Origin of the sequence: Phyllobacterium zundukense (assembly GCF_002764115.1) — a bacterium.
Classification (GTDB): Bacteria; Pseudomonadota; Alphaproteobacteria; order Rhizobiales; family Rhizobiaceae; genus Phyllobacterium; species Phyllobacterium zundukense.
The window spans coordinates 2924826-3035824 of sequence record NZ_CP017940.1 but is presented as its reverse complement, the minus strand read 5'-3'; the positions used below and the strand labels follow the sequence as shown (position 1 = coordinate 3035824).

General features: G+C 55.9%; 120 protein-coding genes, 4 tRNA genes, 1 pseudogene and 1 riboswitch (2 of these 126 cut by a window edge). Of the genes and pseudogenes, 74 read left to right on the top strand and 51 right to left on the bottom strand.

Annotated features, from left to right (window positions below; translation table 11 throughout):
* Positions 1–697, top strand: the end of a protein-coding gene (locus tag BLM14_RS15250; RefSeq protein WP_100000179.1) for a glycosyltransferase. It extends 1085 nt beyond the left edge of the window; only the last 697 of its 1782 coding nucleotides appear in the window; its start codon lies off the left edge, out of view; its stop codon occupies positions 695–697.
* Positions 698–705: 8 nt separating this feature from the next.
* Here BLM14_RS15250 and ppk2 read toward each other — a convergent pair whose 3' ends face one another.
* Positions 706–1620, bottom strand: coding sequence for a polyphosphate kinase 2 (gene ppk2, locus BLM14_RS15245; protein ID WP_100000178.1), 915 nt, complete (start codon positions 1618–1620; stop codon positions 706–708).
* An 84-nt stretch (positions 1621–1704) separates the two neighbouring features.
* On the opposite strand from ppk2, the gene phoR reads away from it, so the two are divergent.
* A complete protein-coding gene (gene phoR, locus BLM14_RS15240; protein WP_100000177.1) occupies positions 1705–2973 on the top strand; it encodes a phosphate regulon sensor histidine kinase PhoR in 1269 nt (422 codons plus the stop codon).
* A 62-nt stretch (positions 2974–3035) separates the two neighbouring features.
* Here phoR and BLM14_RS15235 read toward each other — a convergent pair whose 3' ends face one another.
* A complete protein-coding gene (locus BLM14_RS15235) occupies positions 3036–3560 on the bottom strand; it encodes a GcrA family cell cycle regulator (protein WP_100000176.1) in 525 nt (174 codons plus the stop codon).
* A 470-nt stretch (positions 3561–4030) separates the two neighbouring features.
* Here BLM14_RS15235 and BLM14_RS15230 point away from each other — a divergent pair, with 470 nt between their 5' ends.
* The 4 genes from BLM14_RS15230 to BLM14_RS15215 are packed head-to-tail and all read left to right on the top strand — an operon-like array spanning position 4031 to position 7410.
* On the top strand, positions 4031–5236 hold the full coding sequence (locus BLM14_RS15230; RefSeq protein ID WP_100000175.1) for an aspartate aminotransferase family protein: 1206 nt from the start codon (positions 4031–4033) through the stop codon (positions 5234–5236).
* Positions 5237–5247: 11 nt separating this feature from the next.
* On the top strand, positions 5248–6186 hold the full coding sequence (argF, locus tag BLM14_RS15225) for an ornithine carbamoyltransferase (RefSeq protein ID WP_100000174.1): 939 nt from the start codon (positions 5248–5250) through the stop codon (positions 6184–6186).
* A complete protein-coding gene (locus BLM14_RS15220; protein ID WP_100000173.1) occupies positions 6131–7180 on the top strand; it encodes an Hsp33 family molecular chaperone in 1050 nt (349 codons plus the stop codon). Before argF ends, BLM14_RS15220 begins: the two co-directional genes overlap by 56 nt.
* Positions 7181–7197: 17 nt before the next feature.
* Entirely contained in the window at positions 7198–7410 is a 213-nt protein-coding gene (locus BLM14_RS15215; protein WP_100000172.1) for an alkylphosphonate utilization protein, read from the top strand.
* On the opposite strand, the gene BLM14_RS15210 is transcribed toward BLM14_RS15215, so the two are convergent.
* Positions 7411–7707, bottom strand: a complete 297-nt coding sequence (locus BLM14_RS15210; protein ID WP_100000171.1) for a hypothetical protein — start codon at positions 7705–7707, stop codon at positions 7411–7413.
* Positions 7707–8099 (bottom strand): Co2+/Mg2+ efflux protein ApaG, encoded by a 393-nt coding sequence (apaG, locus tag BLM14_RS15205; RefSeq protein WP_100000170.1) that lies wholly within the window; start codon positions 8097–8099, stop codon positions 7707–7709. Before apaG ends, BLM14_RS15210 begins: the two co-directional genes overlap by 1 nt.
* Before the next feature lie 151 nt (positions 8100–8250).
* On the opposite strand from apaG, the gene BLM14_RS15200 reads away from it, so the two are divergent.
* Complete coding sequence (locus BLM14_RS15200) at positions 8251–8586, top strand: MmcQ/YjbR family DNA-binding protein (protein WP_100000169.1); 336 nt, start codon at positions 8251–8253, stop codon at positions 8584–8586.
* A 1-nt stretch (position 8587) separates the two neighbouring features.
* Here the strand turns inward: BLM14_RS15200 and BLM14_RS15195 are convergent, their stop codons facing one another.
* A complete protein-coding gene (locus BLM14_RS15195; protein ID WP_100001353.1) occupies positions 8588–9781 on the bottom strand; it encodes an O-succinylhomoserine sulfhydrylase in 1194 nt (397 codons plus the stop codon).
* A 62-nt stretch (positions 9782–9843) separates the two neighbouring features.
* Positions 9844–9923: riboswitch (SAM riboswitch) on the bottom strand.
* Between the two features lie 82 nt (positions 9924–10005).
* On the opposite strand from BLM14_RS15195, the gene BLM14_RS15190 reads away from it, so the two are divergent.
* The 5 genes from BLM14_RS15190 (at position 10006) to BLM14_RS15170 (ending at position 13631) form a co-directional block, all read left to right on the top strand.
* Complete coding sequence (locus tag BLM14_RS15190; RefSeq protein WP_100000168.1) at positions 10006–11097, top strand: 2'-deoxycytidine 5'-triphosphate deaminase; 1092 nt, start codon at positions 10006–10008, stop codon at positions 11095–11097.
* A gap of 63 nt (positions 11098–11160) precedes the next feature.
* Positions 11161–11234, top strand: a tRNA-Gly gene (locus BLM14_RS15185).
* A gap of 93 nt (positions 11235–11327) precedes the next feature.
* Positions 11328–11594 carry a DUF6460 domain-containing protein gene (locus BLM14_RS15180; protein WP_100000167.1) on the top strand — a complete coding sequence of 89 codons (267 nt, stop codon included), beginning with the start codon at positions 11328–11330 and terminating at the stop codon, positions 11592–11594.
* A gap of 86 nt (positions 11595–11680) precedes the next feature.
* Positions 11681–12178 (top strand): CAP domain-containing protein, encoded by a 498-nt coding sequence (locus BLM14_RS15175; RefSeq protein WP_100000166.1) that lies wholly within the window; start codon positions 11681–11683, stop codon positions 12176–12178.
* 97 nt (positions 12179–12275) lie between these two features.
* On the top strand, positions 12276–13631 hold the full coding sequence (locus BLM14_RS15170) for an MATE family efflux transporter (protein WP_100000165.1): 1356 nt from the start codon (positions 12276–12278) through the stop codon (positions 13629–13631).
* On the opposite strand, the gene BLM14_RS15165 is transcribed toward BLM14_RS15170, so the two are convergent.
* Together BLM14_RS15165 and BLM14_RS15160 are read right to left on the bottom strand one after the other, a co-directional pair.
* The gene (locus BLM14_RS15165) at positions 13628–14716 is read right to left on the bottom strand and encodes a quinone-dependent dihydroorotate dehydrogenase (protein ID WP_100000164.1); all 1089 of its coding nucleotides are present in this window, start codon (positions 14714–14716) and stop codon (positions 13628–13630) included. The genes BLM14_RS15170 and BLM14_RS15165 overlap by 4 nt on opposite strands.
* Positions 14713–15060 (bottom strand): DUF952 domain-containing protein, encoded by a 348-nt coding sequence (locus BLM14_RS15160; protein ID WP_100000163.1) that lies wholly within the window; start codon positions 15058–15060, stop codon positions 14713–14715. The genes BLM14_RS15165 and BLM14_RS15160 overlap by 4 nt, the downstream gene beginning before the upstream one ends.
* A gap of 135 nt (positions 15061–15195) precedes the next feature.
* Between BLM14_RS15160 and BLM14_RS15155 the strand changes: the two genes are divergently transcribed.
* Entirely contained in the window at positions 15196–15636 is a 441-nt protein-coding gene (locus BLM14_RS15155) for a hypothetical protein (RefSeq protein WP_100000162.1), read from the top strand.
* A 124-nt stretch (positions 15637–15760) separates the two neighbouring features.
* The gene (locus tag BLM14_RS15150) at positions 15761–16204 is read left to right on the top strand and encodes a VOC family protein (protein WP_100000161.1); all 444 of its coding nucleotides are present in this window, start codon (positions 15761–15763) and stop codon (positions 16202–16204) included.
* A 42-nt stretch (positions 16205–16246) separates the two neighbouring features.
* On the opposite strand, the gene pip is transcribed toward BLM14_RS15150, so the two are convergent.
* Positions 16247–17197, bottom strand: a complete 951-nt coding sequence (pip, locus tag BLM14_RS15145; RefSeq protein ID WP_100000160.1) for a prolyl aminopeptidase — start codon at positions 17195–17197, stop codon at positions 16247–16249.
* Positions 17198–17425: 228 nt separating this feature from the next.
* Here pip and BLM14_RS15140 point away from each other — a divergent pair.
* Positions 17426–18080: pseudogene (locus BLM14_RS15140) on the top strand (response regulator transcription factor).
* 20 nt (positions 18081–18100) lie between these two features.
* On the opposite strand, the gene BLM14_RS15135 reads toward BLM14_RS15140, so the two are convergent.
* The 3 genes from BLM14_RS15135 to BLM14_RS15125 are packed head-to-tail and all read right to left on the bottom strand — an operon-like array spanning position 18101 to position 21323.
* Positions 18101–20560: a hybrid sensor histidine kinase/response regulator gene (locus BLM14_RS15135; protein ID WP_100000159.1), complete on the bottom strand. Its 2460-nt coding sequence runs from the start codon at positions 20558–20560 to the stop codon at positions 18101–18103.
* Positions 20524–21108 carry a hypothetical protein gene (locus tag BLM14_RS15130; protein ID WP_100000158.1) on the bottom strand — a complete coding sequence of 195 codons (585 nt, stop codon included), beginning with the start codon at positions 21106–21108 and terminating at the stop codon, positions 20524–20526. The genes BLM14_RS15135 and BLM14_RS15130 overlap by 37 nt, the downstream gene beginning before the upstream one ends.
* Positions 21102–21323: a hypothetical protein gene (locus BLM14_RS15125; RefSeq protein WP_100000157.1), complete on the bottom strand. Its 222-nt coding sequence runs from the start codon at positions 21321–21323 to the stop codon at positions 21102–21104. Before BLM14_RS15125 ends, BLM14_RS15130 begins: the two co-directional genes overlap by 7 nt.
* 474 nt (positions 21324–21797) lie before the next feature.
* Between BLM14_RS15125 and mscL the strand changes: the two genes are divergently transcribed.
* The 3 genes from mscL to BLM14_RS15110 all read left to right on the top strand — a co-directional run bounded on the left by mscL (position 21798) and on the right by BLM14_RS15110 (position 24606).
* Positions 21798–22202, top strand: coding sequence for a large conductance mechanosensitive channel protein MscL (gene mscL, locus BLM14_RS15120; RefSeq protein WP_100000156.1), 405 nt, complete (start codon positions 21798–21800; stop codon positions 22200–22202).
* A 173-nt stretch (positions 22203–22375) separates the two neighbouring features.
* Positions 22376–23542 carry a pyridoxal phosphate-dependent aminotransferase gene (locus BLM14_RS15115; protein WP_100000155.1) on the top strand — a complete coding sequence of 389 codons (1167 nt, stop codon included), beginning with the start codon at positions 22376–22378 and terminating at the stop codon, positions 23540–23542.
* Positions 23539–24606, top strand: coding sequence for an AbrB family transcriptional regulator (locus BLM14_RS15110; RefSeq protein ID WP_157929542.1), 1068 nt, complete (start codon positions 23539–23541; stop codon positions 24604–24606). The genes BLM14_RS15115 and BLM14_RS15110 overlap by 4 nt, the downstream gene beginning before the upstream one ends.
* 41 nt (positions 24607–24647) lie before the next feature.
* On the opposite strand, the gene hemA is transcribed toward BLM14_RS15110, so the two are convergent.
* Together hemA and alc are read right to left on the bottom strand one after the other, a co-directional pair.
* Entirely contained in the window at positions 24648–25925 is a 1278-nt protein-coding gene (gene hemA, locus BLM14_RS15105) for a 5-aminolevulinate synthase (protein ID WP_100000153.1), read from the bottom strand.
* A 126-nt stretch (positions 25926–26051) separates the two neighbouring features.
* The gene (gene alc / locus BLM14_RS15100) at positions 26052–27062 is read right to left on the bottom strand and encodes an allantoicase (protein WP_100000152.1); all 1011 of its coding nucleotides are present in this window, start codon (positions 27060–27062) and stop codon (positions 26052–26054) included.
* Positions 27063–27189: 127 nt separating this feature from the next.
* Here alc and galE point away from each other — a divergent pair, with 127 nt between their 5' ends.
* Positions 27190–28182, top strand: a complete 993-nt coding sequence (galE, locus tag BLM14_RS15095; RefSeq protein ID WP_100000151.1) for a UDP-glucose 4-epimerase GalE — start codon at positions 27190–27192, stop codon at positions 28180–28182.
* 438 nt (positions 28183–28620) lie between these two features.
* On the opposite strand, the gene BLM14_RS15085 is transcribed toward galE, so the two are convergent.
* Positions 28621–29238 (bottom strand): FMN-dependent NADH-azoreductase, encoded by a 618-nt coding sequence (locus BLM14_RS15085; RefSeq protein WP_100000149.1) that lies wholly within the window; start codon positions 29236–29238, stop codon positions 28621–28623.
* A gap of 130 nt (positions 29239–29368) precedes the next feature.
* On the opposite strand from BLM14_RS15085, the gene BLM14_RS15080 reads away from it, so the two are divergent.
* The 4 genes from BLM14_RS15080 to BLM14_RS15065 all read left to right on the top strand — a co-directional run bounded on the left by BLM14_RS15080 (position 29369) and on the right by BLM14_RS15065 (position 32934).
* On the top strand, positions 29369–30271 hold the full coding sequence (locus BLM14_RS15080; RefSeq protein ID WP_100000148.1) for a LysR family transcriptional regulator: 903 nt from the start codon (positions 29369–29371) through the stop codon (positions 30269–30271).
* A 102-nt stretch (positions 30272–30373) separates the two neighbouring features.
* On the top strand, positions 30374–31084 hold the full coding sequence (locus BLM14_RS15075) for a GntR family transcriptional regulator (RefSeq protein WP_162293164.1): 711 nt from the start codon (positions 30374–30376) through the stop codon (positions 31082–31084).
* 79 nt (positions 31085–31163) lie between these two features.
* Positions 31164–32021, top strand: a complete 858-nt coding sequence (locus BLM14_RS15070; protein WP_100000146.1) for a BtpA/SgcQ family protein — start codon at positions 31164–31166, stop codon at positions 32019–32021.
* Positions 32022–32028: 7 nt separating this feature from the next.
* Positions 32029–32934, top strand: a complete 906-nt coding sequence (locus tag BLM14_RS15065) for a PfkB family carbohydrate kinase (RefSeq protein ID WP_100000145.1) — start codon at positions 32029–32031, stop codon at positions 32932–32934.
* Positions 32935–32977: 43 nt separating this feature from the next.
* Here the strand turns inward: BLM14_RS15065 and BLM14_RS15060 are convergent.
* Positions 32978–33052: transfer RNA gene (locus BLM14_RS15060), tRNA-Thr, on the bottom strand.
* Between the two features lie 153 nt (positions 33053–33205).
* Between BLM14_RS15060 and BLM14_RS31845 the strand changes: the two genes are divergently transcribed.
* The 9 genes from BLM14_RS31845 (at position 33206) to yacG (ending at position 38895) form a co-directional block, all read left to right on the top strand.
* Positions 33206–33400, top strand: coding sequence for a hypothetical protein (locus BLM14_RS31845; RefSeq protein WP_100000144.1), 195 nt, complete (start codon positions 33206–33208; stop codon positions 33398–33400).
* Between the two features lie 116 nt (positions 33401–33516).
* Positions 33517–34806: a UDP-N-acetylglucosamine 1-carboxyvinyltransferase gene (gene murA / locus BLM14_RS15050; RefSeq protein WP_100000143.1), complete on the top strand. Its 1290-nt coding sequence runs from the start codon at positions 33517–33519 to the stop codon at positions 34804–34806.
* Between the two features lie 136 nt (positions 34807–34942).
* Positions 34943–35380, top strand: coding sequence for a DUF2948 family protein (locus BLM14_RS15045; RefSeq protein ID WP_100000142.1), 438 nt, complete (start codon positions 34943–34945; stop codon positions 35378–35380).
* 12 nt (positions 35381–35392) lie between these two features.
* On the top strand, positions 35393–36685 hold the full coding sequence (hisD, locus tag BLM14_RS15040; protein ID WP_100000141.1) for a histidinol dehydrogenase: 1293 nt from the start codon (positions 35393–35395) through the stop codon (positions 36683–36685).
* A gap of 7 nt (positions 36686–36692) precedes the next feature.
* The gene (locus BLM14_RS15035) at positions 36693–37178 is read left to right on the top strand and encodes a UPF0262 family protein (protein ID WP_100000140.1); all 486 of its coding nucleotides are present in this window, start codon (positions 36693–36695) and stop codon (positions 37176–37178) included.
* An 8-nt stretch (positions 37179–37186) separates the two neighbouring features.
* A complete protein-coding gene (locus BLM14_RS15030; protein WP_237143380.1) occupies positions 37187–37663 on the top strand; it encodes an arsenate-mycothiol transferase ArsC in 477 nt (158 codons plus the stop codon).
* Between the two features lie 127 nt (positions 37664–37790).
* The gene (infA, locus tag BLM14_RS15025; protein WP_008122731.1) at positions 37791–38009 is read left to right on the top strand and encodes a translation initiation factor IF-1; all 219 of its coding nucleotides are present in this window, start codon (positions 37791–37793) and stop codon (positions 38007–38009) included.
* A gap of 33 nt (positions 38010–38042) precedes the next feature.
* Positions 38043–38669 carry a Maf-like protein gene (locus BLM14_RS15020; protein ID WP_100000138.1) on the top strand — a complete coding sequence of 209 codons (627 nt, stop codon included), beginning with the start codon at positions 38043–38045 and terminating at the stop codon, positions 38667–38669.
* A gap of 13 nt (positions 38670–38682) precedes the next feature.
* On the top strand, positions 38683–38895 hold the full coding sequence (gene yacG / locus BLM14_RS15015; protein WP_100000137.1) for a DNA gyrase inhibitor YacG: 213 nt from the start codon (positions 38683–38685) through the stop codon (positions 38893–38895).
* Here the strand turns inward: yacG and BLM14_RS15010 are convergent.
* Positions 38892–39977, bottom strand: a complete 1086-nt coding sequence (locus BLM14_RS15010; RefSeq protein ID WP_100000136.1) for a Gfo/Idh/MocA family protein — start codon at positions 39975–39977, stop codon at positions 38892–38894. The two genes, yacG and BLM14_RS15010, sit on opposite strands and share 4 nt — an antisense overlap.
* 193 nt (positions 39978–40170) lie before the next feature.
* Here BLM14_RS15010 and BLM14_RS15005 point away from each other — a divergent pair.
* Positions 40171–40246: transfer RNA gene (locus BLM14_RS15005), tRNA-Phe, on the top strand.
* Between the two features lie 61 nt (positions 40247–40307).
* Here the strand turns inward: BLM14_RS15005 and BLM14_RS15000 are convergent.
* From BLM14_RS15000 to BLM14_RS14985, 4 genes are all read right to left on the bottom strand, one after another.
* Positions 40308–41420: a tyrosine-type recombinase/integrase gene (locus tag BLM14_RS15000; RefSeq protein WP_100000135.1), complete on the bottom strand. Its 1113-nt coding sequence runs from the start codon at positions 41418–41420 to the stop codon at positions 40308–40310.
* Positions 41380–41676 carry a helix-turn-helix transcriptional regulator gene (locus tag BLM14_RS31840; RefSeq protein WP_100000134.1) on the bottom strand — a complete coding sequence of 99 codons (297 nt, stop codon included), beginning with the start codon at positions 41674–41676 and terminating at the stop codon, positions 41380–41382. Before BLM14_RS31840 ends, BLM14_RS15000 begins: the two co-directional genes overlap by 41 nt.
* A gap of 158 nt (positions 41677–41834) precedes the next feature.
* Positions 41835–41911: transfer RNA gene (locus tag BLM14_RS14990), tRNA-Arg, on the bottom strand.
* Between the two features lie 107 nt (positions 41912–42018).
* Positions 42019–42387: a hypothetical protein gene (locus tag BLM14_RS14985; RefSeq protein WP_100000133.1), complete on the bottom strand. Its 369-nt coding sequence runs from the start codon at positions 42385–42387 to the stop codon at positions 42019–42021.
* Between the two features lie 103 nt (positions 42388–42490).
* Between BLM14_RS14985 and BLM14_RS14980 the strand changes: the two genes are divergently transcribed.
* Positions 42491–42721, top strand: a complete 231-nt coding sequence (locus tag BLM14_RS14980; RefSeq protein WP_100000132.1) for a helix-turn-helix domain-containing protein — start codon at positions 42491–42493, stop codon at positions 42719–42721.
* Complete coding sequence (locus BLM14_RS14975; RefSeq protein WP_100000131.1) at positions 42718–43215, top strand: RuvC family protein; 498 nt, start codon at positions 42718–42720, stop codon at positions 43213–43215. The genes BLM14_RS14980 and BLM14_RS14975 overlap by 4 nt, the downstream gene beginning before the upstream one ends.
* Positions 43216–43265: 50 nt before the next feature.
* Here BLM14_RS14975 and BLM14_RS14970 read toward each other — a convergent pair whose 3' ends face one another.
* Positions 43266–43574: a hypothetical protein gene (locus tag BLM14_RS14970; RefSeq protein ID WP_100000130.1), complete on the bottom strand. Its 309-nt coding sequence runs from the start codon at positions 43572–43574 to the stop codon at positions 43266–43268.
* Between the two features lie 37 nt (positions 43575–43611).
* Between BLM14_RS14970 and BLM14_RS31095 the strand changes: the two genes are divergently transcribed.
* From BLM14_RS31095 to BLM14_RS14955, 4 genes are all read left to right on the top strand, one after another.
* Complete coding sequence (locus tag BLM14_RS31095) at positions 43612–43797, top strand: hypothetical protein (protein ID WP_133123972.1); 186 nt, start codon at positions 43612–43614, stop codon at positions 43795–43797.
* A gap of 123 nt (positions 43798–43920) precedes the next feature.
* Positions 43921–44175 (top strand): hypothetical protein, encoded by a 255-nt coding sequence (locus BLM14_RS14965; protein WP_100000129.1) that lies wholly within the window; start codon positions 43921–43923, stop codon positions 44173–44175.
* A 223-nt stretch (positions 44176–44398) separates the two neighbouring features.
* Positions 44399–44752, top strand: a complete 354-nt coding sequence (locus BLM14_RS14960; protein ID WP_157929541.1) for a DUF982 domain-containing protein — start codon at positions 44399–44401, stop codon at positions 44750–44752.
* 676 nt (positions 44753–45428) lie between these two features.
* Complete coding sequence (locus tag BLM14_RS14955) at positions 45429–45707, top strand: hypothetical protein (RefSeq protein WP_100000127.1); 279 nt, start codon at positions 45429–45431, stop codon at positions 45705–45707.
* 703 nt (positions 45708–46410) lie between these two features.
* Here the strand turns inward: BLM14_RS14955 and BLM14_RS14950 are convergent.
* From BLM14_RS14950 to BLM14_RS31090, 3 genes are read right to left on the bottom strand one after another with little or no spacing between them, the layout of a single operon-like run.
* Positions 46411–46797 carry a hypothetical protein gene (locus tag BLM14_RS14950; RefSeq protein ID WP_237143379.1) on the bottom strand — a complete coding sequence of 129 codons (387 nt, stop codon included), beginning with the start codon at positions 46795–46797 and terminating at the stop codon, positions 46411–46413.
* On the bottom strand, positions 46794–48272 hold the full coding sequence (locus BLM14_RS14945) for a hypothetical protein (protein WP_100000126.1): 1479 nt from the start codon (positions 48270–48272) through the stop codon (positions 46794–46796). The genes BLM14_RS14950 and BLM14_RS14945 overlap by 4 nt, the downstream gene beginning before the upstream one ends.
* The gene (locus BLM14_RS31090) at positions 48272–48427 is read right to left on the bottom strand and encodes a hypothetical protein (RefSeq protein ID WP_157929540.1); all 156 of its coding nucleotides are present in this window, start codon (positions 48425–48427) and stop codon (positions 48272–48274) included. Before BLM14_RS31090 ends, BLM14_RS14945 begins: the two co-directional genes overlap by 1 nt.
* 99 nt (positions 48428–48526) lie before the next feature.
* Between BLM14_RS31090 and BLM14_RS32680 the strand changes: the two genes are divergently transcribed.
* The 5 genes from BLM14_RS32680 to BLM14_RS14920 all read left to right on the top strand — a co-directional run bounded on the left by BLM14_RS32680 (position 48527) and on the right by BLM14_RS14920 (position 50972).
* On the top strand, positions 48527–48862 hold the full coding sequence (locus BLM14_RS32680) for an excalibur calcium-binding domain-containing protein (protein WP_100000125.1): 336 nt from the start codon (positions 48527–48529) through the stop codon (positions 48860–48862).
* 98 nt (positions 48863–48960) lie between these two features.
* Positions 48961–49395: a hypothetical protein gene (locus BLM14_RS14935; protein ID WP_133123971.1), complete on the top strand. Its 435-nt coding sequence runs from the start codon at positions 48961–48963 to the stop codon at positions 49393–49395.
* 47 nt (positions 49396–49442) lie between these two features.
* Positions 49443–49934, top strand: a complete 492-nt coding sequence (locus BLM14_RS14930) for a DUF6998 domain-containing protein (protein WP_100000123.1) — start codon at positions 49443–49445, stop codon at positions 49932–49934.
* 204 nt (positions 49935–50138) lie between these two features.
* Complete coding sequence (locus tag BLM14_RS14925; protein ID WP_100000122.1) at positions 50139–50336, top strand: hypothetical protein; 198 nt, start codon at positions 50139–50141, stop codon at positions 50334–50336.
* A gap of 6 nt (positions 50337–50342) precedes the next feature.
* The gene (locus BLM14_RS14920) at positions 50343–50972 is read left to right on the top strand and encodes a hypothetical protein (protein WP_100000121.1); all 630 of its coding nucleotides are present in this window, start codon (positions 50343–50345) and stop codon (positions 50970–50972) included.
* 498 nt (positions 50973–51470) lie between these two features.
* Here the strand turns inward: BLM14_RS14920 and BLM14_RS14915 are convergent, their stop codons facing one another.
* From BLM14_RS14915 to BLM14_RS14895, 4 genes are all read right to left on the bottom strand, one after another.
* Complete coding sequence (locus tag BLM14_RS14915; RefSeq protein WP_100000120.1) at positions 51471–51980, bottom strand: HK97 family phage prohead protease; 510 nt, start codon at positions 51978–51980, stop codon at positions 51471–51473.
* Between the two features lie 161 nt (positions 51981–52141).
* Entirely contained in the window at positions 52142–52507 is a 366-nt protein-coding gene (locus BLM14_RS14905; RefSeq protein WP_100000118.1) for a hypothetical protein, read from the bottom strand.
* Positions 52491–52721, bottom strand: coding sequence for a hypothetical protein (locus BLM14_RS14900; protein ID WP_100000117.1), 231 nt, complete (start codon positions 52719–52721; stop codon positions 52491–52493). Before BLM14_RS14900 ends, BLM14_RS14905 begins: the two co-directional genes overlap by 17 nt.
* Entirely contained in the window at positions 52718–53257 is a 540-nt protein-coding gene (locus BLM14_RS14895; protein WP_100000116.1) for a hypothetical protein, read from the bottom strand. Before BLM14_RS14895 ends, BLM14_RS14900 begins: the two co-directional genes overlap by 4 nt.
* Before the next feature lie 2018 nt (positions 53258–55275).
* Between BLM14_RS14895 and BLM14_RS14885 the strand changes: the two genes are divergently transcribed.
* Positions 55276–55647, top strand: a complete 372-nt coding sequence (locus BLM14_RS14885; protein WP_100000114.1) for a hypothetical protein — start codon at positions 55276–55278, stop codon at positions 55645–55647.
* A 288-nt stretch (positions 55648–55935) separates the two neighbouring features.
* Here BLM14_RS14885 and BLM14_RS14880 read toward each other — a convergent pair whose 3' ends face one another.
* Positions 55936–57465, bottom strand: a complete 1530-nt coding sequence (locus BLM14_RS14880; RefSeq protein WP_100000113.1) for a helix-turn-helix domain-containing protein — start codon at positions 57463–57465, stop codon at positions 55936–55938.
* 405 nt (positions 57466–57870) lie between these two features.
* Between BLM14_RS14880 and BLM14_RS14870 the strand changes: the two genes are divergently transcribed.
* The 8 genes from BLM14_RS14870 to BLM14_RS14835 all read left to right on the top strand — a co-directional run bounded on the left by BLM14_RS14870 (position 57871) and on the right by BLM14_RS14835 (position 66636).
* Complete coding sequence (locus tag BLM14_RS14870; protein ID WP_100000111.1) at positions 57871–58230, top strand: hypothetical protein; 360 nt, start codon at positions 57871–57873, stop codon at positions 58228–58230.
* Positions 58231–58611: 381 nt separating this feature from the next.
* Positions 58612–60639 (top strand): BTAD domain-containing putative transcriptional regulator, encoded by a 2028-nt coding sequence (locus BLM14_RS14865; protein WP_100000110.1) that lies wholly within the window; start codon positions 58612–58614, stop codon positions 60637–60639.
* Positions 60640–60693: 54 nt separating this feature from the next.
* A complete protein-coding gene (locus BLM14_RS14860; protein WP_100000109.1) occupies positions 60694–60942 on the top strand; it encodes a hypothetical protein in 249 nt (82 codons plus the stop codon).
* A gap of 111 nt (positions 60943–61053) precedes the next feature.
* A complete protein-coding gene (locus tag BLM14_RS14855; protein ID WP_100000108.1) occupies positions 61054–61641 on the top strand; it encodes a hypothetical protein in 588 nt (195 codons plus the stop codon).
* A 76-nt stretch (positions 61642–61717) separates the two neighbouring features.
* Positions 61718–62974 carry a YcaO-like family protein gene (locus BLM14_RS14850; RefSeq protein WP_157929539.1) on the top strand — a complete coding sequence of 419 codons (1257 nt, stop codon included), beginning with the start codon at positions 61718–61720 and terminating at the stop codon, positions 62972–62974.
* 8 nt (positions 62975–62982) lie between these two features.
* Positions 62983–63723, top strand: coding sequence for a TfuA-like protein (locus tag BLM14_RS14845; RefSeq protein WP_100000106.1), 741 nt, complete (start codon positions 62983–62985; stop codon positions 63721–63723).
* 370 nt (positions 63724–64093) lie between these two features.
* Positions 64094–65323 (top strand): glycosyltransferase, encoded by a 1230-nt coding sequence (locus BLM14_RS14840; RefSeq protein ID WP_100001350.1) that lies wholly within the window; start codon positions 64094–64096, stop codon positions 65321–65323.
* Positions 65324–65337: 14 nt separating this feature from the next.
* Entirely contained in the window at positions 65338–66636 is a 1299-nt protein-coding gene (locus tag BLM14_RS14835; RefSeq protein WP_100000105.1) for a glycosyltransferase family 4 protein, read from the top strand.
* A 366-nt stretch (positions 66637–67002) separates the two neighbouring features.
* Here BLM14_RS14835 and BLM14_RS14830 read toward each other — a convergent pair whose 3' ends face one another.
* From BLM14_RS14830 to BLM14_RS14820, 3 genes are all read right to left on the bottom strand, one after another.
* Positions 67003–67266, bottom strand: coding sequence for a hypothetical protein (locus BLM14_RS14830; RefSeq protein ID WP_100000104.1), 264 nt, complete (start codon positions 67264–67266; stop codon positions 67003–67005).
* Between the two features lie 79 nt (positions 67267–67345).
* Complete coding sequence (locus BLM14_RS14825) at positions 67346–68077, bottom strand: sugar transferase (protein ID WP_237143378.1); 732 nt, start codon at positions 68075–68077, stop codon at positions 67346–67348.
* A gap of 378 nt (positions 68078–68455) precedes the next feature.
* A complete protein-coding gene (locus tag BLM14_RS14820; RefSeq protein ID WP_100000102.1) occupies positions 68456–70018 on the bottom strand; it encodes a glucosamine inositolphosphorylceramide transferase family protein in 1563 nt (520 codons plus the stop codon).
* Positions 70019–70366: 348 nt separating this feature from the next.
* On the opposite strand from BLM14_RS14820, the gene BLM14_RS14815 reads away from it, so the two are divergent.
* The 3 genes from BLM14_RS14815 to BLM14_RS14805 all read left to right on the top strand — a co-directional run bounded on the left by BLM14_RS14815 (position 70367) and on the right by BLM14_RS14805 (position 73699).
* A complete protein-coding gene (locus BLM14_RS14815) occupies positions 70367–71800 on the top strand; it encodes an oligosaccharide flippase family protein (protein WP_100000101.1) in 1434 nt (477 codons plus the stop codon).
* A 67-nt stretch (positions 71801–71867) separates the two neighbouring features.
* Positions 71868–72560, top strand: coding sequence for a N5-glutamine methyltransferase family protein (locus BLM14_RS14810; RefSeq protein WP_162293204.1), 693 nt, complete (start codon positions 71868–71870; stop codon positions 72558–72560).
* A 35-nt stretch (positions 72561–72595) separates the two neighbouring features.
* Positions 72596–73699: a hypothetical protein gene (locus BLM14_RS14805; protein WP_133123969.1), complete on the top strand. Its 1104-nt coding sequence runs from the start codon at positions 72596–72598 to the stop codon at positions 73697–73699.
* Between the two features lie 22 nt (positions 73700–73721).
* On the opposite strand, the gene BLM14_RS14800 is transcribed toward BLM14_RS14805, so the two are convergent.
* Both BLM14_RS14800 and BLM14_RS14795 read right to left on the bottom strand, forming a co-directional pair.
* Complete coding sequence (locus tag BLM14_RS14800) at positions 73722–74204, bottom strand: hypothetical protein (protein WP_100000099.1); 483 nt, start codon at positions 74202–74204, stop codon at positions 73722–73724.
* A gap of 4 nt (positions 74205–74208) precedes the next feature.
* Complete coding sequence (locus tag BLM14_RS14795) at positions 74209–75036, bottom strand: response regulator transcription factor (RefSeq protein ID WP_100000098.1); 828 nt, start codon at positions 75034–75036, stop codon at positions 74209–74211.
* Between the two features lie 672 nt (positions 75037–75708).
* On the opposite strand from BLM14_RS14795, the gene BLM14_RS14785 reads away from it, so the two are divergent.
* From BLM14_RS14785 to BLM14_RS14770, 4 genes are all read left to right on the top strand, one after another.
* Positions 75709–76602, top strand: coding sequence for a hypothetical protein (locus BLM14_RS14785; protein WP_100000096.1), 894 nt, complete (start codon positions 75709–75711; stop codon positions 76600–76602).
* Positions 76603–76713: 111 nt separating this feature from the next.
* Complete coding sequence (locus BLM14_RS14780; RefSeq protein WP_100000095.1) at positions 76714–78744, top strand: hypothetical protein; 2031 nt, start codon at positions 76714–76716, stop codon at positions 78742–78744.
* A 32-nt stretch (positions 78745–78776) separates the two neighbouring features.
* Entirely contained in the window at positions 78777–80933 is a 2157-nt protein-coding gene (locus tag BLM14_RS14775) for a type I secretion system permease/ATPase (RefSeq protein WP_100000094.1), read from the top strand.
* 25 nt (positions 80934–80958) lie between these two features.
* The gene (locus tag BLM14_RS14770; RefSeq protein WP_100000093.1) at positions 80959–82296 is read left to right on the top strand and encodes an HlyD family type I secretion periplasmic adaptor subunit; all 1338 of its coding nucleotides are present in this window, start codon (positions 80959–80961) and stop codon (positions 82294–82296) included.
* A 17-nt stretch (positions 82297–82313) separates the two neighbouring features.
* Here the strand turns inward: BLM14_RS14770 and BLM14_RS14765 are convergent, their stop codons facing one another.
* Genes BLM14_RS14765 through asnB form a run of 6 tightly spaced genes read right to left on the bottom strand, consistent with a single transcriptional unit; the run spans position 82314 to position 89672 of the window.
* The gene (locus BLM14_RS14765; protein ID WP_100000092.1) at positions 82314–83774 is read right to left on the bottom strand and encodes an O-antigen ligase family protein; all 1461 of its coding nucleotides are present in this window, start codon (positions 83772–83774) and stop codon (positions 82314–82316) included.
* 24 nt (positions 83775–83798) lie between these two features.
* Entirely contained in the window at positions 83799–84839 is a 1041-nt protein-coding gene (locus tag BLM14_RS14760) for a hypothetical protein (protein ID WP_133123968.1), read from the bottom strand.
* Positions 84840–84867: 28 nt separating this feature from the next.
* Positions 84868–85881 (bottom strand): NAD(+) synthase, encoded by a 1014-nt coding sequence (gene nadE, locus BLM14_RS14755; RefSeq protein ID WP_100000090.1) that lies wholly within the window; start codon positions 85879–85881, stop codon positions 84868–84870.
* Positions 85881–87419 carry a class I adenylate-forming enzyme family protein gene (locus tag BLM14_RS14750; protein WP_100000089.1) on the bottom strand — a complete coding sequence of 513 codons (1539 nt, stop codon included), beginning with the start codon at positions 87417–87419 and terminating at the stop codon, positions 85881–85883. The genes nadE and BLM14_RS14750 overlap by 1 nt, the downstream gene beginning before the upstream one ends.
* A 22-nt stretch (positions 87420–87441) precedes the next feature.
* Complete coding sequence (locus tag BLM14_RS14745) at positions 87442–87711, bottom strand: acyl carrier protein (protein WP_100001346.1); 270 nt, start codon at positions 87709–87711, stop codon at positions 87442–87444.
* An 11-nt stretch (positions 87712–87722) separates the two neighbouring features.
* Positions 87723–89672 carry an asparagine synthase (glutamine-hydrolyzing) gene (gene asnB / locus BLM14_RS14740; RefSeq protein WP_100000088.1) on the bottom strand — a complete coding sequence of 650 codons (1950 nt, stop codon included), beginning with the start codon at positions 89670–89672 and terminating at the stop codon, positions 87723–87725.
* 349 nt (positions 89673–90021) lie between these two features.
* Between asnB and BLM14_RS14735 the strand changes: the two genes are divergently transcribed.
* The 12 genes from BLM14_RS14735 to BLM14_RS14675 all read left to right on the top strand — a co-directional run bounded on the left by BLM14_RS14735 (position 90022) and on the right by BLM14_RS14675 (position 101256).
* Positions 90022–91407, top strand: coding sequence for a polysaccharide biosynthesis/export family protein (locus BLM14_RS14735; RefSeq protein ID WP_100000087.1), 1386 nt, complete (start codon positions 90022–90024; stop codon positions 91405–91407).
* A gap of 23 nt (positions 91408–91430) precedes the next feature.
* Positions 91431–93710 carry a GumC family protein gene (locus BLM14_RS14730; protein ID WP_162293162.1) on the top strand — a complete coding sequence of 760 codons (2280 nt, stop codon included), beginning with the start codon at positions 91431–91433 and terminating at the stop codon, positions 93708–93710.
* 21 nt (positions 93711–93731) lie between these two features.
* Positions 93732–94652 (top strand): glycosyltransferase family 2 protein, encoded by a 921-nt coding sequence (locus BLM14_RS14725; RefSeq protein WP_108724320.1) that lies wholly within the window; start codon positions 93732–93734, stop codon positions 94650–94652.
* 52 nt (positions 94653–94704) lie between these two features.
* Positions 94705–94974, top strand: coding sequence for a VanZ family protein (locus BLM14_RS14720; RefSeq protein WP_162293161.1), 270 nt, complete (start codon positions 94705–94707; stop codon positions 94972–94974).
* 38 nt (positions 94975–95012) lie between these two features.
* Entirely contained in the window at positions 95013–95225 is a 213-nt protein-coding gene (locus BLM14_RS32890; protein ID WP_472459580.1) for a hypothetical protein, read from the top strand.
* A 142-nt stretch (positions 95226–95367) separates the two neighbouring features.
* On the top strand, positions 95368–96678 hold the full coding sequence (locus BLM14_RS14705; RefSeq protein WP_100000082.1) for an amidase: 1311 nt from the start codon (positions 95368–95370) through the stop codon (positions 96676–96678).
* 139 nt (positions 96679–96817) lie between these two features.
* A complete protein-coding gene (locus tag BLM14_RS14700; protein WP_100000081.1) occupies positions 96818–97129 on the top strand; it encodes a Dabb family protein in 312 nt (103 codons plus the stop codon).
* 4 nt (positions 97130–97133) lie between these two features.
* Positions 97134–98390: a glycerate kinase type-2 family protein gene (locus BLM14_RS14695; protein WP_100000080.1), complete on the top strand. Its 1257-nt coding sequence runs from the start codon at positions 97134–97136 to the stop codon at positions 98388–98390.
* 119 nt (positions 98391–98509) lie between these two features.
* Entirely contained in the window at positions 98510–98722 is a 213-nt protein-coding gene (locus tag BLM14_RS14690) for a hypothetical protein (RefSeq protein WP_100000079.1), read from the top strand.
* A 430-nt stretch (positions 98723–99152) separates the two neighbouring features.
* Entirely contained in the window at positions 99153–99572 is a 420-nt protein-coding gene (locus BLM14_RS14685) for a hypothetical protein (protein ID WP_100000078.1), read from the top strand.
* Positions 99573–99914: 342 nt separating this feature from the next.
* Complete coding sequence (locus BLM14_RS14680; protein WP_100000077.1) at positions 99915–100112, top strand: hypothetical protein; 198 nt, start codon at positions 99915–99917, stop codon at positions 100110–100112.
* Positions 100113–100236: 124 nt separating this feature from the next.
* The gene (locus BLM14_RS14675; protein ID WP_100000076.1) at positions 100237–101256 is read left to right on the top strand and encodes an LLM class flavin-dependent oxidoreductase; all 1020 of its coding nucleotides are present in this window, start codon (positions 100237–100239) and stop codon (positions 101254–101256) included.
* Here the strand turns inward: BLM14_RS14675 and ureG are convergent.
* From ureG to ureC, 5 genes are read right to left on the bottom strand one after another with little or no spacing between them, the layout of a single operon-like run.
* The gene (gene ureG, locus BLM14_RS14670) at positions 101239–101862 is read right to left on the bottom strand and encodes an urease accessory protein UreG (RefSeq protein ID WP_100000075.1); all 624 of its coding nucleotides are present in this window, start codon (positions 101860–101862) and stop codon (positions 101239–101241) included. The genes BLM14_RS14675 and ureG overlap by 18 nt on opposite strands.
* Complete coding sequence (locus tag BLM14_RS14665; RefSeq protein ID WP_100000074.1) at positions 101859–102554, bottom strand: urease accessory protein UreF; 696 nt, start codon at positions 102552–102554, stop codon at positions 101859–101861. Before BLM14_RS14665 ends, ureG begins: the two co-directional genes overlap by 4 nt.
* Positions 102520–103038: an urease accessory protein UreE gene (gene ureE / locus BLM14_RS14660; RefSeq protein WP_100000073.1), complete on the bottom strand. Its 519-nt coding sequence runs from the start codon at positions 103036–103038 to the stop codon at positions 102520–102522. Before ureE ends, BLM14_RS14665 begins: the two co-directional genes overlap by 35 nt.
* Positions 103035–103550: a DinB family protein gene (locus BLM14_RS14655; protein ID WP_100000072.1), complete on the bottom strand. Its 516-nt coding sequence runs from the start codon at positions 103548–103550 to the stop codon at positions 103035–103037. The genes ureE and BLM14_RS14655 overlap by 4 nt, the downstream gene beginning before the upstream one ends.
* 10 nt (positions 103551–103560) lie before the next feature.
* Positions 103561–105273, bottom strand: a complete 1713-nt coding sequence (gene ureC / locus BLM14_RS14650) for an urease subunit alpha (RefSeq protein WP_100000071.1) — start codon at positions 105271–105273, stop codon at positions 103561–103563.
* 175 nt (positions 105274–105448) lie between these two features.
* On the opposite strand from ureC, the gene BLM14_RS14645 reads away from it, so the two are divergent.
* Entirely contained in the window at positions 105449–105835 is a 387-nt protein-coding gene (locus tag BLM14_RS14645; protein WP_100000070.1) for a hypothetical protein, read from the top strand.
* 95 nt (positions 105836–105930) lie between these two features.
* Here BLM14_RS14645 and BLM14_RS14640 read toward each other — a convergent pair whose 3' ends face one another.
* From BLM14_RS14640 to BLM14_RS14615, 6 genes are all read right to left on the bottom strand, one after another.
* Positions 105931–106236, bottom strand: coding sequence for an urease subunit beta (locus BLM14_RS14640; RefSeq protein WP_100000069.1), 306 nt, complete (start codon positions 106234–106236; stop codon positions 105931–105933).
* Between the two features lie 8 nt (positions 106237–106244).
* Positions 106245–106547 carry an urease subunit gamma gene (locus BLM14_RS14635; protein ID WP_100000068.1) on the bottom strand — a complete coding sequence of 101 codons (303 nt, stop codon included), beginning with the start codon at positions 106545–106547 and terminating at the stop codon, positions 106245–106247.
* Positions 106548–106584: 37 nt separating this feature from the next.
* Positions 106585–107418, bottom strand: a complete 834-nt coding sequence (locus BLM14_RS14630; protein ID WP_100000067.1) for an urease accessory protein UreD — start codon at positions 107416–107418, stop codon at positions 106585–106587.
* A 37-nt stretch (positions 107419–107455) separates the two neighbouring features.
* Entirely contained in the window at positions 107456–108271 is an 816-nt protein-coding gene (proC, locus tag BLM14_RS14625; protein WP_100000066.1) for a pyrroline-5-carboxylate reductase, read from the bottom strand.
* A gap of 70 nt (positions 108272–108341) precedes the next feature.
* On the bottom strand, positions 108342–109649 hold the full coding sequence (locus BLM14_RS14620) for an O-antigen ligase family protein (RefSeq protein ID WP_100000065.1): 1308 nt from the start codon (positions 109647–109649) through the stop codon (positions 108342–108344).
* On the bottom strand, positions 109618–110613 hold the full coding sequence (locus BLM14_RS14615) for a glycosyltransferase family 2 protein (RefSeq protein ID WP_100000064.1): 996 nt from the start codon (positions 110611–110613) through the stop codon (positions 109618–109620). The genes BLM14_RS14620 and BLM14_RS14615 overlap by 32 nt, the downstream gene beginning before the upstream one ends.
* Positions 110614–110746: 133 nt before the next feature.
* Here BLM14_RS14615 and BLM14_RS14610 point away from each other — a divergent pair, with 133 nt between their 5' ends.
* Positions 110747–110999, top strand: the start of a protein-coding gene (locus BLM14_RS14610; protein ID WP_100000063.1) for a glycosyltransferase. 938 nt of this gene lie beyond the right edge of the window; 253 of the gene's 1191 nt are visible here — the first part of the coding sequence; its start codon is at positions 110747–110749; its stop codon lies beyond the right edge, outside the window.

Sequence of the window (110999 nt, the reverse complement as noted above, 5' to 3'; positions counted from 1 at the left end):
GCACTTCCGCGGGATTCTGCCATGGCTGGCTCGGAACGGGTTCGTGCTGCCCCTTGGCGGAAGCTCGAACCATTTCCGCCGTGATTGTCTGGAGACCACCGTCGGTGGCTGGGATCCATTCAATGTAACCGAGGATGCTGAACTGGGCACCCGGCTCGCCCGTCATGGGTTGCAGGTTGATATGCTTTCGCTGCCGACGTTTGAAGATGCGCCAGTCGATGCCGGTGTCTGGCTGCGACAGCGGACACGTTGGCTAAAGGGATGGATGCAGACGTGGCTCGTGGAGATGCGGCACCCTGTGCGCCTTTTGAATCAACTCGGAATTCAGCGTTTTGTGGTCTACCACCTGTTGGCGACGGGAATGATTGTTTCCGCGCTACTTTATCCGATGATGCTCGTTTTCGTCGCACTATCAGCCTGTTACCTTGCCTTTGCTGATACAACAGCGACGCAACCCGTGCTTCTCATCATCGATCTTCTCAATATTCTGATGGGATATGTGTCATTTCATGCATTAGGCAGCCGCGCCTTGAAGCGGGAAAAAATGCCAGGGCTCGTACTGCCCTGGATACCACTATATTGGCTGATGATATCGGCGGCCGCCTGGCGTTCATTGTGGCAGTTGCACAATGCTCCATTCCTCTGGGAGAAAACGCCGCATCGCCCGGCAAAGACCAGGGTGGTGGCAAATCAATAGTTCTGGCCCTAGATGAATCCCGGCCCAGAGCCGATGATCAGTGCATCTTCATTGCCGATCACATCGAGGTCTCGCCCCTTGTAGGGCAGACTTAACAGGATTCGCCGGATGACCGCAATTCGCGCACGGCGCTTGTCGTTTGCCCGTACAATCGTCCAAGGAGCATGCTCCGTATGGGTCCGCCCAAACATTTTGTCGCGTGCTTTGGTATAGTCATCCCACTTCTTGGCGCCCTCGATGTCGATGGGGGAAAATTTCCAGTTTTTGAGAGGACTGTGACGGCGATCGTGAAAACGCTTCAGCTGCATGGTTTGGCCGATGTTGAGCCAAAACTTGAAGAAATGGATACCATCGGCGACGATCATGCGTTCGAACCGCGGGACTTCTTCCAGAAATGATTCATGCTGCTCCGGTGTGCAGAATCCCAGCACAGGCTCGACGCCAGCACGATTGTACCAGGAGCGGTCAAACGTCAGGAACTCGCCGGTGGTCGGGAAGTGCGAGACGTAGCGCTGGAAATACCATTGGCCGCGTTCGGTCTCGCTCGGCTTCGGCAGGGCGACGTTGCGTGCGGAGCGTGGGTTCATGTATTGGCGCAGATTGAAGATCGTTCCGCCTTTACCGGCGGCATCGCGGCCTTCGAACACGCACATGACGCGGCCGCCAGTATCCTGCAGCCAGTATTGCATCTTCACCAGTTCGATCTGCAGGCGCTCAAGTGTGTCGGCATATTCGCTGTTGGGCAGCTTTTCCGTATAGGGAAAGTCGCCAGAAGTAAGAGCGCTGTCCTCGATCCAGTCGGGTAGTTTTGGATCGTCTATGTTGAAGGTGCGTTTCTTGCCGTCAATTTTCAGTTTGAGCGTGGTGTCGATCGTTTGCGACTCGCCGGATTTCTTTTTTGAATCTTTACCCACGTCGTTCATCCTCAATTGACATAAAGCCATGTTATTGGGAGAGCGGTGTATCGTCCAGAGCCTAAAAAGCTCGACAGGGCAGGAGTTTAGCGCATGAGCATATGGGGGCAGGAAGGTAGCGGCTTGCGGCGACGAGCGCTGGAGCGGATCATCCGGGCACGCTATATCCTGGGAACTGCCGCATTTCTCACGGTACTGGTGCTGAACTCCGGCGCGTCATCGTGGTTGAGCTTTGCCGTCCTGATGCTGGTACTCCTTGCTGTCGTGATCCTGTCGGCAAGCCTGCCGCGCGCCGACAATCAGAATGCAGCCGCACCAGCAAGCAACACTGCGATATTCCGCCTGTCCGGCCAGCAGCTCGCCGAGCAGCTGCCTGACCCGTTGATCATATTCGACCATGATGGAACAACCCTCTACGCCAATCCAGCCGCGGAAGGGGCGTTCGGGTCATTGACCCGCGGAGGTACGCTTCTCATGCATTTCCGGGCGCCTGAGATGCAGGCACTGGTTCAGTCAGTCATGGCCGACGGAATGGCGCGATCAGTGGACTATTCCGAGCGCGTTCCGGTTGAACGCTGGTACCGCGCAACCGTGCTGTTGCTCGATCAGACCGGTCGGGCAGACAGGCAATATCTGCTTTCGTTCCGGGATCTGACGGAAGCCCACCGGCTGGAGCGGATGCGTTCGGACTTCGTCGCCAACGCCAGCCACGAGTTACGCACCCCCCTGGCTTCGCTGAGCGGCTTCATCGAGACTCTGCGCGGTCCGGCGCGCAACGATGAGGCAGCGCGGGATAATTTTCTTGAGATCATGCAGAAGCAGGCGGAACGTATGGCGCGGCTGATCGACGATCTGTTGTCCCTTTCCCGCATCGAAATGAAGGCGCACATCGCCGTCAAGGATCAGGTGGATCTGACGACGATTCTCAGCCACGTGGCTGATTCCATGCGGCCACTGGCCGCCGGCCTCGATGTGGAGATCGAACAGAACATTGATCCAGGGCCCATAAAAGTTCTTGGCGACCGGGATGAACTGACGCAAGTCTTCCAGAACCTTGTCGAAAACGCCTGCAAGTATGGTCAGTCTGGCAAGCGGGTGATTATCGAGCTGAAGCAAAGCAGTGAGGACATAAGGGCGACGGTTCAGGATTTCGGACCGGGAATCCCGGATGAACATATACCGCGCCTGACCGAGCGATTTTATCGGGTAGATGTCGAGACAAGCCGTGCCCAGAAAGGAACAGGTCTTGGCCTTGCGATCGTCAAACATATCCTGACGCGGCATCGCGCCAGGCTGGTTGTCCGTTCGCGCGTCGGTGAAGGATCGTCTTTCACCGTCGTGTTCGGGCAACAGAGAACGTGATGGGCACATTCGCCAAAAAAGAAGGCGCCTTTCGGCGCCTTTAGCGGAAAGAATGGTGGCGATTACCGGACGCGGCGGCGGTCCGACGCTGGCTGGTAGGCCAGGCGTGAATGATATGTGCAATAGGGGCCGGATTCGCCCACATCATTGCCGCAGAAGTTGAAATCCGGCTGAAGCGGATCACCAACAGGCCACTTGCACGTACGTTCGCTCAGCTGCACCAGCTCGAGCCGGCGCGAAATCGGCACGACAACATCAGTCACGGTTTTCGTGACAGTGTGGGTGACGAGATCGGTGCTGTATTCGGTCTGCAGGGCCGTTGCGCCGATGCTGCGGCTGACAACCCGGCTTGTCATATGACCGGAAGAGCCGCCGCTGCGCTGGCCGCCGGAAGCGCTTGTGTTGACCTTCTTGCTGCGCGTCTGGGTTGAGGTGGTTTTGCCTCGTCCCGACAGCTTCAATCGATGCACCTTGCCGATGACGGCATTGCGGCTGACGCCGCCCAGTTGTGCTGCGATCTGGCTTGCACTCAGACCTTCGGCCCAAAGTTTCTTCAGCTGTTCTACGCGCTCATCTGTCCAGTTCATCGTTCCCTAGCTCCATATGGGGCTCTGTTTTGTGCGGACTCCGGACTGAATCCTTCCTCGCATCTGGATTGCTCCAGATTGGTTGGATACCATATCTATTCAGATGACGAAGACGCCGCACGAAATCTAGCTATTTCGTTTCTCAAGCTACAATATGCGATGACTCTGTGACAAGAGTCGGGCACCGGTTGTGCCAAGCTTTTTTGGGTTTTCCCCAACTTGCGCGATAAACTGTTGCATAAATGACGTTTTGTGGAGTCGCCGGCAAACGATCCGAACATTTCGCGTTTAAGTTGCAAAGCCTGGCCCGGAAGTGTTCATTTGACAATTGCAATCCGAATGATGATATTACTTGCGTGTGGCCGCCCCCAAAAATGGCATTGTGGGGCGGCTTTTTGATTTCATCGCTGCCGATTCCTTCTTATGTATCAGCAGATTTGCCTAACTGGGTTTTGGAGGCCCGAACCGATATGACGGACGCAAACGCGCAACCGCTTTACGACACTTTTGCTCGTGCGGACCTGCGCTTTGAGCGAGGTGAGGGCGTATGGCTTGTGACCGAGGATGGCGATCGTTATCTCGATTTCGCTGCCGGTATCGCTGTCAATTCGCTTGGTCACTCGCACCCGCATCTCGTCGAGACGTTGAAAAGTCAGGCTGAGAAGCTGTGGCACGTCTCCAATATCTATGAAATTCCCGGCCAGAGGCGTCTGGGGCAGCGCCTGGTCGACAGCACGTTCGCAGATAAGGTCTTCTTCACCAATTCCGGCGCGGAAGCGCTGGAGTGCGCGATCAAGACTGCGCGGCGCTACCATTATGTCAACGGCAATCCCGAGCGGTTCCGCATTATCACCTTTGAAGGTGCGTTTCATGGACGGACGCTGGCAACGATCGCCGCCGGTGGTCAACTGAAATACCTCGAGGGGTTCGGACCAAAGGTCGAGGGTTTTGACCAGGTGCCGTTCGGCGACGAGAAGGCACTGAAGGCCGCAATCGGCCCCGAGACGGCAGCCATTCTGATCGAGCCGATCCAGGGTGAGGGCGGCGTTCGTTCGGTTCCGGACGACGAGCTGCGTGCTCTGCGCAAGCTTTGCGACGACGAGGGGCTTCTGCTGATTCTCGACGAGGTCCAGTCAGGTGTTGGCCGTACAGGTAAGCTTTTTGCCCACGAGTGGTCCGGAATTCAGCCGGACATCATGGCCGTTGCCAAGGGTATTGGCGGCGGATTTCCACTTGGTGCATGTCTTGCGACCGCGGAAGCTGCCAAGGGCATGACTGCCGGGGTGCATGGCACGACCTTTGGCGGTAATCCGCTGGCCATGGCAGTTGGCAACGCCGTACTCGACGTCATTCTCGAGGAGGGGTTCCTTGAGCATGTGCAGAAAATTGCGCTGGTCATGAAACAGGGGCTTGCCTCGATTTCCGATCGCTATCCCAACGTGATTTCAGAGGTGCGTGGCCGCGGCCTGCTGATGGGCCTGAAATCCGTGGTTCCGAACACGACGATGGTCCAGGCCTTGCGCGATGAACATATGTTGACGGTGGGTGCCGGTGACAACGTCATCCGCCTCCTGCCACCACTGGTTGCAACAGAAGAGGAAGCGCGCGACGCTCTCTCGAGGATCGAAGCCGCAGCTGAACGCTTGTCTCTGACGGCCACACAGAAAAGCGCGTAGGAAAAACGGTCATGACAATCAAGCAGGACCTCCGGCACTTCACGGATATATCAGCGCTTTCCTCAGGCGATCTGCGTTCCATTCTCGACGATGCCAGGGCACGCAAGACGCGGCTGAAGGCAGGCAACATCGAAAAACCCTTCGCAGGCAAAGTGCTGGCGATGATATTCGACAAGCCCTCGACCCGTACACGCGTGTCCTTCGATGTCGGCATGCGCCAGCTTGGCGGCGAGACCATCATGTTGACTGGCTCGGAAATGCAGCTTGGCCGCAGCGAAACCATTGCCGATACGGCCAAGGTGCTGTCGCGCTATGTCGATATCATCATGATGCGCACGACAACGCATGAACGCCTGATCGAAATGGCGGAAAATGCGACTGTTCCGGTCATCAATGCGCTGACCGATGATACGCATCCATGTCAGATCATGGCCGATATCATGACGTTCGAAGAGCATCACGGACCGATCAAGGGCAAGACCTTCGCGTGGACCGGCGACGGCAACAATGTGTTGCATTCGCTGGTCGAGGCGGCGGCGCGCTTTGATTTCAATCTTAATATTGCGACCCCGGAAGGCAGCGAGCCCGCCAGCAAATATCTGGAATGGGCCAGAGGCGCAGGTGGCAAGATCAAGTTGACCACCGATCCGATTGCGGCGGTCGAAGGCGTTGATTGCATTGTCACCGATACGTGGGTTTCAATGGGGCAGGAGGGGCGCGCACGCGGCCACAACGTCTTCATGCCCTATCAGGTCAACGACGCCCTGCTGAAGCATGCGGATCCCGACGCACTGTTCATGCATTGCCTCCCCGCTCATCGTGGCGAGGAAGTGACGGACTCCGTCATCGACGGTCCGCACTCCGTTGTCTTCGATGAGGCCGAAAATCGCTTGCATGCGCAAAAGGCCATCCTTGCCTGGTGTCTCGAAGGAGGTCGCCCCAGTGTCTGATACTGCAATCCGCCCCGACGAGTATATTTTTGCCGGCGATGACGCCGTTGTACCATTCCAGGTCGAAGAGCTGGATGCGCGCGGACGCGCGGTGCAATTGGGGCCTGCGCTCGATGATATCTTGAGCCGTCACGATTATCCGGAGCCGGTCGCAAAACTGCTGGCTGAGGCGATTGTCCTCACTGTGCTGCTTGGCACGTCATTGAAATTCGATGGCAAGTTCATTTTCCAGTCGCAATCCGATGGTCCGGTCGACATGCTGGTTGTTGACTTTCGCACGCCGAATTCAGTGCGTGCCTATGCGCGCTATGACGAGGAGCGGCTGGCGGAAGCCATGGCAGAACGCCGGATTTCACAGGAAGAGTTGATGGGCAGCGGTACGCTGGCCCTGACGGTCGACCAGGGCGAGTACACACAGCGCTATCAGGGCATCGTTGCGCTCGATGGCTCCAATCTCGAAGAGATCGCCAAGACCTATTTCCGCCAGTCAGAGCAGATACCCACCGATGTGCGGCTGTCGGTTGCCAAGCTGATCGAGCGGGGCGATGACGGCAAGCCGGTCGAGCAGTGGCGCGCTGGCGGGCTGATCATCCAGTTCCTGCCTGAATCCGAGATGCGCATGCGCCAGCGTGATCTCCCGGCCGGCGACGCGCCGAATGCCGGGGAGGATGATGGGGATCTGGTCGAGGACGACGATTGGGCAGAAATCAAGGCTCTCATCGCGACGATTGAAAGCTCGGAACTGACCGATCCGCAGGTTGGTGCCGAAAGGCTGCTATATCGCCTGTTCCACGAGCGGGGCGTTCGCGTCTTCGAAGCCGTGACGGTGAATGACGATTGCTCGTGTTCGCGTGAGAAAATCGCCGGCGTGCTTTCCGGTTTTACTGCCGAGGAGATCACGGACAGCATTGAAGAGGGCAAGATCAGCGTGACTTGCGAATTCTGCTCCACCCAATACGAATTCGATCCGGCAGAATTCCTGCCGAAGAACTGATAAATGGAAATGCCATCATGGAAGTGAGAGACAGCAACGGTACCGAACTTCAGGATGGCGATTCCGTGACTTTGATCAAGGATCTGAAGGTCAAGGGCACATCCGAAACGATCAAGCGCGGCACACTCATCAAGAATATCCGGCTGACCGGCCGTGAAGGCGAAATCGAGTGCAGCACCAAACAGGTCAAAGGTCTGGTTTTGAAGACGGAGTTCCTGAAAAAGGCCTGATCAGCCCCGCATTGGTGCGGTCACTTCGTGGGCAACAGTCACCACGATGAGAATGACGATAAATGCACAGATAATCAGCCAAAGTGGCCAGGCCCTGGTGGATTTCTTTGCCAATAGGCCAACGATCAGGCCGGGAACCAGCACCAGCGCAAGCAATTGGCTGATGGCCTCGGCGCCGGTCTTAAGGCTGGGCAAGGTATAGCCAAGAAAAAACGCCCCTATCGCCAGCGCAAAGGCGACAACCGAGCAGGCCAGAGCCTTGATATAGGGGGACTGCGTGCGTTCGGTCTCCAGCATCAGTTCAATGTCCGCAACTGGTCGGGGAGGTCGAGGGAGAAGGCCGGAATCTCGATGTCAAAGCGTTCCCCGGCATCGGTTTGCATCGTATAGCGGCCGGTCATGACACCCGATGTCGTCGTCAGCGGGCAGCCCGACGAGTACTGGAAACTATCGCCGGGGTTGAGAATAGGTTGCTCACCGATCACGCCGGGTCCCCGCACTTCTTCCACATGCCCATTGCCATCGGTGATTTTCCAGTAGCGCGCGCGCAATTGTACCGTTCCCTCGGATTCATTGGCTATGGTGATCCGGTAGCCCCATACATAACGGTTCTCCTCCGGATTGGATTGCTCCTCCAGATAGAATGGTTCGACAGTTACTTCGATATCACGCGTGATCGCTCTATACATGCCTGCTCTCAGTCTATGTCCCTGATATCGCGACTCAAAGCCGTCGCGTCAACCGTCCATTGGAACGCCCGCGTCTAAATCATTCGTGATCGGCCGATTTATCGTTAATATAGTGACGAAAGCTGTTCCGTGGAGCTAAGCAATAATATTGATGAGTCCCGAAGCTTTCGCAGAGATGGCGCTTTCATTTCCTGAAACTATTCAGGGGAGTCATTTTGACACGACTGATTTCCGTGTGAGCGGCAAAATCTTCGCAACGCTCCGCCCTGAAAAGGAGCGTGGCGTACTGTCGCTTTCACGCGGCGACCAGGAACTTTTACGCGAAACTTCGGGAGAGATGTTCGAACCGGTGCCGGGAAGCTGGGGTGAGAAGGGGTGGACTTTCGTTATACTTCACAGCGCCGACCCGGACGCCGTGCGACATGCCATGGCTATGGCCTGGAGGAAGGCCGCGCCGAAATCAGTCTCGGCGCGGCATGTTCTATGACTTAACGTGCAGCCTTGAGCGCAGTGTCGAGATCTTCGATCAGATCGTTCACGTCTTCCAGCCCGACTGAAAGTCGCAGCAGGCCATCGGAAATGCCCAGCTCGGCGCGTGCCTCATCGGTGAGGTTCTTGTGTGTCGTCGTGGTCGGATGAGTAATCAAGCTCTTTGAATCGCCGAGATTATTGGAGATCTGGATAATTTCCAGGGCGTTTTCGACGTCAAACGTCGCCTTCTTTCCGCCTTTGACCTCGAATGCAATCAGCGTTGAGCCCCCGCTCATCTGCTTGGCGACGATGTCGGCCTGAGGGTGGTCAGCGCGGCCCGGATAGAGAACTTTCGTGACCGCTGGATGGTCGGCAAGGAAATCGGCGATCTTCGCTGCATTCGCGGTTTGCTGCTGGACGCGCACAGTTAGCGTTTCGAGACCCTTGAGCATTACCCATGAATTGAACGGGCTGAGACCTGGGCCTGTATGGCGGAAGTATTCATGGAGATTTTCATCGATCCACTGTTTGTCGGATAGGATGATCCCACCCAGACAGCGGCCATGGCCGTCAATGTGCTTGGTCGTCGAATAGATGACAATATGCGCGCCGAGCTCCAGGGGCTTCTGGAACAGCGGCGTTGCGAAGACATTGTCGACGATCAGCTTGGCGCCGACGGAATTGGCAACTTTTGCCACGGCGGCAATATCGATGACTTCCAGCGTCGGATTCGTTGGGCTTTCGAGGAACAGCACCTTCGTATTGGGGCGGACGGCCTTCTGCCAGTTTTCGATCTTTGAGCCATCGATCAGGGTGAAGTCGACGCCATATCGTGGAAGCAGTGTCTCGATAATGTAGCGGCAGGAGCCAAACATTGCGCGGGCTGCTAGAACGTGATCACCCGCCTTGACCTGACAGATGATTGCTGCAGCTACAGCTGCCATGCCCGACGCCGTGGCGCGCGCGTCTTCTGCGCCTTCCAGAGCGCACATGCGCTTTTCAAACATGTCGGTCGTCGGATTGGCATAGCGGGAATAGATGAAACCTGGCTCTTCGCCTTTGAAACGGGCCTCAGCAGCCTCTGCACTGGGATAGACAAAACCTTGTGTCAGAAACAGGGCTTCCGATGTCTCGCCGAAACCGGAGCGCAAGGTTCCGGCGTGGACAAGATTTGTTGCGGGGCGCAGCTTGCGGGTGGTCGTCTTGGTCATCGTCTTCTCAATCTGCCAGAATCTGGCCAATAAAAAACCGGCCTTGCGTGAATCGCAAAAAGGCCGGACGAGACCGGGCCTCTTTTAGCTAATTATTTAACGTGGCTGCAAGCCGGCCGGCCAAATCACCACGGGATAAATTTGCTTTAATCCTCTTGGCGGCTTGCGTCAATCGGGTGAGACGCTAAAGCTTTTGTCTCTTTAATAGGATTGCGGCGGACTAGATGAACAGACGTGAAGCGGGCATTCTGGCGGATAGTGGTATCAGGGCACTGCATCAGGCAGGCGCGCTTAAAACCGAACGCGACTTCGACAGCGACCAGATCCAGCCCGCCAGTCTCGATCTGCGACTTGGGCGACGAGCCTACCGCGTCCGCGCCAGCTTCATGCCTGGGCCGGGAACGCCGGTTATCGACAAGCTGGATCGTCTGAAACTGCACGAGATCGATCTGACCGAGGGCGCGGTTCTTGAGACCGGTTGCGTTTATATCGTGCCCCTGCTGGAAAGCCTCAGCCTGCCCGCCGAGGTATCGGCCTCAGCCAATCCAAAAAGCTCGACGGGACGCCTCGATATCTTCACGCGCGTGATCGTTGATGGCGCGCAGGAATTCGACAAGGTGCCTGCGGGCTATCACGGCCCACTCTATCTCGAGGTAAGCCCGCGCACCTTCCCGATCGTGGCACGGACTGGATCGCGCCTGTCGCAGATACGTTTCCGCACGGGGCGGGCTCAGCTGGAAGAGATCGAACTGACGGCTCTGCACGCTGCGGAAACCTTGGTTGCGTCCGACACGCCCAATATCTCCGGCGGCGGCATCGCACTGTCGATTGACCTGACGGGCGACAAGAATGGCCTTGTGGGCTATCGCGGCAAGCACCACACCGGCGTCGTCGATGTCGACAAGCGCGGCGTGCACGATCTTTTCGATTTCTGGGAGCCAATCCATGATCGCGGTTCACGCGAGCTGGTGCTTGATCCGGATGAGTTTTACATTCTCGTTTCGCGCGAGGCAGTGCATGTGCCGCCGCTCTATGCCGCCGAAATGACACCCTTCGATCCGCTGGTGGGGGAGTTCCGCGTGCATTATGCCGGTTTCTTCGATCCGGGCTTCGGTCACACGGCAGCAGGCGGAACGGGAAGTCGCGCGGTTCTCGAAGTGCGCAGCCACGAAGTGCCATTCATTCTCGAGCACGGCCAGATCGTCGGCCGGCTGATCTACGAGCACATGCTGGAACGACCCAAGGCGCTTTATGGCACCGATCTCGGTTCCAACTACCAGGCGCAGGGGCTGAAACTCTCCAAGCATTTCAGGTGACATGAATTGAAAGCAAGGTGCAGCTTGACAACGGCGGCATTTGACGAACACTGATAAACAGATGCGGGTGTAGTTCAATGGTAGAACGGCAGCTTCCCAAGCTGCATACGAGGGTTCGATTCCCTTCACCCGCTCCACTTTCTTTGCAGCCTCATGCATTGGCTTGAACCCAACCGCATATCGCCATATGTCATGTCAGAAGCATTGCCATCGCCAACACTGGAGAAAACATGTCCGAAGGAATGAATCGCTTTTTGGGTGATACGCCGGGCCGGGTCCTCTTGAAACTCATCGTGGTTTCCCTTGTTGTCGGCGTCGTGATGAGCACCTTCGACTGGTCGCCCATGGATATTCTTTATGGCGTCGAAAATTTCGTCCGGCGCATCTGGAATCTCGGCTTTGGTGCAATCGAGCGCTTTGCGGCCTATTTCATTCTGGGCGCTGTTGTTGTCATTCCCTGCTTCATCATTCTGCGGCTGCTAAGCTACAGACGCTGACCACAAAATTCCCCTGAATTCGGTCCTTGGCCCGAATGGGCCACAATTGCTGAATATCAGCATGTGGTCTCATTCAGGAATTGCCAATGTCCGAAAAGAAATCTCACCTGTCGCGGCGCAACTTTTTGGGTTTCGCCGGGATGACTGCTATTTTGCCACTGGCTGCCTGCCAGACCGTGACGCGCACGCCCGGCAAAAGTGCGGTGGCCTCGTCATCCGCCAGCTCCAATATGCAGGCGATCCGCTCCGCGAGTGGGCTCGGTGGATTGTCCGCCAACTCAGCGCTTGAGCGCGCCGCCTTGCAGCAAGCGGGTTACATGGCAAGCGCAGGTCGCATGAGCCACACGACGAGTTGGGGCCGCGGCTTTGCTTCTCGTGTCAGAGACAACGAGATCCGCGGTTTGGCCGCTGAAAATATCGCGGTGGGCAGCATGGACATGGACGAGCTTTTCGCCAGATGGATGGCGTCGCCACCGCATCGGCGCAACATGCTGGATCCGAAATTTACCCGTTTCGGTCTGGCCTATGCGGAATCTGCAAATGGCAGCACCAAACGTTATTGGGCCCTTGTGCTCGCCGCTTAGACTATTGGCGCATCAAGGTGTGGATAGCGCTGGAAAAGATTATTGTCCGGTGGCATAGAGCACTGACAGCTAAACGGCTCAATCTCCGGTGCCCCGCATGACGATCGAAGCTTCCACTCCGCCAGGATTAAAGGTTGTTCGCCCATTCGAGGTAACCAACCGGCTGATGCTGGCAATCACCATACCGGTCATGCTGGCGTCGCTCACGACACCGCTGCTTGGTCTCGTCGATATGGCCGTGATTGGTCAACTTGGTGATCCGCATTTGCTTGGCGGCCTTGCCATTGGCGCTCTGGTCTTCGACTTCCTGTTCTCTACGATGAATTTCCTGCGCTCCGGCACAACTGGCCTGGTGGCGCAGGCCATGGGCCGGCATGACGGTGTGGAACAGCAGGCAGTGTTCTGGCGCGCCATCGGCATTGCCGTGGTCGTGGGAATCCTGTTCATCGCCGCAACGCCGCTGGTGCTTGAAGCGACCATCAGCTTCATGAACCCTGACAAGGCCGTCGCGGATGCGATGTCGACCTATGTCTCGATACGCCTCCTGTCATCGCCGATGGCACTTGGCAATTTCGTTGTGCTTGGGCTGCTGCTGGGGCAGGGCAAAGCCATGCAGGGGCTTTATCTCCAGCTCCTGCTCAACGGCGTCAATGTCGTGATGACTGTTTGGCTGGGTCTCGTCATGGGCTGGGGCGTCACGGGTATTGCCTGGGGCACAGTGCTCGGCGAAAGCGTGGCGCTGCTGGTCGGTCTCTCTGTGATTTATCTGCAATTTCGTTCCGTGCCCAATCCAACCCGCGCGCGCATCCTGGACGTGCACGAAATCCGCCGCATGTTCGCAGTCAACCGGGATATCATGCTGCGGTCGTTCTTCCTGCTTATCGCCTATGCCTATTTTACCCGCGCAGGAACGCAGGCAGGTGCGGTGACACTGGCGACCAACGCTGTTCTGATGAATTTCCTGCTGATCTCAGGCTACCTGATCGATGGCGTGACCACTGCTGCCGAGCAGGTTTCCGGACGCGCTGTCGGTGCGCATTATCGTCCGGCATTCGACCGCGGCGTCAAGCTGTCATTCCTGTGGGGAATGATCCTCGCGACGTTGATGGCGATATTCTTCCTCATCTTTGGCGATGCGATCGTAGCGTTTCTGATCAAGTCCGACGAGGTGCAGTCGATGGCGTCGCTCTATCTGCCTTGGGCTGCAATGGCACCGGTTGTCGGCTTGCTGGCTTTCCATATGGACGGTGTATTCATCGGTGCAACATGGTCACGCGACATGCGCAATATGATGATCCTGTCGCTGCTTGGCTACTTCGCCGCCTATTTCATCCTGCCGCGCTTCTTCGGCAATCACGGTCTGTGGCTCGCGTTGCATCTGTTTTTGGGTCTACGCGGCCTTTCGCTCTTGTTGATTCTGCCAAGCCGGGCCCGACTGCAATTTGCAGATTAAGCAGGAATTGCTCTGCCCGCCCAACTCGCCATGTCGCAATCGCGTAATGCTGCGATTGTGGTGACGCCATCCCGTTTCAGAGCCGCGGACAGGCCTTTGACGATCTCACCTGCCAAACCAGGACCTCGATATATCATGCTCGTATAGAGCTGGACGAGATCCGCGCCAGCGCGAATTTTCGTGATTGCAGCCGCAGCACTGTCGATGCCACCAACCCCGATCAGCGGCAGTTCGGGACCAACGCGCTGGCGCATTTTGGCGAGCACAATCGTCGATCGTTCGAACAGCGGCACGCCAGAAAGACCGCCTGCCTCGTTAGTGTTTCTGGTGCTCTTGAGACCACTGCGTGACAGCGTCGTATTGGAAATGATCAACCCGTCCAGTGGGTGCAGGGCAATTTCGGCGGCAATCTCGTCGAGATTGGCTTCGTGCAGGTCCGGCGCGATCTTGAGGAAGACGGGGCGCCTTACGCCGGCTTGTACCTCGCGTGCCTCGAGCACCTTGCCCAGCAATTCCTTGAGACTGTCTCGCGCCTGGAGATCACGCAACCCCGGTGTATTGGGAGAGGAGATGTTGACGGTGAAATAGCTGGCCAGCGAGTGGAATTTCCGGATACCAGCCACATAGTCGGCGACCCGATCAGTGGAATCCTTGTTGGCACCGATATTGACCCCGACGATCCCTGCATGGGAGCGCCGGTGGGTCAGACGGCGAAACGCTGGCTCATGGCCTTCATTGTTGAAGCCAAGCCGGTTGATTACCGCATTGTCCTCGACAAGGCGGAAAATGCGCGGTTTCGGATTGCCGCTCTGTGCGAGCGGCGTCAGCGTGCCGACTTCGGCGAAGCCAAAGCCGAGGTTCAGTAGCGCGTCCGGCACTTCGGCATTCTTGTCATAGCCCGCGGCCATGCCCAGCGGGTTAGGAAAGCTGAGGCCAGCGACGGTGACGCGCAATGCCGGGTCGTTCTGCGGTGTGCAAGCGGGCACTAATCCCGTTTTCAGTGCCTTGATAGAAAGCCCATGTGCGTCCTCTGGATCGAACGAGAACAAGACCTTGCGGCCGATCGACTGGAACAATCCGCTCATGCCTGCAACTCCGGAAACGCGTGTTTGCCATCGTTGCCGAGTGGCAAGGGTTTAACCCAGAGCACAGTTGCGAGCGGCAGTGATGCATGAAGATGCGGGAAGAGGTCGCCACCGCGCGAGACCTCATATTTGAGCGCATCGCCCAGGCGATCGGCTTCAACGGCTATGAGCAGGAGGTCGTTCTGGCCAGCGAAATGTTTTGCTGCCGTCTCCACAGCCTGTGCGGCGGTCGAAAAGTGGATACAGCCGTCCGCATGGTCAATGGGCGCACCATCAAACACCCCCTTCGCTTCGGCAGCCTGCCAAAGCGCGCGCGGGGCAATCTTGTAGATCAGTTGGGTCATAAGCGCCCTTACTAGACGTAAATCCGCAATGCGCAAAGGCTAGACTAGCTCCGGTAACAGAAATCTCGTCGCATTTCCGATTTTCGGCGTATTATTTCGCCAAGCTTGCGAAATGCAAACGTTGGAGGTCTAGCCATGTCACGAACACGCACTCTGTTCTTTGCTCTTGCGGCTGCATCCCTGTGGTCATGTGCCGCGATGGCGCAAGAAACGACGACCTACACACTGGAAAAAACCGACAATGGCTATGTCCGCATGAATAACAAGACCGGCGAGATGTCGATCTGTCAGGAGAAGTCGGGGCAACTCATCTGCAAGCTTGCCGCTGAGGAACGAGCCGCCTACGAAGAGGACATAGCCGATCTCAAGACGCGGGTTGCAAAGCTCGAAGAGACAGTGGCAAGCATGGGCAAGATTCCACCGGTTGTACGCGATGCCCTCCCATCGGATGAGGAGTTCGAAAAGGGGCTGAGCTATATGGAGAAATTCATGCGCCGCTTCATGGGAATTGCCAGGGAATTCGGTAATGACAACAAGGATACGAAACCCGAGCAGCCGACACCGCAAAAGACGTGAATGCTGACTGCTGAATGGCAGGAAAGTGGCAGGAGCGTGACTCGGTTTCAAGCAGTTTGTTCTTGATTTGTTCGGAAATTTAGTAGACTTTAGTCGCTCGGGATTCTTCTCTAGGAGCGGTAAGATGATTGCAGTGCCAACACTGATTGGAGAGGTATCGATAAGGCTTTTTGTACGCCATGGAGACCAGCAGAAAGCCCTGGATTTCTATGAAAATGTCTTCGGCGCCAAAGTTGTCGGCTACCCTTATCTGCACAACGGCGAACTGATTGCTGCCGAATTGCGCATGGGTGCGTCGGTGATCATGATTGTCGGTGCCAATCCCAAGCGCGATGCGGACGCTTCACTCGGCGGTCCGCGGTCGGTTCACGCCATTGGCGCAACGCCTGTCATGCTTGATATCCATGTGGACGATGTTGACCGGGTGATGCACCATGCAGTCGCCGAAGGCGGCAGTTTGCGCAATGAGGTCGAAACGCTGGACAGTGGTGATCGCGCCGGCGTGCTGACCGATCCGTTTGGTCACCTCTGGGTTGTCAAGTCGCAGCGCAAGCATCTGGCGGCTTAGGGGGAAGCAACCGGCCAATTCCGGCCGGTTGCAAGACGAACGTCAGGCGGCAAACCGCCTCGTCGCAGCGACCAATTCATGAACGATGCCGGGTTCGCTGACCGCGTGCCCCGCATCTTCCACAATGCGCAGATCTGCCTCCGGCCAGACCTTTTTCAGATGCCAGGCATTAAGCAAAGGCGTGCACATATCGTAGCGGCCATGCACAATGATGCCAGGAATCTCGCGGATCAGATGTGCGTTGCGCAGCAACTGATCGTCGGTGTCGAAAAAGCCCTTGTTATAGAAGTAATGACATTCGATTCGGGCGAAAGCGATGGCGAAATGATCGCTGGCGAAAGCCTCTTCGCGCGCCGGATCAGGGAGCAGGGAGAGAGCCGAACCTTCCCACCGCGCCCATAATTTGGCGGCGGCCAAACGGACACTGGGATCCGGATCCGTCAGGCGTTTGTAATAGGCGGCAATCATGTCGCCGCGTTCCTCCTCAGGAATGTGCTCCTGATAGGCTTCGAAACGATCGGGATAGATGATGCTCGCACCATTCGAATAGAACCATTCGATCTCGAAACGCCGGATCATGAAGATGCCGCGCAGGATCAGTTCGCTTACTTGTGCGGGATGCGTCTGTGCGTAGGCCAGACCGAGCGTCGAGCCCCAGGAGCCGCCGAAAACCTGCCACTTGTCGATGCCCAAATGATTGCGAATACGCTCCATGTCGGCGACCAGATCCCAGGTCGTGTTTTCCTCCAGTTCTGCATGCGGCGTTGATTTCCCGCAGCCGCGCTGATCGAAGAGGATGATACGGTAGCGCTCCGGGTCGTGTAGGCGCCGCATTATAGGATTGATCCCGCCGCCGGGTCCCCCATGGATCATGATTACGGGTTTACCGTCAGGATTGCCGCATTCCTCCAGATGAATGCTGTGCAGTTCAGACACTTCAAGCATCTGTTCCAAATAGGGCTGGTTCTCAGGGTAAAGAGTATTTGTAATCATGCATCCCACTTTCAAAAAATATTCCCCACAACAAATAATCGCTCGGGAATACGGTTTTGCCAAGGCAAATGAATGAGCTAGCCTTAGCGGTTGGACCTTTGACGCCATTTAAAACTTTAACGCGCGCCAAATTGCTCTTGATATATCAGGCGAATTGGATTTAGTCGTTAGGATTAGAGCTTTTGGATTACGACCGCTGTGATTTCAGCACATAAGGACTTTTCAACTATGAAATATAGATTTGTTATTGTCGATGATCATCCCTTGTTCAGAGGGGCGCTGCGACTGGCGCTTTCCTCCTCGAAGACGAATGCTGACATTGTCGAGATTGGCGATCTGGAAAGCGCAAAAACGCTGATCCGGGACTCAACCGATATCGATCTCGTTCTGCTCGATCTGTCCTTGCAGGGGGTGGGGGGACTTGCTGGCCTTATCAGCCTGCGAGCATTGCAGCCCTCGGTGCCAATCGCAATTATCCGCTACAGACGATCCCGTAACGATCCGCGCCGCTCTGGCGCTTGGCGCATCCGGCTTCATTCCGAAATCGGCCAGCCCGGAAGTTATCAATCAGGCTGTTCAGACGGTTCTGGACGGAGGCGTGTGGTCTCCCCTGGGCGGAGATGACGAAGGTGAACTCGATCCCGAAATGGTTGATTTGATTCGGTGCATGCGCAAGTTGACGCCGCAACAGGGACGGGTCCTGGGCATGATGGCGGACGGGATGCTGAACAAGCAGATCGCGCACGAACTCAACGTTTCTGAAGCGACGATCAAAGCGCATGTGTCGGCTGTGTTGTACAAGCTCGGCGTGGAAAGCCGCACGCAGGCGGTTATCAGGCTGGCACGGTTCAAGGAAGGCCCGCAGCCCGCCGATGCTTCCTAACTGATCTGCATTAGAGCAAATTATTCGGCGGCCATTGCGTGGCGAAAGTGCGAGAGGAGCGCGCGCAAGATTGCCGGACGAACCGGCTTGTTGATGATGGAGATGTCTTCTGCGCTTGCGCGCTCTCGAACCTGGTCCGAGCGGTCCGCTGTGACCAGGGCTGCTTGTATATGATGATCAAAATGGCCACGGGTAAAACCGATGAGATCAAGGCCGTTTTCATCTGCGAGATTGTAATCGGCGAGCAGAACATCGGGGGCTCGTTTGTTTTCAAGGCAATAGGTTCGCAAGGCTTTGCCACCACTCAGGGACATGACGTCGCAGCCCCATGTCGTCAGCAGTTCGCGCATACCGGCAAGAGATTGCTCGTTGTCGTCGATACAGATGACCAGCAGTCCGGTTAGGGCGCTGGAAGGACGTACTGCCCGTTGTTCTTCATGTGCAGGCATTGCGGGCGTGCTGGAAACCGGCATGGTAACCGAAAACACGGATCCCTTGCCGATTGCCGAACGGACGACGACGCGCAGATCGAGAACTTTCGCGATGCGCTCTACGATGGAAAGACCAAGCCCAAGCCCGTCCGATTCCTTCATTCCCTCCGAAAGCCGGGCAAACTCTCGAAAAATATACTCCAGCTTGGCTTGGGGGATGCCAATTCCGGTGTCGAAAACCTGCAATTCGACCGATTTGCCGTGGCGGCGCGTCCCCACCAGAACCTTGCCCGATCCGCAGTATTTGATGGCATTCGATACGAGATTCTGGATGAGGCGTCTGAGGAGGTTGCGATCGGTCATCACCACTGCGGAACTCATGACAACACGCAGTTCCAAGCCCTTCTCCTGCGCTACGGGCGAGAAATCCCGGGCAATCTGTTGCAGCAGCGTATCAAGGCGGAAAACCGAGATGACGGGCTTCAGCGCACCTGTATCCAATCGCGAAATATCGAGCAATGCGTTGATGATTGCCTCGACGGCTTCAAGCGAGGAGTCGACATTGTTGACGAGTTCCTTCTCGCGTGAATCTCCAAGCCGTTCCATCAGAGACGATGAGTAGAGGCGGGCTGCATTCAAGGGCTGAAGAATATCGTGTCCGGCATCTGCAAGGAAACGGGTCTTGCCAATATTGGCCTCTTCGGCGCGCCGTTGTGCCTTGGCCAATTGCTGGTTTGCAAGCGTCAGCTCGGTTGTACGATCGCGTACGCGCAGTTCCAGCGACTCGTTTGTCTGGCGCAAGAGATTGTCTGCTTTCACCGCGCTCGTCACATCGGTAAAGGTGGTCACGAGGCCACCGTCCGGCATGGAATTCGAACGAATTTCAATCGTCTGGCCGGTTCTTTTGAGATTGATGCGCCATGGCGCGGCAAAGCTGGTGAATTGTTCTGTGAAGGTCTGAGCAGTGAAATCCATCAGATCACCGCGACCATGGAGACTGGATGCAATGTGGCTGAGAGGAGTACCCATCCGCTGCAGTTCCTTTGGGAGATCAAGGATGAGGCGGAATTGGGTGTTCCAGCAACTGAGCCGATACTGTGGATCGAAAACGCAGATGCCCTGATCCATCTGATCCAGAGCAGTCTGCAAAAGGGTGCGGTTCTGCGCCAGCGCGTCGGTGGCGTGGTCAAGCAATATCTGGGCTTGACGCTGTGCCAAGCCCGTCGGCCCCATGGCAAGTGAAAGGATCATGCGCGCTGACGGCGAACCGACAATACCGGACAGGAGTTGCTCCGAGAAATGAACTGTCTTGAAATCGGCAGGATCACTGCCCTCAAGAACGATGTTTTCCTGCTTGTGATAGGAATTGAACGCAAGATCGGTCTGCTCGACACCGATATATTTCGATATTGTCGCTTTCAGTTGATCGATCGTGACGCTGGGTTGAAGATTCCCGAGTACATTCAGCGATACTGCATTTTCGGGTATGAAAATAGCCGCCTGGATGCGCTCGAGCGGGGTTGCGCTTCGTGAAAGCGAGCCGACGATGAAAAGCGCCAAATTGGCGGAGAGGCTCCACACAAGTCCATTGACGTAGTCGCTGGCCTCCAGGCCAAACAGCGCTTGCGGCCTAAGGGCCAGCCACCCGAATGGACCATCCGTAAGCAGAGGTGAGGTCCGGTCGAGCATGGTAGGCAGGGCCATTGTGTAAACCCAGACAAAGAAGCCGCTGAGCATGCCCCAGCGTGCCCCCCTCACGGTGCCGCTGCGCCAGATTAGTCCACCGAGAAATGGCGGAAGAAGCTGCATCATGGCGATCGCGGAAATGAGCGCCAATCCGGCAAAATCCACATGCCCATAGATTGTCAACTGGTAGGCAAAGGCCGTTAGAAGAATTCCTATGACCGCGGCGCGCCTCAGATTGGGAATTGTCCTGGTAAAATCCCTTGATTCCCCTGGCGAGATCGTGGCCGCCCGCTTTAGCAGCACAGGTAAAAGAAGATCGTTTGAAATCATGATCGACAGCAGGATGGACGGAAAAACCACCATTGTGGTAGCCGCCGACAATCCGCCGGCAAAGCAATGATTCCGAGCCAATATTGTCCTGCATGAAGCGGCAGTGACAGAAAGTAGAAATCTGCGGATGAGTGGTCCGCAAGAACGATTGGCCCGACCATCGCAAGCGGAAGGACAAACAGCCCCGCAATGAGGAGGGATACCGGAATAAACCACTGGGCCATGCGCAACTCTCGGTCGCTTTTGTTCTCCACGACTGTCACATAGAACTGGCTAGGCAAGAGCAGCACCGATGAGGCGCCTATGAGGATCAGCCCGCAGAGATTGCCAACGGAGATACTCCTTTGGAGTGCCGGAATTTCTGCCTGTTGCATCACGACACGATTAAGGATGTCTGTAGGATATCCGAAGAGTAAGGTGATCGTTGAAACCCCAACCAGCAGGAACGCCACAAATTTGATGACTGAGCCAAGTGCAAGAGCATGGATCAGGCCATCATAGCGCTCCGCAAAATGGGTCGACCTTGCACTGTAGGAAACAGCGAAAAGACCGATACAGGCGACCAGTAACGCAATCAGCAAATGTTGGTGCCCGTGCGCGCCGTTACTGTGCGGATCGTAAATTCCGACAGATAGTGGATTGCCGTCATCTGCAGTGAAATGTAGGGAATGAGGCCAATGGTTGTTATCAGTGTTACCAGCGCGGCGACCGAAAAACTCTTGCCATAGCGTGCTCCAATAAAATCGGAGATCGACCTGATGCCTTCCGACCTCGCCAAGTCGACGATCTTGCGCAAGAGAGGGAGCCAAGGGTGAAGGCCAGAACAATGCCGACATAAAGTCCGACAAATTCGATCCCGTTTTCCGCGGCATAACCTGTGGAGCCATAGTACAACCACGAACTGCCGCTCGCTGCGACACTCAATGAATAGACGAGCGGACGCGAATGATTGGCTTTGGCTTCAGCCTGACGATCAACGGATGTGATCGTCCAATACTGCAGCAGGAAGTATAACAGTGCGATAGGTATTCCAGTCAAGCCCGCCATGGGCCTTAACCTTCCGTCAGTAGGCGTCAATCGCTTCGGTTCAAGTAGACTTTCCCGTCAATGGCGTTGCAACCTAGTCGCCAATGCAATCCTTAAAACCGGTAGAACAATCAAACTTCTAGTTAATATTCTCAAAACTTCTGTTACTGTCCGGCCGTGCTTGGGACAGCATATCCGAGGACAATAATTCGCATTAACACAGAATACTGGAGAGTGGTATATCATGCTGAAGGAATTCAAAGAATTTGCCTTGAAGGGCAACATGGTTGATCTCGCCATCGGTGTGATCATCGGTGGTGCCTTTGGCAGACTGGTTGAGTCGATTGTGGCTGACCTCTTCATGCCCATCATCGGTCTGCTGACAGGTGGCATCGATTTTTCCAACCTGTACTTCCAGCTATCGGGTGCGCCCGCTCCAACATTGACTGCCGCGAGGGAAGCCGGTGCAACGATTGCTTATGGTAACTTCATCACCCTTCTCATCAACTTCCTCATCATCGCATGGGTCTTGTTCATGGTGGTCAAGGCCATGAACCGTTTCAAGAAGAAGGAAGCTGCTGCCGATCCTGCTCCGAAGAAGGAAGAGATACTTCTCACCGAGATCCGCGATCTGCTCGCCAAACGCTAAGCCGTAATTTTTGCTGCAAAAAACCCGGTCTTGCGTCGGGGTTTTTGTATGAATCTCTGTCAGTTATTTGTCAGCAGCCCATCATTTCCACTGATGGGAACATCACAAATATATGCGTGCCAAACCGGGTCTGTTGCGATAGGTCTGCCACGAAAGCCAGTGGAGAAAATCGAATGGGCCTTATCGAGCATTTACGCCATGAAGCTGCTGTCGCGCCGGAAAGCGGCATTGTTGCCGTTATGAATCACGGCCGGCGTCAGGACGGGGTGATTCCGCTCTGGGCGGGTGAGGGCGATCTTCCGACACCTGACTTTATCCGTGACGCGGCAAGCGATGGTCTTGCCAATGGCGAGACGTTCTACACGTGGCAGGCCGGTATCCCCGAACTGCGCCAGGCCCTTGCGGATTATTACAAGCGCCACTTCAACGCCGACCTGCCTGTCGAGCATTTCTATGTCACGGGTTCAGGCATGCAGGCGATCCAGTTGGCCATCCAGGCGACCGCAGGAGCGGGAGATGAGGTTGTCTATATCTCGCCCGCCTGGCCGAATTTCGCCGCAGCCGCCGGTATTGCCGGGGCAACGCCAATCCCGGTCACACAGGATTTTACCGGTAACGGCTGGGGCCTCGATCCGCAGAAAATACGTGACGCCATCACGCCAAGGACAAAGGCACTGTTCATCAACACGCCGTCCAATCCATCCGGCTGGACTGCCGATATCGATACGCTCAGGGAAATCCTCGCCATCGCCCGTCACCATGGGCTGTGGATCATCGCCGATGAAATCTACGCGCATTTTTACTATGGTGCACGCCGCGCGCCATCTTTCCTTGATGTCATGGATACTGACGACCGCATTATCTTCGTCAACAGTTTTTCGAAGAACTGGGCAATGACGGGCTGGCGCGTTGGCTGGTTGGTCGTGCATCCATCGCTCGGCAAGACGATGGAAAATCTGATCCAGTATTCGACATCCGGTGTTGCGCAGTTCATGCAACGCGGTGCCGTCGCTGCACTTGAGCAGGGCGACGACTTCATTCGCATGCAGGTAGAGCGCGCCCACAAGGCGCGTGACATTCTCTGCGCGAAACTCAGCGCAACGGGCAGGGTGCGCCTGTCGCCGCCGGCGGGTGCATTTTATCTGCTATTCGGCATTGAAGGCATCACGGATTCCTATCGCGCGGCCTTCGATATTGTCGACGAGGCAAAAGTTGGCCTTGCACCCGGCACGGCTTTTGGGGATGGTGGCGCCGCCTTCCTGCGGCTCTGCTTTGCCAGACGGTTAGATCAGGTCGAGGAGGCAGCCGATCGCCTCGCAGACTGGATCCGGAAACGTTGACGTCAAACTTCCTACATCTCAACAACACCCAGGCCGCTATCCTTTCACTGTTAATTTCAGCTGCGGGCGCATTGATCGCAAAGCTGATCGGCCTGCCTATTCCTTTTTTGCTCGGGTCGACGATTGCCGTGACTGCGGCATCGCTATCCGGCATTCGTATGCATCTGCCCGACTGGCTGCGGGTTTTTGTGTTCTTCACGCTTGGTATCCAAGCCGGTTCCGGCGTTTCCCCGGACACCATCAATCAAATGGTTTCATGGCCTGTCAGTTTCATGATGCTGTTCGTCGCGCTCGTTCTGGTGACGGGAGCCACCTATTTGATGCTGCGCAAGGGATTTGGATGGGACGGACCGACAGCCCTGTTTTCATCATTGCCTGGTGCCCTGTCCTTTGTTCTCGTTGCGGCCATGGGGACGAAGGCCAATATGGTTAAGATCACGGTGATCCAATGTGTCCGGCTGTTGCTGTTGATCGGCTTTCTGGCGCCGCTTCTCGCCATCATCGCCAAGAATGCACCGCATGTCGTCGTGGAACTGAATTATGATTGGACGGTGCAGGAAGCATTGGTCTTGCTTATTTGCGGTTTGGCTGGCGCAGTTCTCGGGCATTTCAGCCGCGTTCCGGGCGGTATGATGCTTGGGGCTCTCGTGGCAAGCGCACTCTTGCACGCCACGTCCATCGTCACGGCGGTGGTGCCGCGCTCGATTGCCGATATTGGCTTGATCGTGCTTGGCGTCCTGATCGGTTCGCGCGTCGGCGCCGAACATCGATCCCAGCTTCTGCGTTATTTGCCGGCGGCGCTGTGTGCCTTTTTGATCGGGACAGTGGCCTCCTTTTTCGCCGCCTTCATGGTCTGGTATTGGCTTGATATCCATCCTGCGCAAATTGCGCTCGCCTTTGCGCCTGGCGCGCTGGAGGCTCTCACCGTGATTGCATTTTCACTTGGCGTCGACCCATCCTACGTCGCCTCTCACCATGTGGTGCGGTTCCTGATGATTGCTTTTGCAGTGCCATTTCTTGCCCGCTGGCTACGCGCAGATACGGAAACCGGCGCCTCAGAATGAAACGCCGGTTCTAAATTCGCCAGTAGGTGAAAAAACTTGCTCTAGCCGCCGGCCTTTGACACAGCAAGCGTCACAACGCGTTCACTGGTTTCAACCGCCGGAGCACTATCCTTGGAAAACGGAATGCCGAGTGCTGTCCAGACTTCGACCAATGCGTCCTTCAGCTCGACCACGAGTTCGTTCGTATGGAACGGTGTCGGCGTGATACGCAGACGTTCAGTTCCACGTGGTACGGTTGGATAGTTGATCGGCTGAATGTAGATGCCATGGAGCTCGAGCAGACGGTCGCTGGCCTTCTTGCACAGCTCGGGGTCGCCCACATGGATCGGAATGATGTGGGTCTCTGATTTCATCACCGGCAGATTGGCCTGCGCCAGCACATTTTTGGTAAGCTGGGCCTGACACTGATGCATCCGGCGCTCTTCCTGCGACACTTTGAGATGGCGGATCGACTGCGTTGCTGCTGCCGCGATAACCGGCGGAAGCGCCGTGGTAAAGATGAAGCCTGGCGCGTAGGAACGCACTGCATCGATTACCGTCTTCGGGCCAGCGATATAACCGCCGAGTGTACCGAAAGCCTTGGCTAACGTGCCTTCAATGATGTCGATTCGGTCCGACAGCCCTTCGCGGTCGGTGATGCCACCGCCGCGATTGCCATACATGCCAACGGCATGGACCTCATCGATATAGGTCATGGCGTTATATTTTTCCGCAAGGTCAGCAATGGCTGCGACCGGAGCGATGTCGCCATCCATCGAATAGATCGATTCGAACACGATGAGCTTGGCGCGCTCCTTGCCAGCCGCTTTCAGCAACTCTTCCAGATGAGCGAGGTCGTTGTGGCGGAAAATCTTCTTTTCCGCACCGGAACGGCGCACGCCTTCGATCATGGAGGCGTGATTCAACTCATCGGAAAGGATGAGGCAATTCGGCAGGAGTCTCGCGATTGTCGAGATCGATGCTTCGTTGGAAACAAATCCGGAGGTGAAGACCAGGCCCGCTTCCTTCTGGTGAAGATCGGCCAACTCGTTTTCGAGTTCAACCAGCGGATGATTGTTGCCAGAGATGTTGCGCGTGCCGCCGGCGCCGGAGCCCATGCGACTGGATGCATCGTGCATAGCAGCGATGACCGCCGGATGCTGGCCCATGCCGAGATAATCGTTTGAGCACCAGACGGTGATTTCGCGCGCTGCATCCGCCGTACGCCATATCGCACGCGGAAACTTACCCACGATCCGTTCCAGATTAGCAAAGACCCGGTAGCGCTTTTCAGCGTGCAACTGGTCAATCGCGTCTTCGAAAAACCGACGATAGTCCATGAATTGCTCCTATATCATGAACTTACTAGCGTTTTTGCCCAGTAAAATCCATGATGAGAATATGGGCAATTTGCCACGGCTTTGGCGAAACTCTAACCACTAAATGTTGAAGCTGGACAAAAATCGTCAAATCGTACCGAAAACGCGCAAACGGCTGACGCCCCCATCCGGGAAAATGTTGAGGCGCACATGTGTGACCCGATTTGACGCGACGAGGTCACCTGCGCCGAAATCGTGCACGGCATCCATCGATAGTTTCTTTTCAGGGAGTATTTCCGGCCAGAACATGGACGAGGTCACGACCGACTGGGTCAGTCCGCCTGAGATTGCACCGAGATCAGCGCCGTGGAGCGAACACCGGTCCGGGTAATTGCCCTTGTAGTGTGCGGTATCGACGACAATGCGACTGATCTGGCCAGCATGGCCGAGTTGGACAATGATCCAGTCATTGCCGGGTTCACGCCGCCGCCGGGTTTCCCATCCATCGCCCATGTTGATGCCGCGGCCTGGCGACAGGAGCCGATGCAGTGCGCCATAATGCGCGTCCGAATAGGCGACGACGCGTCCACCGTTCAGTGCCGATGCAAGATCAACCTCTTCAGTGGCGGGAACGTTGGACCAGTCGCGCCAGGGTTCGCCATAGACGCGCAAACGTGCGACCCCTCCATCGGGATAGATATGTAAACGCAGATGCGTCCAGACATCCCTGTTGGTGCTTGCGAAAAAGTGACTGTCTGAAGGCCCGAGAGGACTCTGCGGTAACACTTCCGTCCACGCCGTTGAATCGTTTGGCTCGCCCTCGGTACGGCATGCCTCAATCGAGCAAGCGGGGGGATAGTTGCCGGTGAAATGGCTCGTATCGACATCGAATCCGTGAACAATGCCGGGGGCGGCAAGTTTTATGACGGCGAAGTCGTGGCCGGGGCCACGCTTGCGGCGGGATTCCCAACCGTCCATCCACTTGCCGTGATCATCATATTTGTCGGGAATGAAGACGGCAGGAGCATCGTAAAGCATGCGTTCCACCGGCGCGAAAAAATCGTCCGTAGCAAAAATGGCCTGAGCGCCGAGCCCAGCCGAGGCAAGGTTGATACGATTTGTTGCGAATTCAGGTCGTATATCGGCGGAAGAGGCCATTCTTGTCGTTCACCTTGCGTAAGATTGCTATTGCATCGGAATGAGATCGGCGTCAGCTTTGCACACCTGCTTAAATGCGGCAAGATAAGCACAGGGCGGCGTAATGGGAGATTGAGGGGCTGTGGCTATGACAGTGCTTGTGACCGGTGGTGCCGGATATATCGGCAGCCATATGGTCTGGGAATTGCTTGATGCTGGGGAATCTGTCGTTGTCCTTGACCGGTTGTCCACCGGTTTCGACTGGGCGGTACCTGCCGAAGCGAAGCTGATCGTTGGCGATATCGCCGATCAGAGTCTCGTCCGCCAAACCATCGAACGCAATTATGTCGATGCGGTCATTCATTTTGCCGGCTCGGTTGTCGTTCCTGATTCCGTCCGGGACCCGCTGACATACTACGAAAACAACACATCTAAGACGCGGTCACTGATCGAATCCGTGGTCAAATCCGATGTGAAGAACTTTATTTTCTCATCCACGGCGGCTGTTTATGGCGATGGCGGCATGACCCCCGTCACCGAGGAGGCCGTACCCCAGCCCCAATCCCCTTACGGCGTGTCCAAGCTCATGACCGAATGGATGCTGCGCGACACCGCCGCAGCGCATGATTTTCATTATACGGCGTTGCGCTATTTCAACGTTGCCGGTGCGGACATCAAGGGGCGTACGGGCCAGTCGACGCGAGGCGCCACGCACCTGATCAAGGTTGCGTGCGAGACTGCGCTGGGCAAGCGCCGCTATATGGAAATCTTTGGCCATGAGTATCCAACGCCGGACGGGACCTGCGTTAGGGACTATATTCATGTGAATGACCTGGTGGCCGCACATCGCCTTGCCCTGGAGCGCCTCCGTGCAGGCGGAAGCAGCATGGTTGCCAATTGCGGCTACGGCCGCGGCTATTCGGTGAAGCAAGTGATTGAGAGCGTCGAGCGCGTGCATGGCGCACGCATCGATGCTCGCCTCACGAGTGCCCGTCCTGGCGATGCAGCGTCGGTCGTTGCCGACAGCAGCAAGGCGCGCAGCGATCTCGGCTGGGAACCAAAATTCGATGATCTCGATACGATCGTGGAGTCTGCCTTGAGTTGGGAAAAGGCATTGCAGCATCGCAACTCAGGGCGCTGAGATCCGTCCTCGTCATGCGTAAGTTATTTGCTTCTGGCGGGCTTGATATATGTGAACAAGCAACAGGTGCGGCGCAGAGCCACATTGTCATAAAACGTTCAAGTCTAGAAAAGGGGAACCATCTTCGCAGCGCAGGGGTTTAAACTGCGAGGGCAAAGTTGGAGTTTTGCAATATGGACGGTATCGACCGTACCTACGAAAAACAACTATCACGGATCCTGAGGCGACAGATCTCCCAAGCGTCGTACAGGTCTGCAATACGCGCCGCAGGCGTGTACAAGGTCGAGGATACAGTTCCTGAAAGTCTTCTTGATCAACTAAGGCGGCTCGATATCGTCGAGCGAGCCCAGCGCAAGTAATACTGGGCAGCTATTTTAACTTGATAAGAAAAAAGAGGCGGGCCAGAAGCCCGCCTCTTTCGCGATCAGCGCTATGCCCTTAGGCGGCGAGCGCCAGGTCGCTGGTGTATTCGAGAGCAGAAGAAATCGCCTTTGCTTCTGCTTCAGGACCCATGGCAACACCTTCAACGCGAACAACTTCGACGTCGGTCATGCCAAGGAAGCCGAGAGCTGCTTTCAGATATGGTGTTGCATGATCGAACACAGCGGCCGGGCCGCTCGAATAAACGCCGCCGGAAGCAATTACCAAATAGACCTTCTTGCCGGTTACCAGACCCTTCGGGCCCTCGGCGCCATAGCTGAACGTCCTGCCTGCGCGGGCAATATGGTCGATCCAGGCCTTAAGCGTCGAAGAAATATTGAAGTTGATCATGCCGGTGGCAATGACAACGGCATCAGCGGCAAGCAGTTCGTCGACGACCGAGTCCGATACGCCGACGACATTCTGCTGCCGGACCGAGCGGGACTCGACAGGTGTATAAATGCCCGTAGCGTAATCAGCATCGATATGGGGAAGCGGGTTATTTGCAAGATCGTGCGTAACGATTTTCGCGCCCGGTGTTTTCGCCTGCAGCTTCTGGGCAAGTTCGGTTGCGACGCGCGTCGAATGGGACGCCGCACCACGGGGGCTCGATGTAACGAGAAGTATGGAAGACATAGCCTAAGTTCCTTCAGTTGAGTTGTCTCGGGGGAGAACAATCCGATGGCTGTAATTTGGCTCTCGACATCCATTTAAAAAACTGGGAAAATATCGATTAATTCCATCTATCTTATCGATAGGTTAGGCTGTGCAACCAAACCCCACGCTCGATCAACTCCAGGTCTTTGTCGCGGTGGCGGAGACAGGAAGCTTCTCCGCAGCGGCACGTCGGCTCAATCGTTCGCAGTCGGTCGTCAGTTACACGATAGCCAATCTGGAAGCGCAGCTTGAGTTGCAGCTCTTCGAGCGCGGCGGAACCCGGGAGCCGCGTCTGACCGAGGAGGGCAAGGCCATGCTTGAGGATGCACGGCGTATGGTTTCCGTTCTGCAGAGCTTGCGCTCCCGGGCCGAGGGTCTGAAACAGGGGCTTGAGGCCGAGGTGGCTGTTGCTATCGATGTCTCATTGGCATCCCCGGTCTTGACCTGCGTCCTCAAGGCGTTCCAGGTGCAGTTTCCAACGGTTAGCCTGCGCGTACATGTCGGTGCACTCGGGATGGTCTGGGACCTCGTCCTCAAGAAACAGGCCGATTTTGGCATTGGCGGCCCGCCAATGCAGACCCACGATGAACTCGTATTGCTTCAAGTTGGGCAAACCGCGATGACACCGGTTGCTGCTCCTGATCATCCGCTCGCCCTGTATGAGGGCCCCGTGCCGCTGTCATTCATTCGTGATCATATCCAGCTTGTGATCACCGATCTGAGTGAGCAGACAAAAGGACGGGATTTTGGCGTTTTTGCTTACAAAACCTGGCGGCTCACGGATGTCAGCACCAAGCATGATCTCATTTTGGCCGGTTTGGGCTGGGGTGGACTGCCGAAATGGATGGTGAAGGATGATCTCGCCGAGGGAAGGCTGGTGCTTCTTAATCTTGAACCCTATCCGGAAGCTGCCTATCCGCTGTTGGCGTTGTATCCCGTGGACAGCCCTTTGGGACCCGCTGGAACATGGCTTGTCGAACGTTTCAAGCAGGAACTGGAAAAGTTTGGCTAGCCACAACCCCAATAATTAAAATGCTTGATCCAAATGTCATGACGTCATATTGTTTGGTGCATGATGTGGCATGAAACAGATCTTGTCGAGGGACCCGTGCCGATGTGGTCGCAGATCGCGGAGCGGCTGCGGCGTGCGATTGAAGATGGCACATTCAGGCCCGGTGCGGTCTTGCCCGGAGAGGCGGAACTGAACAGACGCTTCGGCGTGAGCCGGACCACGTCGCGCGCCGCGCTCGACCACCTTGAGACGGAGGGGCTGATCAAGCGCAAGTCCGGCCGCGGGTCGATCGTGATCGAGCCGCGCGTCACCCGTCCGCTCAATCGCCTTTCTTCCTTTTCGCAGGATATGCGCGTCCGGGGCCTGCAGCCGGGCTACAACACGCGGTCGCTGCAACTCACCATTGCAAGTCCGGCAGTCGCAGCGGAATTGAAACTTGCGCCGAATTCCCCTGTCCTGGAGATCGATCGCGTCTTGCTCGCCGATGCCAGCCCGATGGCAACATCGCTGACTTACCTTGCCCCTGCTGTATTTGAACGGAGCGGGCTGCCGACGGTGGCCGACCTGGACGGCGGTTCGCTCTATGCCTGGCTCAAGGATGTGGCGGGCATAGCATTGACCGGTGGGCATGAGAAGATCGAAGGCGCCATCGCCGATGCCGCTACGGCGCGAAGCCTTGGACTGAAGCAGCCGGCTGCCGTCCTCGTCTGTCATCGCACATCGTGGGCGTTGGCAAACCTGCCTGTCGAACACGTCATTCTGCGCTATCGGGCGGACCGCTACAGTTTTCATGTCGGACTCGCCCAATCATGACGGACCCGGCGGAACTCAACACGTCATTCGCGGCGCAACCTCTTCAAACCGAATTCACGAAGCGCAGGAAAGCACAGCCATGAATACGCCCTCACAACCGAAATCCATCTATCGCGCCAAGCCGAATGCCATTCAGGAAATCTTCGGCCGGCGAAAGGCTGTGATCGGCGTGATCCATTCACTGCCCCTGCCGGGTTCGCCAAGTTACGATGGCGAACCGATGGATGACATCGTCGCTTTTGCCGTGGCGGAAGCCGGGCGGTACAAGGGTGGCGGTGTCGATGGCCTGATTGTCGAGAACCACGGCGACATTCCTTTCGCCAAGCCAGACCGCCTCGGTCCGGAAACGGCCGCGGCAATGGCAGTCATGACGGACGCCGTTCGCCGCCATAGCGGTCTGCCCATCGGTGTCAACATCCTCGCCAATGGCGCGGTTCAGGCAATCGCCGTCGCCAAGGCCGCCGGTGCCGCTTTCGTCCGCGTCAATCAGTGGTCGAATGCCTATGTGGCCAATGAGGGGCTGATCGATGGTCCGGCAGGAGAGGCGGCTCGCTACAGGGCGTGGCTCCATGCCAGGTCCGTGCGCATCTTTGCCGATGTGCATGTCAAGCATGGCGCGCACGCGATCACTGGCGACCGCACCATCACCGAGCTCGCGCGCGACAACGAGTTCTTCGACGCAGATGTCGCCATCGCCACGGGTCAGCGGACAGGCGATTCCGCCACAATGGAGGAGTTGCAGACCATCGCGTCGGGAACTTCGCTGCCGGTCGCCGTCGGTTCAGGGGTGACCCCCGACAATATAGGCGACATTTTCACCGTTGCGGACGCCGTCATTGTTGCGAGCTGGCTGAAACGCGAGGGCGCCTGGTGGAATGAGGTCGATCCGGACCGGCTGAACGTGTTCATGCAGGCCGTCCAAAAAGCGCGGAGCTGACAGAATCATGGGACGCGTGCTCGTTCTCGGCAATGCTGCGCTCGACCTGACCCTCCGGCTGCCGCGATTGCCATTGCAGGGTGAAACCCTGCTCGGCGACAGTGCGGGCAGCGCGCCCGGCGGCAAAGGTCTCAATCAGGCGGTTGCCGCCGCGCGCACGGGTGTCCCGGTCATTTTTCACGCGCCCATTGGTCTCGATGCACAGGGTGAGGAGATCGCGGCCGCGCTCAAGGTGGAAGGGCTCGCCGGGCTTGAGCTCCATCGGGTGCCCCATCCAACCGATTTCTCCCTGCTGATGGTCCTGCCGGACGGCGAAAACAGCATTGCAAGCGCCGGCAGCTGTGCGGCGGCGTTCACCGAAGCAATGGCGCAAACCTTTGCGGCAACCGCCGGACCCGGCGATGTGGTGGTCCTGCAGGGCAACCTCACCAGTGCCAGCACCAGGGCAGCCCTTGTCGGTGCATCGGCACGCGGGGCGATAACGCTGTTCAATCCCGCCCCGCTCTGGTGGAACGTGAAGCCGCTACTGCCCCACTGCGACATTGTCGTCGTCAACAGCGGTGAGGCGGAAACCATCACCGGCTTCTCCCAGCCTGCAGAAGCCGCCGCAGCGCTGTGCGATCACGGCGTTGCGTTTGCCATTGTCACCCTCGGTGCGGGCGGATGCCTGGCTCTCGACAATGGAACACTTCGTCATTATCTGGCACCCAGGATCGAAGCGGTGGATACGACCGGTTGCGGCGACACTTTTTGCGGCGTGCTTGCGGCAATGCTAGCCGAAGGCCGCGACCGCGAGCAATCCGTCACGCTCGCGCAAAGTGCCGCAGCATTGACGGCACAACGTCCGGGTGCCTTCGCCGCCTTGCCCAGCCGCGCGGAATTCGCCGCGCTGGTTGCGCAGATGGACCTTTAGCAGAACGGACGCTGGGGGAGTTGGCTGAAATCAGTTGAAAAACTGGTGCTGCGAGAGAGGATTGAACTCTCGACCTCTCCATTACCAATGGAGTGCTCTACCACTGAGCTACCGCAGCCGATTTGCGAACGCGGCGGACTTCTGCCATATCATTACCGAAATCGCAAGCAAGCAATCGTAATCTTCGTGGCAAAATATGTGCACGGGCCCAAAACACTGGTTTTCACGGCCGATATGGCACTGAATTTTCTGAGGATTTGAGAGACAACTAATGACTTCGTCGTCGAAAAGCCCGAATTCGGAGCAAATCAACCGCGAGAAGCGGCGTTCTGAACAATTGCGGGCGAATCTGGCGCGGCGAAAGCAGCAATCGCGCTCGCGCCGGGCCGGGAACGCCGATGAACGCGACGAGGGAATTGTCGCCGCAGACGAAAAACCTCCCGGTTCCTCCCAAGAGGAATCATGAATGGCCCAAACAGGGCCTAAGCCTTTCTTGAACCATTTCGTGTGATGGTTTACAGCAACCGGCTCTGCAAAGGGCTCAATGACAGGACGGGTACTTCCCCGCGAAAGTGACACAATATGGATCGCATCAAGATTGTTGGCGGTAATAAGCTCAATGGCGTCATCCCGATTTCGGGTGCCAAGAACGCGGCCTTGCCGTTGATGATCGCATCGCTCCTGACCGACGATACGCTGACGCTGGAAAACGTGCCGCATCTGGCCGACGTCGAACAGCTCATCCGCATTCTCGGCAACCACGGCGTCGATTATTCTGTCAATGGCCGTCGCGAACGCCAGGACGGCGCCTATTCCCGCACGATCCATTTCACCGCGCGCAATATTGTCGATACGACCGCGCCCTATGAACTCGTCTCCAAGATGCGCGCGAGCTTCTGGGTCATAGGCCCGCTTCTGGCGCGCATGGGCGTTGCCACCGTCTCGCTGCCGGGCGGCTGCGCGATCGGCACGCGTCCGGTCGATCTGTTCATCGATGGTCTGCGCGTGCTCGGCGCCGACATCGAGATCGAGAACGGCTATGTCAAGGCCAGCGCCAAGGGCGGCCTCATCGGCACCCGCTACGTCTTCCCGAAAGTCTCGGTTGGTGCGACCCATGTCTTGATGATGGCAGCGACGCTGGCCAAGGGCGAGACCGTCCTCGAAAACGCCGCCCAGGAGCCGGAGGTCGTCAATCTCGCCGATTGCCTCAATGCCATGGGCGCAAAGGTTCGTGGTGCGGGTACACCGGTGATCACGATCGAAGGTGTCACCAGCCTTTCCGGCGCGCGCGTCCGCGTCATCCCGGATCGTATCGAGACCGGCACCTACGCCATGGCCGTCGCAATGACCGGCGGGGACGTCATTCTCGAAGGCGCTGACGCCAGCCTTCTCAGCGCGGCGCTGGTAACGCTCGGCCAGGCTGGCGCGGAAATCTCCGAAACCAATTCCGGCCTGCGCGTTGTTCGCAATGGCCACGGCATCATGCCGGTCGATGTCACCACACAGCCGTTCCCCGGCTTTCCGACCGATCTGCAGGCGCAGTTCATGGGTCTGATGACCAAGGCGAAGGGCACGTCCCATATCACCGAGACCATCTTCGAAAACCGCTTCATGCACGTGCAGGAACTGGCACGGCTTGGCGCCAGGATTTCCCTCTCGGGCCAGACCGCAAAAATCGAGGGCGTCGAACGCCTGAAGGGCGCGCCGGTCATGGCAACCGATCTGCGTGCCTCGGTCTCGCTGGTCATCGCCGGTCTTGCCGCCGAGGGCGAAACGACGGTCAACCGCGTCTATCACCTCGATCGCGGCTTCGAACGCCTCGAGGAAAAGCTGACGCGCTGCGGTGCGGTCGTCGAACGTATCAGCGACTGATCCGTTTGGGTTTTTCCCCGGCAATGCAGATAATGCGCAACGTATAATTCCATTTGCCCGCACTTTCCTCTAACAGGGAATTGAGCGTGGTGCTGTACCAGGCACCACGTCCTCGAGAAGTCATGAAAGGGGTGACATGGACACTCTCAAACTCATCGCGCTTGATGAGGAAGATCTGCGAATCCTTTCGGCGCATCTGCAGGATTCGGTGCTGAAGGTGGGAGATATCGAATATCTGGTTGCCGAGAAAAAACTTGTTCTCGGCGTCAACCGGTTCGTGTGGGAACTGGCCGCCGATGGCAAGCGCCGCCGCAGTTTCGAGCGGCGCCGCACCGCACTGCTCTTCGACCGCGTTGGCAACGTCAAGGTGACTGGCATCGACCGCCGGCATTCGAACGATATCCTGGCGCTTCTGGCAATCAACTTCATTGTTGAGGACGCACCCTCGGGTATTGTCGAACTCACTTTTGCGGCGGGCAAGGCGTTGCGGCTGGAAGTCGAGGCTATCGAGGCGCAGCTGACCGATCTTGGACCTGCCTGGGAAACGTCATTCAAACCAGAGCATGAAGCCTGAGGAGGATGTGACGTGGCAATTGTGCTGAGACAGTCCGAACCCGATTTTGAATCCCGATTTTCCGCATTCCTTGCCACCAAGCGTGAGGTGTCGGAGGACGTTGACCGTGCCGTTGCTGAGATCATCCGCCGGGTTCGCACCGAGGGCGATGCGGCCCTGATCGACTATTCGCAGCGATTCGATCGGATCGACCTTGTCCAGCATGGCATTGCGATCACGTCCGCCGAGATCGATGCGGCGGTAGCTTCCGCACCCGCGGCGACGGTTGAGGCGCTGAAACTGGCTCGCGACCGCATCCATTCGCACCATGCACGGCAGATGCCGCAGGATGATCGCTACACGGATGCGCTGGGCGTCGAGCTCGGCTCGCGCTGGACGGCGATCGAGGCGGTCGGGCTCTATGTTCCGGGCGGCACCGCAAGCTATCCGAGTTCCGTCCTCATGAATGCAGTGCCCGCGCAGGTCGCCGGTGTCGAGCGCGTCGTCATGGTGGTTCCATCGCCTGACGGCAAGCTCAATCCACTCGTGCTGGTTGCTGCGCGCCTTGCCGGCGTCTCGGAGATTTATCGTGTCGGCGGCGCGCAGGCCATTGCGGCGCTGGCCTATGGGACGGAGACGATTGCTCCCGTCGCCAAGATCGTCGGCCCCGGCAATGCTTATGTGGCGGCCGCCAAACGCCGCGTGTTCGGCACCGTCGGCATCGATATGATCGCCGGTCCGTCAGAAGTTCTGATCATTGCCGACAGCGATAATGACCCCGACTGGATCGCGGCTGATCTTCTGGCGCAGGCCGAACATGACAGCGCGGCGCAATCGATCCTGATCACTGACAATGAAGCGTTCGGTGATGCTGTGATCGCTGCGGTAGAGCGTCAGCTGCAAACGCTGCCGCGAACGGAAACGGCCAGCGCCAGCTGGCGTGACTATGGCGCGGTGATTCTGGTGCAGGATCTGATTGCCTCGCTGCCGCTCGTCAACCGCATCGCGGCCGAGCACCTTGAGATCGCCACGGCCAATCCCGAATTGCTGCTGGCGGGCGTTCGCAACGCCGGTGCGATCTTCCTCGGGCGTTATACGCCGGAAGTGATCGGCGATTATGTGGGCGGCTCGAACCATGTCCTGCCCACGGCGCGATCGGCCCGGTTCTCCTCCGGGCTTTCGGTGCTTGACTATGTCAAGCGAACCTCCATCCTGAAGCTGGGTGTGGAGCAGCTGCGCGCTTTGGGTCCGGCGGCGATCGAACTCGCACGCGCGGAAGGGCTCGATGCGCATGGCAATTCCGTCGCTATCCGATTGAACCTATAGGGCGATAATGACAGCAACGGGCGATACCGATGCACGGCTGATTGATGTGGAGCTCGACGAGACCATCGGCCGCTCCACGCCTGACGTTGAGCATGAGCGTGCCGTCGCGATCTTCGACTTGATCGAAGAGAACAGTTTTCGCCCTGTGAATGATGACGGGGCAGGGCCCTATCGACTCAAGATTTCCCTTATTGAATCGCGGCTGATTTTCGCCATCTCACGCGAAAATGGCGACGACGTCGTCACCCATATCCTGTCGCTGACGCCGCTGCGCAAGGTCGTGAAGGACTATTTCCTGATCTGTGAGAGCTACTACGATGCGATCCGCTCTTCCAGCCCCAGCAAGATCGAAGCGATCGATATGGGGCGCAGGGGATTGCACAATGAGGGGTCACAGGCGCTGATGGACCGACTCAACGGCAAGATCGAGGTGGATTTCGACACGGCGCGCCGCCTCTTCACATTGGTATGTGTGCTGCATTGGCGGGGGTAGGCGAACCAATGCCCGTCGAGCCGGACAAACTGCCGGACGACCTGGAGCCCGCCAAAGCGGCGATGCCGGGCGCGGTATTGTTCATCTGCGGTATGAATTCGATTCGTTCGCCGATCGCCGAGACACTGGCGCGCAGCCTGTTGCCGTCAACAACCTACATTGCGTCGGCTGGCGTCGAAAAAGGCGAGCCGGATCATTTTGTCGATGAGGTTCTGGAAGAGGTGGGATTGAAGCGAATCTCCGCTCACCCACGCACATTCGAAGAGCTGGAAGACCATTATTTCGACCTGATCATTACATTGTCGCCCAAGGCGCACCATATGGCACTGGAATTGACGCGGACGACATCCGTGCATGTGGAATATTGGCCGACACCCGATCCAACACTTGTGCGCGGACGCCGCAATCAGATATTGGATGCCTATCGCGATGTCCGCGACCATCTGAAACGGCATATACAGGAACGTTTCGGCAAGACGGTCTGAGCGTCTTCCCTTTACTGCACATTGCATCGAACTCCCTTGTTCACAAATGGTGCGCAATACTATAGGTTCCGCCCAAAATTGCGGTCGAGCACGGCCACAAGTTCCCTTTCTGGAGATAGAACTACGCATGGCGAAAGAAGAAGTACTGGAGTTTCCTGGTCTCGTGACGGAGCTGTTGCCCAACGCGATGTTCCGGGTAAAGCTCGAAAATGATCATGAAATTATCGCTCATACGGCAGGCCGCATGCGCAAGAACCGCATCCGCGTTCTGGCTGGCGACAAGGTCCTTGTCGAAATGACCCCTTACGATCTGACCAAGGGTCGTATCACCTACCGTTTCAAATAATCAGCTCCGCGTCCTCTCGCAGGAATTGTCTTCATGAGCGATCAGCACAAATTCGTTCTTGCATCGGGCTCGCCGCGCCGTTTGGCACTGCTGAGCCAGATTGGCATTGAACCGGATCGCCTCCTGCCTGCGGACGTGGACGAAACGCCGCTGCGGGCTGAGCACCCGCGTTCGCTGGCGCGCCGTCTATCGCGCCTGAAGGCCGAAAAAATTGCGGAAGAACTGAAGGCCGATACCGATTTCGGCGGGGCCTATATCGTTTCTGCCGATACCGTCGTCGCGGTCGGCCGGCGTATTCTGCCAAAGGCTGAAATCCTCGACGATGCGGCAGCCTGCCTGCGGCTGCTTTCCGGCCGCTCGCACCGCGTTTATACCGGGCTATGCCTCATTACGCCGAAGGGCAAGCTGCGCCAGGACCTCATCGAAACCCGCGTTCGCTTCAAGCGCCTTTCGCGTGAGGAGCTTGAGAGTTATCTTGCCTCCGGCGAATGGCGCGGCAAGGCGGGCGGCTATGCGATCCAGGGGCTGGCAGGCGGCTTTGTCGTCAAACTGGTTGGCTCCTACAGCAATGTCGTTGGCCTGCCGCTCTACGAGACAGCCAGCCTTTTGCATGGCGAAGGCTATCCGGTCTACGCCAACTGGCAATCTTCAGGACATTAAACGGACAGATCCCTTGACTGACGAGAAGAAAAGCACGGCGAACGTAACGCCTCTGCGGCCGACACGGCCTTGCCCGGAATGCAAGCGTCCCTCGCAGCGTGAACATTATCCCTTCTGCTCGGCGCGCTGCCGCAATATCGATCTCAACCGCTGGTTGACGGGTGCCTATGTGCTGCCCGCCGTCGAAAGCGCAGACGACAGCGACGAGGAACAGGACGGCGGCTAGAGCTTGATCACACGCGGCGTCGCCGGTTGTGACAGCACGATGCTGATGGCGCGCAGCGCGCTGACGCTGTTCGCGAGCGGCATGATAGCCGAAGTCTTTTCGCCCTTCCGCATCGCCTCCATGACGGCCATGGCCTCGAACTGCAGGCCATTGCCCTCGAAGGGATACTCTTCGGTTTTTCGCCCTGGAACAGGTAGCCGGTCGAGGATTTTCCCGAAAAGCCCGGTTACTCCCGGGAGAGGACCGAAGGGCGGTCGTTGCGCGAAGCCATGATAGGTCGTCAACCGCTGCACCTTGTGGAAAGGCCCGTTCAGTCGTATAGCGCCGTCCGTTCCTTCTATGATGAAGTGATTGGCGCCATCCCTGTCGAAACCGGAGGAGAGCTGAGCTTCGGCGCCATCATAATGCAGCGTGATCTCCGAACACATATCGACACCGTTCGGCGCGGCATGCCAGAGGCCCGAAACCTTCTGCGGCTGTCCCAGGAAGTACATGGCCAGTGACACGCAATAGATCCCGAGATCGAGACTGGCGCCGCCGCCGAGCGACCGGCTGAAAAAGCGGCTCTCCGGCTGATACTCTTGCGCATAGGCAAGTTCGGCTGTGATCTTGCGGATCGTTCCGATCCCACCTGCGTCGATTCTGGCCTTGGCAGCAACCAAAGCCGGCAGGAACAATGTCCAGAGAGCCTCCATCGCAAAGACATTCACCCGTGCCGCTTCGCGCTGGATGACCGATGCTTCCGTATGCGACGGGGCAAGGGGCTTTTCCGTGAGCACCGCCTTGCCGGACCGCACGGCTTTCAGCGCCTGCGCCAGATGCAGGGAATTGGGGGTTGCGATGTAGACGGCATCGATGGCGGGGTCGGCCATGAAAGAATCAAGATCGGAGTAGGCACGCTGGCTTGCGAAAGCCTCGCGAAAACTCTCGGCTTTGGCCATTGTGCGGGAGTGATTGGCGGCAAGCACCGCACCGGGCACAAGCACAAGATCGGACGCAAATCGCTGGGCAATTTCCCCGCTGCCAATAATTCCCCAGCCAAAAGTCTCGCCCTTGGCTGCTTTCTCCCCCGTTTCATCCATGCGATACGAATCCCGTCTCCGACACCTTCCACAAACGCATCAATGCATGCCCTTTGCAAGAGGCAGAAAAACGGCAAAAAATTCGCGAGTGGATGCTGGACAGCACGATTTTTAGTGTTATAACCCACCCGCTTCTGACGGAAAGCCAACCCCGTCGATAAGGCTAGCCGGACAACGGAAATGCCGTTGAAGTGCCCAGATAGCTCAGTTGGTAGAGCAGCGGATTGAAAATCCGCGTGTCCGTGGTTCGAATCCGCGTCTGGGCACCACTTCATTTCTAATCCCCTTATTATTCAATGGTTTATCGAGTGGATTAGTCCCACCGCTTTTTCAATCCTCCGAGGGTGGGACACTTTTTTCTGATTCTGGCGGTTTCTTGAATCGGTCGAAGGCCTGTTCGGCTAGGACTTTTTGGCGTTTTGCCTTCGTATACCGGCTGACTTCCTTGCTCGTAGTGTGGCCCGTAATCGCCATGATTTCCGATTCGCTCGCATCCGCTTCGGCTAGACGTGTCGCTGCTGCTTTGCGTAATCCGTGGGAGGAACAATGCGGAAGGCCCGCTTCGTCACAACGCCTGCGAAACCAATTACCGAATCCATTCGAGGTATATGGCTTGTTAAATTCCGTGACGATGAATGTTGCTTCGCCAAGCTGAGAGGCTTCGAGCACAGCTTTCAACTCTGGTCGTACTGGTAGTTCCAGCGTGATAGGCTTGTTGCGCGCGTTCTTGACCTGCGTGAAGGTCAGCTTGCCGGCTTTTACGCTATGCGGTCCAAAGCCAACAATGTCGCTGCGGCGCTGCGCGCTGTAGAGTAAGAGAGCCATCGCCAGGTGAGCCTTGGTGCCGATTGGATGGCGTTTTTCGAATTGCTCGACTTCCTCAATGGACCAAGAGTGGAACCCATCGCCAGTGCTCTTCAGATAGGGCACGTCCTTTGCAGGATTTCGGTCGTGGTGGTCGTTGTCGACTGCGAATGTGAATACCTGCCGTAGCGCCTTAATCATGCCATTCGCGGCCTCTGGCGTGTCGGACTTCGCATCGCGACGCTTTCGTATGTGTTTCGGCTCAAGCTTGGCGTATGGCTTATCACCATCCTTGCGGCAAAAAGCATCAAGGATCAGCCGTCGCACTTGCTGAGTGCGATCGCCGAGTCCTTTGAACTCCGCGCAAGTATAATACTGTTTGACCAGCCAGGAGATTGAACCCTTGGTCGATGGTTTGTAATGGGTGTCAGGCTTTGGAGTCTTCGGCTTGGTTTTTCCAGCAAGCGCGCGGCGATATTCAGTGAGGAATGCATCCGTGCCGGGTATCTCGCGCAAACGAATCTTCGGCTGACCTTTTACGCGGAGGTACACCCTCACGTTGCCGTGACGGTCTGTATCCTCAACAAGCTTACGAAAATCAATTTCTCCGCTTCCGTCTCGCATCTGGAACTTGACCAACCTCATACTCCATATCATCGTCCCACGGATTGGCTTCTCCCTCGTCAGGAAGGGCGTCAAACGCGATTTCTATCTTAAGCCTGTCCCAGACGGTCCGAGTGTTAATTCGCTTCGGTGTGGGCATCCTGCCGTCTTTTACCATCTCATCGAATAGGGACGCAGACACGCCGATATAAGCTGCAGCTTCAGTTCTCTTAAATCCACGCGGCGCCAGCCCATAGGGCAGGGTGCTACGATTGTCGTTATCGGCTCGCATTGGCCCTCCTATAGATTAAATTGTCTGGGATGCCCTATATGTCTGGTACGCAATATACGTGTAAACACTAAATGTTGTGTTAAGGGATTATTTACTAATCAAAGAAAAGGGCGTGCGAATGTGGTTCTCGGCACGCCCTTGGCTTGTGGTGGTTGTTTTGGCGAACACGGCAGGATTCGAACCTGCAACCCAAGGTGTAGAAAACCCTTGCGCTATCCGATTGCGCCACGTGTCCTAGTGTTTGGGTGGCCACCCGTTAGCGTCTTCTTTTGTACGGTCTTCTTCTCATGTGGTTCTCCTCGGTTGTGCCGCTGCTTGGGAGGACGTGCGGCGTGGTGGTGGTTATTCCGCTGCCATTAGGAACGGCGCGCTCATCAAGCATGGCATGGCAATCTGCGCAGCCATTTGTTCAGCGTTCAGGCGCGTCCAGTCGAGGGCGATCGCGTGAAGGAATTCCGGAGCTTCAATTTTCCATACCTCCCTGTCCTCGGCATAGTACAGCGCCAGTCGCAGCTTGGCAGCGATGTCGCTCGTGTTCTTTGCGGGGGTCGACCAGATTGTTTCGTCCAGAATGGACACGGTGTTCATTAGCGAGTCCATCGCATCATCGGGATACCCGGCAGGATCACACGCCGCAGCCATCAAGGCACAGCGCTGGTTGAAGATTGCGGTAAGTGGAATGCCGTGCTGTCTGTCGGGTTGGCTTGTCATTTTTGGTTCCTCAGTTGATTTTGTACATATGTATTGGTACTGTGTATCGATAAGTAGAAACTTTTCGTTACATTGTCAACATGAATTTGTACAGGGTACACATATGAACGCGGTGCAACTAAAAATGGCGAGGGTCGCAGCGGGGTGGGGCGTTCGGGAGCTCGCTAAAGCTGCCGGCGTTACAGCAAACACGGTCACGCGAATTGAGAAAGGTGCTGATGCAAAACAGTCCACCATGGACGCTTTGCAGAAGGCACTCGAGGCAAGGCAAATGAAGTTCGTCAACGCCGATGAATGGAGCGGCGTGATGATAAAGCAGGGCGATGAGACATGAGCGAATCAACTACATCGTGGGCGTCGACGGTAACCGCTATCGCAACATCAATTGGCGTAGCGATCATTGGGTACTTTGGCTATCAGGTGCAAGGGAATAGCCAGCGTGCGGTGGAGGAGATACGCGCTCAAACGGCCATTCAACAGTCTCTCCTGAATTCTTCCTACCAAACACGACAACTTGATATCGAGATGGTCAAACTTGCCCTTAATATCCTGGGTGGAGAGATTAGCGACAAGACAAAACAAAGCCGGAGTTTCGCGGTCCAGGTCTTGCAGAAGTACTCTGGAGTCGAACTAACCGATGATGTAGTTGCTGATTGGGTGAGCACAGGAACGGTCGCCTTTAGGTCACCGGAACAAGGGCTCGGTCAAAATCAGACTCCGCGGTTCTTTCTCGATCAGGCCGACCGAATAATTCAACAATTGGACCTTCGCAAAAAGGAAGATGGCGCGGGCCAGGTTGAGCCCATGATTAATACGCCAAGGAACTAAGACCGACTACGTGCTCTGCCTTGCAGGAGCGGTAGCGCTGAAGCCTCATATTAGACATGCCCGCGCCCCTCAGTTGCCTCGGTCGACAAGATCAGCGCGATATCTTTTGAGCCGCATTCGCATTTGAGCTTTGGAACCAAGTCCACGTGCATGCTGCCATGATCGCGGCCTAGCCTCGCAGCCAAGGCTTCTAAATCGAGCTTCACGCAATGCCGGCAGGAGTTGCAATAGGCGCGGAGATTGTGCGCGTTGTCGATTAAGGCACCGATTGTGGTGAGGCTGAGAATCCTATTCATGAGAACGAAAAGAGAACAAATTCCCATGACGTCAAGAGCAGACTGAGGAACTGTTGCTGCCATGAAGCGTTGGGTTATTCCCAAGTTAGGGGAGTGACAAATGGGTAGAGATGAACCCACGATGGAGGAGCTTCGGGTAGAGCTGTCGAATTTGCGGGATGACCTTGCCGTCATCGAAAGCAGTGCAATCTTCTTCAAAGGCTCGACGGGCAGTCATGACGCGGTCAATGCCATCAGACGAAGGATCGCCGAATTAGAATCCATTCTAGAGCGCAATGACGAATGACGCTGAAGCGATCCACGAAACGATTCGCAATTTGGCAGTAACGGCGTACACTTTGTCCGCGCCGGAACTGCGTTGACTGCTGGCGATTGAGAGGTGAAGTGCTCCCGCCGAACGGAGGCCATTATGGGTAGTCATGGAGTAAGAAATTGCATCTATTCAAGCGAAGACTGGACCCTCATGCAGGGCGCTTTGCTGAAAGCTTCCAGGCGGCTTGACCGTGGTCCAAGCGATAAATACGCGGACCAGCTTGCTCGAAGGGTAATGACGCTCTTCGATCAAGGCCTGCGCGATGAGAACGTCATTGCGTCAACTGCCGTGCACCAGGAGAGGCTGATTACGCGGATTGTAGCGCTTCGTCAGGGCGGTGGGAATACATGAGCACCACTGCGCCTCGACGCTTGAACAGCAAACTTGAATGCCAGAAATGTCAGACCATCTATCTTACCCTCGCCCAAGACGTGACCGTTAGCACCGCGATCTATTGCAGTTCGTGTGGTGGATACATGGGCACATGGGGCGAGCTCGAATCGGAATTCATAGCTGAGGGCGGCGAATGTGGCGTCTTCGAAATGCGAGATGGACAGATAATTCGAATAGATTAATGCCTGAACCTGCGACCTCTCATATCGTTTTTCCCGCTATGCATGAAGACTACAAGTCATTTCAGATTGTTTCAGTTTTACAGCACGGCACCAGCATCGGCATTACCTCTGCCTATGACGCTGCGCAGTTCATACTGGAGCATTGGCCCGACGAAGCAGCGGGACCGAAACTCTACGTCTGCAAGGCGATCCTGTTGAAGTGCCTTGCCGGCGAGTGCTCGGCTGCCGTTGCGCGTGTTGCATTCGTAGAGGCTGCCCGCGAGGCTGGTATCTATATTGACACTATGGCAAGGCCAGCGTCGACGGGTAAGCTGGAGCGGTGGGGTCGGCGACGACCGACGAGGCGGGCCTAACTTTCATTGCACGGCAGCCTCATGCAAATACCCATCTTTATCGGGTCGATCGTAAGCACGCTAGTTTCGTAGTCCGTACAATGGAGCTATACTGAAGGTGCTGTAGGTCCTCTCCATGCAGCGGAGGCTTGGCTGAAGGTATTCTTCCAGGACGCATTGAGGCCAAGCCTCACTTATGGGAACTATTTTCATAGATCTTATACATCGCCGAAACAAGTTCGGCTGTGTCCCTGACCACCCCCTTAGCATGGTAAAGGTCTCATGAATTGGCGGTGAGGTACCTCGCCGTCATTTTTTCACGGAACATTTCTAATTCTTACCGGTTTAGGCCGCGTCGAAGAGCGCCAAACTCTTCGGCCCGGGGCCCGACGTTGTCACCAGCCCACCCCGGCGTCGGGCCTCAAACTCGTGATCGAGGTGCATGGAAGAAAAAGACGGTGCTGATCGTTAGTTGACCTTTCATGCATGGAGGATAACCGCGCTTCATCCTTGGGAGGGACTGCGCATGTTCGGATACCTATCGCTTGTCTCGATTCTCATCGCGGTTTTGTCAGCCAGCTGGCTACTCGGTGCTTGGTACGGACATTGAATCCTTCTTCCACCTGTATGTCGCCATTCACATTGCCTTCCCCCTCCCGCCGTGCAAACTTTGTTCTGCAAGACAACGGGAGAGAAAATGGCCAAGTCCTTTGAAGACATGCTTGCCGAGCATACGGAGCGAACAGGCGACCAAATGAGCATCCTGCTCGCCATGATAGGTCAACAGCGTCAAGCCATTCACGAGCTAATAGAGATTATCGAAGGTATGCCTGGCGCAGACCAATCCAAGCTGTCCGCAATTGTCAACGGACTAGCTGTAATCCCGGAAGGTGTTAAAGCCCCACTCGCCTCAGTAAAGAACGCATCCACCCGGCATCGATCAGTAATGAATTCTGCTGAACCCGCGGTTTATTGATACTAACCGGGCAGTGCTCCAAAATGCCAACGCTGGCCGGCACGAGGCTCGGCGTTGTGTATTTCCTGCTTTGGTGCATGCGTCGGGCCTCACAGCCCCGCTTTTGTGATTTGACTGGACTTCATGGTCGGGACTTCGAACCCCTGGCGAGAGGCTCGGTCGGCGCACCCTCCTAAGGAAATCGGCCGAGCCTCTTCTATTTTGCGGGCTAAAGCCCGCCACACGCACGCTTCATCATTTCTTAACCATACGGGCGCAGCGTTTTAGGGCTGGCTCGCCCATCCCATTTGCTACCGGTCAGCATCCCGGCCGCTGCCCCCATCGGCGGTCGGGCCCCCTTTGGTCGTAACTCTATTTAGCAATGCGATGATATATTGCTAGGTGATAGAAATCATTGCACGTTTCGCCGTGCCGGGACCCTCAACCTGGCATTAGGCTCGGCGTGAGCCCGTGACCCAAACCCAACTCCGCCGAGCCTATTTTTTTGCAAAACTACGCGGAACTAACATTGACGACACGCGTTCTATTATTGCCGAGACAAGCGTTGGATCAGTTCCAAAATGCTATCTTGACGGGGGCTCAGTATTGATCACGTCTAACCCGTGGCAATCTGGGCCCCACTTGCTGTGGTTGTCCCACCACAGTCTATGCTGCGTAGAGGCTTGGTTAGTAACTTGGTTCAACGGCCAAGCCCCGCAGCAACCTAAATCTCAGCCGCCTCAGTAAAAAACTGATCCACCCTGGCAGCATCAAAACCCAGCGCGGCGAAGCCTTCCTGCAGCATCGTGTCACTTCGTACGAACGTGCCGCTGTCGGCGTATGCGGCCTGCGTTCGCTCGTCCTGGGTGGCAATCCAGCCTTCCACAGTATCGAGCAGCCCATCATCGATAAGCTGCAAGCGGAACTGCCGGCGCGAGACACGGTCTGGAATGACAGGCAGCAAATCAGGTTGTGGAGCATTGAACTCAGAAACAAGACTTTCCAGCGTCTGCCCCTCTCGACCGATAAACAGACCAGCCGTCGCGTGCACCCATTGGTTCGGAATATCATCAACAGGAACGAAATCATCCGCGTCATATTTTGTCGTCATGCCGATGGCCTTGTTTTGATTGCAACCAATCTGATAGTAATGCCGAAAGTCGCGAAGTTGCCGAAGTAATATGCGCCTGAACCAGCATCATAACCCAACCTCACGTAACCTGGCCCACCCCCTGCAACAGTCCCGAATGTGGCGGCTGTTTGTGCAACTAATGTTGTAACACCGCCGCCACAAATGAACAGAGCGCTGCACCCTGTCCCTTCGTCGGTTACCATTATAAGACCTGACCCAGCGGTGATGCCGAAATTTGAAGCAGCGGCTAAGTTAATTGGAAAAACTGAAGCATCGATTCCCCAAACATTAGGGTTAAAGTTTAGAGTTATTTTACCGCTCAACTGTCCACCGGACTTGTCATATTTAAGAGACAGTGCAGTATTCTGCGCGGTCGAAACAGGCTTGTTTGCATCGGACGTATTGTCGACGTTGTTAAGAGTGGCCGCCGTTTTGAACGCTGCATACGTGATGTTCTTGATCTGCTTACCGGTAACGTCATCGAATACTGCAGGCGTGCTATCGACACTCGACGCAGGGCCACTCACATCCCCCGCACCGCGGACAGCTAATGCCTGCCAGTTTGCATTGGAAGTCGTCGGCAAGGTGGGTGGAGCATTGCCGGTGGTAGCCTGCAGTGCAATCCACGATGAATTTTGGCTGACAACCACGTCATCTTTAAGGTACGCCGTAGCTCCAGAATATGCCCCACGGAACACGAACCCGCTTCCGGCTGCGGACAGCAGGAACCATTGCGTGTTCGAAGTGGTCGGCAATGTGGGAGGCGCATTGCCTGTCGTATTGACGCGCGCGATCCACGAGGAGCCGTTCTGCAGAACAACGTCGCCAATTACATAGGCGGTAGCACCGCTATAGGCACCTTTCGATTGGAACGTTCCGTTCGCACCTGTAAGGTAGGCAGGATCAGACCAGTCAGCTAGCGTAGACGACAACTTGAAATAGATAGCGGATCGACCATCGCCTACGTCACCAACAAGGACGGAGTACCCTGTAGCTTGGCCATCATAAGCCGCACGGTCTGCAAGAGTCTCAACCTTCACATCAACATCAACGCCGCGAATAAGCTCCTCTTTACTGATGAGCGTCATAGCGCCGGCACCAGTGAAGATCGGAATCTCGTCAAGCGCACCAGTCAGGCCAGACAAGGCCAAAATGTTTCCGTTTCCGAGTTGGTCAACCATGTCCCGCAAGGCAGCAGAATATCGCGAACCATCGGGTTGGTATCGAATCCGGTAAGGTGCTGCGGAAAGTGTCGTGCCTGTCCACGGCTCGGCGAGTGTGATGTGCGTGGAGTCAACCACCGCGGCCACAACAGCTACAAGATTTTCGACGAGGAACGTATCGCCTGGCTGGATATCGGCAGCCGTCCAGTTTGCACCACCAGCGCCAACGAGCGCAGTTGTTCCGGCCGTAATGGATACGGTTCCGGCCTGATAGTCGTTACGAATGGCCATTATTTGGCGTTCCTTTTGGCGATATATTCCTCGAGAAGCCGATTGCCCTCTTCAAAGCCTGCCGCGCTGGCTGCTTCGAATTCCGCCTTGCGGCGCAGGTAGTTGGCTGTTTCGTCGCGCGCGGAATCGTCCGCCGCTGTTGCGTCGTTTTCCATTTTGGATTCCTTGTTATTCAGCCGATCAATTCAAATTCGAGAGATTTTGAGCGGCAAGTTTTTACTGTTCTGTGGTGAATTGCGCGCGGGGAGAAGCAGATGTCGCCGTGGAAAAGATCGAGACAGCCGGATCAGTCAGTGAAGGTAAGGGGCGTAACGTACCGCCCTTTACGCCGTCGTCGCTGGCAACCAGGTTGGGTGCGCTTTCTTCACAAACTTTCATTCCCGCTCGGGGTCGTCGCGCTGCTCTTCGTGGCGTCATACCTATTCGCCGATAGTGAACTCGATTCGCGGTCAGATGGGGTATCAAACTTTGTTTCCGCTCCGCGAACCTGCCGATCTGCCCCGTTTTCGGCTCATCGAGGTCAGCCGGGATACTGGTCTCACCTCGATCGAGACAATGATGGCATCTCATGTGAACCTCGACCGCGCTAGTGTGGGGAGCGACACCCTCAAAGGGATTTTCATTTCCCTCGATCCTAAATTGACGTCTCCTGCCCCGTGACGCATGGTGCGCGTGCATAGGGGGAATCATGCGGACATTAATGACTGTACTGTGGGTGTTTGCGTCCATCGCCTATGCGGAGGCTGCGGAAGAGAATTGCCTGTCAAAGCACACCAAATTTGATCTCTGCGAAGCGTCCCGGGGCTTTCAGGCGGAGGTGGCGCCCTCACTGCCTATGAAACTAAATGCCAACACAACACTTGAGCGGGTAGCGGCGATAGGCCCGTCTGTTGTTATGTATGCAGCGTGGGCACAGACTTACGCTGAGTTTCAAGCGAAGCTCGAAGCGGCAGGTGTTGCCAAAGAAGTATACATTGAAAACCTGAACACTATGACCAAAACAATGATCTGTGGTCAGGAGCCAACAGCTGCTTTTGTGAGGCTTGGCGGTGTCATGCAGTATCACTATCGCACTGCTGATGCCGTCCCTGTTACCATGGCAACCGTCTCTGAGTGTCCGTAAAAACTAAGGATCACCATTCTGCATCGGCCGGACAACAAGAAGGACAAATGGAAACCATAAGAATTCCCATAATCAAAGATTTGGTCGAGGGACGCCGCAAATTGCAGGAGTATTACGCAAAAATTCTTCGTAAAACTCACAATGAATCGTTCAAGTTGAGGTTCACGCTTGACGGGAATCTAGTTGGAGACCTGGGTGAGGCACTGGCTGCCGAACATTTCGGCATAAAACTAGTAGACACCAAATCGACTGTTGGTATTGACGGTTATGCACCAGACGGCGTCACAACTGTGCAGGTTAAGGCTACTGGTACGGGACGTGGCCCAGCATTTAGAAACACTGAGACTAGAGCAGACCACCTACTATTTTTCCAGATCGACTTTGAGGTTGCTGAAGCCATCGTAGTCTATAATGGTCCAGAACATTATGCGGTTTCGTTGCTTCCAAAAGAGTTCGCCAATCAACGGTCCTTGACGGCTAAACAAATTCGAGACGCTGATGCGATGGTTCCTGACGAGGAACGACTTCCGCGTATCTGAGCCCGTGCCTCGCGCACGTTGCGCGCACGCGAGGGGAATTCCTGTAATAGCGTTAGTTGTCGCCTGCCAGCGCTTTCGCGGCGACCTGACAAGGGAAGAGCAAAGGCAAGGACAAATAGATATCTCGCCCGATATGCGCCCACAACAATTGGCTGGAGTGTTCCGGATATTGTGTGGTAATCGTGTGGAGATTAGGAGTCTGACATGGCTGCAAACGAAAAGACTGGCACAAAGGCTGGTAACCTGGCATCGAAAGTACTTCGCACCAGTGGTACGTCAAGCAAGGCTGCAAAAACTTTGGCTGCATCCGCTCTTTCTCAAAAGCCTGTGACCAAGAAAGCGTCTATTTCAGAACGAGATGCGGACCGCGCAGTACGATCATATCTCTCTCACAAAAAGTAGAGATTTATGGCCAGTAAGACGCAGGACGTTTTTATCAATTGCCCTTTCGACGATGCCTTCCTACCCAGCTTCCATGCCTTGGTATTTGGTGTTTTGGCTTGCGGCTTCCGGGTTCGATGTGCAAGAGAGATGGATGATGGCGGGGAAACCCGCATCGACAAGCTTTATCGAATAATCGAACAGTGTCGTTACGGTATTCATGATCTTTCGCGAACAGAACTGGATCCGGGCAACAATCTCCCGCGTTTCAATATGCCGCTGGAACTAGGCTTGTATATGGGTGCAAAGCGGTATGGGGACGACGATCAGAAGCTCAAGCGCTGCTTGATTTTGGACGTAGAACCATACCGCTATCAGCAATTCATCTCAGACTTAGCAGGCATGGATATTACCCCCCATGCGGGTGATCCACGCACGATGGTTGCACGCGTTCGAAACTGGCTGGTGACTGTGTCGAGGCGTAAATCGATTCCATCATCAGAGTTTGTGTTGGGAAGTTACGATCGGTTTGTTGCTGGCCTTGAAGATATTGCCCAAGAGGCAAACTTGGTGCACGACGACTTGATTTATGCCGACTATGAAAGGCTTGTGTTGGCGTGGATTAGGAGTGGCCACGGATTAATTGCACCTGAGTAGGGGTCATATTCTGAATTGCGGATGCGTGCGCGATGGTACCACGCCGGCCCTAGGCCGAAGGGGTCGTCGACTTTTTGGGTACCCCCCTCGCTTTAGGTGGTAGTCCAGTTAGGGCATTCTCGCTTGGTGGTGTACACTCCATTCACGTGGAGGAAACCAAACTGAAGACTTATTATAATTGCCCCATTTCCGATGAACCGGTTCATGAAGTATTGCCACGAGAAGATGATTTCGTTGAGTTTTTTTGCCCAACTTGCGGTAAGTTTCGAATATCCGCAACATCGATTAAGCGTGTAAAAAACATGCCACTATTAGAGCGTGAGGCGCTGTTGACCGAAGCGAGACTTAATTCCCAAGGCGGAGAAAGCGTCCCCGTTATCCATTAAAGGCCAGTTCGGCTACTCAAAAATAAATGTCAAAACCTGCGGCTTAACGCGCTGTTGAGCCACACCGGTCCTGTGCCGGCGACGATAGGAGCGATTTGACCCACCCCTCCCGTCACACCCTAATGCCACGTGCCTTCAGGTCGCTCTCGGCCTTCTTCACGAGGCGTGCTGCCTTGCTGTCAACTCGCAACGCCGCACTCGTCGTCGGATAGGCAGGGGTGGCAGTCAACGTTATCTCGTATAGATCGACATCCTTGATCGTACGCAGTGGCAACCTATTGCCGCCATCGTCCCACTCCTCCGCGCGGACACGGAAGCCAAAGCTACATCCCCGCACATCCTGCCGTCTGACCGTGCCGAGTGCCTCTTGCCCTGATGGCGTCGTGCTGTCAGCCTCGAGTGAGAACCAAAGTCCGATACGATCCTCGCGCAATGTTAGGGTGCCGGCAGTCGTACGCCCTAGCACCCTCCCACTATCATGAGAAAGAAGAGCCAGAACGTCTGGGTTTTCCCGCAGTGTGCGCGCGAAACAACCAGGCGCTATCCGCTCACGAAACTCGCCAGCTATGATTGTCTCATCGCCGAACATGACGGCGTAGCCGCTGATCGTGCTATCGGCCATTCTTTGCCTCAAGTGCAGCCAGCTTCTTCTCGGCTTGACCCAGTTTGGAGTTCGCCCTTAGTGTTCTGGCAATATCAACCGGATCCGTCGCAGCGTACTGCATGGATTTCCCTGGTAGTTTGATCTGCCTGCTTGCCTTGGCTCGGCGTTCTGTGGCCTTTTCAATTGACATAGCCAGCCTCGCGAGCTTCACGCAGGAAGCGCGCAATGTGACCATCCTGGCGATCGCCAAGGAAGCCCAGCGCTACCGGCACGAGAGAAGTCCACGCAATATTTTCTGCTTCAAGGTCGTCAACCAAACCCGCGTATTCATTGCGGGCTGCCTGCACGGCTTCCAGCGCCTTAGCGATGGCTGCAACACGCCGGCCGTATTCGGGCCGGACCGATGCACATACGGCGCTGCTGGCCTTGCCACGGGCGTCGGCGATGCGCTGACGCAGGATTTCGAGGGCGGTCGTAAGCGTCTGAAACTGGCCGTTGATTTCGGACAGCCGCTTGCGATTCAGCGCCTTAGATCCGGGGGGCATCGCCCAAAAGCTCGGCAACCTTGCTCGGGAGTTCGCGAGATGTGTCTGCGGCGATGGCCTTTTCAAGCTCACGGCGCTCAGCAAGAAGGGCGGATTGCTCGGTTTGCAGCGCGACCTGTTTTGCCAGAAGCTCTGCATAAGCTGGAAGGCTGTTTGAAAGTGATGGAACGATAAATGCAGGCGCCGCGGATGGTGTCTTTTTCAAAAGGCTCATTTGTTATCTCCAAAAAGATCGCGGATTGCAGCGGCGATCGCTGCACCGTTGATGGTGGTGCTGGTACGGTGACCGCTATGCTGCCAATTGCCGTGCAGGGCGCCCGCCTCACGGAAACGGAAAATCACGCCATCGGCATCGAAAATGGCTACTTCTGGCCACGACGTGACAATCTCGATTTTCAGCTTAGCGAGGGCCTTGTCGCCTTCCAGATCAATGGCCAGCCGATTAATCACCGCTTCCGCAGTGCGATACTTTGCTCGCACCGAAGCTGGCATGTTGGAAGCGTCGTGGCCAGGCTCGCCCAAGGCTTTGTAGGCTGCGACGGATGTGGCAATGGACCGTAAAGGCACGTCGAGCGCCGATCCGATCAGGATGTCTAAGAAGTGGATTAGATTGATTTCAGGCGATTTTCCGGGGGCGCCTGCGGGGATCGTACCCGCTTCGGTAAGCTCGCGGGCGACGTGCCGCACTCGCTTGATTGGATAGCCAACGCGCGCGGAAATAGCGCCGACCGCTTGATAGGTGGTGACCATAGGGATCCTTCGTTTCTGGAAAATGTCGATTGTTGAGGGTAAAAAAACTGCAGCGCCGCGTCCGGAGGAGATCACAAGACGCGGCGCGAGATCGACCAACGTGTGCGGGCGTTGGTGATATCTGTGTGCTGGTACATCCGCAGTCACACAAAAGGGGTGGCGCTCGGCCCGCTAAAGATACGAGCGCCGTTGCCGTGGGAACCGCCAAGAACACACAGCAATAGAAAAAGGCCCGCGTGAGCGAGCCTAAACTTTGGGGTGGTATCACTGTCTCTAATTAAGAGCGTGTTGAATACCGAAGCAGTGGACCTGGTGGTGGAAGTTTTCTTCCTACACTAGATAACGTCACAGTCCCTATGCGAGGGACGGTGCGTTTCCCTGCACCCTATATATATATAGGGTGACGAGTTCCGAAAAAGTCAGGTTTTCATGCCGCCTTTTTCTTTCCTACATAAGTTAACGTCATAGTCCCTATGTGACCGCCACCGTTGTGAATAATATCTTTCTATACCGTAATACCCTACAGTCCCTACGCGACTGTATATGGCTTAGAAAAATATCTTCCTACACTAGATAACGTTGCGAGTGGGGAGTTAGGGCCGCCCCTCCATATATAAACCCCATGGGAGTGTAGTTTATTTCACCCCCTCATATATGAACACCATGAGAGTGGTGTTTTCCCTACCCTCTCACTCTTATAGGGTTGTGAGATTGTGGCTTTTTGGCTGTTTTTGCCACAATTGGCCATCCCCCATTGATTTTAAACGGATATTTATTTTTTTGGCGCTGCAGTCCTACACTAGATAACGCTACAGTCCCTATACGAGGGACGGTCTCGGAAAATATTTTTGCCGACCCCTTCACTATACTCTCCGTGAGATTGCAGAAAGTCAGGTTATGCTGCGTGTTTTTCATCCCTCATCCATTAGGGAGTTGAATGCGCATGGTAGGCCTACCCTCTCATAGGTAAACACCATGGGAATGGTGTTTTGTGCGCCTTCACCTTTATAGGGTTGCGAGATCGTGGAATTCCAACCCTATGCTACATTTTTGTTGAACTCCGAGGCACTCAGGGTCACCCCTCATTATACTCTCTACCAAAACCCAAAAAGCGGACATGGTGTGACAACCTGCCACACCTTTTTGGCAAAGTTTCGGTAAAAAGCTTACCCTCACCCATTAGGGACTTGAAGCCTCGTGGGTGCGCAGTGCCTCTCACGGGTAAACACCATGAGAACGGTGTTTATTTCAACCCCGTCACGTTTATAGGTTGCCAGATCGTATTATCGGAACTTACGCTGCGGGTTATCACCGCAATTCACATGTCTATCCCCACAAGATGTGGTGTAAATCACGTTTTGTTCTCGCTCCATATTGCGTCCCATTTGAATCACCATAGACTAGAAGACAAGCGACGAATCCGCCGCCCGCCTTCTATCGGCACTTAGTTTGTCAACAGGTGTCGTCAGGGACTCAGTGCTGAGGGTTGCATCTCGGTTCTACGTCCTGAAGGTCACTCTGGCAATAAGGACGCCTAAAACTATGAACAGTTTCATAGCAGCATACGACCTACATAAAATTCGGGACTATGGGCCGGTCATCGAGTTATTGACCAAATCCGGTGCCGTCAGGTTACAGGAGTCCATGTGGTTGGTTTTGTCGCCAGCTTCAGCTCAGGCAGTTCTGGATGCGATCCTCACGGCGTTAGATGGTGACGACTCTCTTGCTGTCATCGAACTACCCCGAGGGGCGACTTGGGAAATTACTGGAGCCACAAGGGAGGCGGCCGCTTGGCTATCCACCAATGTGACACCGGCAAGAGTCCTGGCTTAACCATCCTCCCAGAAGACTTTGACGCCCTGCTCACGTGGGGCGTCATCTATTCGGGCTTGGCGTGCCTTGGACTCCACTTTGGCCCCGATTATATGAAGCCCTCGTCCACCGTTGGAAATGAAACAAATTAGGAACAAAAGGCCCATAAGTTAGTTTCTCCCTATAACCAAGGAGGAGAATTACAAATGAAATCCATTGCTTTGATTATAACCGCTATAGCAGCTACAGCTTTTGCATCCGGCACGGCAATTGCTGCATGCCCTGATACAACGGGTTCCGTAAAAAGCGAAACCAAACAAGGTATAGCAAAGGACGGCACACATGCTCCGATGGAAAATGCTGCCAACAGCGAGACCCAAACGGGGGCAGCAAGCACTGGCACAACGACTACCAGCGCAGAGGCCGCTAAGAAATCCGGTACAACAACACCGCTCGCCGAACAGGGAGGCACTGTAGACAAAAACCTGGCTACGTCGGGGCAGGACGTGATGGCTCAGCAGAAAGGTGAAAAGACAGCGGCTGCGACGGGCGAGGCTGCGAAGGACTGCATAGAGTAGAGTCTCCAGCAAGATGTCGCACTTAGCTTGCATAACAATTACAGCGCCTCGGTTTGACGATCGGGGCGTTACTCATTATACGGCCATGCAGCGGCCTCCTTGCTTTTTTATGCGGCGTTGGTGCGTTGTTGTGCGACAATTTGCATAGTTTGTGCGCAGCTTGAGCGGTAGTATTTTATATCTGTGTTCCTCCCATGTGAGCACCAATTGCAACGACACCCCAGTTGCAATTCCTTAAAATGGACCGCTGCTATTTCTCCCCCACCCCAGCAGCGGTCCATTTTCTTTTTAGGCGGCGCGAGCCATATCTCCCTGATAGGGCAGAAACTCCTTCACCTGCTTGCCCCACTTTATAATTTTCAGTCTCTTACCGATCAGGTCTCGTTCATCTTCAACGCCCGTAACACCAACGGCGGTGAGCAGACTTGCAATCCTTCGCTGATCATCCGCTTGCTCTTTCATGTCATTGGATTTCAGCATGGCGAACCATTCAAGGTTTATGTCGTCATCCGTCATCATGAGGATTTCGAGACACTCCTCGTCCGAGCTTGGCTCGACAGGAGATGCCTTCGCACCAACGATCGCAACTTCGACAATCTCTTCTGATGGCGGCAGGAAGGACCGGGCAAATCCTATGCCACCATCGGGCAAGTTCATCACTTTGACAGCACGGCCCTTTAGATCGTTTATGTTGAATGACAATTCGGTGATTTTGCACAGTACAGTCCAAGCGGAGTTCCCCTTCGCTGGACCGGCTGCGTTGAATACGTGCAAGTCATGCACAACAGTCTGTCCCGCGAGTTCGCCCTCGATATAGGCCAATTCAAGAATGACGTGCCATTGCTCTGAATTGGCGTTGCCTTCCTGGCTAACTCCGACAATACGCATCTCGTGAAGATTCCTGTCAGGGAGGATGGCCACTATTTGTGCGGCCGGCTTAGGCCCGCGGTCCTTGGCCTTGGCGATCGCGGCTTCCTTGGCGTCCACATATGCGACAGGCGGATCTTCTTCCCAGCACTCCTTGGCAAGCCATGAATGCAGGTGCTTTCGCCACTTTATGTGTGTGCCGTTCTCTTCATATGAGGAGTGCCAGTGGCCGGCAGCCTCAACCATCCTGGCATGCAGGTCAGCATCGGGTGCTATCTTCTCATAGACAGACTTTGCCTCGGCACGCTTCCGTCGCAAGCCATAAGCTTTATAGAGTTCATCAAACTCTTCCTTCGGGTCCCTTGGCAGCGCGGCGGCCCCCACAGGGCCAAGCTGCGCAATGCCATGGGCATCTTCAGTTCTACTTACCGTATTCCCGTCCCTTGTAGGACGGTCACGTAAGTAGGAGGGGGTGCCATCTGTGTCACCGATTAGGGGTGATACGGTGCCATCTATGTCACCCAATACGGTCAATTCGGTGCCATCTGTGTCACCTAAATTGTTATCGTTTGATTCGGTGCCATGCATGTCACTGAATCGATATCCAAGTGAAAAGTTCGGCAAGAAAACGGTTGCCCTTCCACGACGCCCCTTGGCCAGGACGTCTACATAACCAGTGTCTTGGAGCGATCGGAGAACGCGAACAATCTGGCGACGGCTCATACCGCTCATCTCAACAAGCATGTCTATAGAAGCCCATCCGTTGCCGAATTTCGGCCAGTACCTTTGAAGGATGGCGACGAGAACCGCTATGTCTCCACGGCTCAATCTATCGTCCTGTGTAGCGGCTCGCACGAGATTCCACTGGTCAAGCAAACCGCCAGGCTTTTTGACATTTTGTGAACGATCTTCGTCGATTGTATCTTTTTTAGTTGACAATGGTTTTGCCATGGTCTATGCTATTCTCCTTGAAACTTTTATTGGGCTGCCTTCATGGGCGGCCCATTTTTTTGTGGGGTAGGGTAGTGGGACTGAGAAGTTAGAAAGCATAACAAACGTGCTGGACGCGATGCTGTCCCACTTTCGCGTAACATATTGTTGTTACACGCTTAAGTAATTCCGCGTCTGGGCACCACTTTCCCCTGAAGAATTTCCCCCTACGAGATATCCACATACAGAATTCGATTGAGTTGACCGATGCTGTGCACTCTCGGCATTATCGAAATTCGCATATTCTGGTCAGCACATTGATTGATTCGCCAGGCGCGCTCAGTCAGCGCAAAAATTCGCCACTTGATGAGCGATATGATAAAACATGCTGTTGCCGGGGTGTGCATCTGTAAGGAGGCGGGAAGCATGGGTATGTTCGGATTTTCGACGAGAAGCCTCGGGCGGGATCGCGAGACCGATTTTTCCCGCTTTACGCGCATACAGACGACATTGAGTCAGGTTCTCGCCGAACTTGAGCGCGAGAAGGTGGGGCTGCGCAAGCGATTTACCGATACGTCTGCCGACGCCGCACTCACACTTGAAGCAATGTCGGGACAGAACGATACGAATGCCTATGAATCCCGTCTGGATGACCTGACGGTTTCCATTCAGGGTTATGAACAGCGTATTATGTTTCTCGATACGCAGCTGGAGTTCGTCGATGGAATTCTCGGCAGCATCGGCTCGTTTATCCGGGAGCACCGGCTGATGGGTAACGGCAACTAGTGAAGGCAAGCGTCCCAGTTCAAGTGTAGTTTCCAAGGGAAACAAAACAACCTTCTGTTGAATATTTGCGTACACTGTAATTTGCGTTCGGGAGGTGCGCCTCCCGGGATTGTCATCGATTGCTGACAATTCAACTTTGCAGTCATGTTTCACTGTGAAAAAAAGTGCGCGAAAACGCACCGGTTGCGTGCACTTTTGCGGAAATGCGAGCGTGTGAAATGCGGGGGCGCTATTAATGCCAATTTATTAGACTTTTGTATAACATCCCCTATAGAGAACTACTTAAAGCTATAGTAGAGTTAGATTGCATGGTGCATGAAAATAATGAATTCGCAGGAACTGAATACGTAAAAATCAAATAAAATCCAAGGTTTAGGACGAATGAAGCTGGCGGTTTTTGGAGAGGCAACTGTTAGTCTGGGCGGGCAACTGGTCCCGCGTGTACCCGCGAACTTTTTGCGGATCGTCGTCTATCTGCTACTGGAAAATGAAAACCATTCCGTTTCGCGCGGAAAGCTCTCACAAATCTTCTGGTCCGACACGGATCAGGCCCATGCTTCCATGAATTTGCGCCAGAGCCTGGCGCGCATCCGCAAGTTCCAGGAGCAATACGGCCTGAACCTAGTTCAGGGCGATGCAACCTATGTCTATCTCAATCTGTCGCAGGTGAAGGCCGAACTCCTCCGCATCGATCTTCTCGACTATATGAACTATGCGCGAAGGGGCGATATTGAGTCCGCCCTTGGCCTTTGCGAGTTGTACACCGGCGATCTCCTCGCCCAGAACGAACCGCAAAATTCCGATTTCGACGAGTGGCTGGATATCGAGCGCGTCAGATTGCGCGACGACCTGATCACGATGCTGTTGGAAATGGTCAACAAGCCGGTCGGCGTCAGCATTGACGAAAAGCGCCAATGCGCCCGCAAGCTGATCGAGATCGATCCCTATCAGGAAGTCGGCTACCGCACGTTGATGCAGACCGCATCGCAGCTCGGTCTCATCGCCAAGGTCGAGCGGACCTTCCGTGAATGCACCAAGAAGCTGCGCGATGATCTGGATGTAGAGCCGGAAGAGGAAACGATAGAGCTCTATCAGCAGCTCTTGCCCAAGCTTTCACCGGCGACAACACGCGGACTCCTCGTTCCGCCGCAGCCAACGAGCCCGCTGTACAACAACGGCGCGGAGATCCAGCTACCCCAGCCGATGCGCGCTGCAAACCAGATCGAGCAAAACAAACAGGCTGGGCTGCCGAGAGTCATTGTCCTTTATATGCCGCACAATGCGGCAGATCCGATGGAACAGCTCGCCGCATCGCTGGTCGACGATATCACCATCGGGCTTTGTCGCCTGCGCACGCTGTCCGTCGTCGCGCCCTATACGTCGAAAAGGGTGGTAACGGAGTCCTCGGTGGACAATTTTGGCGGGCTGAATGAGCAGTTCGGCGTCAATTATGCTGTCGACAGCAAGATCGTGCGCCGGGATGGCTTCTGCTTCCTCTCGGTCAAGCTGGTCGATGTCGCTACGCAGGAAATCGTCTGGGCCGAGAAACAGAAATTCGACTATGTCCTGCCCGAACAGCAATACCGCCAGCTGTCGATCCGGATCATCCTGTCGGTCGTCTCGGTCATCGAGAAATCGGAACTTGACCGCTACAACAAGCTGTTCCAGGACCCGAATGCCTACTACTGGTATCTCATAGGCAAGCGGGAGATCGACAAATTTGACCTTCCGAAATTGCGTCAGGCACGCCAGTCCTTCAAGAACGCCCTGACCGCCTCGCCGGATTTCGTGCCGGCTCTCAGCGGTATCGCGCGAACGATGCAGAAGGAATGGTTGGTTCTGGCTCGCAGCGAAAAGAATATCCTCATCGAGGGTGAGCAGATTGCCAAGAGGGCAGCTCCGACCGATCCTGACGATGAGCGGCCTTTGCGCGAACTTGGCACGATCAGCATGTATCTAGGCAAGTTCGATGATAGTCTCGAATATTTCGACCAGGGCGAGTCCATCAACCCGCAACATGCTGACCTGCTTGCGGATTATGCCGATGCGCTGACGCATTATGGCTGGCTCGATCAAGCGCTGGAAAAAATTCAGCAGGCCATCGCCCACAATCCGCTTGCCCCGGATTATTACTATTGGGTGGGGGCAGGAACACTTCATTACCTCGATCGCTATGCTGAGGCGATCAGCTTCCTTGAGCGGATGAAAAATCCGCGTGCAGCTGCGCGGCTCATGGCCGCTTGCTGGGCCATGTTGGGAGAGCGCGAAAAGGCAGTTGAATGCAGAAAGCAGGCCCTGGAAGACACTCCAGATTTTGAAATCGATGACTGGTTAAAAAGCATGTGTCTCAGACTGCCCGAGCATCGCGAGAAATACAAAACTTCCCTGCGTGAGGCAGGATTCCACTAATTTTCCACTTCCAATTTGTATTCCACTTCCAACCTGAACAGAGGGGTCAACTGCATGGCGAAGTATTTTATAATCGGTGAAACTGGCAAAGATAAACTTTGGCTTGTCGATGTAAAAAAAGGATCGGTCACGGAATTGCCTGAAGCTGACCTAAAGACTGCCAACGATTCCGATTTGATTCAAATTGTCGAAAACGCGCGAAAGCACGGCATTACGACAATCAAGGGTATAAATCTCGCTATCGCAACAAATACTCGGCCGGAACCTGGATCGAGATCTTCTATAACTGATCCTGACGATTGAGGAAAACGGATGCCGGAGCATAATAAAATATAATCAAAATTGATTGTTGATCTCCAGAAGAATCGTCATACCTTTGCCATGTGGGCTCTCCTTCATTGAAAGGTTATTCGCATGGCAAAGTTTTACATCATTGATGAACCGGAAACCAACAAGCTTTGGCTGGTGGATCTGGAGACGCGGACTGTGGAGTGTCTTGATCGGGACGTCATCGGTTCGTCTGGACTGGCAGGCAGCGAGTTTTTCGAGTCGATTAGCGGTCTGCGTGAAAATTTGATTGTCGTCGAAGGCCGCAGCGATCCTTCGGAACGGCTGTCGTCGGCTAGTCCTGCAATGGCAGGTATGATTGTTGAAGCCAATGGCCGCAGCGATCCTTCGGAACGGCTGTCGTCGGCTAGTCCTGCAATGGCAGGAATGATTGTTGAAGCCAATGGCCGTAGCGAGCCGTCAGAGCGTCTGTCGTCAGCCAGCCCTGCAATGGCAGGTATGATTGTTGAAGCCAATGGCCGCAGCGATCCTTCGGAGCGGCTGTCGTCGGCTAGTCCTGCAATGGCAGGTATGATTGTTGAAGCCAACGGCCGCAGCGATCCTTCGGAGCGGCTGTCGTCAGCCAGTCCTGCCATGATGAATATGGTCATTGCAGCTAACGGCCGCAGCGATCCATCGGAAAGGTTGTCTTCAGCCAGTCCAGCGTTACACTGAACAATAGCGCAAACGCGTTGTCCGGCACTCGGATAGTTTGCAATAAATGCGTACCTTGCGGGCTGATGGAGCGGCAATGAAACCATTGGCCGAGATTCCGGTTCTTGACCGGCTGGCGGCAGACGAAGCGGACCTTCGTTCTGCTTTCCGCCCCGGGGAGCCTTCGTCGACGCGATTGATTGATGCGGACGAAACCGTGAACCGGTTGCGGCCGCACTTTTCTCGTTTGGGCATTGTGCGGATGGCCGAAGTCACCGGCCTCGACCGCATCGGCATTCCGGTGTGGATGGCGGTCCGGCCCAACAGCCGAACGCTGGCTGTCAGCCAGGGAAAGGGTGTCAGCGCCGCCCATGCGCGGGCTTCCGCCGTGATGGAAGCCGCTGAAATCGCCATTGCCGAAGGTATTCCGCTTGTCTCCTTTGCCGCCAGCCGCCGCGAATTACTCGACGCCGGCCATACGGTATTTGACGGCCGCATGCTGTTGATGCGCGGCGCTGATGAAGCCGGGCCGGACGAGACCGATTATTGGCTTGAAGGTTTCGATCTGTTGAAGCAGAAGCCGGTCTTCGTGCCGCGCGAACTCGTTTCGCTCGATTTTACCTCGACGCGGCAATCCTGGCACTATTGCCAGTCGACGGACGGCCTCGCCTCCGGCAACTGCCTGCTTGAAGCGGTCATTCACGGATTGTGCGAGCGCGTGGAGCGCGATGCGACCGAGTTGTGGCGCTTCCAGCGCGACGCCGGCGTGCAGGCGCGCTGCGTCGATCCGGCGGTTTTTGCCGATAGCAGCATTGACTGGCTGGCGGATAGGATTGCCGGAGCAAACTTTGTCCTGCGGTTGTTCAACGTGACGTCGGATATCGGCCTGCCCGTCTTCATGGCGACGATCAGCCCTGCCACGCAGCACGGCACTTATCTGCACTTCGACCTGGCTGCCGGCTATGGCTGCCATTTGTCGCCGCGTGTCGCAGCGATGCGGGCAATCACCGAGGCGGCGCAGACGCGCATCACCAATATTTCCGGCGCGCGCGATGATTTCGACCCGTCGGAATATCACCAGCGCCTCGCACCCGATCTCGGTGTCTATATTCACGCAGATCCCGCCGATCACTGGCGTTTCGAGGAGCCGGAGCCACATCTGCGTGCCAGTCTCGAAACCTATCTCGAACCGCTACGCCAGCGAGGCATTGGCAGCGTTGTCGTCGTGCCGCTTGGCGGTGAGGACTATGGCATGTCGGTTTGCCGCGTTCTTGTGAATGAGCTTGAAAGCCCGGCAGGCATCCGCAAGCATCGCTTCGGCGGACGGGCGCTTAACGCCATGCTGCGGCAATAGGAGCGGCGATGAAGATATTGTTCGCAGGCCCAAGTCTTTCCGGAACGGAGTTCGTTCCCGTGCGCGCCGGGGAAGACCGTGTCCTGCCGGAATATGCGCTGACCTGCCGTGGCCCGGCGAAATGCGGCGACATCACCCACGCGGTGGATCAGGGCTTTCGCGTCATCGGCCTGGTTGACGGGAGGTTCGAGGATGTCGCCGCCGTCTGGCACAAGGAAATCCTGCACGCATTGTCGGCGGGCGCTACGGTTTATGGCGCTGCCAGCATGGGCGCTTTGCGCGCTGCCGAATGCCATCCGTTCGGCATGATCGGCATTGGCGAGGTGTTTGAACGCTATGCTTTCGGCGGCCTGGAGGACGATGCCGCCGTTGCGCAGGTGCATGCTCCGGCCGAGTTCGGCTACGTCGCTTTCAGCGAAGCCATGGTCACGATCGATACAACGCTCGATGCGGCATTGGCTGCTGGCGCGATCACTGCCGAGGAACATGGTTTCATCCGCACGAAAGCCGACGCTGTCTTTTTCAAGGAGCGCACCTGGCGGCGCATCTTCGATGTGGTATCGCCCGATATAGATCAGGCGGCAGAACGGCTGAAACCCCATATCCGCAATATCAAGCACGAGGATGCCGAAGCTTTGCTTGACGTGCTGCTTGAACGCAAGAAACCGGTCTCCCCGAAAGAGAGTACCTCAGATTTCGCCGACTGGCAGTTCAACGAGACCACGCAGTGGCGCAAACTGCGAGTATAGTGCGAGCTAACCCTGCCTGCTCCAATCGACTTACAATCCTATTGGTTAGCCCAAAAGTCGCTAAAAATCGACGAAATTACGCTTGAGTCACGCTTGCGTAACGGGGGGGGTCTTAATTTCGGTTTTGTGGTCGCAAGTTTAAGCGCATGAAAAAGAAACAAGAAAATTTGAACGTGTGTGGGAGCAAGCGGGCAGTCAGTGGGGGACCTACGCCGGGATTCTGTTAGAATTGAATTTGGAGTTCCGGCGTAGCACACACCTTATCCGTCCAGCTTAATCAAACAAATATAATAACGTAGAAACCAGCCATTTCCCGCGTACCGTCCTGGTGCGTGCTGTGGTGGCTTGGCTTCAGCTGAGGGGCGATGTCGTGAAGGTAGCAATTGTCCATTATTGGCTCTTGTCGATGCGAGGCGGGGAAAAGGTTCTGGAAGCGCTCAGCGAGATATATCCCGAAGCGGATATATTCACGCTGGTCTACAATCCTGATGCGATCTCGGGCCGTTTGAAAAACCACAAGATTACAACTTCATTCCTGCAAAAAATCCCGGGCTCCAAGAAGCATTATCAGATGCTGCTTCCCCTTATGCCATTGGCTCTGGAGAGCATGAACCTGACTGAGTATGATCTGATCATCTCAAGTGAGTCCGGCCCGGCAAAGGGGATCATACCCAAGCCCGACGCGGTGCATGTGTGCTATTGCCATTCGCCCATGCGCTATATCTGGGATCACTATTTCTTCTATCATGCAAGCTCGGGCTTCCTGAAAAGGCTGTTCATGCCGGTGATCGCCTCGTGGTTACGGCAGTGGGATGTATCGACCAGCGCGCGGGTCGATTGCTTTGTGGCCAATTCCCGCCATATCGCCAACCGTGTGCAGAAATATTACCGGCGCGACGCGGTGGTCATCCATCCGCCGGTTTCGGTGGATGATTTCGCCATATCCGACAGCACGGGTGATTTCTATCTCTGTGCCGGACAACTCGTCGGATACAAGCGCGTCGATCTTGCGGTCGATGCCTTCACCGCGATGAACAAGAACCTCGTCGTCATTGGCACCGGCGAGGAAATGGAAAAACTGAAGAACCGTGCCGGACCAACCATTCGTTTCCTCGATCATCAACCTTTTGCATCGCTGAAGAGCCATATGGCACGGTGCAAGGCGTTGATCTTCCCGGGCGAAGAGGATTTCGGCATTGTTCCAGTTGAAGTGATGGCAAGCGGTAGACCTGTGATAGCTTTTGGGCGGGGTGGCGCAGTTGATACCGTTATCGACGGTCTCTCGGGCGTATTGTTTTCCGAGCAGACCGTCGATAGCCTCACGGAAAGCGTCAATCGTTTCGAAGCCATGGCGGACAGTTTTTCGCCCACGGCCATCCGCACCCATTCACTGCGGTTCAGCAAGGACAATTTCAAGAAGAAGATCGTTGCCCTTGTGCGCAAGGAATTCGAGCGACGTGCCGTTCGGGCGACGGTCGATCAGATCGAGGCTAACGCGCCCGCGGTCGGTGAAGTCTGGGGCAAGACAAACGGCCTTGTGTTGTCGATGAAAGCCAAACAACCACAGGCCAATTCGAACGTGATGCGTCCTACCTTATAGTAGCGGAGACTGCCATGATGCTGGAACGGGTTGTCATTATCAATGACGAGGCAGTTGCGAGCGGCGGCGCTGCTGCGCTGGCTCTCCTGTCGGCACGGCTACTGTACGAGGCGGGTATTCCCGTCACCTTTCTCAGCGGCGATTCCGGTGCGGATTTTTCCCTGCATGGCGATGATATCGAGGCCGCCGGGCTTGGCAGTGCGCCCCTGCTGAAACTCCCGGTTCACAAGCGCATCATCAACGGTGCGTATAACATCGCAGCGCACAAGGCGATCCGCCGCTATGTGCAGGAGAATGACACGCCCGGCACAATTTACCATGTGCACGCGTGGGCGCAGATCCTGTCGCCCTCGATCTTCTCGGCCCTGCGGCCGGTGCATGACAGGCTGATCGTATCGGCTCATGATTTCACGCTGGTTTGCCCGAACGGCAGCTATGCAAACTTCAACAAGAATACCGTTTGCGAGCTGACGCCGTTGAGTCGGCAATGTCTTGCCTCAAGTTGCGACAAGCGCCGCTATGCCGACAAGCTTTGGCGTTTTGCGCGGTCGTGGCTGCGGACGCAATTGCTCGATCTGTCGAATTCCAACTGCACGATCGCCTCGATCCATCCGATGATGAATTCCTGGCTGGAACGTGGCGGAATTCCTCGGGAAAGGATCAAGACAGTATTGAATCCGGTCAAACCGTTCGCCAAGGCGCGAATAATGGCTGAGAACAACAGCGATATTTTCTTTATTGGGCGCCTGGAATTTGAAAAAGGCGTTGATATCGCTGCAGAAGCTGCCCATCGCGTCGGCCGAAAATTGCGCGTCATTGGTGATGGGGCGTTTCGCGCGGAACTGTTGCGGCGCTATCCCGATGTCCAATGGGAGGGGTGGCGGACGCATGATGAAATCAACAAGCTTTTGCAGGATGCGCGCTTTGTCGTCATGCCCAGCAGATTGCCCGAGCCGTTCGGTCTGGTGGCCCATGAGAGCTTGCAAAGCGGTATTCCCGTCGTTGCGTTCAAGACCGCCTTTGTAGCGAATGAGGCGCATCAGCTCGGGTGTGGAATCGAAGCACAGCAGCCCGACGCATCAAGCCTCGCGGATGCTTTTGCCAAACTCGATGATGACACGACGGTGCATCAAATGAGCCAGCGCGCCTTTGAGCTTTCGCCACGATTGGCAAACACGCCGCAGAGCTGGTGTAACGAATTTATTGCGCTCTACCGCTCGCGCCTGGTGGAGCAGGAACGGCCGGAAGCAAACCCGTTCCCGGTCCGCACGCCGGCCGCGCAACCGGCCCAGCCGCTGTCCGGATCCGTGTAGTATTTCCAGCACACCGGACTACACATTTTGAGGGAGGCAGAATAACCCGGCTCAAAAGGCTATCCATTTATTCATATTTATGGCATATAATCTGCCTTGAGGGGAGAGAGAGGTGATTAAATCCTTGACGCGGCCATCCTTAGGCTTAGTTCAGGATTAGATCAGCGCTCTCGGTCGACGAGTCCTAACTCAAGAGATCGATGCAAAATTCATCCGAGAATTTGAAATCATCCGGTGGTCGTCAGTCGAAGTCTTTGTTCGACATGATTGAGGAAAAATATCTGATCCGTTGGGCAGCCTTGCTGGTCTGCGTGATTTTTTGGACCGTGGTCTGGCGCCTTCTTTGACGTAACGGCTCACGCGGATCTACGGCTCTTGCTCCGGCTGCTCCTGGTCTTCTTCATCTGGATCTTCGTCGTCACCAGCGGCGAGCCATTCCTCCAGAATTGCAACGGACATCGGGCCGAGATTGGGTATGAGGTTCAAATCGAGCTGTGACGCCCAGGCGCGGTCGGGCTCCCAATCAGGCGGCATATTCCAGGGCGTACCACCATTCTCGATCCACAGCGCATTCACGATGCGCGAGTGCACCGTCTTCGAAGGGCAAAATGTCTGCAGGCGGTGACGCATAAATACCCCGGGCAATAGCAGTTGGGTGAAATGGCAATTTCTGGTCGTGGTGCGATCTCGAGAAGGCAGGTGCTTTGCTTCAGCAACTACCTTTCGCTAAAAACACGACCCAAGCCGTGCGTATCATAATCCCCAAATCGACCCAGATGGATCGCGTCTTGAAATAGTCCGTGTCGAGTTGCACCCTGGCTTCATAGCCTGTGCTACTCCTGCCGCTGACCTGCCACAGGCCAGTTATTCCAGGCTTCATCGCCTTGTAGTAGCGATATGAATCGCCGTAGCGGCAAATTTCATTCATCACGATGGGTCTCGGCCCAACGATACTCATTTCGCCGCGAATGACGTTGATGAACTGAGGAAGCTCGTCGAGACTTGAAATGCGCAGAAAACGTCCAAGTCTGTGTATTCTTGGATCTGTTTTGAGTTTTTGGCTTTCAGTCCATTCGCGCAATATTTCTGGCGATTGCGACAGCAGGGCTGCCAGGCGCGCATCCGCGTCTTTTGCCATGGAACGGAATTTGTAACAGGTGAATTCCTTGCCGTTCAATCCGATCCTGCGCTGCTTGTAGATGACCGGAAAGCCGTCATGCATGGCCAGCGCAACAATGATGCCAACCAAAACGGGAAAGAGGAAGACGAGCGCGGCGACTGCAAAAGCAATGTCGAGCGTTCTCTTTACCGTTTCATAGAGAAAGCGGCTTTTTACCGGCGTGTTTTCTGCCCGCTGTTCGATCAGCGGTTCTGATATGTACGACATGATATTGGCCCCGAACCACCCTTTCGAATTCTTCTTAACGCTCTCCGAAAGCACGTTGCTTACGGATCGTGAGATTGTTTCTCTACGATCGGCGTTTTCCCTTGATACCCCAAGTGCTACTCAAAGCTTGATACAATACAAAGACAAATCATACGCAATATGTACAAGTATTGTCGCTAGTGTATTGTTGTTGAGTTCTCTTTTATGATTCTGTTTATGAAAATAAGGTATAGTATATTGGTTTTCCGTCAATAATTAATAGTGATTAACAACGTACCTCAAGGCCCTAGCAATAATTACTAATGAGCTAGGAAGAAGGTTTATGATCGACGAAATAGCCGGGAAACAAGCATCCAAAAGGCCTCCAGAATGTTTGATAATTCCGAATCAGAGGACGTTTTTGAAGAGGTAAGGGACTGATTCGCGCGGGCTCTATCTGGCCTTGCACAAATCAATCACAAAGCGATCGCCAAGTATGTCTATGTGATGGCATCCGACAATGCCGGACATGAAATCGGGCCTTACCAGCCTGACCGCACTTTCGGCATATTCATTACTATCGATCTTCGTGATTTCCTGGATGTTGAGGCCATAGCCGTAGGTGCCATTCGAATTGCATTGGGATGGCCGCAGCAAACGGTCGCCCACAACATGAACGCGCCCGGCGTTTCTGGCGACGTCGCTGCCAATAATCACCGGATTGCGTTTGTGTGGCACGACTGAGCGCAATGCAGGGCCGTCGACAGCGAAGGCATAGAGCTCGCTGCAGTGATCCATATAGGCATAATGATCCGAGAGCGACGTAAGCAGCCACCATTGTCCATCGGTGCGAAACATGATGGTGTCGGCGGGGCTCTGTCCTTCCAGCGTGGTTGCATAGAGTTCCCATCGCAAAGGGAACTGCGTGCAACGCCATACCTCAACCCGATTGGTCTGGTGTGTTTCGGGTATCATGAAGATGTCGCCGCCATCGTTGAAAATGAACGGATAAGACAGATGATAGCTGGTGCGCAGACAGGTGCCGAGCAGTTCAACCTTGTTGTCCGCCAGTTTTGCGACCGAGATCCAGGCATTCTGGCGATTATTCGGAAAGCACTCGAAGAAAATATAGTCCTCATTGTTCCAGCGAAACAGGAAAGGATCGGCGGCCCACATTCCCTCGGCGAGCTTCAGTTCAGTGGTCTGGCCGGGGACAAAATTCTCGACGCTGCCGTTCCCAATATGGACGCGCCAGCTTCTGGCATCCAATCCCAGCCTGGATCTGGCCTGGATCATGATTTTCCCCAGGACATTGCCTGCCAGCCGGAACATATATGCTGTAGCGTCAAACATGCCCGGCAGCGTTGTTTTGGCTTTGAGCGGTTCGTGCCGCTGTGGTTTCAGCTCGCGCGTATCCGCAAGCCGCCGCAATTCACGCATCATGAGAATGACGGACTTTTCCTCGACGAACGCACCGTTCAGGGCAGCGCTGAATTTGGTGTTGTAGGCGGCGGTCGCAAGAGTTTTGGATACGCTTTCTGATGCCTGACGTATATTCACAGCGGTTATAGTCAATGCCGCCTTTTCCTTGACCTCCCAGAATCCGGTCCAGTCGAAGGTGGGCGATTGTGTCTCCGTGAAATTAAAAGTCCATTCGCCAAAGCGGACGCTTTTGAGCAATTCGTTTGAAAGCGGTTCAGCGGCAAGACGGACAACGACGTCGAGGTTTAAACTCGATAAATCATCCCCGTTGCGGAGGTTGACGAGCGGCCGGGTTCGCAGCCGGGATAGAACATGCTTCGCCGGATAGGCCGGCTGACGGGCAAATACGCGTTTATCCAGATTGTAGAGCAATCGGCTGAACAGTGGTGCGGCTGGAGCAGTGAACGGCCCGGTCAAGACAACAGCACAAAGATCGAGCTGGTTGTCCATCAGAATGTCATTGAGAAGTTTGAGTTCCCAATTCCGTAGTTGATCAATTGATGCCGCTAGAACGGCAACGCGAAGCTTCGACATATCGCCCCCAGATGTCTAGCAAACTCAGTCCCCTAGAACGCGCTTTTCATGCGCAGGAATTATCGTGGATGAGCACGATCCCGACTCGAATGTCACACTTTACGCGGTGGTCGTCTAGGACTCCTAATCTAATTGATTAGCGAGATAGTTCCTGAATATGGGCCATCAATCTGGTATCAATTATGGAGTGACCATTGATGGGTCAGAGACAAAATCACAAATGAAATCAATTAGTCAGCGCGTCTAATGATCCGATGACATCGGGGTCTGGACAAAATCGGGGATACTGTTCTGGAACAGATCGTTAAGAAGAATACGGAAAGCGTCACTGCCAGGAAAGCGGCTGTGATGGGCTTTGCCGCGGTGGCATCGCGGATATCGGCACAGCTGGCTCAGGTAGCCGTTTTCGTCCTGGCCGCGCGGATGCTTTCTGCCGCCGAATTCGGCGTCTACACATTGACTTTGGCCGTTGCGATTTTCTTGACGCGGGTATCCGAAGCAGGATCCCGCGAGTTCCTCATGAGCTGCCGCGAGGACCGGTCTCTTTTTGATCAGATAGCCACGGCGGCCCTTGTGAGCGGCGCCATCGCCATGTGCGCCGGTACGCTTGCCTCGGCAGGCATGTACAAATTTCTCGGAATGACCCTGGCCGGCGAGCTCCTTGCCCTGTTTTCCGTATGGGTGGTGTTTTCTACGGTAAGCGCCGTCTATGCCGGACTGTTGGTACGCCAAAGCCGCGCAGAATTGCATTCGATTTTCGTGATGGCGGGGGAGGGCGTGGGTCTTTTGGCAGCGCTGTTTGGCCTGGCATCCGGCTGGGGAATTTTTGCCCTGGCCTTCGGCAAGTTTTGCACGCAGATCACTTATCTCGTCTGTGCGATTGCGGCAACAAAATGGATTCCACGCTTGCGGCTCCATTGGGTCGTCGTGCGCGAACTTGCCGAGTTTTCACGTTATATTCTTGCCACGAGAATGGTTGCGTACTTCCATACCTACGCGGTGACTTTCGTCATCGGCATTTTTCTCGGCGCCGCCAGCGTTGGTTATTACAGGGTGGCCGAGCGTCTCGGATCGTCCTTTGCCGAATTGATGGAAGAACCCTCCCGGCTGATCGCCTGGGTCAGTCTCAGGCGCGCCGTGCGGGACGAACATAACGAGACCGAACTGAAAAAGAATGTTGGCAAGGAAGCGGCGGTGTTCTTGCCGTTCCTGCTTGCCCTTGCCGCGCCCATCTTCATTGGTCTCGCCCTGGTTTCGGAGAACCTGGTTTTGCTCTTGCTCGGCGAACAATGGCACCCCGCTGCTCCGATCACCTCGATCCTCGCCATTGTTTATATGCTCTATATTCCGAATGTCCTGACCGAGCCGCTGATGTCCCTGACGGGGCAGGTACGGCGCTTGCCGTTCATTTCGCTTTTCAATGCGGTGGTTGCGATCATTTTCATCCTGGCTTCTGTGCCGTTCGGAACGACTGGCGTCGCGATCGGTCAATTGATAGCTGGATTGATCACAGTTTGCGTGACGATCTGGCTGCAGAGCCACTACGGCGGCGTGGCGTGGAAAAAGGTTGGGGCGAATGCGTCCATAGTTATTCCGGCACTGATCGCGATGGTGGCGGGCGTAATATGGGTCGCAAGTTTTTCCATGTCGCCGGAAATACAGCTCGGAACGCAGATCCTGGCAGGCGCGCTGATTTATTCCGGCGTCCTCGGAGCACTTTATCTTTGTTTTTTTCGGAACGATCCACGGTTTTGCGTTGAAAGGCAGCAAGGCACCCAATGAACTCGAACCGGTCGCGTCGATAGATATCGCACGGTCGCTGACTAAAGGAGAGACACAAATGCAAGAGATGACCCGGATGACAGAGCCTGTACTAGGCATTTCAGCAGTTCCGACGAAGCTGCACCGTTTCCTTGGCGTAGAGCTTGAAATTGCGCCCGGCGTACTTGTACCGCGCGAGGAAACCGAATTGCTGGGCCTTACCGCGATCAGTATCCTGACTGAAGAACAAGCTGGTCCGCTTGTAATCGATATGTGTTGCGGTTCGGGGAACCTCGGTCTTGCGGTTGCGGGGGCAATCGCCACAGCGCGGGTATTGGGAGCCGATCTTACGGATGAAACCGTCGGTCTCGCCCGGCGGAACGTCGAGAGGCTTGGTTTCGGCCCGCGCGTCAAGATATTTCAGGGGGATTTGTTTGATGCGATGAACGGGCAAGATCTGGCGGGCAAAGTAGATATGATCATTTGCAACCCGCCCTATATTTCCGCCCGACGCCTTGAAGATAGCCTGGCACATCTCCTCGTCGACGAACCGCGGGAGGCTTTCGACGGGGGCCCCTTTGGAATCTCGATACTTCAGCGCGTGGTGCGCGACTCTGTGCCTTTCCTCAGGCCAGGCGGTACCCTTGTTTTTGAATTCGGCGAAGGCCAGCACCAGCAGGTCGCCCATCTCCTGACGCGTGTATCCGCGTATGATCAAGTCTCTTTCGTCGATAATGAGGCCGGTATCCCACGCGTTGCCGTTGCGCGAAAACAAGTATGATCGAAGACGGAGTAGTGCACTTGGACAGGATTGCGATGAGTGAGATCAGAAATATCACCCCGCGGGATATTCCCGCGGTCGCAAACATGTTCTGGGGCATGTTCAAGACCGAGAAGACGTCTGTGCCGCAATCGCTCGTAGACTATTTGTCCAAGCTCTACCTCAATCCCTCGCGCGGTGATTCCGACATTATCTCCCAGGTGCATATTCGCAGCGATGGTGTTCTGAACGGTTTCATTGGTTCGATTCCGCTCAGAATGTCGCTCGATGGCTCGCTGGTCCGCGCTGCAATTTGCGGCCCGTTAATGGTGGAAGACCATGCGGCGGATCCGCTTGCAGGGGCACGCCTGCTGCGTGCCTTTTTGGCGGGGCCGCAGGACGTCTCGCTGAGCGAGACCGCTAACGAGACGTCGCGAATCATGTGGAGCAAACTGCGCGGGACCGTACTGCCAACCTATAGCCTGGAATGGGTCCGGGTGTTCCGCCCGGCTGCTTTTGCCATCGAACTTGCGGCCGGCCGTTTCCACGGAATGCGGCTGCTGGCACCTTTGGCTGTGCCGCTTGATGCACTTGGCTTCAAGCTTGCCAGTAGAAGCCATCCGGAATCAGCTCCCGGTTCCGAGGTGAATGGATTCACCGATAGCGACATAGATTGTGATGCCCTGGTGGGTATCATTCCGTCACTGGTGGAACGGTTTGGCCTCCGCCCTGCGTGGGAAGCTTCCGATCTCAGGGATATCCTCGATGGAGCGACACCCAAATCGACCTATGGACCAATGCACTGCCGGGTGGTCAGGGCGCGGCACGGTGCGCCGATCGGTGCCTATCTCTATCATGGATCCCCCGGACGAATTGCGCGGGTATTGCAAATCCTGGCTATGAAGGAGCGGGAGGGAGCCGTACTTGACTGCCTATTAGACCACGCACGTGCCTTGGGCGCCGTAGCCATCCGGGCTCGCACGCAGCCTTACCTTCTGCAGGCAATGATGGTGCGCCAGGGTCTGTTTTTCCAACGCTCGTCCACGGTTGTGCACTCTCGCGATGCGAGAGTGCTGAGTGCCTTTTCAGATGGAAATGCTTTTTTCAATGGGCTCGCCGGCGAGGCCTGGAACCGGTTGAACGGCGACGATTTCAATTGAAGACGCCTCGGCTCGGAATGTCCTAAACACTGATGTTCTTGAGCTTTATGAACGCCCAGATAGACTTGTTGACATCGGTGACCGCATCGATCGTCGCCTGAATCCTCAGCATTTCTGCATCGTCCAGCGCTTCGACTTTTCCGTACTTGAGGTTGTCGTTCATGTCGACAATCCGCATCAGCTGTGTTGATGCGTTGTGCCCCGTTTCGTCGAACGAATAGATGCAATGATTGTATTTGTTACGCAGCCGCTGCTCGCGTGTCATGCGGCCCGTGATCTTGAGAACGGCTTCTTTGGTTTCCGGTGCCGTTGATCTGATTTTCGCCAAACGCTCCAGCAAATCAATTCTTGCCCGGGTCGTGTTCAGCGTCAGGAAGATGACCGTAGCAGCTTCCTTGTTTGTGTTAAGCAGGTGGGCAATCAGGTAGATGAACAGGCTTTCGGTGTTCGTCCACGTGTAGTTCAGTCTGCCCACCAGCATCAGCACCTCATTGATGCGGGACATTGCCTTATACGACCCGACCCATTTCTAGCGAACCATCCGCCCGCCCGATCGGCGTGCTATAGCCCCTAAAAGGGGGCTGGAACGCCTCCTGGTCCATGCTGTTCCGGTATACCGCTGCGGCCTGGGTGCGGTTGTGAACCCGAAGCTTGCGGATGAGATTGTGTACGTGAACCTTGACGGTGTGTTCCGAGAGCGTCAGGCGATCGGCAATGATCTTGTTCTGCAAACCCTCAGAGAGAAGCTCCAGGATCTGATGCTCACGAAGTGTCAAGGTCTTGATTGGCCTGCCACCGTTCATGGTGTTTTTCATCTGGCTACCGTACGTATGCGGCTGTCCGCCGTTGCTCGAATGCTTTTCGATCGAACGAACGATCGCGGAAGGATAGTATTCGCCGCCGTTAAGCAGCAGCCATATAACCGCGAGCCAGATATCGAGTTTCAGGCTGAATGGGAGAAGCCCTTGAACGAGTCTCTGATCGAACAGGCTGTTCAGCTCTTGCATGCCTGCGCTGTGCTCGTCGATCATCAAGGTCACGGATGCGTTGGGAAAGCGCTTTTTGCACCGTGCAATGCAGTCGCCAAGTTCGATGACGAAGCTGGTGTGCACAAGTACAAGGCCAACATCTTCGTCGACCTCTTCCGTGTCCAGCAACTTGCTGGATAGGTTTACCCGAATCTCGGGGAATGTTCTTTCGAGGGATTGTACCAACCCCTGGAAAACCACTCCTGCCTCAGCATAAATGAATATGCCACTCTTGAACTTGGAATCACCATCAATTTTCGATCCATATTGGATGTGATCGCCGATTGTACGCGGTATATTTCCAGACATAATCGCCCCCTACGCCCTTTGATGAGAAGTATTTCTCTCAGGATTTATTTGCGTTTTCGATTTTTAGTTTGTTTAAGTTCTTTTGTTCAGTTCCATCAACTCGTCTTTAAGCCCCCGGGCTACACGTGTTGATTAACAGAGGATTAATAAATAGAGCGTGACGCGGCCGTGACATGAGAAAAACGGTCTGTATATTTATTGGTTCGGGTCATCTGGGCGTCCAAGCAGGGTAAAAACCACGACTACTTAGGCCAATACCTCGACAATATTGATTATAAATCATACATTTTGCGGTGTGCCGATCCTGAGCCGGCGGAATGCCATGCGCGCAAGCGCCTGAAAAATTTTGGTATTTGGGAATTTGCCGCAAGCAGCAAATCGCAGCTCAAGTCGCAATTTTGGGACTAATCAGAATTGCTAACTTACTGTATCCCGCTTTGAGTCATAACGTTCTTCCGGTTTGGATACCATGGTTTGTAGTGGGGGGATCCAAGCAAAAGCACCGTAAGCATCAGTTTTGTATTGCGTATGTAGTATTCGGCATCCTGCTGAATGCTAGGTGGATAACTGATGCTTACTTCACAGTGAACCGCCTTTTGGGCCAGCATTATAACCTCGTTTGAAATGCATAGAGGCTTTTGCTTGCTCCGAGGCACATCGGAGGAATTTGTTATGTCTAGCAAGAACAATCAATACAATTTTTATCCAACCGATTCTTCAGCTGAAGCGGATGCGTCTGCGACAGCTGCTGCACTGGCTCTTCAGTTGCAAGCCCAGGGTCAGGGACAGCTAGAGCTTCAAGGTCAGGGACAAGGTCAGGGTCAGGGACAAGGCCAGGGTCAGGGACAAGACCAGGGTCAGAGCCAGGATCAGTATTCCAGCTCAGAGAACTGGAATGGCAACGGCAATCTCAATGGCAACGGCAATGGCAATCTGAATGCCAACGGCAACCTCAATGCCAACGGCAACTTCAACGGCAATCTCAATGTCAATGAGAACAGTACTGACGTCTGCGTCAATGTCGACGTAGGTGTGGATCTTGAAGGCTATCTGCCTACTGACGATGACTTTGCCGATCTTGATCTGTACGGCAATACGTTCGACAACATCTTCGTCGCCGGTGGCGACATCGATTACAATCCGGGCAATGACGTTAATTTCGCGGTTAGTTTTGCCGGCAGCGGCACCAACTTTGCTGTTAACCAGGTTCTCGATCTTGTCGATAACGATCAGGCTTCCCAGATCAGCCAGGCCAATTCGGGCAGCGTATCACTGAGTGCAACCGGCGGCACTGCACATTCTGGCGACGGCATTGACAGTGGCAGCGGCGGCGGATGGGGCGGCATGGAGAGCAGCTTCTTTGGCGGCCATGGTGGTGGCAAGGGTTCCGACGGCGGTGTTGAAGCAGGTCACGATGTGATCGGCTCCAGCGCGGCAAACGCTTCCATTAGCCAGTCAGCTGAGGCTTTCAACCAGACAATCGTTCAGGGTGCAAATCTCCTGCAGAACAATGTCGAGTTCAACTCTGGCACAATCGAGACCAATACTGGCGACGACCTATCATAAGAACAACAACCAGGCGAACCTGCCTGTTTTTGACAATGGTCTGCGCAACATTTGCGCAGACCGCTTGTCGACGGGCTTGCAGGTCACCGCGGGAATAGGGGAGTCATCGACATGCTCGGATTTGGTGATCAGATTTCAGAATCCATTGCGCACTTCGTGGGTTATTTTCATACATCAATCGAGGCAGCGAGAGCGCGGGTCGAGTACCGTGAGTTCAATGCAACGCCGGACAAAGATCCCCATCTCAACGACATCCTGACAATTCAAACGGATCCGAGCCAGCGACTCGATCTTGGATCATTTCAGCCCAATTTAGACTATATCCCGACACCTTGGTCCCCTGTTGGGGAAGTGATGATGCCATGGGTGGATATCGATCCCATCGAGGTCCACATCGCGGGTATGAGAATACACCACCACCAGGCGCCGAAATTGCAGACGTCTGGTTCCAGCGACTCGCATGCGGGCGAAAGGTCAGGCGAACTGACCCCGCATTTCGGACCAGCGCCCGGAACGACGTCAGTTGCCGTCCAGCAGATCAATCATATGGAAGACAACGATGTCGTCATCATGGGCAATCATGCACCCGTGAACGTGGATTTTGTCGACGAAGCGGCTTTCGGCACCCTGACGACGAGCGCCCTTTCGATTTCGGAGCCATTTACCCAGGACAGCATACCTGGGTCCGGCGCGGAAATGGCGCAATTCTTCGCCAATCAAACGGCGAACATCCAGGCAGCAGCAGAAGGCCCGCTCGCAAGTACACCCGGTGTGACCGTCGTCACTGCTCCGGCAGGCCTTTATGTCAATGGTGACGAGAGTTCCGAAGCGCCAAAGCTCGATGACTATCTGCCAGAACAATTAAAGCAGACGGACGACGACAGCTCACCGGCGGTCGTGACATCGACCAAATCCGTGGTCATCAATGGCACCGAGATCGTCGGTTCCGTCGAGGTCCAGGCCGGCTGCAATCTGCTGGTGAACGAGGTCTTTTTGAACAGCCTCGGCTCCGTTGGCGCGCATTTTGCCGTTACCGGCAATTATTATAATATCGATGCGATCGTTCAGACCAACGCATACAGCGATAATGATACATTCCAGAACGGGTTTTCAGGCCAACAGGCAGGATGCCAGCCGTCAACCAACGCAATGAATATCGCCAGCTTCCTGCAGCAGGCGGATCATGGCCAGCAGGATGGCCCGTCCGACGATGCGCCGGTATTTCCGCAAAACTGGCAGATCACGGTTGTCAACGGCGATCTGATCCAGATGAACTGGGTCTCGCAGTACAGTTTCCTCTCAGACAACGACGCACATGTCCTTTCAGCCACCGGCTCCTACACCACGATCGTGACGGGCGGGAATATGCTGCTGAATTCGGCGTCGTTTGTGGAACTTTGCAATTCCTACGATCTGGTCATGATCGGGGGAAGTATGTACAACGGCAACTTCATCTTCCAGACGAATATCCTGTTTGACAATGATACGTTCACCACGGGCGGTGCGGCCGGCGAATATGACGGTGAATTGTCGACGAGCGACAATCTGCTGTGGAATTCGGCCAGTATTCAAAGTGGAGACACGGCCAATTGGGTCACGGGGCTTCCCGAACATTACCTTGAGGCCATGAGCGGGCTCTCAAACGGTAGCTACAGCATGCCTGATGGTTTTCATGGCGATCAGGCCCTGCAGGGAATTGCAGGTCTGAGGGTGCTTTACATCTCCGGCAACGTCTACGACGTGAACTATATCGAACAGACCAACATCCTCGGCGATGCGGACTATGTCGCACATTATGAGGATGCGCTTTTGACCGCATCGTCGGAAACGGTCTGGGATATCAGCACCGGTTCGAATGCCTTGATCAACATTGCTTCGATCGTTGACAACGATACGGGTGGCGGCGGGACTTCCTATGTCGGTGGCGGCGTCTATTCCGATGCAATTCTGATCCAGGCCGACATTATCTGTGCTCAACCGGCATCTGATCCGGGAGCCGGCCAGAGCCAGCAACTGGCCATCGAAGTCGTGGCATTCCTCGACAACGAAGCAGATTCATCATGCAGCGATGATCACGCTCCGGCCGTCCACGTTCCGGATACGTGCCAGTCCGTCGACGTCATGCAGACAGTTCTCGCATAGAAAAAGAAGAACGCGCGAGGAGCGCGAGAATCATGAAATATGATGAACAGGCCGACTTGCGAGTCATTTCCCAGAACTCGCGGCGGGCCATGGCGGGCCGCGAAAACGAGCGAATTCAATTGGATGAATTGCTCGCGGAGATGGAAAGCACGATTTCAAAAATTTCCCGCGAGGAAACTGAATCCGAGGGACGGGCCGGCTCTGAGATTGTGGATGCTTTGCCACAGCAGGTGGATGAGGTACCAAACGAGCCAATCACCGAAGTCGACGACGTACCCGTTGCCGAAACAGCACCAAATTCTGAGCAACTGACATCTGCCATTCCGGCGAGCGTGGAGGTCGGCAAGATCATCGAAGGGGACCGCGGTCCCGTGCAATCCCGCGTCAGTTCCGGCGGAAATGGCTCGGGAAACGGCAATAATATCGTTGGCAATGGCGGGAATGGGGGCGGCAGTTTTCATAAACGAGCCACGACGATCAGTTTCAGCCAGAGTTTCCAGAACGGTGTTAACGCTGTGCGCAGGAACCTCATTATCGCGATGGGGTTCACGATATTCCTGAATATCCTGGTTCTTGCCATTCCCATTTATCTTTTCCAGATATCCGACCGCGTCCTCACCAGTCGCTCCGCGGATACGCTGGTCATGCTGACAGTCGTCATCGTAGGCGCGGTTATAATCCAGGTTATACTTGACGCCATACGGCGCTTCATCTTGATGCGTACGGCGGTCGAGGTCGCTGTCCAGTTGGGTGCGCCCATTTTGAGTGCTGCAGCGCGTGCATCCCTTCAAGGCAACGGCAAGGACTATCAGGTTCTCGGCGATCTGCAGCAATTGCGGTCGTTCCTGACCTCCGGGACGTTGCTGTCGTTCTTTGACGCCCCAATCGCGCCGCTGTTCGTAGTCGCGGTCTTCCTTGTTCATCCGCATCTCGGTTATATCGTCGTTGTTTCCGCGCTGCTTCTGCTGATTATTGCCTTTATGAACCAGCGCGCTACAGCGGCGTCTTTCGCCGATGCGACCAATTTTCAAAGCCGTGCCATGCTGCATCTCGACTCCATGTCGAGAAACTCGCAGATTATCAATGCGCTGGCGATGATCCCCGAAGCAGTGCGCATCTGGGGCCGGGATATGGCCGGCTCACTCCGGTCGCAGGTCAAGGCACAGGACCGCAACATCGTCTTTGCTACCATTTCCAAATGTTCCCGATTGCTGACACAAGTAGCAATGCTGGGATGGGGTGCCCATCTGGCCATCGACGGGCAAATGACTGGCGGCATGGTTATTGCTGCATCCATTATCGCCGGCCGTGCATTGGCGCCTATCGAAGGCGCAATCGAAGGCTGGAACAGTTTCATACAATTCCGTTCGGCTTTCGGCCGGATTCGCAGTCTCCTGCAAAATTCACCACTGAATTTTGACCGGCTCAGATTGCCGGATCCGCAGGGCCGCCTCGATGTCGAAAGAATTCTCTACGTTCCGCCTCCCAACAAGAAGGTCATTCTGAACGGCATTTCATTCACGTTGATGCCCGGAGAATCGATGGCCATTATCGGCAATTCCGGCGCGGGCAAGACCACTCTCGGCAAGATGCTGGTCGGATCCATCCTGCCTACATCGGGAAATGTCAGGCTCGACCTGATGGACCTGCGGAACTGGGATCAGCGGCAGTTCGGTGAGAACATTGGTTACCTGCCGCAGGATGTGCAGCTGTTTCCGGGTACCATCAAGGCCAATATCGCCCGCATGCGCGAAGATGCCAGCGATCAATCGATCTTTGATGCTGCGATGCTTGCGGATGTCCATGAGCTGATTTCGACGTTTGCCCAAGGCTATGAGACGATGGTTGCGGCAGACGGCGCGCCGCTCTCGGGTGGACAGAAACAGCGAATAGCGCTTGCCCGCGCATTTTTCGGAAATCCAAAACTCGTCGTACTGGATGAGCCGAATTCGAACCTTGACTCGCAAGGCGATGCTGCTCTGACCAAGGCGTTGTTCCATGCCAAGAAACACAAGATTACCGTAGTGACGATCACGCAACGTCCAGCACTCCTCAACTGTGTCGACAAGATCATGGTGTTGAGCAATGGCAGCGTCACGATGTTCGGTACGCGGGCAACAGTTATGGAAGCACTCTCGAAGAAAAACAAACAGGCAGGTTCGGTTCCGAGCATCAGTGCCGCCGAATAAAAAGAATTGAATGGGAGGCACGAGAATGGCCGCAACAAGTGCAGTAAATGATCTGGAATGGTATGACGGCGTTCCACGATCAATCAAGCCTTACACCAAGTTCGGCGCATTGATGATTATCGTCTGCTTTGGCGGGTTTGGAACCTGGGCAGCAACCGCGCCGCTTGCCGCCGCCGTTATCGCCCCTGGCAGCTTCGTTGCGACCGGCAAAAACAAGGTCGTTCAGCATCTTGAAGGCGGCATTATCAAGGAACTTCTGGTTCGTGAGGGTGATCGCGTTACGGAGGGTGACGAACTGGTTCGCCTTGACGAGACATCTGCGCGTGCAAACTCGCAGCAATTGTTTTTGCGGCAGGCGCGCCTTGAAGCGATACTTGCACGGCTTCATGCGGTCGTCCGCGGCGAGGATCGCTATCAGCCGCCAAAGATTATCATGGAGAACCTCGGCAATCCCGAAATACGCGCCGTTAACGAGAGCCAGAGCGACAATTTTGATGCGGCTCATGCCAAATATGCCAACGAAATACAGATGATGCAGCGCAACATCTCAGCGCTGGAGTTTCGCCGCGTAGGACGCAATGCCCAGATTGCGGCAACCCGGACGCAGGTTGGCTTGTTGAAAAATGAATACCAGGCGAAGTATTCCCTGTTCAAAAAGGGTCTGATGGCCCGCTCGGAAGTCAGTGTCCTGGAGCGCGCCGTTGCTGACGGTGAAGGAACGATAGCGCGGCTCGACGCTGAAATCATGGAAGTGAATGCCCAGATTGAAAAGTTCCAGAAAGAGATGATTCAGACCAAGGATACCGAAAAGCAGGCAGCGCTCGATGAGATCCAGAGTGCCGAGGCGGAACTTGACACGGTACGCGAGCAAACGCGGCAGACGGACAATGTCCTCACCCGCACGGTGGTGAAGGCACCTGTTTCCGGTACAATCGTCAGAATGCACTATCATACGGCTGGCGGTGTTATCGAAAGCGGCAAGCCGATTATCGAAATCCTGCCGACTGGTGTTCCCCTGATCATTGAGGCGCAGATACCGCGCATGCAGATTGATGAAGTGAAGCAAGGGCAGGAAGCACATGTACGCTTGAGCGCCCTCAATCAGCGGACCACGCCGGTTGTCAATGGCCGCGTCGATTACGTCTCAGCTGACGCGATGACGGATACCACGAGCAATGTGAAGCAGGAGATTTACCTTGCCCGTATCAGCATTCCTGCTGATCAACTCGCGCGCATTCACGGCTTTACACCGACACCGGGTATGCCGGCCGATATTCTGATCCAGACCCATGAACGTACATTCTTCGAATATCTGGCCAAGCCCGTTGTCGACAGCATGTCACGGGCTTTCAGGGAACATTGAGAAGCAGAGGGTTGCGATTACCCGATGAGACGGCGGGCGTGCCGCAGCGGCTCTTGAGCCGCGCCGGTACGTCCGCTTTTTGATGTCGCTTGCACTTTTGCACGGCGCGTGGATGGGAAGACCGCAACCGCCGCAGCCCCTGCAAGCACATAAAACAGCATTCCCATGTCGAAGACCGTTGCGACCAGCAGAGCGGCGACCAGGCTGGCGGTCATCCCGCACCGAATGGCGCGGACAATGTGCCGATTCTCCGAGCTGGCTTGGACGACGTTTCGCCGGAAAAGGGTGGACAGCACAAACAGGGCGAAACACATCGCGCCGGGGAGACCGACATTCGAGAGCAGGACGAAGACATAGCTTGAGGCGCGTGCGCCGCCGATTCCTACCCCCAGGCCAAAACTGTCAATGAAGTTGCTCCATGCTACTTCGTTCCAGTGTCCGCGTTCCCGGCCGGAGTCGCTCGACAGCTTTCCGAACAGGCTTTCATCGAAAAAGGTTGCAACGGCGTCCACGAACTCGGGTGAAAGAACAGCAACAAGCAGAAGGATGGCGAGCACTGACAGACTGCCGGCGTAAATCAAGAGCGGCTTGCGCATTCTCCCGCCATACAGGACCGGTGCGATGGACTGGAGGATCAGTAAAGCCAGAACAATGACCAGCCCGACATAGGCTGTTCCCGATGTCGACAGTGCAAGCAATACCAGGAAGGCAAAGGCGAAGAATCCCGACATAACAGGTCGAACATTGTCGAGATAGAGACTGGCGGCCATGGCAAACAGAATCAGGGTGAAGCTGGCGAAAGCCGAGGATTCGGGAAACGTGCCAGAGATCCGCTTGAGACCACCCATCTCCACACCGGTCATCAAGGAATAATTCGCAGTGTGGATGAAATCCAGCAGATCGGCCGTACCCGTGGCAAAGGTAACAAGATCCAGCAGTGCGAAGATGACATTCAGCCCGCAAAGCAGGAAGAAGCCACTGAGAAAGTAGTGATAGGCACCGCGCATCCGGAAAAACGCAAAGGAGGCCGCAAAACACATGACACTGCCCAATGCGTAGACCGTCTGCGTTATGTGTGTACTGGAAAAGCCCAGGGGATTGAGGCTGATACGACTCAAACCTCCCGGAAGGCGCTGGACAACCATGGTCTCGGTCATGCCGGCCATCAGCCGTGGAAAGAATAAGGTCGCTATCAGCCCGTACATGATCAGCAGGAATAGCCAGAAGCCGGTACTGGGATAAAGCAGGCTGCTGATGGCAGGCGCCAATCCTGTTATGCGCAAAACCCGCAGAGCGAAGAAGACCATGAAGACGTTGGCAACCAGAATGGAGGCCCCGCCCATCGCTGGCAGTGTAACTGCGGCGGCCGCCCCGAAAAGCGTCAAGGCAAGCATGCCATAGATCGCATATTTGTGATGCATGAACTGGATCAGCACACCGAATAGGACGACCAGGACACCAAAGACGTTAGTTGCCATGTTTACACCCTGCGAAGCCACACATCATTGGCCCTGGCTCCCAGCTGGGCGCTCGCCGCGAATGATGTCCCGCACGACATTGTAGGCAGGTTTCGGCCCTCCCGGGCGCCAGCTGCCGGCGCCGTCGCTTTCCAGATGGATCAATCCCATGTAGGCCTCGAAATCAGGCGCCCAGTAGGTCTCATCCATCAATTCATAAATATGCGCTGCCTCTATTGGATATGTCTTGCGCAATTCCTGGATGCGTTCCATTGCCTTCTTCAGGCCGGCCGCCTGAGCGTCTTCGCCGTCGGTGCTGCCTTTTGGGTGGTTGAATTCCGTAATCCAGATCGGTTTGCCAAATTCGGCCAATGCCTTGAATGCCCATTCCGGATCTTCGCCATAGAAGTGCCAGACGGAAATATCCCACTCGACCTTATCCTGTTTCATGCGCTGAAAAGCGCCTATATGACCCCAGCCAGCAGTGCCGATGGCCTTGCGGAAATCTCCGCCCGCTGCCGTCAATCCGTCTGAGAGGCCATTGAGCACAGTCCGCACTTTTTCCCAGCGTGGTCCAAAATAGTCGAGCGGATAGAGGCCGCCTGCCAGGCCCCATTCGCAAGGATATTGCGTGCCATCGTCTCGCATTTCGCACGGCTGGATGATGGCGAAGTTTTCAAGCTCGTTGCCGAGTTCCCAAACCTTGATCCTGTCTTTGAAATGCGATGCGGTCACGAAAGCCAGCGCGCGGGATTTGGCGTAAATTTCCTCGAGGGAAGTCTCTTTCAGATCAAGCGCCGGCGTGAGGACCGGCAAAATCGTAATTCCGTTTTCGGCAGCTGCAGTGACCAGGCGATCCAGACGTTCCAGCTCATCGAGTTTTTGCACATCGACCCGATACGAGGTCAACCCAAGCGATTTCAGATAGGAGATCTGCTGTTCGGCGGTCACCCCATGGTACGAGGCCAGCGGGTGACCATTGACGCCCCATGTGAATTCAGATGCGCCAGCGGGCAGCGACAGAAGCATCGCCACGATCGTCACCATCGCGCCAAGACCGGAAATACGTTTACTTGGCTTTCCCATGTCTTGGTCCCACTTCGATGCTCTTGCTCTACTCGCCGTGAAAATCAGCGATAGGCGTGACCAGTTGCGGGCCGAGATGGAGATAACGGGTTGCTTTCCGTTTCGCCTTGATGTCGCGCCAGACCCTGAGCACCTGCTCCTCTGTCAGTGATGCTGCAAGGGCGACCGTGGCCGCTGGAATGCCCTCGTTCAGGCCATGGAGACATTGATCCATTTGGGCGTAGGGCAGGGCGAAATAGAACTCTTCCTGCGTCTGCGCCAGCTGGTAGGTGTCGGTTGTCGGCGGCCGGGCACGGATTTCGGCGGGAACGCCAAGATAGGCAGCCAGCTGATAGACCTGCGACTTGTATAGATGGGCGATCGGTTTCAGGTCGGCCGCGCCATCGCCATTCTTCACAAAGAACCCTTGATCATATTCGAGGAGGTTCGGCGTGCCGATCACCGCATAGTTCATGCGGTCTGCGTGATAGTATTCGATCTGTTTGCGTGTGCGCTGCTTCATATTGGTTGCGGCAACAATGCCAAGATAGACGGAACTCGGCATGCGCAGCTTTTCCGTGCTGCCGTCCGGCCGCTGCAAAACGAGCGACGAGATATTGTAGCCATCGCTCGCCAATGCATTGGCGATGACGATCTTCGAGGCCCAGCCCGGTCCGAACTCCGGTTCAATCTGCTTGATGAAGGCATCGCGCCGTGCATAGCACCCCATGACCTCGAGCGAAGGGCCGATATCTTCGATCACGCTTGCCAACCCAAACGTATCCGCCACAAGCCTGCCAAGTCTCAGGCTTTCCGGATCGGAGTCGTTTTCGGGCATAAACAGGCACAGCACATTCTGCGCTCCGACCGCGCGGGCGGCGAGCGCTGCACAGACACTTGAATCGACGCCGCCCGACAGACCGAGCACCAGTCCGCGCTTGCGCAGGGTATGGCGCAATTGTTCGCGCATCGCATTGACGATCCGCGTGGTTTCGGCTTCTGGATCGATCTCGAGTGACAGTGGCGATGCCGATACGATCGTCCGGATTGTCTGGTCGTTCATCATAGAGACTCCTGTGGCTCTGCGGCCAATCTGCGGCTCACCTTCCCGGTGTCCGTCTTGGGCAAGCTCGTTCGAAATTCAACGGATTTTGGCACCATGAAATCTTCAAGGTTCTTGGCGCAGTGGCGTATGATCTCGCGGTCAGTGAGCAATGGGTCGCTCAGCACCACGATGGCACGAATGGCCTGACCCAGCACCGGGTCCGGGATGCCGATGACCACGGCTTCGGCAATCCCCGGATGTGAGTGCAGGACGGTCTCGACCTCCTTTGGAGCCACCTTTTCGCCACGCGTCTTGATGATGTCATCCTTGCGCCCGACGAAATAGAGGTAGCCATCGCGGTCCATGGAAAAGAGGTCGCCCGTATAAAGGACTTTTTCCCATGGGTTGAGGCCTGGGCGGAGCATGCGTGCCGTCGCCTCGTCATTTTCCCAATAGCCCTGCATCACGTGCGGTCCGCGGATGACGAGTTCGCCGACGACACCGGGAGCAACCACTTTGCCCTCGTCGTCGACCACGAAGGCCTCCGTATTGGGAATGGCAATACCAACCGAACCCGGCCGGTTGTCGAGCTGCTCAGGGGGAAGATAGGTACAACGCTTGCACTCGGTCAGGCCATACATCGAATAGAGCCGGACATTCGGAAACAGTTCTCGCAGCCGCGCGATGTGGGCCGGCGGCAAGGCAGCAGCGGTGTTGGTGATGTAGCGCAGGTCCGGCAGGAAGCCTGGCTCGATGTCTCGCATCTGCAAGATCAGCGCAGCCATTGTCGGCACCAGCGGAAAACCGGTCACGCGCTCACGCCGCATGACATCGAAGATGGCCTGCGGGAAGCTGAATGAGGTTTCCAGGACCAATGTGGCGCCGGTACGGATTGTCATGAACAACTGGTAGAGACCATAGTCGAATGCCAGCGGCAGCACGTTGAGAATGATGTCATCCTCGACGTTCTGCACATAGGTGGTGATCGAGGTTGCCGCCGCCTCGATATTGCGGTGGTTCATCATCACGCCTTTGGGGCGGCCGGTAGAGCCCGACGTATAGATCAACATGGCGAGGTCGACATCGATGCCGCCATGTGGAACGGGCATGGGCTCGACTTGCAACAGGCTATCGAAGGAACGGGCGTAGGGGACGACCGGCGTCTCGTTCTTCGTGACGACAATCAGATCGCACGAAGTCCCGGTACCCAGCGCCTCCACAGCAACGGGTGCGAGCTTCTCCTGTGCGATGATCGCCCGGGCACGGCAATTTTCGATGATGTATGCGAGCTTGTCGGCCTTGGTCGAGGCGTTGATGGGACTGAACACCGCGCCGGCTTTGAGGATTGCGTAGATCGCTACGGTAGCCTCCCAGCAATTGTTCATGAAGACAAGAACGCGGTCACCGCGTGTGACGCCCTGCGACCAGAGAGCGGCAGCCAGCCGGTCGGAACGATCGTCGAGTTCAGCGTAGGTCAATCTGTCGCCGCCCGCGACGAGGACTGTTTTGTCACCCAACCTTTTCGCATTCTGACGGAGAATATCCTCAACACGCATGGCGAAACTCGACTTTCCCGGATCAGGCGACCGATTTTTGAGGAACGGCCTTGCTTGCGACAAAGGCGGTGATACTTGCGATGGAATCGAGGTTCGCCGGAACAATTTCAGCGTCCTGGATGCTGATCTGGAAATTGTCTTCCAGATAGGTGACCAGCTCAAGAACGCCGGTCGAGTCGATGACATCCGTTTCGATCAGCGATGTGTCGTCTTCAAGCGGATGGCTCGTGTCGCCGAATAGGTAATTCTCAACGATGAAGCTTCTGATTTGTGCCTTGATACCCGAGGTCATGTCTGTTCCTTTCATGCCGCTGCCACCGTTTGCCGGTGTGTCTGGTTTGTGAATTTCTGATGCCATAATTGCGTGGAGAGAATGCCAACAAACGCGGAGTCGTCGCGGTATCCGGTGGGGGCATTGCGTGAGCATTTTTCCAGCAATTTCGCTACGGCGGGAGCACTGAACAGGCCGGTATCAGCAATGGCCTCCGATCCCATATATTCCCGCACGTAGTCAGGCAGTCCAGCAGCCGTAAAGGACTGGCTGTCCGGGGCGCGATAGGGTTGCTTCTGGCGCGCCGTTATCGAGGCCGGCACCAGATCGCGCGTTGCCTGTTTGAGAATGTGTTTTTCGCCCAGGCCTTTCAGCTTCATGCCGACCGGCACCCGGGAAGCGAATTCGACGAGACGATGATCGAGGAAGGGGAAACGGCCCTCCAGGCCATGGGCCATGGCCATTCTGTCGCTCTGGCAGCAAAGAATGTAGCCTGGCATGAGGAGCGAGGTTTCCAGATATTGCGCCTGGTGCAAAGGATGCCAGCGCGCATAGTCCTTTGGCAGTCCCGATGCCAGATCCTCGGTTGCATCGTAGCCTTTGAGGGCTTCGCGCAGCTCCGGCGAAAAAAACATCTTCGTCGCAGCAGTTCCACGGAAGCGTGGACGGTGCGAGTGCAGCGGATCGTCAAGACCATCGACGCCCGCGCCGAAGAAAGCCGCCAGATATTCCGGCGTCTGTTGCTTCAAGCCGGGCAGATAGGGGTAGAGCTTGCGGAAAAGGTGCGGGCGCATGCGCGATTCCGGTTGCCGTGCGCAAAAGCGCCGGACCTTGGCTTCGCGGAAAATGTCATAGCCTGCGAAAATTTCGTCGGCGCCTTCCCCCGTCAGGACAACCTTGTACCCTTCATTGTGGGCGAGGTGCGAAAGCAGATAGAGCGGCGCTGGTGCGGTGCGAAGGATAGGCCGTTCTGTATGTTCGATGACCGCTGGAAATATGGCGGCAATGTCGCTCTTGCTGCAGGACAGCGAGGAATGCCTGGTTCCGAGCGCCTCGACCATCTGCATCTGGAAAGCGGTTTCGTCGTGCTCGGCGGTATCGAACCCTATGGAAAAGGTTCGCAGCTGATCGGGTACGATGCGCGCGGCAATTGCCGATACGACCGACGAGTCCAGCCCGCCAGAGAGGTAGGATCCGACAGGAACATCTGCCCTGAGGCGAATACGGGTTGCATCGGTCAAGAGGTGTCTGAGTTCCTCGCCGACGTCGCTTTCCGAACGGCTGGAACGAACGGCATCCCGATCTGGATAGTCCAGCTGCCAATAGGGCGTTACTTTGACCCGCTGATCTTCAATGATCATCAGGTGAGCTGGCGGCAGCTCGGATATGCCCTTGAAAATCGTGCGCGGAGCAATAGGCGTCCACAATGTGAAGATTTGGTCCAGCGCGTAAGGGTCGACCTCGGTGGCCATGCCCGGAACGCGCAGCAGCGCCTTGATTTCCGAAGCGAAGAAAAGTGCACCTTCGTGCCAGGTGTAGAAGAGTGGCCGCACGCCCATCCGGTCACGGGCAAGCATCATGCGCCGCCGCTTCTTGTCCCAGAGGGCAAAGGCGAAATCTCCGTTGAGTTTCTTGACGCAATCTGGGCCCATCTCCTCATAGAGATGCAGGATGACTTCCGTATCGCTGCCAGTGCGGAAGCGATGTCCTTGCGCGATCAGGTCATCCCGAAGCTCGACATAATTGAACACTTCGCCGTTGTAGCTGATGACCAGATTGCCACTGGCGCTTTCCATCGGCTGCTGGCCATCTGCCAAACCGACGATCGACAGGCGCATGTGCCCCAGTCCTGCACCATCGGTAACATGGACCCCGTTCTCGTCTGGACCGCGGTGCGCAATTGCATTGATCATTTGGCGCAAAAGCGTGTTGCCGTCCTGAGAGACGCTAACCGCTCCGCAATAGCCTGCAATCCCACACATTCGCGTGATGCTCCCCAACCATTTTTTTGCTCACCTTAAGACCCTGGGAGAAGGGTATAATATGGTCCTCTGTGATCAAATAAATAATAGGAGTTAAACGATACGGTAATACTAAGTAGAGGAGTAATTTTTAAGCAAAATATGGCGACAAAACTTTGATTTTTTGGAGTGATTTTGCTGGTGTAATCAGAAATGATTAGTTTGATGATACGTTATTTGAAATCAATAGAAAATTCGGATTTGTATACGTCGAATTCATTACATTAAATCTATGATTGATTAATTGTCACCTGTGCTGCGCCTTATAATATTGAAGAAAGAATCGATAACGATTGTTGTGGGGCAAAGTATGATGGGGCTAAGGTTTGCAGGGTCGATCCGTCTGATCGCGCGGACCGTTTTTACTGCCGTGATCACAGTACTTACGCTGACCGTATTCGCGCTGCCAGCGCAGGCGGACGATTCCTATAAGCTCGCCCCCTATACTCGCGTCAGGTTGACTGTCGTTGAATGGATTGCGTCACGCGGTGAATATCGGGAATGGACTGCTCTCAACGGTGAATACGCGGTTTCGGAAGCTGGAACCGTGCTCCTGCCACTTGTCGGCACGATTGAAGTCTCGACCATGGATACTGCGACCATGGCAACGGAAGTTTCAAAACGTATCCAGAAGACCACAGGTCTCGTCGCCATGCCGAACGTGGCCGTCCAGATCGTCGAATATCCCCCGGTCTTTCTTGTCGGCAATGTCGAACGGCCGGGAGAATATCGCTTCCGTCCGGGGCTGACCGTTCTGCAGGCGGTAGCGCTTGCAGGGGGACGCTACCGGCCGCGCGAGGAAGCCCGGACCGTCGAACAGATTCAATATCTCGGCGAATTGCAGGCCGTCCACGGCGAGATGGTGCGTACGCTTGCCCGCATTGCCCGTCTGAATGCTGAAGTGGCTGGCGACAAGGAAATCCATTTCCCTGACAATTTGACTGAAATGGCCGATAGCGCCAGCGTTGAGGCAATCTTTGCCGAGGAGCGCGCCGTATTTGCCGCGCAGGCTAACGGCATCGATCGGCAGCTCAAAAACCTTGAAGAATTGCGCAATCTTTTCTCCTCCGAGATCGAGGTGCTGCAGGAGAAGGTGACCGGACAAGAGAAGCAGATCAAGCTGATGGACGAGGAACTTGAGGCGGTAAAACCGCTTGTGGAGCGCGGTATTGCAACGACGTCACGGCAATCGGATCTGCAGCGCATAATCACGGCCTTGCAGTCCGACCGCCTCGACCAGGTGACCGCGATCATGCGGGCCCGCCAGAATATCAGCCAGGCCAGCCGCGATTCGGAGAACCTGATCAGTCAACGGCAAACGACCGCGTCCACCGAACTTCAGACGGCACAGGCTGCCCTGGATCAGTTGAAGGTGCGGCAGGAAACGGCACAGCGACTTCTCGTAGCAGCCGGTTCGATACTGTCCGGTCAGAAGGCGGGAGAAAAGCAGGAGCCGGATCTGGTATTCGCCATCGTTAGAAAAACGCAAGGGCTGCCCGTCGAAATCGCAGCCGATGAAGATACAGTTCTCGTTCCAGGGGATGTGTTGAGGGCATCGCTCAACGTCAAGTTCTCTGGACGGACAACAGCAAGTACGCAGCCGGCCGACCCGTCGCCATCGACAGAGGGAACCGCCGTCGCTTTGCCAATCCCTGCTGCAGCCGGTGGCGAGCAGCAAAACAAAAGCACACAATAAGCATGGGGCTTTGGAAGACGCGAATGCAAAGACAAAGGCAAACTGACGCTTCATCGGACGATACTCAAGCCGACGCCAACTTGGTTGGCCTGCGTGATATCGTGGGATTTCTACGGCGCAACTGGAGGACCATTGCCGGTTCAGCGATGGCATTTACCGTGTGCGGCATCGCCTATCTTTGGGTCGCCGAGCCTACGTTCACGGCCACAGCCCGTATCGTGATCGACCCTGAGCAGGCTCGCATCGCCTCGCAGGACGCGGTTTCAGGCACAATCGTGATTGAAACAGGCGAAGTTGAAAGCCAGGTGGAAATCATCCGGTCCGAAGCCATGGCCAAGAGTGTCATCGAAGAGCTTTCGCTGACCGAGGATCCTGAACTGCAGGAGGGGCGGTCCTTGCTCTCCTACCTGATGTTCTGGCGCAAAGAAGACGACCCCGAACCGATCGCGCCTGAATGGACGATGCGCAAGACCGTCGCCGGATTCCTGGAGCGGCTGCGCGTGTGGCGCGTCGGCCAGTCCTATGTTCTCGACGTGGCCTACACATCGATCGATCCCGTCAAGGCTGCGTCTGTAGCCAATGCGACGGCACAGGCCTATATCAAGGCCGGCCTGGAGGCAAAATCAACGGCGGCAAAGAGTGGTGCTGGCTGGCTCGAAAGCCGACTTGCCGAAATCAGCAAACAGGCCAATGAATCGGCGCAGGCCGTCGAGGATTTCCGCAACCAGAATCATATTTCGCAGGCCGGTGCTACCTCGCTCGATGAGCAGCAGCTTGCGGAGACGAACACGCAGCTTTCGGCCGCCAAGGCGGACACCTCCGCTGAAAGAGCCAAGCTCGCCATGATCGAACGGTTTCTGCAATCGGAAACCCCTGTCGATGGTTATGTCGACGAAGCCCTGCGCAGCACGCAGATCACGGCGTTGCGCGAGCGGCTGAACACCGCCTCAACCCAGCTTGAAGAGTTGAAGAGCCGTTATGGTGATCAGGGCGTCTCGGTGCAGGCGGCAGAGCAGGAAATCATACGGTTGAAGGGTGAAGTCCGCGAGGAATTGTTGCGCATCGGCCAGGTCTACAGATCGAATCTTGAGGCTGCCCAGCGCCGCGAACAATATGTCAACGAGCAGTTGCAGGCCACCATACAGTCGGGCCTGAAAAAGGGCATGGCGCGCGTTCAGCTCGGCGAGCTGGAAAGCCGGGCCAATACCTATCGGCAAATGTACCAGAGTGTCATGCAACAGCTGATATCCGCCCTGCAGCAGGAATCATTTCCGGTGGGCGATTCCCGGCTGGTTTCGGCTGCCGCCACTCCTCTGGGCAAATCCTGGCCCAAGGGTTCGCTCATTCTTGCCCTTTCCGTGGTACTCGGCAGTCTGACCGGCCTCGCTCTTGCAGCTGTGCGTGAGGTGAGCGACCGCAGGATCAAGACCGATGGACGGTTGCGCCGTGAACTCGGCTTGAACAGGCTGGGTACATTGCCCTTCGTACCTGCCAGGGCCATTTCGAAAGCGTCCGCGCAAGAACAATTCCGGCTGCTGAGCTATGTCATGGATCATCCCAACGAAGCTTTTTCCGACGCCGTGCGGAGCACCAAGGCATCGCTCGATCTCATACTGCGCCGTCAAGGCGCGAGGGTCATCGGCATCACATCTGCCTTGCCGGGCGAGGGAAAGACGACAATAGCCAGCAATCTCGCTCAGCTTTACGCGGCCACAGGCTCAAGAACCATGCTGATTGACGCTTGCGCCTCGAACCCGACATTGAGCCGCGTTTTCGCAACCCTTACACAGCCAAGCCATGACTTGACCGAAGTACCGGCTATCGGCAAGGGGAGCCGTCAACGCCTCGGTACCAATGTTGGCACGAACCAGGGCCTAACAAAAGCAAGTGAAACAAGGTCCGAGGAGCCTTATCCTTCCGTGTCGGTCATCACACCGCCCGCGCTGATGAGCGTCGATGAAATTACACACAATTCCAATCAATCATACCGGTACCTGAACCTTCAGGCCCTCGAGGCCCATCTCGACAGGCTCCGGGAACAGCACGATATCGTCATTCTTGATCTCCCCGATCTGAAATCGACGGCCGACGCCCGCATTGTCAGCGCTATCGTCGATTGCGTGGTCCTGACGGTCGGTGATCAGCAGAAAGTAACACTTGATGTGCTCAACGCAGCGATCTCCAGTTGCGGTGGACTCGATACGGATTCTGTTGGGGTCGTATTCAACACGCTCCGGGGCGCCAAGGCAACGGCTCCCGCTTCGTCGTGGACTGCGAAGCGTTATTTCAAAATGTTCAGCTAGCTTAAGGGTGGAGTATAAAACATGGCGTCGGATGCGAAACGTCGGCTGAAAATTGGTGTTGGAATACCTTCGACAGGGCGGTCGGATATTCTGGCCGGGACGGTTCCCCTGATCGATAAGCAGACGCGTCTGCCCGAGAAAATCGTTCTTTGTACCCTGAAGCCTTCTGACGTTCCGGCCAATATCGGCGAGGGTATGAAGGTCCCTGTAACGGCTCTTCTATCCACACCGGGCTTGGCCAAACAGCGCAACCAGATCCTCAGGGAACACGCTGACATGGATATCCTCCTCTTTCTAGACGACGATTTTCTGATGGCGCCCAACTATATTGCCGAGGTTGAACGGCTCTTCCTTGAACAAAGTGACATTGTTGTCGCGACCGGTGATGTTCTGGTCGACGGCATTGGCACGCCCGGCATTCAGGTCGCGGAAGGTGCAGTGATTTTGAAAGCGCTGCTTGAAGACCCTGAAGACAGTCCTGAAACCCTGGAAAATGTCTACAATGGCTATGGCTGCAACATGTCTTTGCGCATGGATGTACTGAGGCGCGAAAACATTCAGTTTGACGAAAATCTGCCACTCTATTGCTGGCTCGAAGACGTGGACCTCAGCCGGTTGCTTGCAAAGCACGGACGCATCGTCAAATCGTACCGGCAGCGGGGGATCCATCTCGGCGTAAAGAGCGGGCGGACGTCGGGCATCAAACTGGGTTATTCACAGATTGCCAATCCTCACTACTTGGCACGGAAGGGAACCATGCTAACGTCGAAGGCAGTAATCATGGCTGCCAAGAACGTTCTCGCCAACGCAGCGGGAAGTTTCTCGCCGGAGTCTTGGATCGATCGGAAAGGACGCTTGAAGGGAAATGGATTGGCGCTCCTTGATCTCCTCCGGGGCAGGATTTCGCCGAGCGGCATCCTCACTGTGGAAAAAGCTGATTAGTGTTCCCGCAGGGCACCATGCCATTGCCTGGACTTTGCTCGCTCTCATCCTGATGGCTACGGTAGGGCCGATCACTCTGCGGCCGATAACGCCTTTCGGGCCTAACTTCGAGCCGTTTGCAGCTTTTGCAGTTCTTGGACTCGTGTTCAGCCTGACCTATCCGAAGCGTCTCATTTACGTTGCCGCCTTGATAGCCGTTTCCTGTGGCCTGTTCGAATATGCCCAGCACTTTATTCCAGGCAGGCATGCCGATATCGACAATTTCTTCGTCAAATTTGCCGGCGCTGCTGTCGGGATGGTCGCCGTTTCGGTAATTTACTAGCAAAAGCGCCCGCAATTGAAACGCTGCGAGCGCTTTTGATGAATTCAATTGTGGAATTAGTTGCAGGCCGCCCAGGCGATGCGGCGAATGTCGGTGCGGGCGATGCCGAGATCAGCAAGATTGCGATCCGTGCAAAGGCGCAGCTCGTGAAGATTCTGCCGGTACTGACGATACTTTTGGATGCGGTGGCGAAGGCTCATTGTTCATACCCCTTTATTTTATTGCCCTCCCTGGGAGAAACTATGCTTTGAGTTGCATCGATTGAAAATTGCCAATGTTGCAAAGCAGCATTGCCTATGTTGCATAGCAGCAGGCTTTTACGCCGGGTCTTCAACCCGTGGTGTCGTCGGGCTATAGAGAAACTGAAAGCTTTCAGCACGTCAGGAAAAACCATTGCCCCAGCCATCACCGTCCGCCCGAGATAGGCTCGAACATATCCTGTCGCGTCTCATCGGGCGTGAAGCCGACGAGCGTGTTTTTGCAAGGCTCTATCCTGATACGGCCCGCAGGGAAGCTGATGCTGCCGACAAGCGTAGGGAGGAAGGCGCGAGTCTCGGGCCGCTTGATGGGCGGATTGTCTCGATCAAGGATCTTTTCGACATCACTGGTGAGCCGACCCTGGCGGGATCGATCATTCGGCAAACCGCTGCGCCAGCAACGAGCGACGCAATCGTTGTCGAAAGATTGCGGGCCGCAGGAGCGGTCATCATCGGCAAGACGACCATGACTGAATTTGCCTTCACCGCTGTCGGGCTGAACCCGCATTTTCCGGTTGCGGGCAATGCCGTTGATCCGGACCGGATTGCGGGCGGTTCGTCGACCGGCGCTGGCGTATCGGTGGCGGAAGGCACAAGCGAAATCTCTATTGGATCGGATACCGGCGGTTCGGTCCGCATCCCGGCGGCGTTGAATGGTGTCGTCGGCTTCAAACCCACGGCGAAACGCGTGCCGTTGCGAGGGGCCTTTCCGCTGTCGCCCAGTCTCGATTCCATTGGACCACTGGCGCGTTCCGTTTCCGATTGTGCGCTGGCCGACGCTATTATGGCGGGGGAGGCGATTAACAGCCCTGAGCCTGTTTCCTTGAACGGCCTGCGCATCGGCGTGCCCCCAGGGCAGCTGTTCGAGGCGGTGGAGAAGCCGATCGCCGATGCCTTCGAACAAAATCTCAAGGCCTTTGCAAATGCAGGCGCGATCATTGTCGAATGTTCAATCGATGATCTGATCGGCTCAATGGCCGATGCCACTTCGGTAGGCTCGATTGCCGGTATTGAAGGATCGAGAGTCCATGCCGGATGGCTGCACGATGAGACGCTTGATGTCGACCAGCGCGTGAGGCGCCCGCTCTTGCGGCGTTTGAGCGTTTCCGAAGCTGATTATGTCAATGTGATGCAGAAGCGGCAGGCACTTGTGCGGCAAATGGACGGCCGGATCGCCGAATACGATATGCTGGCCTTGCCAACCTCGCCAATCGCTGCGCCACTTATCGCGTCAGCGTCGGAAAGCGACGAATTTTACAAACACACCGAAGGCCTGCTTCTGCGCAATACGCAGGTCGCCAATCAATTCGATCTGACAGCAATCAGCCTGCCGATGCCTGGTCTGCCTCTGCCGGGCGGATTGATGCTGTTGGCGCGACATGGTGCGGACCGCCGGTTCCTTGCTATGGCGCTGTCCGTGGAACAGCTTCTATCCAAATCGGTATAGTCAGGGGATTTGCCCGCTGTTATTTTGGGACAGCAGGAATTAGCGCTCGCAATTTCCGGCAATCTGGTCAGGATGCGCAACCGGGAAGTCAATTCACCATTCCATCTGTTCGCATGCTGCTTAAAGAAAGTTTCTGCTCGTGATCCGTCATTGTGTCTTTCTCCGTTTCCGCGACGACGTTCCAGCGACCGACCGGCACTCCATTTACAGCGATCTTGAGGTATTGTGCGCAAAACTGCCGGGCGCCTTGACGATACATTCCGGTTTGAACGTCAGTCCCGAAACCGGAATGGATAAGGGCTTTTCCGAAGGTTTTGTGCTCGATTTTGCTGACGCAGCTGCACGCGATGCCTATCTCGTTCACCCCGAACACCAGGCTATAGCGGGCCGCATCGTGGCTTCCACGGCAGGCGGTACGGACGGCGTTTTTGTTTTTGATCTGGAAGTTTGAGAACATGCAGGACAAGGAATTCTTCACCAAGCTTTTTCAGGCTGCTGTCGAGGCCGCCGATCCCGAACGGACCATTGCGGCGCATCTGCCGCCGAAGCCGAAAGGCCGGACGATCGTCGTCGGTGCCGGCAAGGGCTCGGCGCAGATGGCGAGCGCTTTCGAGAAAGTCTGGGATGGCCCACTCGAAGGTGTCGTCGTCACCCGCTATGGCTTCGGCGCACCCTGCAAGCACATCGAGATCATCGAAGCCTCGCATCCGGTTCCGGACGCTGCAGGACTTGTCGCCTCGAAGCGCTTGCTTGAAACCGTATCCGGTCTGACGGCAGACGATCTGGTCGTGGCGTTGATTTCTGGAGGCGGCTCTGCACTCCTTCCGGCGCCGCCGGAAGGCATGACCCTGGAAGATGAAATCGCGGTCAACAAGGTCCTGCTCGCATCGGGTGCGCCGATCTCGGCGATGAATGCGGTGCGCAAGCATCTCTCGACCATCAAGGGCGGGCGCCTTGCGGCGGCCGCGCATCCGGCACGGGTATTTTCATTGATCGTTTCGGATATTCCCGGCGACAATCCCGCATTCGTCGCGTCCGGCCCGACCGTCACCGACGAAACGACGCGGGAGGACGCGCTGCGCATCGTCGAACGCTACAATCTTGACTTGCCGCAGGCAGCCTTGGCGCATCTCCGGTCGGAAAAAGCCGACGCTCCCAAACCCTCCGATGCGGTCTTTACCGGCCATGAGCATCATCTGGTTGCCTCGGCTGCCGTATCGCTCGAAGCTGCCGCGAAGGCAGCACGCAATTTGGGCGTCGAAGCGGTTATCCTCTCCGACGCCATCGAGGGCGAGGCGCGCGAAGTCGCTCATGTCCATGCGGCTCTGGCCAAGCAGGTCCTTGCAAAAAACCAGCCATTCACCAAACCCGTTGTTATTCTCTCTGGCGGGGAAACCACGGTGACGGTACGCGGCAAGGGCAAGGGCGGGCGCAACAGCGAGTTCCTGCTGTCGCTTGCCATCGATATCGACGGGGCAGATGGCATCAGTGCCTTTGCGGCCGATACCGATGGTATAGACGGGTCTGAGGACAATGCCGGCGCTTTTGCCGACAGTACCACCATCGCCCGGCTGCTCGCCAAGGGCCATGACGCCTTGGCTTATCTGAACAGCAACGATGCCTGGACCGCGTTCAATGCAATTGATGACCTGTTCGTGCCCGGTCCAACTGGCACGAACGTCAACGATTTGCGCGCCATCCTGATTCGCTGATCGGTTGACGTGGTATCGCCACGATTGGATGGTCAACCGGAACCGATTCTCCAGCGTCATCGTGTGGCGCACCGTGCAAGGCCAGCGTCATCGCTGGCGCATTATGCAAAGGAACTCGAATGCGTTTAGTACTGCCCCTTGTTGCCCTGTCTCTTATCCTTGTTGCCGGTTGCACGACGCAACCAAAGACGACGACCGCCACAGGGCCACTGCCAGCCAAGGACACCTATTATGTCCCGCCGCCCAAATCGCTGACAACGCGGGCAGCGCCTGAGGTTGCCGCAAAGGATGCGGCAGCCAAGACAGCGGCGAAACCTGCTGCCGCACAGTAATTGCATAGGAACTGGTCACGCGCCGCCTTCAACATCTGTTGCAGGCGGCGTTTTTACGCCAAATGATGATTTGCTGACCGCAAGACCCGGCCGCAACAGCGGGCGTCGCAACTTTAGCGGCAGACATTTTGGGAGGTCCTGAAACAACAAAACCCACCGCGGGAGGAGGTGCGGTGGGTTTCGTTGGTTATGGAGGGCCTTCTGGGAGGAGAAGAGGCCATCCGTTTCGACAGAGCCGGGAGGAGGTGACGCTGTCGAAAATTCCTGATCACAGAATAACTCAACCTAACTGATTTAATACAGACAATATTGCATAGCAGCAATGCGTTTGGTGCATTGCAGCATTTCAGCTTCCAAAGCGTCACGCTCCAATCACGGGCAATTGACTAAGCATTTGGAACGGAACCAGTCCCTGATCCGTTAATTATCTATGAACGAGGCCAATGGCGGTTATCGCCAGCCTCCAGATATGATTGGAAGGGGCAGGATCATGCGCTTTTACAGATCATTGATACCCATTCTGGCTGCGGGGCTATTGGCTTCGACTGCAGTGATGCCGTCGGCCAATGCTTTCAACATCAAGAATGAGGTACAGGCGCCGGAAGAGAGCAACGACGTCAGCAACAAGAAGTTTGAACGGGCGGCACTTCTTGAGGCCAGGGCATATATATGTGGAACTGACGAATCCAGTGAAGCAGCAATGATAGCCGGAATGAAAGAGACCGGTCTGCCGGAAGACATAGCGGTCGAAATTGTATCGGATCTCGCTTCGGGAATCATCGACAAGGCTGAAGAGTCTGGGTCGAAAGAAATATGCGGAAAAGCAAAAGTTCAACTTTCTAATTTTTAGAAGAGATTGTTCGGGTGTCGAATTAAATAAGTAAATACATTCAGTGGCTTATGTATTTTCTCGTAAAATTTTAATTAATTTTGATAAATCTCATGATTAATCACAGACATTTGAAGTAAATTTATGACTTCACAAATCACATATTTTGAGATTAAAGTCAGTCATAAAGTTTTGTCGCGATCAGCAAATACAATTAACCATTGGCCAAATTTTCCTCGAAAGTATCGCGGAATTTGTTGATAAGCACATTGGTCGCATGGCTATTGCCTGCACACTAATGCGAGAAGGTTTTCGTGAGAGGTAAAATCATTATTGCGGTTCACGGGATATGGAGAGAACAGCATGACCAAGAGAGCGAAAACGCTGGAAGTATTAAAAACGGAACTCTCGAAATTGTGCACCGTTGCAGACAATGAAGGTTTCGAAATGATCGCCTACTTCATTGAAACCGCAATTCGTGAAGCAGACGAGCAACTGTCGCAGGAAACCCGCGCCGTCGTGGGCCTGGAACTGCGTCTGCAATCGTCACGTCCTCTCTAGTCCAGGCCGCAATTTATCGCGCCGTCGGGGATCTGTTTCCCCATTCAATCAAGCTTCAATTTTTGTGAATCATGAAATCGCCTGCACTCATTGTGCGCGGTAAGTGTGCGCCTATATGAAGCCAATGACCCCTTTATCCGTCCTTGACCTTTCACCGATTTCCGCTGGCAGCAATGCCGCGCAATCTCTCCGCAACTCGCTCGATCTCGCGCAAAATGCCGAGCGCCTCGGCTATAATCGCCTGTGGCTTGCCGAGCATCACAGTATGCGCGGTATTGCCAGTGCGGCGACCGCGGTGGTGATCGCCCATGTGGCTGCCGGGACCTCCAAGATCCGCCTTGGTGCTGGCGGCATCATGCTGCCCAACCATTCGCCGCTGATGGTGGCGGAAGCCTTTGGCACACTGGCTTCCCTTCATCCGGATCGGATCGATCTCGGCGTCGGTCGCGCACCCGGCACGGATCAGATCACGGCCCAGGCACTGCGTCGCAATCTCGATCAGGACATCAACGGCTTCCCGCAGGACGTGGTGGAACTGCAGGGCTATTTCCGCGATCCCGAACCTGGCCAGCGCGTTGTCGCAGTGCCGGGAGCCGGACTCAAGGTACCGGTGTGGATTTTGGGCTCCAGCCTGTTCGGTGCGCAGCTCGCAGCGGCGCTTGGCCTGCCTTATGCCTTTGCCTCGCATTTTGCCCCGGCGGAGATGGAGCGCGCCATCGAGATCTACCGCGCCCGGTTCGAGCCGTCCGAATACCTCGACAAACCCTATGTGATGCTGGGCCTCAATGTCTTTGCGGCCGAGACCGATACCGAAGCGAAATTGCTGCAAAGCTCGCAGCAGCAGGCCTTCGTCAATTTGCGTACGGGTAATCCCGGCCCGCTCCCGGCACCCGTCGAAGGCTATGAGGACACGCTCGACCTGCATGCCAAGGCGATCTTGCGCCAGGCACTGTCATGCAGCGTCGTTGGCTCGCCGGAGACGGTCAAAGCCGGTGTCGAAGATTTCATACAGCGTACCGGTACCGACGAAGTCATGGTCACTGGCCAGATTTTCGATCATAGGGCGCGGATTCGCTCCTACGAGATTCTTGCCGAAGTCATGATCCAGTCCGCCGAAGCGGAACCCTTAAGCCGCCTCGGATAAGCCACCGGCCGCCTCGATGAAGGCGATGACTTCGTCGAGGCCGTTCCTGCGCAGCATGTCGGTAAAGACATAGGGCTTGGCCCCGCGCTGAACCTTGGTATCCGCATCCATGACGTCGAGATCAGCCCCGACATAAGGGGCCAGATCCTTCTTGTTGATGATCAGCAGGTCCGATCGGGTGATGCCGGGCCCGCCCTTGCGCGGGATCTTTTCTCCCTGGCAGACGGAAATCACATAGATGGTCAGGTCAGCGAGATCCGGTGAGAAGGTTGCCGCCAGATTGTCGCCGCCCGACTCGATGAAGACGATATCGAGATCGGGATGGCGCTTGTTCATCTCGGCGATAGCCTGCAGGTTGATGGTGGCGTCCTCGCGGATGGCCGTATGCGGACAGCCGCCGGTTTCCACGCCCATGATGCGGTCTTCCGGCAGCGCCTGCAGCCGGTTGAGGATCAATGCGTCTTCCTTGGTATAGATATCGTTGGTGACCACGGCGATGGAATAGCGGTCACGCAGCGCCTTGCACAGCATCTCTGTGACGGTGGTCTTGCCGGAACCGACGGGTCCGCCAATACCAACCCTGAGCGGTCCGTTTTGCGAAATCATGAGCGAAATACCCTCGAATATTGTGTTTCATGTTGCATGGCCATGATGTCGGAGACGATGGCGGCCGACCCCAGATCGTCAAGGCGCGAATTCACCGCGCGTGCTGCGATTGTCAGAATCTGCTTCTCCAGCTCAGCCATGAGGGCAACACCTTGGCTTTGACCGAGCGGCACCAGCCGCACAGCGCCCTGAATAAGGTTGGAAAGAACCGCATGCAGAAATGCAGCGATGGCAGGTTCCAGCGCAACGCCGTTCCTGGCTGCAATGGCGGCGACGGCGACAGGGTAGGGCATGTCATCGGCGAAGCCGGAATCTTTTGCACCCCAATGCCCTATGGCCTGGAGGAATGCGTTGCCCTGCAGCATGGTTTCCATATGCCGTTCTTTCGAACCGGCCATTGCCTCACCAAGCTCGGCAGTCTCCCGGACATCGCCGCCGCTGTCCGACTCCCGCCAGCTCGCCGCAAACAGGACCGCGTCGTTCCACACCGAACCATGCTGTATCAGATCGACCAGCCAGTCCTGCAGCGATACCTTGTCGTGGATCAGGCCATCATGCACCGCCCGCTCGATCCCATGGCTATAGGAAAACGCCCCGACCGGAAAAGCGGGGGAGAGCCATGTCATCAGGCGCAAAAGCGCCGCGTTTGGATCAAGGTCAGTCATGTGCGTGATGGTGATGATGATCCCCATGATCATGATTATGGTCGTGATCGTGATGATCATGCGCGTGCGAATGACCGTGCCCGCTGTGATAGGCCCCGCGCAGCGGCTGGAATGGCGCGGTGACCTCGGCAACCTTGGCGCCAAGTCCTTCCAGCATCGCCTTGATGACGTGATCCTTCAGAATAATGATGCGGTTCTCTTCGAGTTGCGCCGGCAGGTGCCTGTTGCCGAGATGCCAGGCGAGTTCCGACAAGTGCCGTCGGTCGCGAGGCGTAACTTCGTAGAGCGCCTCGTCTGCCGCAATGATCTCGGCCATCCGCCCGTCTTCGAGAATGAGCACATCGCCATGGCCGAAAGCGATGGCTTCAGGCAAATCGACGAGGATTTGCTCGCCCTGTGACAGGGTCAGCACCTTGCGGCGCAAATGCCGCTCGTCATGGGCGAGTATCACATGATCGAACGGCGTGCCGTGATAATGCCCGGCGTGGTCGTGCCCTGTCACACGCTTCATTGGCTTTGGCCTTCCGCGTTAAAATCGTGGTTCATGCACAGGAAGAAATCGATTGGCGGCGCGTCGCCCGTCAATTGTGACAGCAGCGTATGCACCTGCCCGCGATGATGGGTCTGGTGGTTGAAGATTTGCGTGAGGCAGCGGTCAAGCGTTGAGGTATAGGGCTCCCCTTCCGTGGTGATCCAGCGCAAGACTCCCGTGATCGAAGCCTCGTCCATGCCTTCGATCACGTCGACGATATGGTCATCGAGCGCAATGCGTGCGACATGGAGGTCATTGAAGTTATCGTGCAGGATGACGTCGAGGGATGGTATGGCGTAAAGATTGCCCGTGAAACGCCCGAACCACAGTTTGTCGATGGCCAGTATGTGGTTGAGCGTGCCATGCACGGATTTGAAAAAGGCGCGCCGGTCCGCGAAATAGTCTTCAGGGTCAAGTGTCGCGACAGCCTGGTAAATCCGCCCATTGGCCCATTTGTTGTAGTAGGCGAGGCGCCGAAAATGATCTTTCATTGCGTTGTCCTCAGAACAGGAAATAGCGCTGCGCCATAGGTAGTATCGTCGCAGGCTCGCAAGTCAACAGTTCACCATCGGCTCGCACTTCATAGGTCTCCGGATCGACCTCCACATGCGGTGTTGCATCATTGTGGATCATCGAGGCCTTGGAAATGCCGCCGCGCGTATTCTCGACGCCGATCAACTGCTTGTCGATGCCGAGCGACTGGCGCAGGCCCGCTTCGACCGAAGCCTTGCTGACGAATGTCACCGACGAATTGCTGACATTCTTGCCATAGGCACCGAACATATAGCGATAGTGCACCGGCTGCGGCGTCGGGATCGAGGCATTCGGATCGCCCATCGGCGCGGCCGCGATAGAGCCGCCGAGCAGGACCATGTCCGGCTTGATGCCGAAGAAGGCCGGATTCCATAGGACGAGATCGGCGCGCTTGCCCACCTCGATCGAGCCGACATGCCGCGAAATGCCCTGCGCGATGGCCGGGTTGATGGTGTATTTGGCGATATAGCGCTTCACGCGGAAATTGTCATTGTCGCCCGTCTCCTGTGGCAGGCTCCCGCGCTGGCGCTTCATCTTGTCGGCGGTCTGCCAGGTGCGGATCAGCACTTCGCCAACCCGGCCCATCGCCTGACTGTCGGAAGAGATAATCGAAAACGCGCCGATATCGTGCAGGATATCCTCCGCCGCAATCGTTTCCTTGCGGATGCGACTTTCGGCAAAGGCGACGTCCTCAGGGATCGAGGAGGAGAGGTGATGGCAGACCATCAGCATGTCGAGATGTTCGGCAATGGTGTTCTTGGTATAGGGCCGCGTCGGGTTGGTCGATGAGGGTATGACGTTGGGCAGGCCGCAGATCTTGATGATGTCCGGCGCATGGCCACCGCCTGCGCCTTCCGTGTGAAAGGCATGGATGGTGCGGCCCTTGAAGGCGGCAACAGTGTCCTCTACAAAACCGCTCTCGTTCAGCGTGTCGGTGTGGATCATCACCTGCACGTCGTACTGATCGGCAACCGACAGGCAATTGTCGATAGCCGCCGGTGTGGTACCCCAGTCCTCATGCAGCTTGAGCGAGCAGGCGCCGCCAAGGATCATCTCCTCAAGCGCCTTCGGCTGCGAGGCATTGCCCTTGCCGGAGAGGCCGATATTCATCGGGATCGCGTCGAACGATTGGATCATCCGTCCCATGTGCCAGGGGCCGGGTGTGCAGGTGGTCGCCAGTGTTCCGTGCGCCGGACCTGTGCCGCCACCGAACATGGTCGTGATGCCGGACATCAGCGCTTCCTCGATCTGCTGCGGGCAGATGAAGTGGATATGCGCATCCATGCCGCCAGCCGTGAGAATCTTGCCTTCGCTGGCGATGATTTCCGTACCCGGGCCGATGATGATGGTCACGCCGGGCTGTGTGTCCGGGTTTCCAGCCTTGCCGATGCCAACGATCAGCCCGTCCTTCAATCCGACATCGGCCTTGTAGATTCCGGTATGATCGACGATCAGCGCATTGGTGATGACCGTATCGACAGCACCGTCGGCGCGAGCAACCTGGCTCTGGCCCATGCCGTCGCGAATGACCTTGCCGCCGCCGAACTTCACCTCTTCGCCGTAGACGGTGAAGTCCTTTTCCACCTCGATGAACAGCTCCGTATCGGCAAGCCGCACCTTGTCGCCGGTGGTCGGGCCGAACATGCGGGCATAGGCGGAACGGGTGATATTAGCGGGCATGGGACTTCCCTCTTGGATGAATTAGAGCCTGGGCGAGCATGGGGCGTTGCCACATTGCTGCCGTGATATTGCCTTGGAAAAACCCGATCACCGACCGCTTCAGATCGAATTCGGCATGTGAAGTGCGCGCGTCATCAGTAGATGATCGTTCGCCAATCACGTGAAAGGAACAACGATGCGAAAGATGATAGTCCTCGCGCTCTGTGCGGCATTCCCGCTGGCCACTTCGGTTGCCTATGCTCAGTCCGCCGCGCCGCAGGCTCCCGATGCCCAGCAGCAACCCGCTGCCAAGAGCGAAACCCCAACCAAATCGGGCGCTACGCCCATTACCACAATCAATATTGTCGATATCAACGAACTGCCGGAAGCGACCAAGAACCAGGTCAACGAAGCCATCGCCAAGCGCAGCGACACCGATGTGCAGAAACTGCGCAGCTCGATCGACAAGTCGCCGGAAGTTTCCGCCGCCTTGAAGGAGAAGGGGCTGACCTCCGAAGCGGTAGTCATCGCCAGTCTCGATTCCAAGGGCCTGCTGACCCTCGTCACCAAGAAGCCAAGCTGACCGGCAGGCTGAACCAGCCCAGGTTCTGACGCATCTGTTGCGATCGGCGTTTTCCCGGTCGCTTTTCGTCGTGGGGTTAAGCTCAAGCGTATCGGTCAAAGCTTTCCCATGATCTTCTGCTGAAAACCGTAGACGGTCCGGTTCCCGCCGAGCGGCACGAGCGTGACGTCGCGCTCCTGTCCCGGCTCGAACCGGACTGCGGTTCCCGCCGCAATGTCGAGGCGCATGCCGCGCGCCTTGTCGCGGTCAAAGACCAGGGCCGAATTGGTTTCGAAGAAATGGTAGTGCGAGCCAACCTGCACGGGACGGTCGCCAGTGTTGGCCACCTTGAGCGTGATCCTGGTCGCGCCGGCGTTGAGTTCGATGTTGCCTTTGGCCGTAATGACTTCTCCAGGGATCATGCTGTCTCCTAGCGGATCGGTTCGTGCACGGTGACAAGCTTGGTTCCGTCCGGGAACGTCGCCTCGACCTGAATGTCGTGGATCATCTCCGGAATGCCTTCCATCACCTGAGCGCGGGTGATGACATGCGCGCCAGCCTCCATGAGGTCGGCGACGGAGCGGCCATCACGGGCGCCCTCGACGACAAAATCACTAATCAGCGCAATGGCTTCCGGGTGATTGAGCTTGACGCCGCGCTCAAGGCGCCGGCGCGCCACCATGGCCGCCATGGAGATGAGTAGCTTGTCTTTTTCGCGTGGTGTCAGGTTCATGCTTACCCCTTGGCCATCCCTCAGATTTCGTTTGAGTCTAGATTGACCAGACTTTAGGCACGCCTGCCTTTTCATTGAGCAGTTCGATCAGCGGCACCAGCCGCTTCCTCAGTGAATAGGCGTCACCATCGACGAGCCTCGCAAGAAGCTTGCCAGACCAGAAGGAAGCACCACCTTTTGTCCCAATTATTTTTTGGCATGGCTCAAGATAGCGTTCGGCATTGGCATCGAGCAGCAGGATCGTGGCCATGGTCCGCATCCCGCCAAGCAGGGCGGGACGAGCCAGCATGGAGGCCGTGTCCGGTCCCATGCAGAAGTCTTCCGCGTGGATCAGCTTGCCATTGCGGCGAATACGCCAGCGATCGCGAAAGATGCAGCTCTGCACGTCTTCGCCCATGGCCTTGCGTCCGAAGACCACCGGCTCGACAATAAGCGCGCGGCTGGTCTCCGCAAGATCAACGGTAAGGTTTCGTTTCAGTGCTGACCCTTCGAACAGGATGGTCTCCTGTGGCAGCCAGGCGAGAGACGCCCGGTCTCCCACCTTCAGTGCACTCGCGACGTCGGCGATACCGCCGGACGACTTGTAGATGCGTTCGCAGGCCTGCGTGGTGACTTGCGCCCTGCAATCGTTGGCAACATCGAACTGCCAGCGCATTTCATCGCCGCCCGTCAGGCCACCCGACGTGTTGATTATCACTGCTTCCAGCGAATTGTCATCGGTTTCCGGCAGGCGGATCTTGGCGCAACCCTCCTGATAAAGCGTCGCGATACGCGTGCGGCCATTGACGGGTTTGACAGCAAGCCGCGCCGAGCCATAGGCACGCTGCGGCATGCCTTCAGAGGTCACGTCGAGGGTGGAGTGATCATTCATCTCCAGAGGCTAGACCAATGGTTGAAATCGCGAAAGCTCAATAGGTGCCAAGCTCGATGGCGCGCTGGTGCGCTTTGTACACGGCCTTGATCATAAGGCGCTTGAGCTTGTCGTGTCCCATCAGCACGTCCAGGGCAGCGGCCGTGGTGCCTTTGGGGCTCGTCACCTGCTCACGCAATGTCGTCGGCGTATCCTTGCTGGAGGCCGCCAGTACACCCGCGCCATAGACCGTCTGCATGGCCAGCAGCTCGGCAGTCTTCCGTTCCAGGCCAGCCACGACGGCGGCCTCGGTCAGGCATTCGATGAAATGGAACACATAGGCCGGACCGGAGCCGGAAACTGCTGTCGCCACATCAATCAGTTTCTCGTCATCCACCGCAGCAACTTTACCGCTGGTCTTGAGCAAGGTATCGACAAATTCTGCATCGCTATCGCTTACATGCGCATTGCGGAAAGTGACGATCATGCCTTTGCCGATCGCGGCGGGGGTGTTGGGAATCGTACGGATGACCGCAGCCTTGTCCCCAAGATATTGTTCGAAGAGTGCAACCTTGACCCCGGCCGCAACACTGACAAAGGTCGCCTTGTCGGCTAAGCGTTCATAGGCGGGCAGGACATCGCGCATCACCTGCGGCTTCACCGCGATGAGAACGATACGGGGTGACAGGTCTGTTTCAAGCCTGCTGGCATTGGCGTGCGCATGGACGCCCAGCGTCGCTGCCCGCTCGCGCAGTGCGTCAGTTGGCTCGACCACATGGACCTGATCCGGCTGCAATATCCCTGCGTCCAGCCAGCCCTTGAGCATGGCAAAACCCATATTGCCGCATCCGACCAGAACCACATTATCGACCATTTTGTTCTCCCGCTGATTTTCCGGCACTTTGATCCGGTCAGGTGCGCCGGGTCAACAGGGCAAAAGCAAATTACGCCCTGCTGGCGATGGGAATGCGCGCCGTCATGCGCAGTCCGAAGCACGCCATGACCACCAGCAGCCACACCGGGTCGGCGCGGCGGAAGAAGAAGCTTTCGAGAAAGGCGTTCATCAGCGAGAAGGTCAGGCACATGATGAAGAAGTCCGCCATGAACACATTTTCCCGCTTTCTCAGACAGCGGGCATAGTCAAAAAGCGGCAGCAGGATGAGAACGATGACCGCGCAGATCATTGCCGGAAAACCCATGGCAATGGCGATGTCCAGATAGCCATTGTGGGCGTGGACGATGCCGCGCACGTCCCAATCGAGATAATAGCTCGGATTTTCGGCCTGGCGCACCACCGGCGCTTCCCAGAAACTTTCGAAACCGTAGCCGCGCCATGGTGTAGCCGCGAGCTTTTCCAGGGCGAACTGCCAGATCGACGAGCGTCCCGTGAACGTTGCATCCGCGCCCATCTGAACAAGCAGATCGTGCGTCGCGGGGAAAAACATCGAGCCAATGGTGAAGAAGAAAAACCCGACCAGGGCAGTGCCGATGAGCAATGCCGCAAGAATGCGAAAGCCGAACAGGCCTGGAAACATCACGAGGAAAATCACCATCGGCACCAGTGCCGTGGAGGTCTTCGATCCGGTATGGGCGACGAACCAAAGGGCAAGCACCAGAAGGATAGCGCCAATTCTTCGCCACCCGCGCCGTATCAGATAGATGCCCGCGAATGAAAAAGCGGCCATCACAGGGCCGGCAATATTCTTGTGGGAGAAGATACCTCGCCAAAGACCGGCGTGTTCGGCTTCGATCTCACTGGCTGTGTGCTTGGCGAGATCGGGCACCAGCACAAGGCCGGCATAGGATAGTGCCAGAACTGCGGAAGCCGCGATCACCAGCGCCAATGAAAAGCCGTCCGCATCGCGCGGCAGCGCCAGCACGGCGATCATGCACAGCACGCCGATCAGGGTGAAAACGACGGCGCGTTGCGCTGCGCCGGGATCGACGGCCACGAAGGTTGAAAGAACCAGGAAGCCGAACATGACAATCCACATCGGGCTGACGAGCGCGATGAGGATGCGCGGATTGGCAAGCACCAGCATGGCCAAAATGGATATGCCGCCGAGCGCGCCGAACCCGAGCTGGTTGACGAGGTCGCCGCCGCTACCCGCGATCGCGGTGCTTTCCGGTTGGAAGGGGCGGAAGGAGATCAGCAGGACGCAAAGAATGAACGCCGCTGCAAGGCTGGCGACCAGACGCATGGGAACGACACCCCCGGCGTCAGTTCTTTTCAGGTTGTCGATACTGCTCATTGGAATATCCGAATTCCGCCAGAACGCGGCCAAGCCCAATATAGATCTGATAAATGCCGATGGACAGCGAACCGGTCTGCGCCACCTTTACCGCCGCGCGAAAGGGTGAGAATGCGAGCAGCGCCAGGCTTTTCCCCACCGTTTTTGCCGCGCCAAAGGGTTCACCGGCGCGCTTGCGCTTTTCGATCAAGGTCGAGATGACACCATTGCGCAGCGCCCGCGCCCGGATCCAGTCGGCCTCGACGCGCCGCGCCGGAATCGTTTCGTAGACCGGCGCTTCCGCGCACCAGGCGATAGTGAAACCCTTGACCACGCTGCGGCTGATGAAATCGGAATCGCCGCCACCCATGAAATTGAAGGTGAGGTCGAGAAATGGAAACGGCATTGCTTCCAGAACATTGCGGCCGATCAGCAGATTGCCGGATGAATAGATGATAGGGACACGGCCGGTTTGCGTATAATGCGGGCTGAAAACCGGGTGTTTCGACCACACCGCGTGTTCCGGCTGCGCAAAAACCGGGAGCTGCGGCCCGCCGACAAAATCGACACCATAGGTCTCGCGGGCAGTGCACATCTTTTCCAGCCAATCGACATCGGCGATCTCGTCATCGTCGATGACCAGCAGCGCCGAGAAATCTGGAAAGGCTTTCAGCGCGGTGAGCCATCCGGCATTGTAGGCGTTACAATTGCCGCGGTCGTGGGCGACGATCAACAGGCCCGTATATTCGCCGCTCTCGAACAGCGGTTTTGCTGCTTCGGCGCCCTCGCCTTTTTCCGCCTCGTTCTCCATGACGATGATGGCGAAGCGCCGCCTGGTAACCTGCGCCTTCAGTGAAGCGAGCGTTTTCAGCAGGTGTTCGGGGCGCTTGAATGTCGGCAACGTCACGACAACGTCTATCGACTGCGGCTCAAGGTCCGGTGATTGCGCAACAACGCTGATATTGGCTTGAAGGTCCAGGTTCATCACCGGAATATTTACCCGTTATCTATGGTTGCAACTTATAGGAGTACGTTGTTCAACATTTCATTACATTCTGCGATCAATTCCAATAATGAGTGATAAGTCACCCACACAAGGTAATGAGTTTACGACCTAGATGCATCTGCTGTTCGTAACATCCCTGGTTCCTGACGGGAAGCCGACCACAGGCTACGAGATAGCCAACAAGGCCATCATCGACGGCCTGGTGCGCGCCGGCGCTCGTGTCACCGTGCTTGGCTTTACCTGGCCGGGCAGCGCGCCGCTCGATCCCGGCAGCACCATCGTCCTTGGCGAAGTGGATGTACGCAATGACACGGCAAACCTGTCGCAAAAGTTGCGCTGGCTGGGCAAGGCCGTGCTGGCTGGGC

Excerpts from the sequence above, each read along its gene's own strand:
- BLM14_RS14635 (WP_100000068.1), bottom strand. The coding sequence starts at position 106,547 with ATGAACCTGACACCACGCGAAAAAGACAAGCTACTCATCTCCATGGCG.
- BLM14_RS14855 (WP_100000108.1), top strand. The coding sequence starts at position 61,054 with ATGGCAAAGTTTTACATCATTGATGAACCGGAAACCAACAAGCTTTGG.
- BLM14_RS14965 (WP_100000129.1), top strand. The coding sequence starts at position 43,921 with ATGGGTAGTCATGGAGTAAGAAATTGCATCTATTCAAGCGAAGACTGG.
- hemA (WP_100000153.1), bottom strand. The coding sequence starts at position 25,925 with ATGGACTATCGTCGGTTTTTCGAAGACGCGATTGACCAGTTGCACGCT.
- BLM14_RS14720 (WP_162293161.1), top strand. The coding sequence starts at position 94,705 with ATGGCTACGGTAGGGCCGATCACTCTGCGGCCGATAACGCCTTTCGGG.
- BLM14_RS14655 (WP_100000072.1), bottom strand. The coding sequence starts at position 103,550 with ATGAAAGATCATTTTCGGCGCCTCGCCTACTACAACAAATGGGCCAAT.
- BLM14_RS14620 (WP_100000065.1), bottom strand. The coding sequence starts at position 109,649 with ATGAGCAGTATCGACAACCTGAAAAGAACTGACGCCGGGGGTGTCGTT.
- BLM14_RS15030 (WP_237143380.1), top strand. The coding sequence starts at position 37,187 with ATGCCCGTCGAGCCGGACAAACTGCCGGACGACCTGGAGCCCGCCAAA.
- asnB (WP_100000088.1), bottom strand. The coding sequence starts at position 89,672 with ATGTGTGGGATTGCAGGCTATTGCGGAGCGGTTAGCGTCTCTCAGGAC.
- BLM14_RS14770 (WP_100000093.1), top strand. The coding sequence starts at position 80,959 with ATGGCCGCAACAAGTGCAGTAAATGATCTGGAATGGTATGACGGCGTT.
- mscL (WP_100000156.1), top strand. The coding sequence starts at position 21,798 with ATGCTGAAGGAATTCAAAGAATTTGCCTTGAAGGGCAACATGGTTGAT.
- BLM14_RS14970 (WP_100000130.1), bottom strand. The coding sequence starts at position 43,574 with ATGGCAGCAACAGTTCCTCAGTCTGCTCTTGACGTCATGGGAATTTGT.
- BLM14_RS14795 (WP_100000098.1), bottom strand. The coding sequence starts at position 75,036 with ATGTCTGGAAATATACCGCGTACAATCGGCGATCACATCCAATATGGA.
- BLM14_RS14675 (WP_100000076.1), top strand. The coding sequence starts at position 100,237 with ATGACCCCTTTATCCGTCCTTGACCTTTCACCGATTTCCGCTGGCAGC.
- proC (WP_100000066.1), bottom strand. The coding sequence starts at position 108,271 with ATGGTCGATAATGTGGTTCTGGTCGGATGCGGCAATATGGGTTTTGCC.
- BLM14_RS14935 (WP_133123971.1), top strand. The coding sequence starts at position 48,961 with ATGCGGACATTAATGACTGTACTGTGGGTGTTTGCGTCCATCGCCTAT.
- BLM14_RS15065 (WP_100000145.1), top strand. The coding sequence starts at position 32,029 with ATGGGACGCGTGCTCGTTCTCGGCAATGCTGCGCTCGACCTGACCCTC.
- BLM14_RS14785 (WP_100000096.1), top strand. The coding sequence starts at position 75,709 with ATGTCTAGCAAGAACAATCAATACAATTTTTATCCAACCGATTCTTCA.
- BLM14_RS14615 (WP_100000064.1), bottom strand. The coding sequence starts at position 110,613 with ATGAACCTGGACCTTCAAGCCAATATCAGCGTTGTTGCGCAATCACCG.
- alc (WP_100000152.1), bottom strand. The coding sequence starts at position 27,062 with ATGGCCTCTTCCGCCGATATACGACCTGAATTCGCAACAAATCGTATC.
- BLM14_RS14895 (WP_100000116.1), bottom strand. The coding sequence starts at position 53,257 with ATGGTCACCACCTATCAAGCGGTCGGCGCTATTTCCGCGCGCGTTGGC.
- BLM14_RS14950 (WP_237143379.1), bottom strand. The coding sequence starts at position 46,797 with ATGACGACAAAATATGACGCGGATGATTTCGTTCCTGTTGATGATATT.
- nadE (WP_100000090.1), bottom strand. The coding sequence starts at position 85,881 with ATGAACGACCAGACAATCCGGACGATCGTATCGGCATCGCCACTGTCA.
- BLM14_RS14665 (WP_100000074.1), bottom strand. The coding sequence starts at position 102,554 with ATGGGGATCATCATCACCATCACGCACATGACTGACCTTGATCCAAAC.
- BLM14_RS14900 (WP_100000117.1), bottom strand. The coding sequence starts at position 52,721 with ATGAGCCTTTTGAAAAAGACACCATCCGCGGCGCCTGCATTTATCGTT.
- BLM14_RS14930 (WP_100000123.1), top strand. The coding sequence starts at position 49,443 with ATGGAAACCATAAGAATTCCCATAATCAAAGATTTGGTCGAGGGACGC.
- BLM14_RS31840 (WP_100000134.1), bottom strand. The coding sequence starts at position 41,676 with ATGCGAGCCGATAACGACAATCGTAGCACCCTGCCCTATGGGCTGGCG.
- argF (WP_100000174.1), top strand. The coding sequence starts at position 5,248 with ATGACAATCAAGCAGGACCTCCGGCACTTCACGGATATATCAGCGCTT.
- BLM14_RS15160 (WP_100000163.1), bottom strand. The coding sequence starts at position 15,060 with ATGACCCAACTGATCTACAAGATTGCCCCGCGCGCGCTTTGGCAGGCT.
- BLM14_RS14815 (WP_100000101.1), top strand. The coding sequence starts at position 70,367 with ATGGGCTTTGCCGCGGTGGCATCGCGGATATCGGCACAGCTGGCTCAG.
- BLM14_RS14985 (WP_100000133.1), bottom strand. The coding sequence starts at position 42,387 with ATGACAAGCCAACCCGACAGACAGCACGGCATTCCACTTACCGCAATC.
- BLM14_RS14870 (WP_100000111.1), top strand. The coding sequence starts at position 57,871 with ATGGGTATGTTCGGATTTTCGACGAGAAGCCTCGGGCGGGATCGCGAG.
- BLM14_RS31090 (WP_157929540.1), bottom strand. The coding sequence starts at position 48,427 with ATGGAAAACGACGCAACAGCGGCGGACGATTCCGCGCGCGACGAAACA.
- ureG (WP_100000075.1), bottom strand. The coding sequence starts at position 101,862 with ATGATTTCGCAAAACGGACCGCTCAGGGTTGGTATTGGCGGACCCGTC.
- BLM14_RS15235 (WP_100000176.1), bottom strand. The coding sequence starts at position 3,560 with ATGAACTGGACAGATGAGCGCGTAGAACAGCTGAAGAAACTTTGGGCC.
- BLM14_RS14905 (WP_100000118.1), bottom strand. The coding sequence starts at position 52,507 with ATGCCCCCCGGATCTAAGGCGCTGAATCGCAAGCGGCTGTCCGAAATC.
- BLM14_RS15115 (WP_100000155.1), top strand. The coding sequence starts at position 22,376 with ATGGGCCTTATCGAGCATTTACGCCATGAAGCTGCTGTCGCGCCGGAA.
- BLM14_RS15155 (WP_100000162.1), top strand. The coding sequence starts at position 15,196 with ATGTCACGAACACGCACTCTGTTCTTTGCTCTTGCGGCTGCATCCCTG.
- BLM14_RS14960 (WP_157929541.1), top strand. The coding sequence starts at position 44,399 with ATGCCTGAACCTGCGACCTCTCATATCGTTTTTCCCGCTATGCATGAA.
- phoR (WP_100000177.1), top strand. The coding sequence starts at position 1,705 with ATGAGCATATGGGGGCAGGAAGGTAGCGGCTTGCGGCGACGAGCGCTG.
- BLM14_RS14880 (WP_100000113.1), bottom strand. The coding sequence starts at position 57,465 with ATGGCAAAACCATTGTCAACTAAAAAAGATACAATCGACGAAGATCGT.
- BLM14_RS15075 (WP_162293164.1), top strand. The coding sequence starts at position 30,374 with ATGTGGTCGCAGATCGCGGAGCGGCTGCGGCGTGCGATTGAAGATGGC.
- ppk2 (WP_100000178.1), bottom strand. The coding sequence starts at position 1,620 with ATGAACGACGTGGGTAAAGATTCAAAAAAGAAATCCGGCGAGTCGCAA.
- BLM14_RS15180 (WP_100000167.1), top strand. The coding sequence starts at position 11,328 with ATGTCCGAAGGAATGAATCGCTTTTTGGGTGATACGCCGGGCCGGGTC.
- BLM14_RS15220 (WP_100000173.1), top strand. The coding sequence starts at position 6,131 with ATGCGCAAAAGGCCATCCTTGCCTGGTGTCTCGAAGGAGGTCGCCCCA.
- BLM14_RS32890 (WP_472459580.1), top strand. The coding sequence starts at position 95,013 with ATGAATTCAATTGTGGAATTAGTTGCAGGCCGCCCAGGCGATGCGGCG.
- BLM14_RS14645 (WP_100000070.1), top strand. The coding sequence starts at position 105,449 with ATGCGAAAGATGATAGTCCTCGCGCTCTGTGCGGCATTCCCGCTGGCC.
- BLM14_RS14830 (WP_100000104.1), bottom strand. The coding sequence starts at position 67,266 with ATGCGTCACCGCCTGCAGACATTTTGCCCTTCGAAGACGGTGCACTCG.
- BLM14_RS14845 (WP_100000106.1), top strand. The coding sequence starts at position 62,983 with ATGAAGATATTGTTCGCAGGCCCAAGTCTTTCCGGAACGGAGTTCGTT.
- BLM14_RS14980 (WP_100000132.1), top strand. The coding sequence starts at position 42,491 with ATGAACGCGGTGCAACTAAAAATGGCGAGGGTCGCAGCGGGGTGGGGC.
- BLM14_RS15195 (WP_100001353.1), bottom strand. The coding sequence starts at position 9,781 with ATGACCAAGACGACCACCCGCAAGCTGCGCCCCGCAACAAATCTTGTC.
- BLM14_RS14975 (WP_100000131.1), top strand. The coding sequence starts at position 42,718 with ATGAGCGAATCAACTACATCGTGGGCGTCGACGGTAACCGCTATCGCA.
- BLM14_RS14695 (WP_100000080.1), top strand. The coding sequence starts at position 97,134 with ATGCAGGACAAGGAATTCTTCACCAAGCTTTTTCAGGCTGCTGTCGAG.
- BLM14_RS14780 (WP_100000095.1), top strand. The coding sequence starts at position 76,714 with ATGCTCGGATTTGGTGATCAGATTTCAGAATCCATTGCGCACTTCGTG.
- BLM14_RS32680 (WP_100000125.1), top strand. The coding sequence starts at position 48,527 with ATGTCGCCGTGGAAAAGATCGAGACAGCCGGATCAGTCAGTGAAGGTA.
- ureC (WP_100000071.1), bottom strand. The coding sequence starts at position 105,273 with ATGCCCGCTAATATCACCCGTTCCGCCTATGCCCGCATGTTCGGCCCG.
- BLM14_RS14765 (WP_100000092.1), bottom strand. The coding sequence starts at position 83,774 with ATGGCAACTAACGTCTTTGGTGTCCTGGTCGTCCTATTCGGTGTGCTG.
- BLM14_RS14685 (WP_100000078.1), top strand. The coding sequence starts at position 99,153 with ATGAACGAGGCCAATGGCGGTTATCGCCAGCCTCCAGATATGATTGGA.
- apaG (WP_100000170.1), bottom strand. The coding sequence starts at position 8,099 with ATGTATAGAGCGATCACGCGTGATATCGAAGTAACTGTCGAACCATTC.
- BLM14_RS14915 (WP_100000120.1), bottom strand. The coding sequence starts at position 51,980 with ATGGCCGATAGCACGATCAGCGGCTACGCCGTCATGTTCGGCGATGAG.
- BLM14_RS31095 (WP_133123972.1), top strand. The coding sequence starts at position 43,612 with ATGGGTAGAGATGAACCCACGATGGAGGAGCTTCGGGTAGAGCTGTCG.
- galE (WP_100000151.1), top strand. The coding sequence starts at position 27,190 with ATGACAGTGCTTGTGACCGGTGGTGCCGGATATATCGGCAGCCATATG.
- BLM14_RS14745 (WP_100001346.1), bottom strand. The coding sequence starts at position 87,711 with ATGACCTCGGGTATCAAGGCACAAATCAGAAGCTTCATCGTTGAGAAT.
- BLM14_RS15045 (WP_100000142.1), top strand. The coding sequence starts at position 34,943 with ATGGACACTCTCAAACTCATCGCGCTTGATGAGGAAGATCTGCGAATC.
- BLM14_RS15020 (WP_100000138.1), top strand. The coding sequence starts at position 38,043 with ATGAGCGATCAGCACAAATTCGTTCTTGCATCGGGCTCGCCGCGCCGT.
- BLM14_RS14805 (WP_133123969.1), top strand. The coding sequence starts at position 72,596 with ATGAGTGAGATCAGAAATATCACCCCGCGGGATATTCCCGCGGTCGCA.
- BLM14_RS14865 (WP_100000110.1), top strand. The coding sequence starts at position 58,612 with ATGAAGCTGGCGGTTTTTGGAGAGGCAACTGTTAGTCTGGGCGGGCAA.
- BLM14_RS15190 (WP_100000168.1), top strand. The coding sequence starts at position 10,006 with ATGAACAGACGTGAAGCGGGCATTCTGGCGGATAGTGGTATCAGGGCA.
- BLM14_RS15200 (WP_100000169.1), top strand. The coding sequence starts at position 8,251 with ATGAGTCCCGAAGCTTTCGCAGAGATGGCGCTTTCATTTCCTGAAACT.
- BLM14_RS14730 (WP_162293162.1), top strand. The coding sequence starts at position 91,431 with ATGCAAAGACAAAGGCAAACTGACGCTTCATCGGACGATACTCAAGCC.
- BLM14_RS31845 (WP_100000144.1), top strand. The coding sequence starts at position 33,206 with ATGACTTCGTCGTCGAAAAGCCCGAATTCGGAGCAAATCAACCGCGAG.
- ureE (WP_100000073.1), bottom strand. The coding sequence starts at position 103,038 with ATGAAGCGTGTGACAGGGCACGACCACGCCGGGCATTATCACGGCACG.
- BLM14_RS14800 (WP_100000099.1), bottom strand. The coding sequence starts at position 74,204 with ATGTCCCGCATCAATGAGGTGCTGATGCTGGTGGGCAGACTGAACTAC.
- BLM14_RS14945 (WP_100000126.1), bottom strand. The coding sequence starts at position 48,272 with ATGGCCATTCGTAACGACTATCAGGCCGGAACCGTATCCATTACGGCC.
- BLM14_RS15035 (WP_100000140.1), top strand. The coding sequence starts at position 36,693 with ATGACAGCAACGGGCGATACCGATGCACGGCTGATTGATGTGGAGCTC.
- BLM14_RS15210 (WP_100000171.1), bottom strand. The coding sequence starts at position 7,707 with ATGCTGGAGACCGAACGCACGCAGTCCCCCTATATCAAGGCTCTGGCC.
- BLM14_RS14775 (WP_100000094.1), top strand. The coding sequence starts at position 78,777 with ATGAAATATGATGAACAGGCCGACTTGCGAGTCATTTCCCAGAACTCG.
- BLM14_RS14955 (WP_100000127.1), top strand. The coding sequence starts at position 45,429 with ATGGCCAAGTCCTTTGAAGACATGCTTGCCGAGCATACGGAGCGAACA.
- BLM14_RS15010 (WP_100000136.1), bottom strand. The coding sequence starts at position 39,977 with ATGGATGAAACGGGGGAGAAAGCAGCCAAGGGCGAGACTTTTGGCTGG.
- BLM14_RS14885 (WP_100000114.1), top strand. The coding sequence starts at position 55,276 with ATGAAATCCATTGCTTTGATTATAACCGCTATAGCAGCTACAGCTTTT.
- pip (WP_100000160.1), bottom strand. The coding sequence starts at position 17,197 with ATGATTACAAATACTCTTTACCCTGAGAACCAGCCCTATTTGGAACAG.
- BLM14_RS15175 (WP_100000166.1), top strand. The coding sequence starts at position 11,681 with ATGTCCGAAAAGAAATCTCACCTGTCGCGGCGCAACTTTTTGGGTTTC.
- BLM14_RS14725 (WP_108724320.1), top strand. The coding sequence starts at position 93,732 with ATGGCGTCGGATGCGAAACGTCGGCTGAAAATTGGTGTTGGAATACCT.
- BLM14_RS15215 (WP_100000172.1), top strand. The coding sequence starts at position 7,198 with ATGGAAGTGAGAGACAGCAACGGTACCGAACTTCAGGATGGCGATTCC.
- BLM14_RS14640 (WP_100000069.1), bottom strand. The coding sequence starts at position 106,236 with ATGATCCCTGGAGAAGTCATTACGGCCAAAGGCAACATCGAACTCAAC.
- BLM14_RS15070 (WP_100000146.1), top strand. The coding sequence starts at position 31,164 with ATGAATACGCCCTCACAACCGAAATCCATCTATCGCGCCAAGCCGAAT.
- BLM14_RS14860 (WP_100000109.1), top strand. The coding sequence starts at position 60,694 with ATGGCGAAGTATTTTATAATCGGTGAAACTGGCAAAGATAAACTTTGG.
- BLM14_RS15230 (WP_100000175.1), top strand. The coding sequence starts at position 4,031 with ATGACGGACGCAAACGCGCAACCGCTTTACGACACTTTTGCTCGTGCG.
- BLM14_RS14630 (WP_100000067.1), bottom strand. The coding sequence starts at position 107,418 with ATGAATGATCACTCCACCCTCGACGTGACCTCTGAAGGCATGCCGCAG.
- BLM14_RS14835 (WP_100000105.1), top strand. The coding sequence starts at position 65,338 with ATGATGCTGGAACGGGTTGTCATTATCAATGACGAGGCAGTTGCGAGC.
- BLM14_RS14690 (WP_100000079.1), top strand. The coding sequence starts at position 98,510 with ATGCGTTTAGTACTGCCCCTTGTTGCCCTGTCTCTTATCCTTGTTGCC.
- murA (WP_100000143.1), top strand. The coding sequence starts at position 33,517 with ATGGATCGCATCAAGATTGTTGGCGGTAATAAGCTCAATGGCGTCATC.
- BLM14_RS14680 (WP_100000077.1), top strand. The coding sequence starts at position 99,915 with ATGACCAAGAGAGCGAAAACGCTGGAAGTATTAAAAACGGAACTCTCG.
- infA (WP_008122731.1), top strand. The coding sequence starts at position 37,791 with ATGGCGAAAGAAGAAGTACTGGAGTTTCCTGGTCTCGTGACGGAGCTG.
- BLM14_RS15150 (WP_100000161.1), top strand. The coding sequence starts at position 15,761 with ATGATTGCAGTGCCAACACTGATTGGAGAGGTATCGATAAGGCTTTTT.
- BLM14_RS15085 (WP_100000149.1), bottom strand. The coding sequence starts at position 29,238 with ATGTCTTCCATACTTCTCGTTACATCGAGCCCCCGTGGTGCGGCGTCC.
- BLM14_RS15135 (WP_100000159.1), bottom strand. The coding sequence starts at position 20,560 with ATGGTGGTTTTTCCGTCCATCCTGCTGTCGATCATGATTTCAAACGAT.
- BLM14_RS14735 (WP_100000087.1), top strand. The coding sequence starts at position 90,022 with ATGATGGGGCTAAGGTTTGCAGGGTCGATCCGTCTGATCGCGCGGACC.
- BLM14_RS14925 (WP_100000122.1), top strand. The coding sequence starts at position 50,139 with ATGGCTGCAAACGAAAAGACTGGCACAAAGGCTGGTAACCTGGCATCG.
- BLM14_RS14810 (WP_162293204.1), top strand. The coding sequence starts at position 71,868 with ATGACCCGGATGACAGAGCCTGTACTAGGCATTTCAGCAGTTCCGACG.
- BLM14_RS14750 (WP_100000089.1), bottom strand. The coding sequence starts at position 87,419 with ATGCGTGTTGAGGATATTCTCCGTCAGAATGCGAAAAGGTTGGGTGAC.
- BLM14_RS15165 (WP_100000164.1), bottom strand. The coding sequence starts at position 14,716 with ATGAGCGGATTGTTCCAGTCGATCGGCCGCAAGGTCTTGTTCTCGTTC.
- BLM14_RS14850 (WP_157929539.1), top strand. The coding sequence starts at position 61,718 with ATGAAACCATTGGCCGAGATTCCGGTTCTTGACCGGCTGGCGGCAGAC.
- BLM14_RS15170 (WP_100000165.1), top strand. The coding sequence starts at position 12,276 with ATGACGATCGAAGCTTCCACTCCGCCAGGATTAAAGGTTGTTCGCCCA.
- BLM14_RS14760 (WP_133123968.1), bottom strand. The coding sequence starts at position 84,839 with ATGGGAAAGCCAAGTAAACGTATTTCCGGTCTTGGCGCGATGGTGACG.
- BLM14_RS14920 (WP_100000121.1), top strand. The coding sequence starts at position 50,343 with ATGGCCAGTAAGACGCAGGACGTTTTTATCAATTGCCCTTTCGACGAT.
- BLM14_RS14820 (WP_100000102.1), bottom strand. The coding sequence starts at position 70,018 with ATGTCGAAGCTTCGCGTTGCCGTTCTAGCGGCATCAATTGATCAACTA.